This is a genomic window from Micromonospora sp. LOL_025 (genome assembly GCF_048060285.1).
Taxonomy (GTDB): domain Bacteria; phylum Actinomycetota; class Actinomycetes; order Mycobacteriales; family Micromonosporaceae; genus Micromonospora.
Map to the genome: position 1 here is coordinate 1 of NZ_JBHMIR010000005.1, position 112,215 is coordinate 112,215.

Genomic DNA, 112,215 nt, shown 5'->3' on the forward strand with positions numbered 1-112,215 from the left:
GAGCTACCCGGGGTGCTGCCGTGATCCGCCGCGCGCCCGGGCACCCGCCGCCCGCCGGGACCGGCCGCGCGCCCGGCAGCCCTGCGCCCGCGTCCCGCCGGGGGGGCCGGTGGCGCAGCGCGGGCGCCGCGCTCGTCGTCCTCGGGCTGCTGGGCGGCTGCGGCGTCCCGACCGAGGGCGCCCCGCGCGCCGTGGCGCCCCCACCCGGGCCGTTCCCCTCGCCGGGGGCGGTCGTGGCGACGCCGACCCCGACCCTGACGGCCGGGCGGACGACGGAGGTGCTCTGCTTCGTACGCGACGACCGGCTGGTCCGCGTCGAGCGCCGGGTCGACGGCACGCCCACCGTCGACGCCCAGCTCCAGCACCTGCTGGCCGGCCCGACCGCCGCCGAGCGCGACGGCGGCCTCACCACGGCGCTGCCCGGGGCCGTGCCGGTCGCCGCCGCCCGGCCCCGGGGCAACGAGGTCGACGTGGAGCTCGGCGGGGCCGGCGACGAGACGGGCCGCAGCGACGAGGTCCTCGCCTTCGGGCAGATCGTCTGCACCCTGACCGGCCGCTCCGACGTCGACACCGTGGCCTTCTTCCGGGGCGGGGCCCCGCTGGGGGTCCCGCGTGCCGACGGGTCGCTGTCCCGGCGGCCCCTGACCGCCGACGACTACGCCGGCCTCGTGGCACCCCGCTGACGGGACCGGCCCGTGCCGCCGGCGCCCCGGTTCGTCGGCGACCGAAGCTCCCCCTGGCACCCCGGCCGCCGGGCGCGGGTGGCGGAGACCCGCCGGATCGGCGATGTCGTGCTGGTCCGCTACGCGCTGTCGGAGCGCTGCGACGCGGGCCGGGCAGGCACCACCCCGAGCGCCTCGTCCACCCGCGCCAGCACGGCCACGTCGTCGTGGCCGACGCCGCGCAGCAGGTCGATGGCGGTCGCCCGGATCTGGCCGACGATCATCGTGACGGGCAGCGCCGGGTCGGACGCGAGCAGCCGGCCGGCGACCCGTACCGCCGTCATGGCCGCCTCGTCGGCCCGCGCCGCGTGGCGGTCGGCGTCCTCGCCGGTGAGGTCGGTCGCCACCGCCTCGCCCGCGGCGCGTACGGCGGCTGCCAGGGCGGGCAGCGCGTCGCCCAGCTCCGGCGGCGTCCCCGTGCACAGCCGGGTCAGCGTCACCCCGGCGCGGGCCAGCACCCGGACGTTGCGCACGGCGTAGTCCAGCTGCCGGGTGGTCCCCTCCACGTCCCGCACCTGCCCGACGTGCCGCCGCCGACGGACGTGGAACCGCAGCGTCTCCCCGGCGGCCCGGACCGCCGTGCGCAGCCGGTCCACGCAGTCGTCCAGCTCCCGGGCCCGGTCCAGCGCCGCCCGGGCGGCGGTCTCGTCGCAGCGGGCGAGCGCGTCGTCGAGCGCGTCGAGCACCTCGGCCAGGTCGGCGAAGCTCTGCCGGGCCTCGCGGATCAGCGGGGCGAGCGGGTCGCGGGCCGCCAGGAGCTGGCTCGCGGCCAGCGCGACCGCGCCGCCGATCAGCGCGTCGACGAACCGGAAGGGCATCAGCGTGCCGCTGGGCGCGGCGACCGCCACCAGGTACATCGCGGAGACCGCCGCCTGCACCACGAGGGTGGTGCGCGCCCCGATCGCCACCATCAGGCCGGTGGTGAGCAGCAGCACCAGGAAGACGGTGCCGGTGCCGGGGCCGAGCGCGTACACCAGCAGCTCGGCGACGAGCACGCCCGCCGCGACCCCGAGCAGGATCTCCATCGTCTGCCGGACCCGCCGCCCCCGCGCCTCGCCCAGGACGACCAGCGCCGCCGTGGGGGCGAAGAACGGGTCCGGGTGACCGATCACCCGGGCGGCGAGGACCCAGGCCGCGGTCGCGGCGAGGGTCAACTCGACCACCGTCGCGCCGTCGCGCCGGATCCGCCCGCCCACGCCCCGCCACCACTGTCGCACCGTCCGTACCCCTTTTCCGGTGGGGCGCTCCACACCGGACCCGTGTGCCGGGCCGGCGTCGAGGACCGCCCCGGCGAGTCCCCGTTCCGGTCGGACCGGTTCGAGCGTCGCCTCTACCCCCGCCGTGCCCCCGGTAACCGTGCTGGTCACCGTGCCGCGGCGGAGCCGCCGGACGGCGGGCTTCGCAAGGCGCCGGTCGGCGCGCGTGCGACGAGCGGGCTGTGCATACTTGCGCGGTCGATGTTGTGCCGGCGGGCGGGCCCCCGGCCGTTCCGCGAGGTGGTTGTGGTGGTCGAGAAGACGGCGTCGCGGCGTAACCCGGCGACCGGTGGGGCCGCCGCGATGGCCGACCCGGGGCTCCGCCAGCTGCTGGCCGGCCTGACGGCGGTGCGGGACGGCGACTTCGGCACCCGGCTGCCCGAGGACGCCGACGGCCTGCTCGGGGAGATCGCCACCGTCTTCAACGGCATGGTCGACCAGCTGTCGCTGTTCACCTCCGAGGTGACCCGGGTGGCCCGGGAGGTGGGCACGGAGGGGCAGCTGGGCGGTCAGGCCGAGGTGCCCGGGGTGTCGGGCACCTGGAAGGACCTCACCGACTCGGTCAACGCCATGGCGGGCAACCTGACCGACCAGGTCCGCGACATCGCCGAGGTGGCCACGGCGGTGGCCCGGGGCGACCTGTCGCAGAAGATCACTGTGGACGTGCGCGGCGAGATCCTGGAGTTGAAGATCACCATCAACACGATGGTGGACCAGCTGTCGTCGTTCGCCGACGAGGTGACGCGGGTGGCCCGGGAGGTCGGCAGCGAGGGCCGCCTCGGCGGCCAGGCCGAGGTGCCCGGCGTGGCCGGCACCTGGCGCGACCTCACCGACTCGGTGAACTTCATGGCCGGCAACCTGACCAGCCAGGTCCGCAACATCGCCCAGGTCACCACCGCCGTGGCCCGGGGCGACCTGTCGCAGAAGATCACCGTCGACGCCCGGGGCGAGATCCTGGAGCTCAAGAGCACCATCAACACGATGGTGGACCAGCTGTCGTCGTTCGCCGACGAGGTGACCCGGGTGGCCCGCGAGGTCGGCACCGACGGGCGGCTCGGCGGCCAGGCCCAGGTGAGCGGCGTCGCGGGCACCTGGCGCGACCTCACCGACTCGGTGAACTCCATGGCGGTCAACCTCACCGACCAGGTACGCAGCATCGCGCAGGTGGCCACGGCGGTGGCCCGGGGCGACCTGTCGCAGAAGATCACCGTCACCGCGCACGGCGAGATCCTGGAGCTGAAGAACACCATCAACACGATGGTGGACCAGCTGTCGTCGTTCGCCGACGAGGTGACCCGGGTGGCCCGCGAGGTCGGCACCGAGGGGCGCCTCGGCGGCCAGGCGGACGTCAAGGGCGTCTCCGGCACCTGGAAGGACCTGACCGAGTCGGTCAACGTCATGGCGGACAACCTCACCGCCCAGGTGCGCAGCATCGCCGAGGTGACCACCGCCGTGGCGAAGGGCGACCTGACCCAGAAGATCCGGGTCGACGCGCGCGGCGAGATCCTGGCGCTGAAGGAGACCATCAACACGATGGTCGACCAGCTCTCCGCGTTCGCCGACGAGGTGACGCGGGTGGCCCGGGAGGTGGGCACCGAGGGCCGCCTCGGCGGCCAGGCCCGGGTCTCCAACGTCGGCGGGACCTGGAAGGACCTCACCGACAACGTCAACGAGATGGCCAACAACCTCACCAACCAGGTGCGCTCGATCGCGCTGGTCGCCACCGCCGTCGCCCAGGGCGACCTGAGCCGGCAGATCACCGTGGAGGCCAAGGGCGAGGTGGCCGTACTCGCCCAGACCATCAACACGATGGTCGGCACGCTCGGCGCGTTCGCCGACGAGGTGACGCGGGTGGCCCGTGAGGTGGGCACCGAGGGCCGCCTCGGCGGGCAGGCGCGGGTGCCGAACGTGGCCGGCACCTGGAAGGACCTGACCGACAACGTCAACTCGATGGCGAACAACCTCACCGGCCAGGTCCGCAACATCGCCCAGGTCACCACCGCCGTGGCCCAGGGCGACCTGACCAAGAAGATCGACGTCGACGCGCGCGGCGAGATCCTGGAGCTGAAGACCACCATCAACACGATGGTGGACCAGCTGTCGTCGTTCGCGGCCGAGGTGACGCGGGTGGCCCGGGAGGTCGGCAGCGAGGGCCGCCTCGGCGGTCAGGCCGAGGTCGAGGGCGTCTCCGGCACCTGGAAGCGGCTCACCGAGAACGTCAACGAGCTGGCCGGGAACCTCACCCGTCAGGTGCGCGCCATCGCCGAGGTGACCAGCGCCGTGGCCACCGGCGACCTGACCCGCTCCATCACCGTGGACGCCCCCGGCGAGGTCGGCGAGCTGAAGGACAACATCAACTCGATGGTGGAGTCGCTGCGCGAGACCACCCGCACCAACCAGGAACAGGACTGGCTCAAGACCAACCTGGCCCGCATCGCCGGCCTGATGCAGGGCCACCGCGACCTGGACGTGGTCGCCGGTCTGGTGATGAACGAGCTGGCCCCGCTGGTCTCCGCGCAGCTCGGCACGTTCCTGCTGGTGGACGACGGCCCCGGCGGGACCGGCCTGCGGGTGGTCGGCGGGTACGGGCACGACACCTCCGGCCGCCGGTACGTCCTCGGCGACTCGCTCGTCGGGCAGGCCGCGGTGAGCAAGCGGGCCATCGTGGTGGACACCGTGCCGGCCGACTACGTCACCGTCTCCTCCAGCCTCGGCGCCGCCGCCCCGCTGCACCTGGTGGTGCTGCCGATCCTCTTCGAGGACCAGGTGCTCGGCGTCATCGAGCTGGCCAGCATGAGCCGGTTCACCGAGGTGCAACGCGACTTCCTCGACCAGCTGACCGAGACCATCGGCGTCAACGTCAACACCATCGTCGCCAACGCCCGCACCGACGTGCTGCTCACCGAGTCGCAGCGCCTCGCCGCGGAGTTGCAGGCCCGCTCGGAGGAGTTGCAGGCCCGCTCCGAGGAACTCCAGCGCTCCAACGCGGAGCTGGAGGACAAGGCGGCCCTGCTGGCCCGGCAGAACCACGACATCGAGACGAAGAACTCCGAGATCGAGCAGGCCCGGCAGGAGCTGGAGGCCCGCGCCCAGCAGCTCGCCCTCGCCTCCAAGTACAAGTCGGAGTTCCTGGCCAACATGAGCCACGAGCTGCGTACGCCGCTGAACTCGCTGCTCATCCTCGCCCAGCTGCTCGCGCAGAACCCGAACCGCAACCTGACCGCCAAGCAGGTGGAGTACGCCACGGTCATCCACTCGGCCGGCACCGACCTGCTCCAGCTCATCAACGACATCCTCGACCTGTCCAAGGTGGAGGCCGGGAAGATGGACATCAACCCGGAGACCTTCGAGCTGGCCGCGCTGCGCGACTACGTCGACGCCACCTTCCGGCCGCTGACCACCCCCCGGGGCCTGGAGCTGGAGATCAGCACCGGGCCGGGCGTGCCGGCCGAGCTGCACACCGACGAGCAGCGGCTGCGGCAGGTGCTGCGCAACCTGGTCTCCAACGCGGTCAAGTTCACCGAGAAGGGGCAGGTGCGGCTGCGGATCGAGCGGGCCGCGCCGGGCGAGCTGCCCGAGGGGCTCGCCCCGACGGACACCGTCATCGCGTTCCGGGTCATCGACACCGGCATCGGCATCGCCGAACAGCACCTGACCGCCATCTTCGACGCGTTCCAGCAGGCCGACGGCACGACCAGCCGGCGGTACGGGGGCACGGGCCTCGGGCTGTCCATCAGCCGGGAGATCGCCCACCTGCTCGGCGGCCGGATCCAGGCGCACAGTGTGCTCGGCAGGGGCAGCACGTTCACCCTCTACCTGCCCGTCGGGCCGGTGCCCGCCGGGACCGGCGACGCGGCTGCGGACGACCGCCCGACGGGCCCGTCGCCGGCAGTGGGCCGAGCCGGCGCGCTGCCCTGGACGCCGCCGGCCACCCTGCCCTGGGTGGCCCCGGCCACGCTGCCGCCGGCCGTGACCCTCCAACCCGGCGAGGCCCGCCGGATGCTCGTGCTGGAGCGCCACGACAAGGGGCTGCTCACGCTGCTCGCCCAGGGCGTCGCGGCGGACCTGGGCGACGCGCACCCGCCGGTGGAGATCTCCACCGCGGTGGACGTGGCCTCGGCGCTCGAGGCACTCGCTGGCGGGCGGCACCACGTCCTGGTGCTCCAGCTCGACCTGCCCGACGACGGCGGTACGAACCTGCTGAAGGCGCTGCACGACGATCCGGCGCTGCGCGGGGTGCCCGTGCTGGCGTACCACGGCCACCCGCTGCCGTCCGGCTCGCAGGCCCTGTTGCAGGCGCTGTCCCACGAGCGGCCGCTGGAGGTCCTGCGCAGCCTGGACGACCTGCGCGAGCGGATCGCCCTGCACCTCACGGCGGTGACCCCGGAGCGGGTGCTGCCGTTCGCCCCGGTGGTGACCGACGTCCGTCCCGCCGTCGAGGCCCTGCCCGCCGACCTGGCCGGCCGCAAGGTGCTGGTGGTGGACGACGACGCGCGCAACGTCTTCGCGCTGACCAACATCCTGGAGCTGCACGGGCTCGACGTGGTCTACGCGGAGAACGGCCGGCAGGGCATCGAGACGCTGATGCGCCACGACGACATCGATCTCGTGCTGATGGACGTCATGATGCCGGAGATGGACGGCTACGCCGCGACGGCGGCGATCCGTGCCATGCCCCGCTACGCCGACCTGCCGATCATCGCGGTGACCGCGAAGGCGATGCACGGCGACCGGGAGAAGAGCATCTCCTCGGGCGCCAGTGACTACGTCACGAAGCCGGTCGACGCCGCCGACCTGTTGCAGTGCATCCACCGCTGGCTGCACGGCTGACCCGTCGCGCCGCTCCCGCCGCCGGCCCCGGCGGCGGGAGCGAGTCGGATTCCGGCCCGTCGCCAATGTGACTCACCGCGCCCGGACGGTGCCTCCCGGTGCTCCGATGTCTCCCACTGGCCCGCATCGTGCGGGCCGACGGAAACGGAGAGTGCGAGTGGGATCCAACCTCCTGCGCCGGGTCGCCACGGCGACCGTGGCGCTCGGCTGCGCCGTCCTCGGGACGGTGGTGGCGGCGACGGGGCCGGCGGCGGCAAGCCCGATCCGCAACAACACCCCCTGGTCGGTGCTGCTCTGCAAGTTCAGCGACAAGCCGGCCGAGCCCAGGGCGCCGTCGTTCTTCGCCAACTTCCTCACCGACGCCGGCCTCGGCACCTCGGGAGTGGCGGACTACCTGGCCGACCAGTCCGGCGGCCGGGTGTCGCTGGCCGGCTCGGCGGTCCGGGGCTGGTACACCATGCCGTACACCCTGGCGCAGTACCAGTCGATCGACCGCGGCACCCGCATCCAGCGCTGCGTCGACACGGCCGCCGCCAACGGCTACACCGTGCCCGCCGGACACCGTACCGCCGTCATGCTCAACGACTGGGTCGACTCGGGTGCCGCCGGCGGACGGGTGCTGCTCGATCCGGGTGCCTGGAACGTCGGCTTCGCGGCCCACGAGATGCTGCACGGCTACAACCTGGGGCACTCGTTCTCCAACGACACCACGTACCAGAACGCGCCGTGGTCCCAGCCGGGGGAGTACGACGACCCGTGGGACGAGATGAGCGCCATGCACATCTACGCCTTCACCACGGCGAACTACGGCACGAGCGCGGTGGGACTCAACGCGTTCCACCGCGACGAGCTGGGCTGGCTGCCGAAGAACCGGGTGTTCACCATGGCCGCCGACGGGGTGGGCTCGCGCAGCATCACGATGGCGCCGCTGGAGGTGCCGGCGGCGAGCGGCCCGCAACTGGTCCGGATCCCGTTCGACCCGGCCGACGCGTTCCACTACTACACGGTGGAGTTCCGCCGCAAGACCGGCTGGAGCGCCGGCATCCCGGCCGACACGGTCCTGCTGCACGAGGTCCGCAACGGCACGCCCACGCTGCTGCGCACCGGGCCCGGCGGCGGCCCGGTCCAGTCGCTCAACGCCAACGGGGTGCAGATCGGCGTGAACTGGATCTCCGGCAACTCCGCGTCGGTCACCGTCACCACGGACGTGGTGAACCGCTGCCTGCAGGGTTACGTCTGGCGGGAGGCCCGGCCGGGCGACATGGTCTGTGTCACCGGCGCCACCCGCAGCCAGGTGTGGGCGGACAACGCGGCGGCCCCGAGCCGCTGGATCAACGGCGCCTACGGCCCGCACACCTGCGTCGCCGGCTACGTGTGGCGGGAGGCGTACGCCGGTGACGACGTCTGCGTGACCGCCGCCCAGCGCACCCAGGCCGCCTCGGACAATGCCGCCGCGGCGAGCCGCCGCAACCCGGCACGCCTGGTCTCCGGGCCGAACACCTGCGTCAGCGGGTACGTCTGGCGCGACGCCGACCAGTCCGACTACGTCTGCGTCACCGGCACGACCCGCTCCCAGGTGCTCGCGGACAACGCGGTCGCCGCGAGCCGCTGGGTCAACGGCGCGTACGGCCCGCACACCTGCGTCGCCGGCTACGTGTGGCGCGACGCCTTCCTCGGTGACGACGTCTGCGTCACCGGCGCCCAGCGCAGCCAGGCCGCGGCGGACAACGCCGCCGGCCCGGGCCGGGTGCTGCGACCGGGCGGCTGAGCCGCCGCCGCTCCCCGGGCGGGCGACCGCCCGGGGAGCACCGGTCACGACGCCGGCCGTCCCGCGCGGGATCCGCCGGCCGTCCCCGTGCTCAGGGCCGGCCGGTCTCGAACGTCTCGCGGTCGAGGAAGAGCAACCTGGCCCGCTTGCCGTTCACGTCGATCAGCGGGCCGGCGACGAAGCCGGTGCGCAGGAGCCGCTCCACCGCCTTGTCGTTGCGCGCGTCCGGCTCCATCACGACGCGCCGGTGTCGCGGGTCGGCGAAGACGAAGTCGAGGAACACGCGCAACAGGGTGCCGGTGAAGCCCCGCTCGACCGTGTCGGCCGGGCCGATCAGCAGGTGGGCCCCGTGGTCGCCGGGCTGGACCGGGTAGCACTCGCCGACCGGGTCGGCGGCCGGCTCGTAGGTCTGGAACAGCGCCACCGGCATGCCGTCGCGGTGTGTCAGCCAGGCGTGGTGGGTGGGCAGCGAGTCCAGGTAGCGGTAGATTTCCCCGACCCGGTCCCGGCCGGCGTCGCGCATGCCCCAGAAGCGGGCGCGTTCCTGGCTGACCCAGGCGTGGATCAGGTCGACGTCGGTGTCGGGGTCGACGGGGCGGATGGTCACCCGGCCGAAGCCGTCGACGTCCTGGCGGTAGGTACTGGCGAGATCACGCATCGTGTGCCACCGTACGATGATTCCGGTCGATGCGCGAGTAGGTCGACCCCCGGCGCGGCGCGGGCGGTCCGGCGGCCCCGGCCGGCGGCGCGAGCGCCCCTCACCCGCCCTCACCCGCCCGCGCCCGTCACCGCCCGGAGCTCTCACCCGCCGGCGGCGGCGACCGTCGGGGCGCTCGCGGGGGCCCGGCGGCGGGCGGCGGGGACCACCAGCGGGGTGCCGCTCTCCGGGTCGTCGATCACACGGCAGGGCAGGCCGAAGACCTCCTCGACCAGTTCGGCGGTGACCACCTCGCGGGGTGCGCCGGCGGCGACCACCCGCCCCTCGCGCATCGCGATCAGGTGCGTCGCGTAGCGGGCGGCGTGGTTGAGGTCGTGCAGCACCGCCACCAGCGTGCGGCCCTGCTCCTCGTGCAGCCGGGCGCAGAGGTCGAGGATCTCGATCTGGTGGGCGATGTCCAGGTAGGTGGTCGGCTCGTCGAGCAGCAGCAGGGGGGTCTGCTGGGCCAGCGCCATCGCGATCCACACCCGCTGCCGCTGCCCGCCGGAGAGCTCGTCCACGGCCCGGTCGGCCAGGTCGGCGACCCCGGTGGCGGCCATGGACTCGGTGACCACCCGCTCGTCCTCGCGCGACCACTGCCGCAGCAGCCCCTGGTGCGGGTACCGGCCGCGGGCGACGAGTTCGGCGACGCCGATGCCGTCCGGCGCGACGGACGTCTGCGGCAGCAGGCCGAGTGTGCGCGCCACGCTGCGGGCGGGCTGGCGGTGGATGTCCTCGCCGTCGAGCAGCACCGCCCCGGCGGCCGGCTTCAGCAGCCGGGACAGGGCCCGCAGCAGGGTGGACTTGCCGCAGGCGTTGGGGCCGATGATGACCGTGAAGGACCGGTCGGGCACGGCGACGCTCAGGTCCTGCGCGATGGTCCGCCGCTCGTAGGCGAGGGTCATCGCGGTGCCGCTCAGCCGGGACTGCATGCTCGGTGCTCCGTTCTCGTCGTGGGTGGCCCGCCGGCCGGCCCGGTCACAGCCGGCCGGCCCGGCGCTCGGTGGCCAGCAGCCAGACCAGGTAGGCGCCGCCGAGCACGCCGGTCACCACGCCGACCGGCAGCTGGTGCCCGGGGAAGGCCCGCAGCGCGAGCTGGTCGGCGGCGACCAGGAGGACCGCGCCGACGGCCGCCGAGGGCAGCAGGTTCGGCCCCGGGGCCCGGGTCAGCCGCCGTGCGAGGTGCGGCGCGGTGAGGGCCACGAAGTTCACCGGCCCGGCGGCGGCCGCCGCGAGGGAGACCAGCAGCACCGCCGCCGCCAGCACGACCAGGCGCAGCCGCTCCACGCGTACGCCGAGGGCGGCGGCGGTGTCGTCGCCCATCTCGACCAGCCGCATCGCCGGCCCGTAGCCGGCCAGCATGAGGGGAACCAGCACTCCCAGCGCGATCAGCAGCGGCAGCGCGTTCGACCAGCCGCGGCCGTCGAGGCTGCCGGTGAGCCAGAGCACGGCGCGGGCGGCGTCCATCAGCGGGGCCCGGGTGAGCAGCCAGCCGTTGACCCCGGTGAGGATCGCCATGGTGCCGATGCCGACCAGGATCAGCCGGTACCCGTGCACACCACGCCGCCAGGACAGCGCGTAGACCAGCGCGCCGGTGACCAGCCCGCCGACCACCGCCGACGAGGCCAGCGCCAGGCTGCTGCCGCCGAGCACCACCACGACGAGCGCCCCGGTGGCCGCGCCCTGGGTGAAGCCGAGCATGTCGGGGCTGCCCAGCGGGTTGCGTACGAGCGACTGGAAGACCGCGCCGGCCAACGCCAGCGCGGCGCCGACGCAGAGCGCGGTGACCACCCGGGGCAGCCGCAGCTCGGTGACGATGAACTCCTCGGCCGGGGTGCCCCGGCCGGTGAGGGCGCGCAGCACGTCGGCGGGGCTCATCGGGTAGTCGCCGCTGCCGATGGCGAGCACGCTCAGCGCCAGGGCCAGCAGCACGCAGGCGACGCCGACGGCGACGGCGCGGGGACGCAGCCGCAGGGACAGGCCGCGGGTACGGAGGGTGATCACGGGTGGGCCACCCGTCCGCGCTGCACCAGCCAGAGGAAGAGCGGCCCGCCGGCCACGGCGGTCACGAGCCCGACCTGGAGCTCGCCGGGGCGGCTCAGCACCCGCCCGAGCACGTCGGCGCCGAGCAGCAGCACCGGCGCCAGCACCAGGCAGTACGGCAGCAGCCAGCGCAGGTCCGGCCCGGTGAGCGCGCGCACCAGGTGCGGCACCAGCAGCCCGACGAAGACGATCGGCCCGCAGGCGGCGGTGGCGGCGCCGCAGAGCAGCGTGATCGCCAGGATGACCGCGCCCCGGACCAGGGCCGGGCGGGCGCCGAGCGCGCGCGCCGCGTCGTCGCCGAGGGCCAGCGCGTTGAGCGGGCGGGCGACGGCCAGGGCGACCAGCAGGCCCGCCGCCATGAACGGCGCGACCGTGCGGACGGTCGACGGTTCGGCGCTGGACAGCGAGCCGACCGTCCAGAACCGCAGGCGTTCCAGCGAGGCCGTGTCCACCAGCATCACCGCGCTGACGTACGAGTAGAGGGTGGCGTTGAGCGCCGCGCCGGCCAGCGCCAGCCGGGCGGGGGTGGCCCCGCGCCCGCCGCCGACGGCGTACACGGCGGCGGTCACGGCCGCCGCGCCGAGCAGCGCGAACCACACCTGCCCGCCGACGCCGCCGATGCCGAACAGCAGCGCCCCGGTGGCCACCGCCGCGGAGGCGCCGGCGTTGATGCCGAGCAGGCCGGGGTCGGCGAGCGGGTTGCGGGTCAGCGCCTGCATCACCGCGCCGGCGACGCCGAGCGCCGCCCCGGCGAGCAGGCCGAGCAGCGTACGTGGCAGCCGCATGCGGTGCACGACGGCGTACTCGGCGGCGTCGCGGTCCAGCAGGCCCTGCCACACGTCGGTGAGGGGGAGCTGTTTGGCGCCCACGGCGATGCTGAGCACCGCGACGGCCGCGAGCAGCAGCACCGACGCCGCGAGGCCGGCGGCCCGCAGCGTGGCCCGGCCGGGCCGGCGTACGACCGGCGGTGCCGGCGGCGCGCCGACGCGGGGGGAGAGGGTGGCGGACAGTGTGGGCTCCGATGTGGTGCGGAATTCCGAACGGGACTTGACAGCCGTTTAGGTTAGGTTAACCTAACCCCGCTGTCCATGGTCATTCGCCCGACCCTGATCGAAAGACACCACCATGCCGCATCCCGTGTCCGCCCGCCGCCTCTCCCGCCGGGGCCTGCTCGCCGCCGGTGGCGCCGCCACCCTGGCAGCCCTGCTCGCCGGCTGCGGCGGGGACGAGGACTCCGCCACCCCCGCCGCCAAGGACTCCGGCGGGCCGTGGTCGTTCACGGACGACCGCAACGAGAAGGTGAGCGCCGACGCGCGCCCGACCCGGGTGGTCGCCTTCACGGGGGTCGCCGCCGCGCTGGTCGACTTCGGGCTCGACAAGCAGATCGTCGGGGTGTTCGGCGAGACGAAGCGCGCCGACGGCACGGCCGAGCCGCAGGCCGGCGACCTGAACGTGGAGTCCGTGCAGATCCTCGGCAACGTGTGGGGCGAGTTCAACCTGGAGAAGTACGCCGCCCTTCAGCCCCAGCTGCTCGTCACCCACATGTACGACCCGGGCGCCCTCTGGTACGTGCCGGACGAGAGCAAGGGCAAGATCCTCCCGCTCGCCCCCAGCGTCGCGATCACCACCGCACGGGTGCCGATGACCAAGCCGATCGAGCGGTACGCGCAGCTCGCCGAGTCCCTCGGCGCCGACCTGTCCGCGAAGAAGGTCACCGACGCCAAGGCCCGCTTCGAGGCCGCTGCCGAGTCGGTCCGCCAGGCGGTCAAGACGAACCCGGGGATCAAGGTGATGGCCTGCTCCGGCAGCCCCGACCTGTTCTACGTCTCGAACCCCAAGGTCAGCACCGACCTGATGTACTTCGCCGAGCTGGGCGTCGACCTCGTCGTACCCACCAAGCTGGAGGCCGGCGACTACTTCGAGGCGCTGAGCTGGGAGAACGCGGGCAAGTTCCCGGCGGACCTGATGCTGCTCGACAACCGCGCCTCGGCCCTGCAGCCCAAGGACATGGCCGCCAAGCCCACCTGGCAGCAGCTCCCCGCGGTCAAGGCCAACCAGATCGCCCCGTGGGACGCGGTGCCCCGCTTCTCCTACGCGGGCGCCGCGCCGCTGCTGGAGAACCTGGCCACCGCCATCAAGGGCGCGAAGAAGGTCACCCCGTGACCACCGCCGTCGCCGTCCAGTACCGCCTCTTCGCCGCGCAGGTCGTCGGCGCCCGCCGCGTCGGCGCCTCCCTGGTCCGGGTCACCTTCGGCGGGCCGGAGCTGGCCGACTTCGCCGGGGGCGGCCGGGACCAGAGCGTCTCGCTGTTCCTGCCGCACCCCGGCCAGCCCGAGCCGGTGCTCCCCGTCGAGGCGGGGGAGGACTGGTTCGGCGCCTACCGGGCCATGGACCCCGACGTGCGCGCGGTCATGCGCTCGTACACCATCCGGGAGCAGCGCCCCGAGGCGGCCGAGGTCGACATCGACTTCGTCAGCCACGGCGACACCGGCCCCGCCTCCCGCTGGGCCCGGCACGCCCTGCCGGGCGACCGGGTGGTGCTGCTCGGCCCGGCCGTGCGCGACAACCGCAGCGTCTGCTTCCGCCCCCCGGTCGGCACGGACTCCGTCCTGCTGGTGGCCGACGAGACCGGGTTGCCGGCCGCCGCCGGGATCCTGGCCTGGCTGCCGCCCGGCACCCCGGTGCGGGCCTGGATCGAGGTCCCCGACGCGGGGGACATCCAGGAGCTGCCCACCGAGGCGCGGGCCGAGGTGCGCTGGATCGTGCGCGGCGGCACCGCCCCCGGCAGCACCCTGCTGGCGGACGCGGTGCGCGCCGCCCGGCTGCCGGCCGGCACCCCGTACGCCTGGATCGCCGGCGAGTCCTCGATGGTGCGCTCGGTGCGCCGGCACCTCGTGGGCGAGCGCGGCCTGGACCGCCGCCACGTGACCTTCTCCGGTTACTGGCGCCGGGGCGCCTCCGAGGAGGACCTGCGCGCCGAGGCCGTCGCCAAGGCCGCCGTCTGACCGACGCCGCCGTCGCGCCGGATCCCACCCGCCGGAGGTGGGCGTTCCGGCGCGCGGCGGCGTCCGTCGTGCCGGTCAGAACTCCCGGTACATGACGTGCAGGCCGACCCGGCCGAGGGCGGGGTGGCGGAACGCGCCGGGCACCGTGCCCACCACGGCGAACCCCTCCCGCCGGTACAGCTCCACGGCGGTGGCGTTGCTCGCCACCACGGCGTTGAACTGCATCCCGGCGTACCCCCGCTCGCGGGCCCAGTCGACGGCGTGCCGGCACAGCGCGGTGCCCACGCCCCGCCCGCGCGCCGCGCGGGCCACCATGAAGCTCGCGGTGGCGACGTGCGAGCCCGGCCCGGGGCGGTTGGTGCCCATCTTCGCGGTGCCGAGCACCGCGTCGCCGTCGACCGCGACCACCGTCCGGCCGGGCGCGGCCTCCACCCACATGTCGTACGCCTGGTCGGCGGTCAGCTCCGGGTCGTAGGGGAAGGTCTCCCGCGCCCGGACCACCTCCTGGACGACGGGCCACACCCGGGCCCAGTCGGACTCGTGGAACTCGCGGATCCGCATCCGGCGGATGCTAGGGGCGGCCCGGCGCGGCGGCAAAGCGTTTACGGGCCCGGCGGGTGCGGCCACGTGTGCACGGCGCTGTGACACATCGCCCACACCCGGGCCGGCGGATCCGCCAGCCGAAACCTACAGTCGGGCCATGAGCACCCCGACAGCACGCACCCCCGGTCGCGTACGCGTGCGAGCCGTCTACCCCGGCAGCTTCGATCCCTTCACTCCCGGGCACCTGAACGTGGTGACCCGGGCACGCGACCTCTTCGACGAGGTGGTCGTGCTCGTCGCGGTCAACGGCACCAAGAATCCGAGCGCCGACGAGGAGGAGCGGGCGGCCGCTGTCCGGGCCGTCCTGCCGGCCGGGTGGACCTCCGTCACCGTCGCGGCCTGGAGCGGGTTGACCTCCGCCTACTGCCGTCGCCACGACGTGGGGGTGATCGTCCGCGGCGTGCGTAACACCAGCGACCTCCAGGCCGAGTACCAGCTCGCCGCGATGAACCAGTCGCTGGGCGTCCCCACGGTGTTTCTGCCCGCGCGGCCCGAACTGGCCGCGGTCTCCTCGACCGCGGTGCGCACGCTGGGGAAGCTGCCTCCGTCCACCCGGCCGTAGGCTGCCGGACATCGGCGCACCCCTCGGCGGACCTTCTTGAGCCGCGTCGAGATCAGGCGACGGTGGAGCGCCGGGGCGCCACGCCGACGACGCGTGCTCAGCGGCATGCGGGGACGTCCGCGCGCTACCCGTCGAGGATCTGCTCCCGGAGAATGTCCGCGTGCCCACAGTGCTGGGCGAGCTCGCGCAGCACGTGGAGATACACCCACCGCAGCGGAAGCGGGCCCCGCCGGTTGCCGGGCAGGATGTCGTCCAGTCCCAGGGACGACGTCGCACGGCGTGACGCTTCGCAGGCTTCGCGGTGTGCGTGCCGGACGGTGGCGATCGTGTCGTCGTCGTCGAGGACGAACGACTCGTCCGGCGTCGCGGGGATACCGATCTCCGCGCGCGACCGGCACGTGACGGCTTCGTCGAACCAGACCTTCTCGACGAAGGTCACGTGCTTCACAAGGCCCAGCAGCGTGGTCCGGGAGGCCACCAGCGACCGGCGCGCCTGTTCCTCTGTCAGCCCGTCCAGGCAGCCGTTGAGCGCACGGCGGTGCTCGTCGAGGAACGCCTCGAACTGGGCACGGGCCGGCTGGGTGACGACCTGGTCGGCGAAGGTGGGCGGGTAGGAGGGCATGGGAGAAGCATCCCAGACCGTCGCCCGGGAGTGGTGTCGGACATCGGCGGTTGGCCCGGGCCGCGGCCGGGGCTGTCGTCGGCCGGCGGCGGACAGGCTAGTTTGCTCGGATGAGTTCCCTCGATGACGTCGCGAGGCGTGACGGTTGGCGCTGCTGGGTGTGCGACGAGCCGGTCGACGCGGGCAGGTCGGTGAACGACCCGCGTGGTCCCAGCGTCGACAGCCGCACCGCCGACAAGAAGGCCAAGGTCGCCGAGCGACTCGCGCACCGTGCCTGCAACACCCGCAAGGGCGCGGTCAAGGTGGTCATCGCCTGGCCGGAGCACCTGCACGTGGTGGAGCCCGCGCCACTGATCACCGTCGCCGAGCGACTCGAACGCAAGGGTGGTCGCGAACTGGTCGCCCGCTGTCCGAGTGAGAAGGACGCCCAGGCGGCGGCGGACTGGCTGGTCGACCGGTTCTCCCGCCTGGTGCCCGGACTGCCGGTGACCGCGAGCGTCGACGTGGGCGGCGGACAGTACCTCGTCGCCCTGGCCGCCGGCCGCCGCTGACGGGTGGCCCTGGTCGGCGCGCCGCCGACCAGGTCCGATCCGTGAGCGTCCGGGCAGGCCGGGACCCGAGCCGCCACCGGCGCTGCGGCGCACCGCGCGTACCGGCCGTCTCCCAGCCGGTGGCGGCGGCGATCAGTTTCCGATCAGAAGGGGGGCGCGTCCTCGCCCATCAACGCCAGCACGACGCCGCCCTTTCCGCTCTTGAGGCCCTGGACCACGACCTTGCCGGTGCTGCCGTCGGGCAACTCCAACGTGAAGGTCTTCCCGACCGCGTTCTTGGGGCCGTTGCCGGCGCTGTTGGCGGGCCGGAAGTCGCCCGCCCAGGGCGGGGTCCCACCCCTGCGGGCGGGCTCGGCGAAGAGTGCGGCGGTGCCGGGGGTCCGGGTGCCGTCGGAGGAGAGGAGCACTGAGGCGCTGCGATAGGTAGCCATATGCGGCAAGGCTATCCCGGACTGTGCCCGTTCGCGCCACCACAACCGCCGGGTAACGCGAACGGCTTCGAAACGACCGTGACCCGTCCCACCCCTCGTGCCGCATCCTGGACCTCGATTTCTCCGAAGATGGTGTCGTATCGAGGCGCAACCGTTCGTGGAACCAGTGTGCGGCGGTCGGCTGGGCCGTCGGACACGAGGCGTCGGGCAATGCCCCCGTCCGGGGACTGAGAGGAGACGGCATGACGGAGTACCTGATCACCTTCAACGACGAGTGGGTGCCCCCACACACGGCGGAGGAGATTCGCGAGAAGGGCAGGGCCGGCCGGGCCGTGGTCGCGGACATGCGGGCCGAGGGTGTCCTGATCTTCAGCAACGGCGGACTCGACCGGTCCACCGCGGTGTGCAGCGTCGAAGCGGTCGACGGCGAGCCCGTCTTCACCGACGGCCCGTACGTCGAGACCAAGGAGCACCTCGGCGGTTTCGCCGTCGTGGACGTGCCCGACGACGAGGCGGCGCGATACTGGGCCGGCAGGCTCGCGACCGCGCTCGACTGGCCGCAGGAGGTGCACCGGTTCCGAGGCCCGGGGGAAGCCGGGCGTAACGGCTCCGGGGAGCAGTGAGCGCGGTGCCCCGATACCTGCTGTCGGTCTACGGACCGGCCGAGCACACCGAGTTCGGCGCCTATCCCTCCCGCGAGGCCATGCTGCGGGCGTTCGCCGACACCGGCGCCTTCAACGAGAGGCTCCAGCGGGACGGTCACCTCGTCTTCGCCGACGGCCTGGAGCCCGCGACGACCGCCACCACCGTCGACGGGCAGGGCGGGAGGCCGTCCTTCACCGACGGGCCCTACCTGGAGACGAAGGAGCACCTCGGGGGCTTCTGGGTCATCGAGGCGGCCGACCTCGACGTGGCCCTGGCGCTTGCGGCCGAGGGATCGAGAGCGTGCCGCGGCACGGTCGAGGTGCGTCCCTTCCGGACCGGGGAATCGGTCCGAGCGCTGCTGGCGCCGTGACCGGTCCCACCGTCGAGCAGGCGATCACCCGTGTCCACCACGAGGAGTGGGCGCGGGTGGTCGCCGGCCTCGCGCGCCGTTTCGGCGATCTCGACGTCGCCGAGGACGCGACGGCCGAGGCGTTCGTGGCGGCTGCGGAGCGGTGGCCGCGCGAGGGCGTTCCGTCCAATCCCGGCGGTTGGCTCGCCACCACCGCGACCCGCAAGGCGATCGACCGGCTCCGTCGCGAGTCACAGCGCGACGCCAGACACCAGGCGGCCCGGATGGTGTACGACGACACCCCTGCCGGACCGACCGGCCCGGTCGAGGACGACCGGCTCAGACTGATCTTCACCTGTTGCCATCCCGCGCTCGCGCTGGAGGCCAGGGTGGCGCTCACCCTGCGCCTGCTCGGCGGCCTCACCGTCCCCGAGATCGCCCGCGCCTTCCTGGTGCGGGAGACCACCATGGCGCAACGGATCACCCGTGCCAAGGCAAAGATCAAGGCGGCACACATCCCCTACCGGGTGCCCTCGGCCGACGACATCCGCGAGCGGCTCGCCGGCGTGCTCGCGGTCGTCTACCTCGTCTTCAACGAGGGCTACCTCGCCAGCGAGGGGGACGACCCGGTGCGCGTCGACCTCACCGAGGAGGCGATCCGCCTCGGCCGCCTGCTCCGAAGCCTCCTCCCGGACGACGGCGAGGTGGCCGGCCTGCTCGCCCTGATGCTCCTCACCGACGCCCGGCGGCCGGCGCGCGTGTCCCGCACGGGGGAGCTGGTGACCCTCGACAAGCAGGACCGCGGTGCGTGGGACCGCACTCTCATCGCCGAGGGCAACGCCCTGGTCCGCGAGCGGATTGACGCGGTGGCGACCGGCGGCGACCCGCCCGGGCGCTACCAGTTGCAGGCCGCGATCAACGTGGTCCACACGGATGCCCCGTCCGCCCGGGACACCGACTGGTCCACCATCGTCGCCCTCTACGGCCGCCTGGTGCTGCTCAACCCCTCGCCGATCGTGCGGCTCAACCGGGCGGTCGCGGTCGCCGAGGTCGACGGCCCCGGGGTCGGGCTCGCCGAGGTCGACCGGCTCGCCGAGGTCCTTGACGGCTACCACGCCTTCCACGCCGCGCGTGCCGACCTGCTGCGGCGCCTCGGGCGCGGCGGCGAGTCGCGGGCGGCGTACGACCGGGCCATCGGTCTCGCCGGCAACCCCGCGGAGCGGGCCTACCTCACCCGCCGCCGCGACCAGCTCGCCCCACCTGCCGGTGCTGACCGCGCCGACTGACCGCCGTCGCGTCGGCGGGTGCGGCGACAACCGCACCCGCCGACGCCGACCTCCCGGAACCGTCGCGGTAGGCGGCGATCCGCGTGGCTCGGGTTGTGACGTCGCGGGCCCGGGCGGGAGGCGTCGGGTGCTGGACGGCCTCGGACCTCATGCTGGCGTGCGGCTGCGGTTCAGATGCCGCACGAGACCGTGGCACCCCCGCCGGAGAGCAGGTTGCTCCGGGACCAGCCCGACACGCCGGTCGCGCGGTTGTGCAGGTAGGTCCAGCGGGCGCCGTCGTGCCCGGTCCTCCAGCAGCGGAACGTCGCGGTCTGACCGGGTTGACCCTGGCCGAGTGAGGTGCAGTCGGAGCCGGGCCCGGTGCGGATGTTGATGCCGGTCCCGGCGAACGTGCCGTTGACCTGCGGCTCGAAGCTGGCGATCCCCTGCGGGCAGGACGCGTGGGCCGGAGCGGCGACCGCCAGCACGGCGGCGCCGCCCAACATGACGGCGGCGATCGACATTCGTGCGAGTCTCATGCGGATCTCCCTTGACGATGTTGACGGAACTGTGAGCTCAGCCGTGCGGGTCAGAAGTGGGGATCGAGACCGCTGCCCCAGGTGTACGAACCAGTGGCGGACAGCTGGAAGTCACATTGCAGGTGGTACGACCAGCCGCCGTCCACCTCCGTGAGGTAGCTGTGGTGCCGGTAGGTTCCGACGCCGGGGACCCCGGGCCAGAGCTGGTCCGTCCAGGTGTACGTGCCGGGCAGGATGCGGCCGGTGTAGGTCTGGCACGGTGCCGAGGTGGGGAACGTCCACCAGCCGTAGGTGCCCTCCTCGAGCGTGATCTCGCGGCTGACCGATGCGATCGGCATCCCGCTGTTCGGCCTGGCGTCCAGGCGTTGGTTCTTCTGGTTGTAGGCCACGTCGGCGGCCTGCGCCGTGCCGGACATGACCGGCAACATGGCGAGGACCAGGGCCACGGCGGTGGCCCGGTAGAGTCTCCTTGCCCACGAACGCATGATTTCCCTTCCCGTTGCTGTCGCTTCGGATGGGCCGACCTCCTGAGACGAGACTGCCTCTCGCATCCACACCTGTCGTTGTGACTGGGTGCACAGGTGTTCAGTCTGCGTGCACGATCGGGAGCTGCTGGCGAAACTCGGTGGGCGATTGGCCGTACCGGGCGCGGAACGCCTGGCTGAAGTGCGCGGCGCTGGTGAATCCCCACCGGGCGGCTATCGCGTTGATCGTGCGGGCGGCGAGCCGGGGTTCGGCGAGGTCGCGTCGGCACCGGTCGAGGCGCTGTTCGCGGATCCAGGCGGCGACGGTGTGCTCCTCCTGCTGGAACAGCTTGTGGAGGTGGCGCACGGAGATGTGGTGCGCCGCGGCGATCATGTTCGGGGTCAGGCCCGGGTCGCCGAGATGGTCGCGGATGAAGGCATGGATGCGGGCGGTCAGCGCCCGCCGGCGCGTGTCCGCGGGGACGACTCTCTGGGTGTCCAGCGCGTCGGCCAACGCCGTGATCAGCACGTCGAGCGTCAGGGTGGCCAGACGCGCGGTCTCGGCCGGGGTCAGTTCGTCCATCTGGGCGGCGAGCTGCAGCAGGAAACGCGACGCCAACGCGCCGACGCCGCGGGCACCGGGAATGCGGACGGCGCTCAGTTCACGCAGTTCCCGGGAGGGAAACGGCAGCAGGGCCCGGGGGAAACGCAGGAGCAGCATCCGGCTCGTCAGATCGTCCGGCCGGAGTTCGGCCACGTACGGACGCGAGGTGTCGTAGAGCACGAGATCCCCGGGGCCGAACTCCGCGCGTCTGCCGTCCTGCGTCAGCCTGCCGCTGCCACTGACCAGGCAGCTCACCTTGAACACTTCCGGATCGGCCTGCCGGATCAGCCGGGGCGTACGGCGCACCGAGTGCGCCATCGTCGTCATCAGGGTCGCCTGCACCGGGCCGAACTCGCTGATGCCGACCCGTGCCTCGAATCCGGTCCCCGCCTGCCGTTCCCAGGTCAGGTCGTACGGTACCCAGAGCTTCGCGCTGACCTCGCGCCAGAAGACGAACCGGTCGCCCGGCGAGACGTCGGCAGTGCTGACAACGTCCATCGACCAACCATAGTGACCGCCGCGGACGAGTCCATCCGATTAATCCCGTGCGCGGCAGGGCAGGTGAAGATCGGTCACCAGCCGGTCTACGGCGTGGCCGTCAGCGGGTCTTCTTCGTCGCCCGCTTGCGAGGTGGCGTCAACAGGTCGGCGACCGCGGCGATCGCGGACGGCACCAGGCGGTAGTACGCCCACACGCCGCGCTTCTCCCGCTCGAGCAGGCCGGCCTCGGTGAGGATCCGGAGGTGATGACTCACGGTGGGCTGGGAGAGCCCCAGCGGCGCGGTGAGGTCGGTTACGGATGCCTCGCCCTCCGGAGACGACTGGATCAGGCTGAGCAGTCGCAGCCGGGCCGGGTCGGCGAAGGCCTTCAGTACTCCCGCGAGCCGTTCGGCATCGGCGCGCTTGATCGGCTCGCCCGCGAGGGGCGAGATAGCAGGCGACGTAGTTCTGGCAGTTCCCACGTCTTGCATCGTTGCAGCAATACCACCGGTAGGCCGGTGAAAGGAGGGCTGGATCACGGTGATTTTGCCGCCGGTGGCCGGTGGCCGGTGGCCGGTGGCTCAGCCGAGGCGTACCTGGGCCGGTCGTTCGGGCCGGGCGGCGCCGTCGAGCGTCGTACCGACCGGGACGGCGGGCCGGGCCGGTACGACGGGCGCGTCCCGGCCGGTGCCCCGGTGACCGTCCCCGTCGTGGCTCGACTCCTCGTGGTAGTCCTGCTCCACGTTGACCGACCACACGTCGTGCCGGGTGCCGCAGGCGATGTTCTCGGCGGTGAGCATCGCCGTCAGCATCGAGTGGTCCTGGTTGTTGTAGCGATGCATGCCGTTGCGGCCCACCGGGTGCACGTTGGGCACCTCGCGTGCCAGCCAGTCCCGGATCACGTCGACGTTGTGCTGGTAGCGCTCGTCGTAGACCGGGTACGCCTTCGGCATCCGCACCACGTACCCGGCCTCCACCACCCCCGGCCGGACCAGGCCGAGCCGCTCCAGTTCGGCCGTCGCGGCGGCGATCAGCTCGGCGTCCGGCGTACGCCAGGTCTCGTCGTCCTCGAACACGAAGTACTCCAGGCCGAGGCAGGTGCGACCGTCCTTGACCAGGTGCGGCGACCAGGAGCCGAAGTTCTGGATCCGGCCGACCTTCACCGCCGGGTCGTGCACGTAGATCCAGTTGTCCGGGAACGAGAACTCCTCCGGCACCACCAGCGCGACGGTCAGGAAGTCCCGGTACCGCAGGTCGGCCGCGGCGGCGAGCACCTCCGGCGGGGCCGCCGGGCGCAGCGCGGCGACCAGTTCGGAGATCGGCATCGAGGAGACGACGTGCTCCGCCGGCTCGGTACGCTGCCCGCCGGCCCCGTCGACGGTCACGGCGACGGCCCGGCGGCGCTCCGGGTCCCGGTGCACGGCGGTCACCCAGGTGCCGGTGTCCACCCGGCCCCCGCGCCGGCGCACCTCCTCGGCACAGCGTTCCCACATCATGCCCGGGCCGAGCTTCGGGTACTGGAACTCCTCGATCAGGCTGGTGACGTCCTTGCGGTTGCGCTTGGGCAGCACCGCGTTGCGGACCGCCTTGGCCAACGACAGGTTCTTGATCCGCTGCGCGGCCCAGTCGGCCTGCAACCGGTCGGCCGGCATGCCCCAGACCTTCTCGGTGTACGTCTTGAAGAACATCGAGTAGAGCCGCCAGCCGAACCGGGCCGAGACCCAGCCCTCGAAGTGCGACTGGTCCTTCGGCGGGCGCAGCCGGGCCCGCGCGTACGAGCCCATGCACAGCACGGCCTCCCGCACACCGAGGTTGCGCAGGGCGTTCGTCGCGCTCAACGGGTAGTCGAACAGGGCGCCCCGGTAGTAGATGCGGCTCATCCGGGGCCGCAGCAGGAAGTCCTCGTCGGGCAGGATCTCGTGCCAGAACTCCTCGACCCGGGCCACCTTCGTGAAGAACCGGTGCCCGCCGATGTCGAAGCGCCACCCGTCCCGCTCGACGGTGCGGCTGATGCCGCCCACCACCTCGTCGGCCTCGAACACCCGGACCGGGCTGTCCCGCCGGAGCAACTCGTACGCCGTGGTCAGGCCCGCCGGCCCCGCGCCGATGACCACCGTGCCGCGCTCTTCGCCCATGCCCGTCGCCCCCTGTTTCCGCCTCCCGGAGGCGGCCCGCTTACCCGGCACCGGCCCGAACTCACCCCGGATTCCCGTCCGCTCCCGGGACACCCCGACGGGGCGCACCACCCGGGGCGCCCCTCGACGCCCGGCGGCGGGTTGCGGGCCCGGTTCCGCGCCGACGTGTCAACGGCCCGGGAACGGGGATGTGGCACCGTTCGGGCGGCCGGATCGGGAGACGCGTGATGGACAGTGGGCGGGCCGTCTCGGACCGGCGGTGGCGCGCGTTGCCCGCCCGGCTGGCCGGGCGTGGGCACGACCTGCGGCGGGCGGCGTCGCGGGCCGCCGGCCGGGTACCGACGCCGTGGCTGTTCGTCCTCGCGGTCTTCTTCGGTACGAAGATCGTGCTCAGCGCCCTCGGGGTGCTCGCGCTGAGCGCGTTCGACGACGTGCCCTGGGCCCCGCCGCCGGACGAGACGATGATGCGCGAGCAGCAGCGGGCGGTCTCCGGGCACCGCGCGGTCGCGCTCTGGTTCGCCTGGGACTCCTTCCTCTACGACCGCCTGGCGCAGCTCCCGCTCGACGAGCCGTGGCGCGACTTCGGCTTTCCCCTGCTCTACCCGTTCCTGGCCCGTCCGTTGGCCCCGCTGCTGGGCGGGGACACCGCGCTGGCGTTGCTGCTCGTCGCCAACGTCGCGTTCCTGCTGATGCTCTTCTACGCCCACCGGCTGGGCGAGCGGCTGCTCGGCGACGACGCCTCCGCCCGCCGGTTCGTCCGCTACCTCGTGCTGCTGCCGGCCGGGTTCCTGTTCCAGGCGGCGCTGACCGAGTCGCTGTTCCTCTGCCTCGCGCTCGCCGCCTTCCACCACGCGGAGCGGCGGCGTTGGCTGATCGTGGGCGTCGTCGGCTTCTTCCTGGCGATGAGCCGCTCGGTCGGGTTCCTCGTCGTGCTCCCGCTGGCCCTGGTGCTGCTGCGGCAGCACGGCTACCGGCTGGGCCCGCGCGCGTGGTGGGCGTACGTCCGCGTCGGCTGGCCGCTGGCGCTGGTGCCCGCCGGCTGGCTGGCCTTCATGGCGTTCTGCCGGTGGCAGAGCGGCGACTGGTTCGCCTACAAGCACGCCCAGGAGAAGGGCTGGGGCATCCGGGTGCAGAACCCGCTGGCGGTGCTGTGGCACGGTCTGACCGACACCCCGTCCCGCGACGCCCTGCGGGTGTGGGTCGCCGTGCTGGTGCTGGCGGTCCTGCTCGCGGGTGCCCGCCGGCTCGGGCTGCCCTATCTCGTGTACGGGCTGCTCATGGTCCTGGTGCCGCTGTCGATGGGCCCGCCGGTGTACAAGAGCCTGCTGCGCTATCTGCTGGCCGTCTTTCCGGTCGCCCTCGTGCTGGCCCGCTGGGCCCGGCACGCGGGCGCCGACGCCTGGCTGACCGCCGCCCTGGCCCTGCTCCAGGGCGCGCTCTTCGTGACCTGGCTCGCCTACTGGACCCACTTCATCATCTGATCCCCCGGGGGCGGGCCGGGGTGACCTCGGGGGCCGGCCCGGTGCTGTCCCGGCGCACCACCTCGGCGGGCAGCACCTCGACGCGGGGTGCCGCGGCCCCCGGGTCGAGCGCCAGCGACATCGCGCGGGCCCCCATCTCGACCAGGGGCAGCCGGACGGTGGTCAGCGCCGGGGTGACGTCCCGGGCGATCGGCATGTCGTCGAAGCCGATGACCGACATCTGCCGGGGCACCGCCACCGACCGGGAACGCAGCAGCGCCAGCGCGCCGATGGCCATCGAGTCGTTGAGCGCCACGACGGCGGTCAGCTCGGGGTCGGCGTCGAGCAGCGCGGCGGTGGCGGCGACGCCGCCGTCGCGGTCGAACTCGGCGTGCCGCACGCGGTGCTCGGGCAGGCTCAGCCCGTGCGCGGCGAGGGACTCCCGGAGACCGGTGAGCCGGTCGGTGGTGGTGGTGAGCACCGCCGGGCCGGCCACCACCCCGATCGCGCGGTGGCCGAGCTCGTACAGCTCCGCCCCGATCAACCGGCCGCCCGCGCGGTTGTCCGGCATCACCGCGTCGCCGGAGTGCTCGTGCCGGCCGATGACCGCGACCCGTCCGCCGGTCGCCTCGTACGCGGCGAGCTTCTCGTTGAGCAGGCGGGTGAAGGTGGCGTCGTGGTAGCCCGAGCCGGCCAGGATGATCGCGGCGACCTGCTGGCCGCGCAGCAGCTCGACGTACTCCAGCTCGCGGTCCGGGTCGCGGTAGCTGTTGCAGATCATCAGCAGCCGGCCCTGGTCGGTGGCGACCCGTTGCAGGCCCCGGGTGATCTCGGCGAAGTACGGGTCGGAGACGTCGTGCACGATGACGCCCACTGCCACGCGGTGCGAGCGGGCCAGCAGTTGGGCGTGCGCGTTCGGCACGTACTGCAGTTCGGCGACGGCGCGGAGCACGCGCTCGCGGAGCTCCTCGGTGACGGGCTTGCTGCTGCCGTTGATCACCCGGGAGGCGGTCGCGGGCGAGACCCCCGCCCGCCGGGCCACGTCGGACAGGGTCGCCACTGCCGCCCCCTCGGTCGTTTCTCGACGGCCGCGCCCCGGTGCCGGCCATCCGTCACCGTACCGCAGCGAGAGCGCTTCCCCGCCCCGGCGCCCGCCCGCGCGGCCCGGCGGGCGACGGCGGCCGCGTGACGGGGCGGACAGCCCCTTGCCTGAGGAGGGAGGCGTTCCCTACGCTGCCCAGGAAAGCGCTTGCCTGAGATCTGCCGACGGGGGCCTCCCGGCGGCGGCGCAGGCGTGGAACAGGTCGCCGCCCGCCGCCGTCCCGGTCGGAGGCGCCCGCGGAGGGAAGGAACACCATGACCCGCAGGTCGATAGGCATCATCGTCAACGGCGTCACCGGCCGGATGGGCTACCGGCAGCACCTGGTGCGCTCCCTGCTCGCCATCCGCGAGCAGGGCGGCGTGCCCCTGGCCGACGGCACGTCGATCTGGCCCGAGCCCGTCCTGGTCGGGCGCAGCGAGACCAAGCTCCGCGAGATCGCCGAGCGGCACGGGCTGACCGACTGGACCACCGACCTCAGCGCCGCGCTGGCCCGCGACGACGTCGAGATCTACTTCGACGCCCAGGTCACCCAGCAGCGGGAGAAGGCGATCCGCCGGGCGCTGGACGCCGGCAAGCACATCTACACCGAGAAGCCGCTGGCCGAGGACACCGAGGGCGCCCTCGACCTGGCCCGGGCGGCGCGCGCCGCCGGCGTGCGTACCGGGGTGGTGCAGGACAAGCTCTTCCTGCCCGGGCTGCGCAAGCTCAAGCGGCTCATCGACGGCGGCTTCTTCGGCCGGATCCTGTCGGTGCGCGGGGAGTTCGGCTACTGGGTGTTCGAGGGCGACTGGCAGCCGGCCCAGCGCCCGTCCTGGAACTACCGCAGCGAGGACGGCGGCGGCATCGTCGTGGACATGTTCCCGCACTGGCAGTACGTGCTGGAGGAGCTCTTCGGCCGGGTGCGTACGGTCTCCTGCCTCACCGCCACGCACGTGCCGCAGCGGGTCGACGAGGCGGGCCGCACGTACCCGGCGACGGCCGACGACGCCGCGTACGGCATCTTCGAGCTCGACGGCGGCGTGGTCGCGCAGCTCAACTCCTCGTGGTGCGTCCGGGTGCACCGCGACGAACTGGTCGAGTTCCAGGTCGACGGCACCGAGGGCAGCGCCGTGGCCGGGCTGCGCAGCTGCCGGGTGCAGCACCGGGCGGTCACCCCGAAGCCGGTGTGGAACCCCGACCTGCCGGTCACCGAGCCCTTCCGGTCACAGTGGACGGAGGTGCCGGACAACGAGGAGTTCGACAACGGCTTCAAGGTGCAGTGGGAGGCGTTCCTGCGGCACGTCGTCGCCAACGAGCCGTTCCCGTGGGACTTCCTGGCCGGCGCGCGCGGCGTGCAGCTCGCCGAGCTGGGCCTGCGGTCGGCGCGGGAGGGCGCCCGACTGGACATCCCGGAGCTGGAGCTGTGAGCGCGAGGAGTGAGCCGGGGTTGCGAGCCCCGCAGTCGCGAACGGAGGTGGAGCGGTGAGCGCGACCAATGAGGTGGTGCTGCCCGGTGGGCGGCGGTACCGGCTGACCGGAGGCGCCGGCTTCCCGCACCCCGCCGGGCCGCCGACCAGCCGGATCGCGTACGCCGCCGCGCACGTGGTGGCCGATCCGACGGCCGAGAACGTCCCCGGCGCCCCGGCCGTGCTGGACTGGGACCGCACCCTGGCGTTCCGGCACCACCTGTGGTCGTACGGCTTCGGGGTGGCCGAGGCGATGGACACCGCGCAGCGCGGCATGGGCCTGGACTACCCGGCCACCCGCGAGCTGATCCGGCGCAGCGCCGCCGAGGCCCGCGCCGTCGGTGGGCGGATCGTCGCCGGCGTCGGCACGGACCAGCTTCCCCCCGGCCCGGCCACCCTGGCCGAGGTCACCCGCGCCTACCGCGAGCAGCTCGACGACGTGCGGGCCGCCGGGGCCCGCCCGGTGCTGATGTGCAGCCGCCACCTGGCCGCCGCCGCCCGCGGCGCGGAGGACTACCTGCGGGTGTACGACGAACTGCTGAGCGCCGCCGACGAGCCGGTGGTGCTGCACTGGCTCGGCCCGATGTTCGACCCGGCGCTCGCGGGCTACTGGGGGTCGACCGACCTCGACGAGGCCGCCGACGCCGTCATCGGCCTGATCAAGGCCCACGACACCCGGGTGGACGGGATCAAGGTCTCCCTGCTGGACGCCGACCGCGAGGTGGCGCTGCGCCGCCGGCTGCCCGCCGGGGTGCGCCTCTACACGGGCGACGACTTCCACTACCCGGAGCTGATCCGGGGCGACGCGGGCGGCCACTCCGACGCGCTGCTCGGGGTGTTCGCCGCCATCGCGCCGGCCGCCGCCGCGGCGCTCGCCGCGCTGGACCGGGGGGAGCTTGAGGCGTACGACGCGATCTTCGCGCCGACCGTGCCCCTGGCCCGGCACATCTTCGCGGCCCCCACCTGGCACTACAAGACGGGGATCGTCTTCCTGGCCTGGCTGGCCGGGCACCAGGACCACTTCACGATGGTCGGCGGTGCGCAGACCGGACGCTCGCCGGCGCACCTGGCCACCCTGCTCACCCTCGCCGACGCCGCCGGGCTGCTGCCCGACGCGGACCTGGCCGCCGCCCGCGCCCGGGCGCTGTTCACGGTCGCGGGGGTGCCCCGGTGAACGCCGGTCCTGTGAGTCCCGCGTTGGGGGGTCGCCCGGTGGGCGGAGACGGCGCGGCCGCCCTGCGGCGGTTCTCGTTCAACCAGGCCACGTCGCAGCACTGGCCGCTGCCCGAGGTGGTCGCCGGTTGCGTGGCCGCCGGTGTGCCGGGGATCGGGTTGTGGCGGGAGCCGGTCGCCGAACACGGGCTGGCCCGCGCCGCGAAGCTGGTCCGCGACGCCGGCCTGGAGGTGACGTCCCTCTGCCGGGGCGGCTTCTTCACCGCCGACGGCTGGCGGGAGGAGAACCTGCGGGCCATCGAGGAGGCCGCCACCCTCGGCACCTCGGTCCTCGTGCTGGTCTCCGGCGGTCTGCCGGCGGGCAGCCGGGACGTCGACGGCGCCCGCCAGCGGGTGGCCGACGCGATCGCCGAGCTGGCCCCGCACGCCGCCGCGGCGGGCGTGACGCTGGCGATCGAGCCGCTGCACCCGATGTTCTGCGCCGACCGCTGCGTGGTGTCCACCCTCGGCCAGGCGCTCGACATCGCCGAGCGGTTCGACCCGGGCGTGGTCGGGGTCGTCGTCGACGCCTACCACGTGTGGTGGGACGACACGGTGTACGCGCAGATCGCCCGGGCGGGGGCGCGGATCGCCGCGTTCCAGGTGTGCGACTGGGTCACCCCGCTGCCCGAGGGGGTGCTGCTCGGCCGGGCCCTGCCCGGGGACGGCTGCATCGAGCTGCGTCGGCTGCGGGAGGCCGTGGACGAGGCCGGCTACACCGGGCCGGTCGAGGTGGAGGTCTTCTCGGCCGAGGTGTGGGCCCGGCCCGGCCGGGAGGTCCTGGACGCGTCGGTCTCGGGTTACCTGCGCCACGTCGCCTGACGACGGTCCCGGCCGGTCGGGCGGCCGGCCGGGATCCGGGCGAGGATGAGGCGGTGACCGACCGACGGGTGCACCTCGACGACCTCGGCGCGTGGCTGATCAAGGGCAACGCGGACCGGGTCGACCTGGCCGGCCGCTTCGCCCGCGATCCGCGGGTGACGGGCTGGTGCGTACGCCCCGGCTACCGGGCCCGGCTGATGCGCGCCGGTCAGCCGGTGGTCCTCTGGGCCAGTGGCAGCCGCGGCCGGCTCGCGTACGGCGTCTGGGGTGTGGGGCTGGTGGCCGCCGCCGCGGTGCCCGGTGAGCCGGGCGCGGCCTGGACGGTGCCGTTGGACCTGACGGTCCTCGACGAGGCGCACCGGGTGCCCCGTGAGTGCTTCCGGGGCGACGCGTGGCTGGCCGGCGCGGAGGTGCTGCGGCAGCCGCAGGGGGCCAACCCGTCCTTCCTCACGGTGGCCGAGTTCGCCGCGCTGCGCGAGCACCTGCCGCCGCGCTGACGGCCGCACGGGCCGCCGTCTTCACCCGAGGTGTCCGGCTCTCTATGATCGGTGAAAACTGTCGCCAGACAGCCGGTCATGGGCCGGCAGAAACCTACAGGCGCGACCGGCGCCGGGAAGGGTGGACATGGCGCTGTCCGCGACCGTCCTCGCCGAGCTGCGCGGCATCGTCGGCCCGTCGCACGTGCACGACGCGGCCGGCGATCTCGTGGCGTACGCCCGGGACGCGACGCCGCTGTTCTCGCACCGGCCGGACGCGGTGGTCTTCCCGGCCGACACCGCCGAGGTCGCCGCGGTGCTGGCACTCGCCACCCGGCACCGGGTGCCCGTGGTGCCTCGCGGCGCGGGCTCCAATCTGTGCGCCGCGACCGTGCCGCTGCGCGGCGGGATCGTGCTGGTGCTGACCCGGCTCGACGCCATCCTGGAGGTCAGCGCGGACGAGCTGCTCGCCCGGACGCAACCGGGCGTGACCAGCGCCGCCCTGGCCGACGCGGCCGCCGCCCGGGGTCTGCTCTGGGCGCCCGACCCCGGCAGCCGGACCGTCGCCACGGTCGGCGGCACCATCGCCACCTGCGCGGGCGGGCTGCGCGGCCTGAAGTACGGCGTGACCCGCAACTACGTGCTGGGCCTGGAGGCGGTGCTGCCCACCGGCGAGGTGATCCGCACCGGCGGGCGGCTGTGGAAGGACGTCGCCGGCTACGACCTGACCCGACTGCTCACCGGCTCCGAGGGCACCCTCGCCGTGATCACCGAGGCGACCGTGGCGCTGCTGCCCGCCCCGGCGTCGGCGAACACCGGGGTGGCGTACTTCCCGACGCTGGCCGACGCGGGGGAGGCCGTCGCCCGGGTGATCCGCGCCGGCGTGGTGCCGGCGACGCTGGAGTTCCTCGACCGGGCCTGCATCGGGGCCGTGGAGGACTTCGCCCACCTGGGGCTGCGCGCCGACGCCGGCGCCCTGCTGCTCTTCGGCGACGACGGCCCGCCGGACCTGGTCGCCGCCCACCTGGACCGGATCGGCGCGGCCTGCGTCGAGGCCGGCGCGGTGGAGGTCACCACGGCCCGCGAGGTCGCCCAGGCCGAGGCACTGCTGGCCGCCCGGCGCTGTGCGCTGCCGGCGCTGTCGCGCCGGGGCGGGGTGACCATCCTGGAGGACGCGACCGTGCCCCGGCCGCGCATCGCCGAGATGGTCGACCGGATCGACGCCGTCGCCGCCCGGCACGACGTCGCCATCGCCACCTTCGGCCACGCCGGCGACGGCAACCTGCACCCCACCTGCGTGCTCGACTCGGCCGAGGACCACGAGGCGGTACGCCGGGCCGAGGCGGCCTTCGCCGACATCTTCGCCGCCGCCATCGACCTCGGCGGCACGATCACCGGCGAGCACGGGGTGGGGGCGGCGAAGCTGCCGTTCCTCGCCGCCCGCCTCGGCGAGGACCAGCTCGCCCTGCTGCGCCGGATCAAGAGCGCCTTCGACCCGGCGGGCGTCCTCAACCCCGGAAAGCTGGGATCATGACCGGCGACGTGTTCGACCCGGAGCAGCTGTCCCGCTGCATCTCCTGCGGGTTCTGCCTGCCGGCCTGCCCCACGTACGCGATGACCGGCGACGAGGCGTCCTCGCCGCGCGGGCGGATCACGTTGATGCGGGCGTTGCAGGACGGCACCCTGCCCCCCGACGACGGCACCCTCGCCGAGCAGTCCTCGTTCTGCCTGGGCTGCCGGGCCTGCGAGCCGGTCTGCCCGGCCGGGGTGGAGTACGGCAGCCTGCTGGAGCAGTGGCGGGTGCACCAGTGGCGGGGCTGGCGGCGACCGCTGGTGGCCCGGGCACTGATGCTGCTGGTGGAGCAGCGGTGGCTGCTGCGGCTGTCCGGCCTCGTCCGCCGTGCCGCCCGCGGCCGGGCCGTCACCCCCCGCCAGGCCGGGCCGTCCCCGGGTGCGGCACCCGCTGCGGCTGTCGGGCCGTCCCCGGCCGTGGCACCCGCTCCGGCGGCCGTCCCCGGGTCCGCCACCCCCGGCGGGCCGGGCGCGCAGCTCATGCTGGGCTGCGTCGAGCGGGGGCTCTTCCCGGCGGTCAGCCGGGGGGCGCACGCGCTCGCCCCCGAACTGGCCGTGCCCAACGCCCAGGGCTGCTGCGGCGCGCTGCACGCGCACAACGGCGACCTGGCGGGCGGCGAGCGGCTGGCCGAGCGGCTCGGCGAGGACCTGCCGGGCACCATCGTCACCACCTCCGGCGGCTGCGCCGCGCACCTCGCCTCCGTGCTCGGCCGGGACCGGGTGCGCGAGCTGTCCACCTGGCTCGCCGACCGGCCCGCCGGGGCCGAGCTGCGGGTGGGCGGGCGGCGCGCCCGGGTCGCCCTCCAGGACTCCTGCCACCTGCGCAACGGCCTCGGCGTCTTCGCGCAGCCCCGGGCGCTGCTGAGCCAGGTCGCCGACTACGTGGAGCTGCCCTCGGCGGCCACCTGCTGCGGGGCGGCCGGCACGTACTCGCTGCTGCGGCCGAAGGAGTCGCGGCGGATCCTGGACGCGAAGCTCGACGAGATCGAGGCCTCGGGGGTGGACCTGGTGGTGGCGGTCAACCCGGGTTGCCTGCGGCAGTTGCGCACGGGCCTGCGCCGGCGCCGGTCGGCCGTGCGGGCCGTGCACCTCGCCGAGCTGCTCACCCGCGTCGCACCGCCGTCGCGACCGGCCTGAGCGGATCCGCCGGTCGCCGGTCACGGGACCGCCGTGGCGGCGGTGACGCGGATCGCCACGGCGGCGGCGAGCCGCCGGCCCCGCGAGCGCGCGGGCGGTCCCGGCCGATCAGTCCGACACGAGGTACGCCGACGGCGACCGCCGGGGCGTGGGCCGCGCGGCGGTGCGCGGTCCGCCGTCGGGAGGGAGTTCGCGAGCGGCCCCGCTCAGGTCCAGCAGGCGGCGTACGCAGGGGGCGGGGTCGGGCAGCGTGAGGCGGCCACCGGCGAGGCCGACGGCCTGCCGGACCCGCAGCAGCGCCGTGATGCCGTGGGCGCTGAAGAAGGTGACGCCGGACAGGTCGAGCCGGACCTCGCCCGCGTGCCCACCGCAGAACAGCTCCACGAACTCGACCAGCAGGGGGGCGCTGCTCATGTCGAGCTCACCACGGACCTCGACGACCCGGGTCGTGCGCTGCACGGTCACGGAGAGGGAGACGACGGGCGGGGCCGCGCGGCGGACACGACGCGTCCCGCTCGCGGGCACCGTCGCGTCGGGTGACGGTCGTGCAGTCGACATGACGCCCTCCCGGCAATGGACGACGGGGTAGCGGGCCGGCGGCCCACCGCGCTGGCGGCGGGGCACCGTGCCCTGGGGCGCATGTCTTGACCCGCGTCAGACGTTACCCGCGCCCCGGGCCCCGCACACGCCGGGCACGCGGGGATCGACGGGTGACGGCGCTGTCTGCGCGCGGGACCGGACCGGCCGGTAGGTTGAGGCCGTGCACAGCCGATCCCGGCACGGGCGGTCGGCGCTCCGACCGTGAAGGGGGCCCACCCGATGGAGCAGAGCCCGCTGGACCCCCGGGAGGCGCTCGCCGAGCTCGGCCGGATCCGGCTCGGGGAAGGCAGCCTGGAAACGGTCCTGTCGCAGATCGCGGCGCTGGCCCGGCGGGGCGTCCCCGGTGCCGAGGACGTCTCCGTGACGCTGCTGCGGGACGAGGCCCCGCAGAGTCTCGCGTACACCAGCGCGACGGCGCGGGAACTCGACGAGTGGCAGTACGCGCACGGCGGGGGCCCCTGCCTCGACGCGTCGGTCAGCGGTGGCGTGCTGAGCCTGCCGGACATGGCCACCGAGAACCGGTGGCCGGCATGGGCCGCCGAGGCACGCGACCGGGGGGTGCACAGTTCGCTCTCCCTGGGACTGCCGATCCAGGAGGCCGTGGTCGGCACGCTCAACGTCTACGGCACCCGGCCGCACGCCTTCGACCCGGAGGGGATCGAGCTGGCGAAGACCTTCGCGGCGTACGCGGCCGTCGCCCTGGCCAACGCCCACCTCTACGAGAGCACCACCACCCTGGCCCGGCAGATGCGCACCGCGATGGAGAGCCGCGCCGTCATCGAGCAGGCCAAGGGGATCATCATGGGCGAGCGGCGGTGCACGCCCGAGGAGGCCTTCGCGCTGCTGTCCAAGGTCTCCCAGGACAGCAACCGCAAGCTCCGGGACGTCGCCGCGGCACTCGTCGAGCGGGCCATCGGCCGGCAGCCGTGACGCCGCCTACCGGTGCCGTCCCGCGGCGACGCCGCCGACCAGGGCCTCCGCGACGTCGCGCAGCTTCCGGTTGGAGTCCTGCGAGACCTTCGCCAGGATGCTGAACGCCTCCTCCGCCGTGCACCGTCGCTGACCCATGATGATCCCCTTGGCCTGCTCTATGACGGCGCGGCTCTCCATCGCCACCCGCATCTGCTGCGCCAGCGTCGCCGTGCTCTCGTAGAGGTGGGCGTTGGCCAGGGCGATCGCGGCGTACCCGGCGAACGTCTGGGCCGCCGTCGTGACGTCGTCGAACGCGCCGGGCTCGGCGCCGTAGACGTTCAGCGCCCCCACCACGGCCTCCTGGATCGGCAGGCCGATGGACATCGAGCTGCCGGCCCCCGCCGCGTGCGCGGCCCGGGCCCACTCCGGCCAGCGGCTCTCGGTGGCCATGTCGTGCACGACCATGGTGGTGCCGGTGGTGGCGGCGTCCAGGCAGGGTCCCCGGCCCTGCTCGTACTGCCACTCGTCGAGACGCAGCGCCAGCTCGCCGGTGAACGCGGCGGTGTGCGCCTCGGTGCCGTGCACCAGTGTCACCGACACCTCCCGGGTGCCCGGGATGCTCTCCTTGGCGACCTCGGCGATCCGGGCCAGGACGGTGTCCAGGTCGGACTCGTCGTGACGGATCGCCCCGAGCCGGATGACGGCGTCGGTGAGATCCAGCGGTGGCTGCGGCATGGCGTCACTCGTCCTCGGCGAACGGCGCGGTGGTACTCCGGCGGAGCCGGACAGCGCGTGGCGGCGGTCCGAGGGCACGGACCGCTGTACCGGATCCACGTTCGGATCCGGGACCGGCGCCGCTGCTTGACGCGCGTTCGCGACGCCCCTGTCGGCGTGCGCTACAGGCCCACCAGTTTACGGCGCGGCGCCCGCCCGCGACCGGCGGCCCGCGCCTGACGCTGCCCCGGCCGGGAGCCACCCCGCCCGGGGCGGGCGCCGCCTCACTCGGTGCGGATGCCGTCGGGTCGGGTCAGCCGCCACAGCACCGGCAGGCTGAGCCCGGTGACCAGCAGCACGACCGCCGCCCCGAGGCCGGTGGAGATGCCCAGCGCCGGCCAGGCGACCGTGACCGGCGTCTGCACCATGCGCAGCAGCACCGCGCCGAGGCCGAGCCCGAACACGACCGCCAGGGCGAGCCCGATCACCACCGGCACGGCGCTCTGCCACAGCACCGACCAGCTCAGCGTGGAGCGTCGGGTGCCCACCGCGACCAGCATCGCCAGCAGCCGGCGGCGCTCCCGCAGCTGCTCCAGCACGCCGACCAGCATGCTGGCCCCGATCAGCAGCAGGGTGACCACCGCGCCGATGTAGAGGCCGCGCTGGACGTTGACGAACTGGGTGGCCCGGCGCTCCCCGGTCAGCGTGAGCACGGAGGCGTACGGGTCGACGCCGGCGGCGGCGTTGCGCACGTGCTCCACCGCGTCCGGCCGGTCGGGCGCGAGCCGCAGGTACGCGTCCGCGGCCAGCGGGCCGAGCCGGGCGGCGCCGACCGCGCCGGGGGTGACCAGCACCCCGCCCTGCCGGTAGCCGGACGGGTCGACGCGCACCGGCGCCTCCCGGGCGGTGCGGGGGATCCGCCAGGTCAGCTCCTCGGCGTCCGCGACCGCGACCGTGCCGCCCGGCCGGATGCCGGCGGACCGGCCCTCCGGCTCGCGGACCAGGAAAACGTCGCCGTCGGCGCACCGGTCGAGCCGGGCGAACTCGGCCAGCGCCGCGCAGTCGCCGATCCGCAGCACGGCGTGCGAGTCGGCGGCCGTGACCGAGGTGGTCAGGGTGGCGTTGCTGGCGGTGACCCCGGGGGCGGCGGCCAGCCGGTCCAGCGCCGCCGGCGCGTCCGGCCGGGTCGGGAACTGCACCTGCACCTGGGCCCGGGAGGTGTCCTGCCCGGTGTCGAAGGTGAACCGGTCGGCGACGCCGGCGAAGAGCATCTGCAACCCGATGGTGCCCGCCACGGCGACCGCGATGCCGTTGACCAGCCGCGCCGAGGCGGCGCTGTCGAGCTGGAGGCGGCGCACCGCGAGCTGCCACGCGACGGGGCCGCCGCGCAGCCGGCGTACGAGCAGGTCGGTCAGCCAGGGCAGCAGGGTGACCACCCCGACCAGCAGCAGCACGGCGCCGGCCGCGGTCTGCCGCTCGTTGCCCAGCGGCGCGACTCCGGCGGCGCCGGCCAGCAGCAGCCCGAGCCCGGCCGCCGGCAGCAGCAGCCGCCACACCAGCCGGCGGCGCACCGGCGTGGCGCGCCGGGTCACCCCGAGCGGCTCGACCAGCACGGTGCGCATCGACACCAGCGTCACCGCGACGGCGAGCGCCGGCACCGACAGCACGACGGCGGCCACCAGCGGCAGCGGCGGGCGCACGTCGGCGGCGTACACGCTGAGGTCCATGAGGGTGACCAGCGGGACCACCTGCCGGCCGAGCGCGAAGAGCAGGCCGCCGGCCGCGACGCCGAGCAGCGCGCCGGCGGCGGCCTCCCCGGCGGCGATCCGGCGGACCATCGCGGCGTCGGCGCCGACCAGCCGCAGCGCGGCCAGCCGCCGGTCGCGCCGCTCCCCGCCGAAGCGGACCGCCGCGCCGAGGAACACCGCGATGGGCAGCAGCAGGACCACGAAGATGACGCTCACCAGGACCATCAGCACCGGGTCGAAGGCCTCGCCGGGCATTCCGCCGCCGAACGCGTCCAGCCGGGTCGCGTTGTCGGGGGCGAGGGTGTCGCTGCCCAGGTAGTAGGCCAGCTCGCGGGGGCCGGCCAGTCCCTCGTCGGCGATGACGCCGGTGACCGTGGCGCCGCCCAGCCGGGGGGCGAACAGCGCGCCGTCGGCGGAGCCGAGCAGGTCGCGCAGGGCGGGGGAGACCAGCACCTCCCCGGCGCGGGGCAGCGCGGCCACCCCCGGCGGCGCCGGCGCCGCCGGTCCCTCGGGCCGCAGCACCCGGCCGCGCACCGGCTGCCCCCGGAACTCGGTGTCGGTCTGGCGGATCAGCAGGGTGTTCGCGGCGGCCGGGATCCGCTCGCCCATCCGCAGGTCGTCGCGGGCGTCGCCGCGCGCCTGCCGGGCGTCCAGCGCGCCGGGCACCGCGGCGGCGAGCAGCAGCATCGCCACCCCCACCCCGACGCCGACCGCGGTGAGCACGGCCCGCAGCCAGCCGTCCCGGCCGCCCGTGAACGCCATCCGGGCGCCCATGACCAGATCGGCCGCGCGGTCGCGCAGCCGCGTCACGCCGCGACCTCCAGGTCCCGGGTGCGGCCGTCGCGGACCACGACCTCCCGATCGGAGTACGCGGCCACCCGCGCCTCGTGGGTCACCAGCACCACGGCCGCCCCGGTGTCCCGGGCGGCGGCGGTGAGCAGCCGCATGACCCGCTCGCCGTTGAGCGAGTCGAGCGCGCCGGTCGGCTCGTCGGCGAAGACCACCCGTGGCCGGGTGACCAGCGCCCGGGCGACCGCCACCCGCTGCCCCTGCCCGCCGGAGACCTCGCCGGGCCGCTTGGCCGCCACCTCGGCGACCTCCAGGCGGTCCAGCCACTCGGCGGCCCGCCGCTCCGCCTCGCGGCGGCCGACCCGGCCCAGCCGCAGCGGCAGCGCGACGTTCTCCAGGCAGGTCAGCTCCGGTACGAGCTGGCCGAACTGGAAGACGAAGCCGAACTCCTCCCGGCGCAGCGCGCTGCGTTCGGCGTCGCTGAGGGTGGCGAGGTCGCGTCCGGCGTAGCGGACCCGGCCGGAGTCGGGCCGGGTGATGCCGGCGAGGCAGTGCAGCAGCGTGGACTTGCCGGAGCCCGACGAGCCCATGACGGCCAGCACCTCGCCCGGGTGCACGCGCATGCTCGCCCCGGCGAGCGCCCGGGTCGGCCCGAACGAGCGGTGCAGGTCCTCGGCGACAAGCAGCGGCGCGTTCACGACCGGACCGCCGCGGCGAGTTCGTCGAGGCGGGCGGCGGTCAACTCCAGCCAGCGCAGGTCGGCCTCCAGGTGGAACAGCGCGTGGTCGCAGACCAACTGCTCGGCGAGGTCGCCGTCGCGCTTGCGCCGGGTCAGCTCGCGCATCATCCGCAGGTGCTCGGAACGCTGCACGTCGAGCACGTCGGCGGCGGGGCGGCCGGTCAGCAGGGCCAGCACCACCTTGGTGTAGAGGGTGCTCTGCAGGTACGGCTCGGGCTTCTCGGCGCGGGCCAGCCACTGTGTGACGTCGGTGACGCCGGCCTCGGTGATCGCGTACCGCTTGCGCTCCGGGCCCTCGCCGGGCTCCACCGACTCCACCTCGACGAGGCCGCCGCGCAGCAGCCGGGACAGGGTGGCGTAGACCTGCCCGTACGCGAGCGGGCGGGCGTGACCGAAGCGCTCGTCGTAGAGGCGTTTGATGTCGTAGCCGTGGCGGGGGGTGGCCTCCAGGAGGCCGAGGAAGGTCTGTCCGATCGACATGCCGGGGACTATACACACCGCGTATACCTCGCGTGTATACCGGTACATTGCCCGCTCAGCCGTCTGCATCGGGAGGTCACGTGTTCGCCCTGTCCCTGACCGAGGACGCCGAGCTGCGTCCCCTGGAGCCGTGGCGGGCCGAGGAGTTCCTCGCCCACCTCGACCGGGCCCGTACGCACATCGCGCCCTGGGTGTCGCCCTCGTTCATGGTCGACGACCTCGCCGGCGCCCGGGCCGTGCTCCAGCGCCACGCGGACCTCTGGGCGCGCGACGCCGGCGGCATCTGGGGCGTCTGGCGGCGGGGCGACCTGGTCGGCGGGGTCATGTTCGTCTCGTTCGACGTCGCCCGGGGCGTCTGCGAGGCGGGCTGCTGGCTGGAGCCGGCCGGGGAGGGCCACGGGCTGGTCACCCGGGCGGTCGGCCGGATCGTCGACTGGGCGGTGCGGGAGCGCGGCATCCACCGCGTCGAGTGGCGCACCAACGCGCGCAACGCCCGCAGCATCGCGACCGCCCGGCGGCTGGGCATGCGCCTCGACGGGACGCTGCGCGAGATCTACCCGGGGCCGGCCGGGCGGATCGACCTCGAGGTGTGGTCGGTGCTGGCGCCCGAGTGGCGCGGCGTGCGCTCAGACGCCGGCGAGCACCGCGTCGAGTGAGCGGGGCACCCGGTCCGGCTCCAGCGCCGCCACGAGCAGCCGCGCGTACGCGCTCTTGCGGCCGGACCGGGTGCCGAGGAAGCGGCGCAGCTGCGCCTCGACGGCGCGCCCCCGCTGGGCCGGCTGCCGTTGGAAGAGGTCGAACGAACGCAGCTCGCCCTCGGCGGCGAGCACCGCCCGCACCCCGGCGACGCCGACCGCCCGGATCAGCTCGTCCTCCAGATCGGCCACGCAGACGTGGAACCCGAGGGCCGCCAGACCGGCGCGGGACAGGTCGGCGCCGAGGCCGCAGCGTTCCAGCCCGCGCCGGACGAAGCCCTCCTCGGCCTCGTCGTAGAGGCCCGCCAGCCGCAGCCCGCGTCCCGCCGGGCCGAGCTGGTCGAGGAAGTGGCCGATGTTCGTCGCGCCGCCCATGGCCACGACCCGTACGCCGTCGGCGTCGAGGTCCCGGCCGCGGCGCGTGGCGAGGGTCTCCAGGGCGACCCGGTCGCTCGCCCCCTCGACGAGCACCACCGCACGCGCGTCGATCCCGGCCGCCAGTTCGCGGATGCCGCGCACGCTCGCCTCCCCGCCCCGGACGCCGCCGCGCCCGGCCACGCGGCCGGGCGTCGCTGCGGGCGGTCCGGTCCCGTGTCCGCCACGGGATCGTGGGCCGGACCGGCCCGGCGGCGCAACCGGGTTCCGGTGCGCGGACGGGCGTGCCGCGTCCCGTCCGTCGTCGCGTCCCGTCCATCACCGTGGCCGGGCCGCCGTCCGGGCCGGGCGGCCCGGACGGCGGCACCTGCTCAGGGCAGCGCCCGCAGGAACGGGCCGTGGCTCAGGCGGAACTCCCAGGCGTAGAACCGGTCCCAGTTGATCGACCAGGTCATCAGGCCCCGGAAGGCGGGGTTGGTGCCGCTGCGCGGGGTGTACGGGCCGCAGCCCTGCCCCTTCACCAGGCAGGTCACCGCCGCCTGCACCCCGGCCGGGGCGAGGTATCCGTTGCCGGCGCTGGGGGAGGAGGGCGCGCCGAAGGCCACCTGGTCCTCGCGCAGCGGCGGGAAGACGCGGTCCGGGTTGCCGGCGACGGGGAAGCCCGCGAGCAGCATGTCGGTCATCGCGATGTGGAAGTCCGCGCTGCCCATCGTGTGGTACTGGTTGTCGAGCCCCATGATCGGCCCGGAGTTGTAGTCCTGCACGTGCAGCACGGTGAGGTCGTTGCGCAGCGCGTGGATCACCGGCAGGTACGACCCGGCGCGCGGGTCCTGCCCGCCCCACGGGCCCGACCCGTAGAACTGGTAGCCGAGCTGGACGAAGAACGTCTCCGGCGCCATGGTGAGCACGAAGCCCGCCCCGTACCGCTGCTTGAGGGTGCGGATCGCGGAGATCAGGTTGACGATCACCGGCGTGGTCGGGTTGCGGAAGTCGGTGTCGCCCGCGTCCAGGTAGAGCGAGTGCCCCTCGAAGTCGATGTCGAGCCCGTTCAGGCCGTACCGGTCGATGATGGCGGACACCGACCGGACGAAGGTGTCCCGGGCGGCGGTCGTGGTGAGCTGCACCTGGCCGTTCTGCCCGCCGATGGAGAGCAGCACCTTCTTGCCCTGCGCCTGCTTGGCGCGGATCGCCGTGATGAACTCGGCCTCGGTCTCGACGCCGGGGCACTCGCTGGCCGGGCAGAGCTGGAACCGGATGTCGCCGGAGGTGACCGTGGTGGGCTCGCCGAAGGCGAGGTTGACGATGTCCCAGTCGGCGGGCACGTCGGCCATCCGCAGGTAGCCCGAGCCGTTGGCGAAGCTGGCGTGCAGGTAGCCGATCAGCGCGTGCCGGGGCAGCCCGCCGGGCGGGGGAGTGGTGGGCGGCGGGGTGCTGGGTGGCGGGGTGGTCGGCGGTGCCGTGGTGGGCGGGGCGGTCGTGGGCGGTGCCGTGCTGGGCGGGGTGGTGGGCGTACCGCCCGAGCAGGGCGCGCCGTTGAGCGTGCACTCGGTGGGGGAACCGGAGCCGGTGGCCAGGAAGCCGAACGACACCGAGGCGCCGGGGGCCACGGTGCCGTTCCAGGACCGGTTGGTGAAGGTGTGCCGCTGGCCGACGCTGCTCACCGTGGCGTCCCAGTAGGAGCCGAGCGTGGTGCCCGCGGGCAGGGTGAAGGCCACCTGCCAGCCGGTGATGGTGCTCGGGCCGCCGTTGGTGACGGTGTAGCGCCCCTCCCATCCGGTGCCCCAGTCGGCGGTCTTGACGAAGGTGGCGGTCGGGCCGGCGGCGCGGGCCGGCGCGGCGAGGGTCAGCGTGGTGGCGGTGACGGTGGCGAGGGCCGCCACGGCGGCCAGCAGCAGGTTTCGGGCAGGGCGACGCATCCGGACCTCCCGGGTACGAGGGCCGTCGGATCGACGGATGCACAATTATTAGGATTGTTAACTGTCATTGTCCAGGCGTTCGGGCCGGACTTCCCGTCGCGTCCCGACGCCCGCGCCCGGTCGTCGACGGCCCCGCCTCCCGGCCGGCCCGGCGGCGCGCCCGACCGGCGCGCCGCCGAACCCTGGTCAGCGCCGGCCCTCGCGGCGCCTCAGGGTGCGCTCGTAGTCCTGGAACCGCGCCTTGGCGATGGCCGAGCGGTCCGCCGCGCGCAGCACCAGCCCCTCGGACCGGCCGGCCGGTCCGTCCAGGGCCACCAGGGTCCGGGGCAGGCGGTCGGCCAGGAACGTGTGCATGCCCTCGATGGCGCGGGGCAGCTCCCCGGCGGGGACGGTGGCCAGCCGGGGCACGGTCGGCAGGCCCAACGCGTCGGCCCGCCCCACGAGGTCGGCCTCGCCGAGGAAGCGCTGGCCGCCGCCGTCGCGCCAGGCCGAGATCCGCGCGGCCGGCCAGTCGAGCATCGGCGCGGGGTCGTCCAGCACGACCACGTCGAAGAGCCGGTGCCCGACCCGGCGCTCGGCGGTGTAGTGCCGGGAGGCGGCGGTGACCTTGCCGCCGTACACCTCCAGGTAGAAGACCGTGATCCGGTCGTCCGCCGCCGCGACGGTCAGCCGCTCGGCCACGTCGCGCAGGGCGTCGACGATGCCGAGCGCGGGGTTGCCGATCAGGTCGCCGCGCGCGTACAGCAGCTCCTCGCGGCTGCCGATCAGGTACCCGCCGCCGGGCAGCACGACGATCCGGGCGTTCGTCCCGTCGATCTTCTCGGTGAGGGTGACCGGCCCGGTGAACGCCACGCACTCCGCCAGCAGGCCGCCGTCGCGGGGGTCCAGGGCGTGGTAGGTGGGGATGGACGGGTACTTGGTCAGCGAGTTGATCGTCCGCAGGTCGACCGTCCGGACGTCGAGGCGGGACACGGCAGCTCCTTCACGTGGCGGGGTCCGCCGCGCCGGTTCGCGGTGCGGCGTCGGGCGGGCAGCGTATCCGCCGCGCGGGCCCCGGATCGCGCCAGTTTTTCGGCGCGCGCGTCCAACCTGGACCGTCGGCGTGCGGAAATGTCGTACCCGGCGGCGACCATCCATCCATGGCTGTCCCCGCTCTCACCCCGCACACCGATCAGCCGCGTTCGGTGCCGCTGCGCGAGGCGCGCACCCGGCTCACCCAGCTCGTCGCGCTGGCCGAGTTGACCGACACCGTCACCGTCGTCACCCGCGACGGCGATCCCCGCCCGGTGGCCGCGATCGTCCCGGCGGCCGCCGCCCGCAGCGCCGCCCAGGCGCGTGCCGACACCGATCGCCTCGCCGCCGTCACCGCCGGCTGGGCCCGGCGCCTCGACGAGGCGCACCGGCGCAGCAGCCACCGGCACGCCGCCGAGCTGCGCGCGGTGACCGCCGCCCTCGCCGAGGTCTGGGCCGAGCTCGACCGCCGGGTCACCCCGGGCAGCGACCCCGGTCTCGCCCGGCTCCGGGCCGCCCACGCCGACCTGCTGGCCGCCGACCCCGCCGCCTGACCCGGCGCCGGGTCAGGGGGCGTCAGCCGGCGGGGTACGCGTGGGTCTGCGCCGCCTTCACCGCGGCCCAGACCGGCTGGCCGGGGGCCAGTCGCAGATGCGCGGCGGCGGCCGGCGTGACGTCCGCGGACACCCCGATCGGCCCGTCGAGCTGCACCCGCAGGTCGTCGCCGTGCCGCTGCACGCCGGCCACCGTCGCCGTCCAGGTGTTGCGCGGGCTGCCCTCGGGGCGCGAGGGGTGTAGGGCCACCGCCGAGGGCCGGAAGGCGACGAAGACCTCCCCGTCGAGCCGGTCGGCGACCGTGAGGGTCAGCCCGTCGGCGACCCGGACCAGGTGCCCGTCGGCGTGGCCCCGGTGCAGGTTCAGCCCGACGAGCCGGGCCACGTAGTCGGTGCGTGGCCGCGCCGTGACGGTCGCGGCGTCACCCTCCTGCACCACCCGGCCCTCCTCGACGACCACGAGCCGGTCGGCCAGCACCAGCGCGTCCAGCGGATCGTGGGTGACCAGCAGGGTGGCCCCCGGATGCGCGGCGAGGTGCCGGTGCAGCTCGGCCCGGGTGTCCAGCCGGGTGCGCGCGTCGAGCGCGGCGAGCGGCTCGTCCAGCAGCAGCAGCGCCGGCTCGACGGCGAGCGCGCGGGCCAGCGCGACCCGCTGCGCCTGCCCGCCGGAGAGGTGCCGGGGCCGGCGGTGGGCGTGTTCGGCCAGGCCGACCCGGTCCAGCCAGTCGTGGGCGGTCCGCCGGGCCGTACGCCGGTCGGCGCCGTGCCGCCGGGGCCCGAAGGCCACGTTCTCCACTGCGCTCAGGTGCGGGAAGAGCAGGTAGTCCTGGAAGACCACGCCGATCGGCCGGCGCTCGGTCGGCGTCCAGGCGCGTCGCTGCGGCCGGTCCAGGTCGACGCCGTCGAGGGTGAGGTGCCCGGCGGTCAGCGGAAGCAGGCCGGCGAGCGCGCGCAGCGCGGTGGTCTTGCCCGCCCCGTTGGGGCCGAGCAGCGCGACCACCTCGCCGGCGGCGACCCGCAGCGCGACGTCGAGGCGGAACCCGTCCCGCTCCACCACGAGGTGCGCGTCGAGCAGGGGCGCGCTCACGGGCTGGTGATCCAGCGGTCGCGCAGCCCGGCGAGGATGGCGACCGAGACGGTGAGCAGCACGAGGCTGAGCACCACGGCGGCCTGCACGTCCGTCTCCAGCGCCAGGTAGACGGCCAGCGGCATGGTCTGCGTCCGGCCCGGATAGTTGCCGGCGAAGGTGATGGTGGCGCCGAACTCGCCGAGCGCCCGGGCCCAGCACAGCACCGCCCCGGCCGCCAGGCCGGGAGCCACCAGGGGCAGGGTGACGTGGGTGAACGTCGTCCACCGGCCGGCGCCGAGGGTCGCCGCCGCCTCCTCGTACCGGCCGTCGGCGCCGCGCAGCGCCCCCTCCACGGCGATCACCAGGAACGGCATCGCCACGAACGCCTCCGCCAGCACCACACCGGCGGTGGTGAACGGCAGGGTGATCCCGAAGGTCGCGTCGAGCCAGCCGCCGAGCAGGCCCCGCCGGCCGAAGACCAGCAGCAGCGCCACGCCGCCGACCACGGGCGGCAGCACCAGCGGCACGGTGACGAGGGCGCGTACCAGGCGTCGGCCGGGGAACTCTACCCGGGCCAGCAGCCAGGCCAACGGCACCCCGAGCAGCAGGCAGAGCAGCGTGGCCAGGGTGGCGGTCAGCAGGGACAGCCGCAGCGCGGTGAGCACGCCCGGCGCGGCGAGCCGCTGCGGCAGGGTGGCCCACGGCGTACGGGCCAGCAGCCCCACCAGCGGCAGGACGAGGAAGACCAGGCCCAGCACGGCCGGCAGCAGCAGCGCGACGGGCACCCCGGCGCCCCGCCGCCGGGCCGGCCGGACGTGGGTACGCCTCACGGGGCCTGGAACCCGGCCTCGGTGAGCACCGCGCGCCCCCGCTCCGAGCGGACGTACGCGACGAACGCCCGCGCGCCGTCGGGGTTCGGCGCGTCCCGCAGCGCGACGATCGGGTAGTCGTTGACGGCGCGGGCGGACTCGGGGAACTCGACGGCCGTCACCTCGGCCGCGACGGCCAGGGCGTCCGTGCGGTAGACGAGGGCGGCGTCGACCTCGCCGAGCCGCACCTTGGACAGCGCGCCCCGCACGTCCTGCTCCAGGGTCACCGGGGTGAGGGCGACCGAGGCGGCGTCGAGCGCCGTCCGCGCCGCCGCCCCGCAGGGCACCTGCTCGGCGCAGAGCGCGACCTTCACCCCCGGCCGGGCCAGGTCGGCCAGGCCGGCGACGCCTCGGGGGTTGCCCCTCGGCACGGCGACGACGAGCTGGTTGCGGACGAAGACCACCGGGTCGCCGTCGGCGTTGCCCGCCCCGGTGACCGTGGCCATGTTCCGCGTGGCCGCCGAGGCGAACACGTCGGCGGGCGCGCCCTGGTTGATCTGGGCGGCCAGCGCCGCGCTGCCGGCGAAGTTGAGGACGACGTTGGTGCCCGGGCGGGCCGCCTCGAAGTCCCGGCCGAGCCGGGTGAACGACTCGGTCAGCGAGGCCGCGGCGAACACGGTCACCGTGCCGCCGCCGGCACCCGGGCCGCCCGCCGACCCGCCGCCGCAGCCGGCCACGGCGGCGAGGGCCAGCACCGCCGCCATCACGCCCGCCGTCCCGCGACGCCGCCGCCGCGCCCTCACGACCCCTGCCTCCCCCGGGAGGCCCCCGGCGGGGAGGCGCGTTCCACCACCACCGTGGTCGACTTGATGACCGCGACGGCCAGCGAGCCGACCCGCAGGCCCAGCTCGTCGACCGCCTCGCGGCTCATCAGCGAGACGATCCGGAACGGCCCGGCCTGGATGTCGACCTGCGCCATCACGGTGTCCTTGACGACGTTGACCACGATGCCGCGCAGCCGGTTGCGGGCCGAGGAGGCGTCCGACCGGTCGTCCGGGTCGGCGGCCTGACCGCGCGCGAACGCCGCCAGGTCGACCCCGTCGATCGCCCGGTGCCCGTGCGCGTCGCGGCCGGCGGCGAGCCGCCCGGCGTCGACCCACCGGCGTACGGTGTCGGCGCTGACCCCGAGCAGCTCGGCGGCCTCCCCGATGCGGAACGTCGTCACCGGCCCACCCTAGCGTCCGGCAGATGCGAGGCCGGGATGCGGGTGACTCTCGTGGCTGCTGCCGCGAGCGGCCGCCGGGCCTGGCGTACGCGGCGGCGCGTCCCGGCGACACGGACGCCCCGTCGCATGCTGTCGCGGCGTGGCGGGATAGACCACAATGAAGGGCTCGCACGGGGGACGGCGACGGGGAGGGCCGAATTGGGTCGGGACGACGAGACCAGCAGCACCCCACCGGCGCCGGCGTCGGCGGCCCCCGCCCGCGCCTCCCGGGCCCGGCAGGTGCGCCTGGCGGCCCTGCTGCTCCTGCTGGTGGTGGTCGTGGCGGCCACGGTACGGGTGGTCGTGGCCACCGGCCCGCCCACCTGGGACGAGCTGCGCGAGCGGGCCGGGCTGACCAACCGGGACCGGCTGATCATCGGGGTCAAGGACGACCAGCCGGGCGTGGCGCAGAAGCTGGAGAACGGCGCGTTCGAGGGCTTCGACATCGACATCGCGTACATGATCGCCGAGGACCTGGGCTTCGACGCCCCGGAGGTGACGCTGCTGTCGATCGAGAGCGAGGACCGGGCCCGCCGGCAGGCGCGCGACGCCGACGGCAGCTTCGTCACCGTCGACCTGGTGATCGCCTCCTACAGCATCACGGAGCAGCGCCAGGACCAGGGCGTCGTCTTCTCCTTCCCGTACCTGGAGACCGAGCAGTCCGTGCTGACGCTCGCGTCCGATCCCCGACAGGTCGCCAGCCTGCGCGACCTCGACCGGGCGAAGGTCTGCACGCTGGGCACGTCCACCTCGGAGCAGCGCCTGCGCGAGGCGGGTGCGAACCCGATCGGCCGCAACCGGATCAGCCAGTGCATCCAGGCGCTCTACGACGGCGAGGTCGACGCGGTCACCACCGACGCGGCCATCCTGGCCGGCTTCGTGGGCCCGCGCCCGCCGGGCGAGCTGCCGCCGGCGACGAAGCTGCTGCGGCCCAAGGAGCTGCGGCACTCGGACATCGGCGCGGAGTCGGCGGAGAAGTGGGGCGTGAACACCGGCCCCAACCCGGCGATGCGGGACCTGGTCAACCTCTCCCTCTACCAGTCGGCGAAGGGCCCCGACGGCGACCGGTGGAAGGCGGCGTTCGACCGGTATCTGGCCTCGGAACAGCAGTACAGCAACCCGCAGCAGGTGGCGGTCGGCCGGCAGCCGGAGCCCGAGGAGAAGGTGGAGGTGCGGCAGTGGCCGTGGGAGAGATGGGCCCTGCCGTCTCCGAGCCGGCCGCGACCGGTCGCGCCGACCGCCGCCCGGGCACCAAGCAGGCGCAACAGGCGCAACAGTGGCTGCTGACGCTGCTGCCCGCGTTCCCGGTGCTGCTGCTGGTGCTGCGGCTCTGGCGGCTCAGCCGGCAGGACATGCCGACGATGCTGCTGCTGGTGCAGTACGTCAGCCCGCTCGGGCTGCTCAGCGCCCTGCTGATCGCGCTGGTGTGGGCGTTCCCGCTGGTGGTGCTGGTGCTGGCCGTCCTCGGTCGGCTGCTCCAGGTGAGCGCGCCTGACCGGTTCGACCCGGAACGCTCGCTGCTCGCCTACGGCACCGTGCGTACCCCCGGTTGGGTGCTGGTGGCGGCGACCGCGCTGGCGGCGCTCACCTGGCAGCTGCGGTTCCTGCCGTTGCTGGTGATGCTCGCCCTCTGGCTGCTGGCGCTGCGGACCCGGCTGCGTCATCCGGACCGGCCCCGCCTGCTCCTGGTCGCCACCCTGGTGCTGCCGGTCGTGGCGGCGACCGCGAGCTACGCCTGGCTGGCGCCCGCCGTGCCGACCGCGATCCGCGACGGCGAGCTGGCCACGGCCCTGCTGCTGGTCGTGCCCCCGCTGGGAGCCGTGGTGCTCACCGGCCCGGTGCCGCGCCCGGTCGCCCCGGCGCTCACCCGGGTCCTCGCCTACGTGGTGGCCGCGGTGGTGCCGCTGGTGATGGGAGTGGTCTTCCTGCGGGTGCCGCTGCTGCCCGCGGTCGCCGTCGAGGTCGGCCCGGAGGCGGGCCCGGTCCGGGAGGTGGTACGCGGCCAGGCGGTCACGGTGACCGACCGGATGACGATCGTGCTCGACGGGCGGGGCGCGGTGCGTTTCCTGCCCAACGACCAGGTGCGCGGGCAGCTCCTCTGCCCCGACCCGGGGCGGATCCCGGTCACCCGCGTGGACGTGTACGGCTGGCACGTGGAGGAGACGGCGCTGGACTGGATGATCCCCCGGCAGCCGGTGGGGCGGGCGGACCCGCGCTGCCTGGGCCGGGTGCCGGCGGGGGACCCCGCCGGCCCGTCCGCGCCGCCGTCCGCGCCGCCGTCCGCGCCGCCGTCCGCCGGCCCGCGCTGACGGCCCGCGCTGACGGCCGGCGGGCGCGGCGGCGACGGGAGCGGTCAGCCCCGCCGCGTGGAGCGGCCCTTGAGGTGGCGGCCCAGCTCCCGGGCGATCTCCCGCTCGGCGTCGCGCTCGGCGAGCGCCTGCCGCTTGTCGTACGACTTCCTGCCCTTCGCCAGGGCCAGCTCGACCTTCGCCCAGCCGCCGGAGAAGTACATCGACAGGGGCACCAGGGTCAGGCCGCCCTCGCGGGTCCGCTCCAGGATCCGGGCGATCTCCACCCGGCGCAGCAGCAGCTTGCGGGTGCGCCGGGGCGCGTGGTTGGTCCAGCTGCCGAAGCCGTACTCGGCGATGTGCAGCCCGTAGAGCATCAGCTCGCCGTCACGCTCCTGGGCGAACGCGTCGACCAGCGACGCCCGGCCCTCGCGCAGCGACTTGACCTCGGTGCCGGCCAGCACGATGCCCGCCTCGTAGGTCTTCAGGACGGTGTAGTCGTGCCGCGCCTTCTTGTTGGAGGCGATCAGCCTGCGCTCGGTCTGCCGGGCCGCGTTCACCCGGTCGAGGATATCGGCCGCCTGCCGGCGGGCCAGGCCGGGCGGATCAGGCGGGTGGCGGCGCCTGCCGGCGCAACCGGTCCGCCAGCTCCTCCACCGCCGCCGCGAAGCGCACGTCGGACTCGCCCGGCCAGTGCCCCAGGATCGGCGGCGGGACGCTGTCGCTCGGCGGGGCCACCACGTCCCACGGGTCGCGTAGCCGCCGGTCGACCGCCCCCGCCGGGCCGGCCACCGCCGGGGGCTCGCCGGGACGGTGCGGGGAGAAGATCCAGCTGCCGATCGAGTCGGTGTCGCGCCACAGGTTCAACCACCGCCAGCCCACCCGCTCGCCCACCTCGCGCAGCACGTCCGCGTCGACGTAGGCGGGGAAGAGCCGGGTGTAGAGCCGGCGCAGCGGCGACCCGTACGTCAGCAGGGCCACCCGTTCGCCGACGCCCGGCGGCAGTTGCAGCACGGTCGCCGCGAGCAGCACCGAGCCGTGGCTGTGCCCGGCCAGCAGCACCGTGTCGCCGCGCCCGGTCAGGTAGCAGATCCGGCGGGTCAGCTCCGGCACGGCCCGCTCGGCGTAGCAGGGCGGGGCGAACGGGTGCGCCGCCCGGGGCCAGAACGTGCCGAGGTCCCACAGCACGCCGACGTACCGGCGGAACTCGGCCGTCCGGTAGGCGAAGATCCCGCCGACGACCAGAGCGAGGACGACCGCCGCGATCAGGTAACTGCCGACGCCGATGCCGAAGTCGACCAGGGCCGCCGGCACGCCCGCGTACCGCTCGGCCGCGTCACCGGGATTGAGCCGCAGCATCCCGAGGGAGCTGGCCGCCAGGCCGAGCGCGGCGAGGCACGCATACACGACGGTCAGCGGTTCCAGCCACTCGGTGAAGCGGGCCCGGGCGATGGCCTTCTCGACCTGCCGCAGCCGGCCGTCGGCCTCCGCCGGGGCGTCGGGGAAGTCCCGGGCCACGGTCGACGCGGCGGCGCGCAACCGGCCGGGCCGGGTGAGCACCGTCGCCACGGCGGCGACGGCCAGCGTGGCCAGCACCGCCAGCATGAACCCGAAGATCGCCCACTTGTAGGCCAACGGCGGGCTGGTGGCCAGCCGCTGCGCCGTGGGGGCGTCGCGGTCCAGCAGGTCCGCCACCCGGTAGACCAGCTCGGCGGAGAACGCCACCGCCAGCCCGGTCGCGACGGCGGCGATGACCGGCCCGCCGAGCCCGCGCAGCGGGGTGCCGCCGCGCGGTCCGTCCGGCCCCCGCAGCGCCACCAGGCCGAGCGCCGCGAGCAGGACCGTCTGGACGGCGAACAGGCCGGCGACCATCAGGCCGTACCCCGGCAGCCCGCCGCCCGAAGGCCAGGGGCCGGGATCGGCGGCGACCACCACCAGGACCAGCGCCGTCAGCGCGCAGGCCGCCGTCCGGAGGGCTCCGGTGGCCCGGTCCACGCCCGCCGGGAAGGTCCGGTCGATCACCGGGTGCGCGCACACCAGGGCCAGGCAGGCCAGCAGCACCACGCCGGTCGCGGCGGTGAGTGCCAGCACGACGACGGAGGCGTCCCGGGCGGACCGGGCCACGAGCAGGCTGAGATCCAGGGCGGCGAAGGCCGCCGCCACGTGGATCGACCGCAGCCGCCCGACCAGCGGTGCGGCGTCCCACTGGCCCACCGCGCTGAGCTGGTGCGCCCCGGAGACGACGGTCGGCCCCCGGAAGGCGTCGAAGTTGCGGCCGGGGCGCGCGCCGAGGCGCCAGACCAGCCCGATCGCGGCGGCCGGGACCAGCGCGAGCACCGCCAGGCGCAGCCCCGTCGGCCGCCCGCCCAGCCAGGACAGCCAGTCCCGGCCGGCGAGGCAGCGCGGCGAGGACATGCACCGCCAGGCCACCAGGTCCAGCGCCACCCCGACGATGGAGAGCACGTAGAGCGCGGTCAGCGTGAGCGCCAGCATCCGGCACAGGGCCTTCACGCCCGCCCCCGAGCCGCGGCTGCGCGGGCGCATCCAGATCGCGACGTTGCAGAGCATGAAGGGCAGCAGGAACACCAGCGACAACGTCCGCACCGCGGTGCCCGACGGCAGGTCGCTCCAGCGGTACGCCTCCAGCGTCACCCCGCCCGCCCCGCGGCTGTCCGGGTAACCGGGCCGGGGACGGTGGAAGCCGCCGTTGCGGTCCCCGGCCACCTGCTGCACGAAGGGGCGGCCCAGCACCGCGCTCGCGTCCGCGCCCGAGACCCCGTGCACCCGCAGCTCCACGACGTCGTACGGCGTCTCCGGTGGATCGGACATCGGCCCCCCGAGGCGTGTCGGCGTCCCCGCGGCGGCCCGGCCGGGTGCCCGTCACCCACGCGGCGCCGGGCGTCTACCCGCCCGGCGGGCGGTCAACCGTCACCGGTCGTCACGGTGCTGACTTCCAGCGCGCCCGAGTTCCGACCGTGACCCCCGCCGCCTGACCGCCGGCGCCGTCGGTGTCCCGCCCGGCGCGGAGGCCGCGCGGATCCGGCCGAATCCGATGGCGCCGGCGGTGCCCGGCGGGGGAGACTCCGCGAATGGATCACCGGGCGATGGTGCGGCTGAGCAAGCGGATGTCCCTGGTGTTGCGGCACGAGCCCGCCCGGTTCGGCCTCGTGCCCGACCGGGCCGGCTGGGTGTCGGTCGACGACCTGCTCGCCGCGCTGGGGATCGACCGCGCCGACCTGGACGCCGTGGTGGCCGGCAACGACAAGCAGCGCTTCGCCGTGGAACGCGGTGCCGACGGCGTCGAACGGATCCGGGCCAACCAGGGGCACTCGATCCCGGTCGACCTGGAACTGGCGCCCAGCCCGCCGCCGGCGCGGCTCTACCACGGCACCAGCCGCGTCGCGCTCGACTCGATCCGGGCCACCGGCCTGCACCGGGCCGGCCGGCACCACGTCCACCTGTCGCCGGACGAGGCGACCGCCCGGCGGGTGGGTGCCCGCCGGCCGGGCGAGCTGGTGGTGCTGACCGTGGACGCGGCGGCGATGGCCCGCGACGGGCACGCCTTCTACCGCAGCGCCAACGGCGTCTGGCTGACCGACGCGGTGCCCGCCCGGTACCTGGCCGACTGAGCGGTCCGGCTCAGCCCGCGCGCCGGGCGAGGAAGTCGGCGAGCACCCGGGTGTGGGTGGAGAAGGCCAGCTCCGTCCGCTCGGTGAGCACCAGCCACTCGGTGGCCTCCTCGGTCGGCGCCGACGGCGGCAGCGTGTCGGCCCGCCGCTCGGGCAGCTCGCCGAAGACCATCATCGTGCCGCCGGCCGGGGCGCCGTGCACCGCGAGGAGCCGGGCGTCGGCGGCGTCGGCGCGCAGGCCGGTCTCCTCCCACAGCTCCCGGACCAACGCCTCCTGCCACTCCTCGCCGTACTCGATGAAGCCACCCGGCAGCGCGAGCTGGCCGCGGGCCGGCTCGATGTCGCGGCGCACGACGACCACCCCGAGGCCCCGGGCCGTGCGGACCGGCAGCACCGCCACCGCGACGGGCAGCGGGTTGCGCCACACCGTCGCGCCGCAGGCCGCGCAGACCCGCGGCCACCCGGCCGCCGCCGGATAGGCGGCGCCGCAGAAGGAGCAGTGGGAGTACGCCACGGCGGTCATGCCGCAGCACGTTACCCGGCGCACCCGGGGCCGCCGCGCCCTCCCGCGCCACCAGGCCACACGTCACGTCGTCGCGATCAACGAGTGGCTCTGACGCGAACCGTGAACACGGCCTAAAGGTGTGCAGCTGATGTCGAGCCAGACGGGCGGGCTGTGGAGGTTGTAGGGGGCGGTGTCTGCTGGCGGGTGCCGTTCGTGGAGGTCCTGACGGCGGCAACGGTGACAGCAACCGATGCCGGATCCGGTAATGCCGGGCGTTCGTCCGGGTATCTGCCGACCGTGACCTTCTCGATCGCCGCACGGTGTCCGCGCACCGGCCAGCTTGGGGTGGGAGCCCTGACGGCCAGGCCCGCGGTCGGCAAGTTTGTCGCACACGTCCACCCCGGTGGCGTGGTGGCGACCCAGGCCACCCCCAATCCGTTCCTGGCCCACGACGGCCTGCCGCTGCTGGGCGAGGGCCGCTCGCCGCAGGATGTCCTGACCGAGCTGCTGGCCCGGGACCCGGGTCGGGAGGTGCGGCAGGTCGGCATGGTCGACCGGCAGGGTCGCTCGCACGCCTTCACCGGCTCCCGCACGAGGGACTGGGCGGGACACCACACCGGGCCGGGTTTCGCGGTGCAGGGCAACCGCCTGGTGGGCCCCGAGACCCTCGCGGAGATCGTCCGGGTGTTCGAGGACAGCCGTGAGATCGACCTGGCGGAGCGGCTGGTGCTGGCCATCGAGACCGGCGAGGAGGCCGGCGGTGACCGGCACGGCGCTCGATCGGCGACCGTGACGGTGATCGGCGATCAGCCGTACCCGCTCTGGGACGTGCGGGTCGACGACGCGGAGCATCCGGCGCGGGAACTGCGCCGGCTGCACGGCGTCTTCCAGGAGGAAGTGCTGCCAACTGTCCAGGGGATGCCCACCCGCGACGACCCCATGGGCGAGGCCGCCCGGCAGGCGCTCGGATAGCCCGCGCCCTACCCTTGTCTGAGCCGTGTGCGCCGACGCCACCTCGGGGACGACTGGGGCGCGGTAGACCGCTCGGGACACAGGTGGGGCACAAGGCGCCGTCAAACGTCGTCGACCAGCCAGCGACGAGGACAACCCGCGGTGCCTTTTGTGAGCAGGTGTCGCCGGCCGTTGACGCTGGCGACGGTCTCGGCGATGCGGTGGCAGCAGCGGCGCAGGCACCGCCCACTGAGCCGGTCAGGTCATGCCGCCTCGTCACCGGCATGGTGGCCACGAGGTCTCCGGTTTCAGGTTCTGCTTGGTCGCTGAACCATCTACCGGAGACCTCACTGCGTATCGATCACCGACACGTCCACGACCCTGATCAGACCGCGGTCCTCACCGGGCACCCGCGCGCAGGGCGTCGCGGGCCGCCATGAGGGCGAAACCGAGCAGGTTCGCGCCCTGCCAGCGCGCCGGATCGTCCGCGGGCGGGTCGTCGGCGGCCAGGCCGATGCCCCAGACGCGGTCGAGCGGGCTGGCCTCCACGAGCACCCGTTCACCGGTGCCGAGCAGGAACGCCCGCAGGTCGTCGTGCTGACCGAACTTGGCGACGCTGCCCGCCACCACGATGTCGTGCCGCCGGGCCTCCCAGGTCGCCTCGTCGAAGCCCCGCACCTGGCGGCCGATCGACTTGGCGCGCTGGGGGTGCCCGGCGGCCAGGATCCTGTCGGCGGCCGCCGCGTCGCCGAACAGTATCGCCTTGTGCCACATCATCCAGTGCTCGGCGGTGGCGTACGTCCGCTGACCGTCGGTGAACGAGGCCGGCCACCACTGGCTCAGGCAGCCGGGCCCGACGCTTCCGTCACGCTGCGGTCGGTGACCCCAGAAGTGCAGGTAGCGGATCTTCTCGCCGGCCTGGAGGGCGGCGACGAGCTCGGCGACGGATCGTGGCGACATGGCGGCGAGTCTGCCCGAGGGGTCCGACGGAACGCGCGCGCTTTTCCGCCCGCCCGGCGTGCGGGGAGGGACCGCCGCCGCGCCGACCGCCCCGGTGCGCGCGGGGCCGCCGCCGCGTCGACCCGCCGGGCGGCGCCGCCGCCGCGCCTGTCGGCAGGGTGCGCGGGGCCGCCGCCGGGTCTGTCGGCCGGCTGCGCGGGGCCGCCGCCGCGCAGCCGGCCGGGTGCGCGGGCGGTCAGGCCGTCGGCGCGCCGGTGTAGAAGGCGGTGGTGCGCTCCACGGCCCCCCGCGCGGCCTCGGCGTCGGTGCCGTCGGCGACGCTCGCCTCGCCCCACCGCTCGCTGCTCGCCGTCACGAACTGCCGGCCCTGCTCGGAGACAGACCAGGCCTCGCTCTCCTCCGGCGTGACCCCGCTGCCGTCGGCGGCCAGGTGCGACGCCAGGCCGAGCAGCGCCAGGTCCCAGCCGACCCCGAGGGCGCCCGGACCGAACTCATCCCAGCGCTCCTGGTCGACGTGCGCGACGTGCTCCAGCTCGAACCGGGTCCGGCCGTCCTCGACCGGCGTCAGCCGCACCTCGATCCAGCTCACCTCGCCGCCGAACTCCCAGGTGGCGGCGAAGCCCTTCGGCGGGTCGCAGCGCTCGATCGTGCCGCCGGCGTTGCCCTCCAGCTGGTAGCGGCCGTCCAGCCGCAGATCGCCGGAGACCGGCATGAACCAGCGGGGAATCCGTTCGGCGTTGGTGCAGGCGTCCCAGACTTCCTCCAACGGCGCGTCGTACGTCTGGCTGATGGTCATCACCCGGGCCTCGCCGGCCTCCAGCACCCGCCGGCCGAGCTGGCGGCGTACGGCGTTGATCTGCTCGGTCGCGTCGATCATCGGTCTCTCCCGTGGTCGGTCGTGTCGTCTGTCGTGGGCGGCTGCTCGCGCAGCCGCCGTTCGCGCTTGCCTCGGGCCAGCTCGGTGGCGAGGGCGTGCAGGGGCGGCGTCCAGAACCGCCGGAAGTGGTCGAGCCAGCGGTCGACCTCCCGCAGCGGCCGGGGATCGACGGCGTAGAGACGCCGGGTCCCCTCCGCCCGCACGGTGGCGAAGCCGTTGTCCCGCAGCACCTTGAGGTGCTGGGAGACGGCCGGCTGGGAGATCCCGAACTCCCGCCGGATCACGTCGCACAGCCCGCCGGCGGTGATCTCGCCGTCGGTGAGCAGTTCGAGGATGCGGCGCCGCACCGGGTCACCGAGTACGTCGAAGGCGTGCACGGACAGTTTGTATCACGCCAGACTTATTTAAGCGAGCCGTGATTCGGCGTGTCCGTGGCGCGCGCGGGACGGGCGGGTCCCCGGGCGACCGCAGTCGGCAAACCCGACCGGGGTCGTGTCGTACCCGTGGTCCATGATCCTTGTCGTCACACCGACGCCGGCATCCCTTCCGGCGTCCGGATGGTCATGGGCGGCGCCGGGAGCGGCGGACGGGAGGTCGGACAGTGGCTGACGCGGAACGCACCGCGTGGCGACGGCGCAGCACGGTGCGGGTGGTGCCCCCGGCGTGGCCCCGCAAGCTGGCCAAGGTGCCCTTCGTGGAGCTGGCCGACGGGCGGTTGCAGGGCGTGGTCTCCAGCGGGTCGGACGTCGACCGGGTCTACGTCTCGTCGATCGCCTCCGGCACCCACGCCTACCACTGCAGCACCAACAACAACCGTCCCTGCGGCGGGCTTCGCGGCACGCCGTGCAAGCACCTGCACGCCCTGGCCGACGAGGCACTGCTCCAGTACGGCGCCGACCGGGTCGCCCGCTACCTGCGGGTCGACGTCGGCGCGGGGGCGGACACCGCCCGGGAGCTGCTCGCCGCGCTGGACGGGCGGCACGAGCCGACCCCCGCCGCCGTCGTGTTCAGCCGCTTCCTGCGCCACCTGTCCTACCTGGAACTGCCCGGCAGCACGGTCCCCCTGCCCGAGCTGCACTGGTTCCCGGCCACCGGGGCGGCCCGCTGATGCTCGGCACGCAGCTCGCCGTCCTGCGCGACGGCATCCCGGCCGGCCTGACCGACGCCCTCGACCTGGTCGCCGGCCTCGACGACGCCCTGCTCCGCGGCCTCGCCCGGGTGGGTGAGGCCGACGCCGCCGCGCTGGCCGCCCTGGCCGGCGCGCTGACCACCACCCCGCTCGGCGACCGGCTCGCCGAGGCGGTGGCCAAGGTGACCGCCGGTTCGGTGGCCGAGGAACACCTCCTCGCCCTCGCCGGCGCCCGGTGCGCGCTGCTCGGCGCCGCCCACGACGCGCTGCTCGGGCAGCTCGACACCGCGCTGGGCCGGGCCCGCGCCGCCTGGGCGCCCGGCGCGGTCGAGCCCCCGGGCGCCGGTTCCCCGGCCCGCGCCGCCGCCCGCGCCTGGCTGCACGAGGTGGCCGTGACCGGGTGGGGCGGCCTGGACCACGAGCTGGTGGCCGCGGCGGGGGCGCCGGTCGAGGCCGCCCTGGCCGAGCCCGGCCTGCGCCGGCTGGCGGTGCTGCTCGACGGGCTCGCCGCCGAGCTGCGGGCCTGCCTGCCGGTCGCCACGATGGCGCAGCCGCCGCTGCGGCGCTGGGCCGACCTCTGGGCCCGGGGCGCGCTGCTCGCCCAGGACGGGGCGACGGCGTCCGTCCCGGCCGCCGTCGAGGAGGTCTCCGGGCGGCTGCTCGTGCTCGGCGTCGACGTGCACGAGCACGACACCGCCGTGCAGGCGCAGCTGCACGCGATCCTCGAACCGGCCGACGGCGGGCCGCCCCGGCTGGTCCGCTGCGCGGTCGGCGCGGTCAAGGTGGAGACGATCGTCGGGCCGGCGCTGTGGCGCCTGCTGGACGCCCACCCCGTGCTGCTGGCCGCGCTGGCCGAACGGCGCAGCGTGACCGTCACGGGTCTGCCGCTGCACGGCGCGGACCTGCTCTGGCAGGACGACCGGGTGCGCCCCGGCGAGCCGGCCGACCCGTTCGCCACCGCCCGGGTCCTGCTGCCGACCGCGGTCGCGGCGGCGTCGGCGCCCCTGGAGCGGCACCCCGTCGGGATCGCCGAGCCCGTGCTGGTGGAGGGCTACGCCGTGCGCGACGACGACGGCACGACGACCTTCGAACTGGACGGCGAGTCGATCGCCGTCGCGGTCGACCGGCTGCCCTCATGCGGCCCGCTCACCCCCGAGCTGGTGGCCGCCTCCTCCGCGTGCCTCGGCCTGGTGCGGTGGGACGACGGTCGCTGGCTGCTGCAACCCCTGGCGGTGTTGGCCACCGTCAAACGTCGGCCGGTCGAGGCGCACACCGGCGACTGGGCGGGCGGGGTCACCGACCCGAAGATCGCCAAGGCCGAGGCCAAGGCGGGCGACGCCGTGGCGGTGCTGCGCGAGCGCGCGGGACGGTTGCTGCGCCGATGACCGACTCCCCGAACCCCGCGGACCTCGCCGACGCCAACCGGCGCCAGGTGCTCTACTGGCGGCTGCTGGCCCGGCTCTTCGACCCCGAGGAGCAGCCCGCCCTGGAGTCGGCCAGCATGGCCGTCGTCGACGACCTCGGCCTGCCGGCCGCCCTGCTGGACCCGGCGGTGTCGGTGGACACCGTCGTCCAGCGCTTCCCGGCCGTCGCCGACGAGCTGCGCGGCCTGCTCCGACCGACGCCCGACGCCCCCGACGCCCCCGACGCTCCCGACGCTCCCGACGCCGCGGCGCCCGACGCGCCCGACGCTCCCGCCGCCGCGGCGCCCGACGCCCCCGCCGAGCCCGGTGGCGAGCCCGCCGAGCCCGCGACCGAGCCCGGTGGAGACGGGGCGGCGTCCGCGCCGGGTGCCGCCGAGGTACGCCGCGCCGCGCTGGTGTCGAAGCTGCTGCTCAACGTCTTCGCCACCGGCCACGGGGCGGTCGACGCCGGCCAACTGGCCCGGTGGCAGTCCGACGCCGGCTGGTTCGAGCAGGCGCTCGGGATGGAACCCGGCGGGCTGCGCCGGCAGGGCAACGGCGACGGCCTGGGCAAGGTGCTGGCCGGCATCGAGGGCGACCTGGTCCGCCGCATGCACCTGCGGGAGGTGCTGGCCGACCCGGTGCTGGCCAGCCGGCTGACGCCCAGCATGTCGCTGATCGAGCAGCTGCTGCGCGACAAGTCCAACCTCTCCGGGGTGGCCCTGGCCAACGCCAAGGCGCTCATCCGGCGGTTCGTCGACGAGGTCGCCGAGGTGCTGCGTACCCAGGTCGCGCAGACCAGCGTCGGCGTCGTCGACCGGTCCGTGCCGCCGAAGCGGGTGTACCGCAACCTCGACCTCGACCGCACCATCTGGCAGAACCTGACGAACTGGAGCCCGGAGGACGAGCGCCTCTACGTCGACCGGCTCTACTACCGGCAGACCGCCCGCCGGGTCACGCCGGCCCGGCTGATCGTGGTGGTGGACCAGTCGGGCTCGATGGTCGACTCGATGGTCAACTGCACCATCCTCGCATCGATCTTCGCCGGCCTGCCCAAGGTGGACGTGCACCTGATCGCGTACGACACGCGGGCGCTGGACCTCACGCCGTGGGTGCACGACCCGTTCGAGGTGCTGCTGCGCACCAAGCTGGGCGGCGGCAACGACGGCCCGGTCGCGATGGCGCTGGCCCGCCCCAAGATCGTCGAGCCGAGGAACACGGTCATGGTGTGGATCTCGGACTTCTACGAGTTCGACCGCTCCCAGCCGTTGTTCGACGGCATCGAGGCGGTTCACCGCTCCGGGGTGCGGTTCATCCCGGTCGGCTCGGTCAACAGCTCGGGCCAGCAGAGCGTCAACCCCTGGTTCCGGCAACGCTTCAAGGACCTGGGCACCCCGGTCATCTCCGGCCACATCCGCAAACTCGTCTTCGAGCTCAAGAGCTTCCTCACCTAGGAGAACACCCTCATGTCCGAGATGCTCCGCGCCCCCGCCGAGGTCAAGTACGCCGAGGAACTCGACTTCCTGGAGTCGGTCGACACCGACCCGAAGCCGTTCTCGTGGCGGCTGAGCCCGCGGATGGTCCGACTGTTCATCCTCGGCTCGGAACGGGCCGACGGGCTCGACCGGGAGATCCCGCAGAAGTGGTTCGGCGACCGTACGTTCGTCGAACGCAGCATCGTGACCCTGGCGTCGGACCGGGGCCTGCTGCTGATCGGCGACCCGGGCACCGGCAAGAGCTGGCTGGCCGAGCTGCTGGCCGCCGCCGTCTGCCGCAACTCGACCCTGGTGGTCCAGGGCACCGCCGGCACCACCGAGGACCACATCAAGTACTCGTGGAACGTCTCCATGGTCATCGCCCGGGGTCAGTCCCGCGAGTCCATGATTCCCTCGCCGATCATGACGGCGATGGAGCAGGGCACCGTCGGCCGGTTCGAGGAGCTGACCCGCTCCACCAGCGACGTGCAGGACGCGCTGATCTCGATCCTGTCGGAGAAGTACGTCTCGATCCCGGAGCTGGACCACGACAACATCGTCTTCGCCAAGCCCGGCTTCTCGATCATCGCCACCGCGAACAGCCGGGACCGGGGCGTGAACGATCTCTCCTCCGCGCTCAAGCGGCGGTTCAACTTCGTCCGGATCCCCGTGGTGACGAACAAGCGCAGCGAGGCCGAGATCGTCCGCTTCCGCACCGAGGAGCTGCTGCGCCGCCACCAGATCGAGCTGGACGTGCCGCCCACCCTGCTGGACATCCTGTTGCAGAGCTTCGCCGACCTGCGCGCCGCCGCCACCTCGGCGACCAGCGACGACGAGAAGCTGGAGTCGGCGCTGTCCACCGCCGAGCAGATCGGTGTCCTGGAGGACGCGATCCTGCACAGCCAGTTCTTCGGCGACCGCACCCTGCGCGCCGCGACGCTGGCCGGGTCGCTGGTGGGCTCGCTGGCCCGGCGCAGCCCGGAGGACCTGGCGATCCTCAACAAGTACCTGCACGGGGTGGTCGAGCCCCGGGCCAAGCAGGACGGCGGCGGTTGGGAGGGCTTCCTCGACGGTGGCCGCCAGGCGATCGCCGCCCTGTCGTGACCGCCCCCACCACGGCCGGGCCGTTCGGCGCGCTGCGCGAGCAGCTCACGGCCGCCGCCGGCACCTTCGCCGGCAGCTCGGACGCCGTCGCCGAGATCCTCGCCGGCATGGTCGACGACGTCGACCGCGCCCTCGGCGAGGAACTGGAGATCTTCCCGGTCTGCCACCACTCCCCGGCGTCCGCGCTGGCCATGGTGCGCAGGCTGCGCGCGAAGCAGCCGAAGGTGATCTACCTGGAGCTCTGCGAGGACCTCCAGCCGCTGCTGGGCGAGCTGCGCAACTGCCGCCTGCCGGTGGCCGTGCAGGCCTTCGCCTCGGAGCTGGACGGCTTCCCGGCCGACTGGGGGCCGCTGAGCGTGGTCGCGCCGATCACCGAGGCCAGCGCCGAATACCAGGCCGTCGCGTACGCGCTGGAGACGCCGGGCGTCGAGCTGGTGCTGGTGGACCGCTCCACCGACCACGTCTTCCAGTGGTCGCCGTGCCGTGCCGCCGACGACACCGACGAGGCCCCGGCCGGCGGGGACGTCGAGGCCGCCGCGCCGACGGGGGAGGAGGCCGCCCTGCACGGCGACGCGGTCGGCGTCGAGATCGGCGACCTGCGGCCCCGCTTCGCGGAGCTGGAGGCGTACCTGCTGCACCACGGCAAGGTCCGGCACTGGTCGGAGTGGTGGGACCAGTACGTCGAGCAGCCCCTGGCCGACGCCGACCACGACACCTACCGGCAGGTGATGGTGCTGATCGGCAGCCTGTTCCGGCGGCTGCGCCCGGCCGGTTCGGACCGGCAGGACCGCGACGAGGACCGGGAGCGCTACATGTGGACCCGGATGCGGCAGCACCTCGCCGCCTCCGGGGCCGATCCCGCCGACTGCCTCTACGTCTGCGGCGCGTTCCACGCCGCCAGCCGGGTGGAGCAGTTCGGGCTGCGGGCCGACGTCCCGTTCGAGATCACCCCGCGCACCGGCACCCGGTGGCACTACGGGCTGATCCCGTCCAGCCACTCCGCCATCGAGGCGCAGTTCGGCCTCGCACCCGGCTCGGTGTCGATCGCCGCCGCCACCTGGACCAAGGCGGTCGCCCGCACCGGGCTCAGCCCGTTCCGGCTGGAGGGCCAGCGCGGCGGCCGGACCCGCGCCGGTGGCCGCCGCCGCGCCGCCCCGGCCCCCGCGCCGGCCGCCCCGGTCGCCGACCGGCTCTCCGGATACCTGGCGCAGCCGCCGACGACGCAGGGCCTGGACGAGGCGGAGCTGCGCGGCTGGTGCGTCGACATCGTCCGGCTGGCCCGGCGCAACGGCTACCTGGCCAGCACCGCCGACGCGATCGCCGTCTTCGAGACCTCGATCCTCCTCGCCGGCCTGCGCAACCGCGCCCGCCCCACGCCGTACGACTTCGCCGACGCGGCGGTCACCTGCATCGAGAAGGACGTCGTCCCCGGCCGTCGGGACGTCCGCCGGCTCTGCGAGATCCTGTTCGGCGGCGACCGGGTCGGCCAGGTGGGCTACGAGGCCCTTCCGCCGCTCGCCCGCGACGTCCACGACCGGCTCGCCCCGCTCGGCCTGGACCTGGAGAAACGCACGATCCAGCGGGCCCTGGTGGACCTGCGGGCCAACCCCGAGCTGGTGCCCTGCTCGGACCTGCTGTGGCGGCTGCGGCACCTGCTGCCCCGCGACGCGGTCCGGCCCATCATGGGCGAGCGCCGGTTGGGGCACCGCTCGATTCAGGAGAGCTGGGACCTGGCCCTCGGCCGCAGCCAGCGGGCGCTGATCGAGCTGGGCTACGAGGGGGTGACCGTCGAGCAGGTGCTGGAGCAGCGCCTGCGCCGCGCCGTGCGGGGCCCGGAGGCGACGGCCTCGGTCGCGCTGGAGGCCGTCGAGGACGCCATCCGGCTGCTCGACAGCCCGCGCCTGGTCGACGAGCTCGGCGCCCGGGCGGTGGAGCTGCTCGCCGCCGAACGCACCGTCGACGACGCCCCCGAGGTGCTGCGCCGGATCCGGCGGCTGCTGGCCCACCATCGCGCCACCGGGCCGCTGCCGGCCTGGTGCGAGGCGTTCGTGACCACCGGGTACGCGCACTACTGCACCCTGCTGCCCACCGCGTTCCTCGACGAGGAGAGCGGGGTGCGGCAGGTCGGCGCCATGCTGGGCTTCCTGTTCGGCATGGAGAGCCTGGCGCTCTCCCTGGGCTGCGACCGGTCCCAGCTCGAACTCGCCGTCGCGCAGTCCCACCCGGAGGCGCCGGCCAAGGTGGCGCTGCTCTGGGCCGCCCGACACCAGTTGGGCCTGCTGCCCCTGGCCGAGTTGCGCGAGCGGTGCGCCGCGCTGCTCGCCAACCCGCTGGTGGTGCCCGCCTTCCCGCAGTACCTCAGCGGCTTCGTGCAGGCCCTGGAGCCGGTGCCGGGGCTCGCCCCGTTCGTCGTGGAGGTGATGTCGTCCGCGTTCGCCCGGCTGCCCGACCCGGTCCTGCTGCCCTGGCTGCCCGCGCTGATCACCACCCTGCGCGAGCACGGTGCGGAGCTGGTGCCGCTGCTGGTGCGGGAGGCGGGGCGTACGTTCCCCGGCTCGCTGGCCGCGCTGGACGCCTGGGTGCCGCCGTGGTCGGCCTCGGCGTCGCCGCCGACCCCCGTGGCCCCCGCCGTCGGGTCCGGTCCGGTGGCCGCCCTGCTGGCGGCCAACCCGCAGAGCGTGGACGCCGTCGCGGCGCTGCTCGGCTGCGACGGCGGCTGGCGCGAGGTGGACGCAAGCACCACCGTTCCCGCCGGGCTGTCCGCGCTGCTGGCCGCGCATCCGGAGAGCGTCGACGCCGTGGCCGGCCTGCTGGCGGTGGCCCCGCGCTGACCGACGGATCTCCGGCGGGTTGTCGATCCGGGCCCGCTCCGTTCGTGTGGAGGATGAGAGGCCGGCGGCGCCGCCGGCTGCCGACGCGAGGAGGGGCCATGAAGCAGTACCTGCTCAGCATCCACCAGCCCGACGGTGACGGGCTGCCGGACCCGGAGTTCCTGGCCGGGGTGATGCGCGAGCTGGGCGCCATCCGGGAGGAGCTGGAGGCGTCCGGCTGCTGGGTGTTCGGCCAGGGGCTGCACGCGCCCCACACGGCGACCGTGCTGCGGCCGTCCGGCGGCGAGGTGCTGGTCACCGACGGGCCGTTCGTCGAGGGCAAGGAACACCTCGGCGGCATCACCATCCTCCGGGCGCCCGACCTCGACGCCGCGCTGGCGTGGGGCCGCCGGTACGCGCTGGCCACCACCCTGCCGATCGAGGTGCGCCCCTTCCAGGGCGAGGACTGACCGTGCCCGACGTGGAGGCGGTGTTCCGCGCGGAGTACGGCCGCGCGGTCGCCGTCCTGGTCCGCCTCCTCGGCGACATCGACCTCGCCGAGGAGGCGGTGCAGGAGGCGTTCACGGTGGCGGTGGCGCGGTGGCCCGAGACCGGTCCGCCGCCCAGCCCGGCCGGCTGGATCATCACCACCGCCCGGAACCGGGCCGTCGACCGGCTGCGGCGGGAGGCCTCCCGCGCCGACCGGCACGCCCAGGCCGCCCTGCTGCACGTCCGCGACGTACCGGCCGAGGAGGGACCCGTGCGCGACGACCGGCTCCGCCTGATCTTCACCTGCTGTCATCCGGCGCTCGGCCCCGCGGCCCGGGTCGCGCTGACCCTGCGGCTGCTGGGCGGGCTGGGCACCGCCGAGATCGCCCGGGCGTTCCTGGTGCCGGAGGCGACCATGGCCCAGCGCGTCGTCCGGGCCAAGGCCAAGATCCGCGACGCCGGGATCCCGTACCGGGTGCCCGGCGACGCCGACCTGCCGGAACGACTCCCCGCCGTGCTGGCCGTGCTCTACCTGATCTTCACCGAGGGGCACACCGCCAGCTCCGGCGACCGGCTGGTCCGCGACGACCTGTGCGCCGAGGCGATCCGGCTGGGCCGGCTGCTGGTGCGGCTGATGCCGGACGAGCCGGAGGCGCTGGGGCTGCTGGCGCTGATGCTGCTCACCGAGGCGCGCCGCCCCGCCCGCACCACGGCCGACGGCGCGCTGGTGCCGCTGCCCGAGCAGGACCGCCGCCGGTGGGACGCCGGGCTCGTCGGCGAGGGGCAGGCCCTGGTCCGCCGCTGCCTGCGCCGCGACCTGCCGGGGCCGTACCAGATCCAGGCCGCGATCGCCGCCGTGCACAGCGACGCGCCCGACGCCGCCGGCACCGACTGGGCGCAGATCCTCCAGCTGTACGACCAGCTCACCGCGTACGCCCCGGGGCCGGTGGTGGCGCTGAACCGGGCCGTCGCGCTCGCCGAGGTGGCCGGGCCGGCAGCGGGGCTGGCCGCCGTCGAGGGGCTCGACCTGGCCGGGTACCACGTGTTCCACGCCGTCCGGGCGGACCTGCTGCGGCGGCTCGGCCGGGCGGGGGAGGCGGCGCAGGCGTACCGGACCGCCGCCGAGCGGACGGACAACGCGGCCGAACGCGCCTTCCTGGACCGCCGGGCGGCCTCGGTGCTGACGGGCGGGTGACGCCCTCGTCCCGCGCGTTTGCCCGCGCGGCGGGCCGGGAACCCGGGTCGTCCGGCAGCGCGGCGCCCGGCGCGCCGCCCGACGAACGGACGCGAGCGCCCATGACGTACCGTCCGGCACCTGCCACCGCTTCCGACCGGAGCACGCTGACGCTCGGGGTCGAGGAGGAGTACCTCCTGCTCGACCCGCGGACCGGGGAGAGCCTGCCGGTCGCCGACCGGGTGCTCACCGCCCTGTCCGGCAGCGCGCGGGACCAGAGCCGGCAGGAGTTCCGGCACAGCATGGTGGAGATGGTCACGCCGGTCACCGCCGACCTGGCCGAGCTGCGCGCGCACCTGGTGGCGCTGCGCCGCTCCGCCGGCGACGCGGCCGAGGCCGCCGGGGCCCGGCTCGTCGCGGTCGGCGCCACGCCCGTGCACGAGCCGCACCGGACGGTGCCGGACAAACCGCGCTACCACGCCATGTCCCGGCGGTTCGGGCCGGTGGCGCACGACCCGGCCGTCTGCGGCTGTCACGTGCACGTCGGGATGCCCGACCGCGAGCTGGCCATCCAGGTCTGCAACCACCTGCGCCCGTGGCTGCCGGTGGTGCAGGCGGTCACCGCCAACTCGCCGCTGCACGACGGACGCGACACCGGCCACGCCAGCTGGCGCTCCATGCAGCTGGAACGCTGGCCCAGCATCGGGCCGACCCCGCACTTCGAGTCGGTCGCCGACTACGACGCGACGGTGACGGAGCTGATCAACGCCGGGATCATGCTCGACGCCGCGATGGTCTACTGGTACGCGCGCCCGTCGGCCGCGTACCCCACCGTGGAGGTGCGGGTGGGCGACGTCTGCCCGGCCGTGGACGACGCCGTGCTGGTCGCCGGGCTGGTCCGCGCGCTCGTCGCGACGCTGGCCGACGACGTCCGCGCCGGGCTTCCCGCCCGACGGATCCGGGACTGCCTGGTCTCGGCCGCGCACTGGCGGGCCGCGCACGACGGGCTGGAGGGCGATCTCATCGACCTGCGCGCCGGCGTCGCCCGTCCCGCCTGGGACCTGGTCGGCGAGCTCGTCGACTCGGTCGCGCCGGCCCTGGCCCGGCACGGCGACCTGGACTACGTACGCGACCAGCTGGTCCGGCTGCGCCGCGACGGCAACGGCGCCACCCGGCAGCGCCGCGTCATGGCCCGCACCGGCGACGACGTGCGCGCCGTCCTGGAGCACCTGGCCGCCGAGACCCGCGCCGCCTGACCCGCGCCGTCTCACTCGTGCCGCCTGACCCGCGCCGGGCAGGACGCCCGGCTGCGCCCCGCCGCGCCCGGTCAGCGGATGTCGTGGGACTGGAGCCAGAGTTCCAGCAGGCCGAGCTGCCACAGCTTGTTGCTGCCGGCGGCGGCCTGCGCCCGGTCCGGCTCGGCGAGCAGCTCGTCGACGTACTCGCGGCGGAACAGGCCGCGCTCGCGGGCGGCGGGCGCGGCGAGGGCCTCGGTGACGAGCTGCCGTACCGGCCCGTCGACGTTGCGCAGCGCCGGCACCGGGAAGTAGCCCTTCGGCCGGTCGATCACCTCGGCGGGCAGCACCTGGCGGGCCACCTCCTTGAGTACGCCCTTGCCGCCGTCGGCCACCTTGTGCTCGGGCGGGCAGGCCGCCGCCAGGGCGACCAGGTCCTGGTCCAGGAACGGGGTGCGCACCTCCAGCCCCCACGCCATGCTCATGCTGTCCACCCGCTTGACCGGGTCGTCGGGGAGCATCAGGTGGGTGTCCAGGCGCAGCACCGCGTCCAGCGCCGTCTCCGCGCCCGGGGCGGCCAGGTCCGCCGCGAGCAGTTCGCGGCTGGCGTCGCGGTCGCAGGCGTACGCCGGGTCGAGCACCCGGCTCAGTTCGGTGTGGTCCCGGTCGAAGAACGCGTCGGCGAAGGCCGCGGCCGCGGCGTCGCGGGGCGCCCGCGCGAGGGGCTGGTGGTAGCCGTAGCCGGCGAAGACCTCGTCGGCGCCCTGGCCGGACTGGGCCACCTTGACGTGCCGGGCGACCTGCTCCGAGAGCAGGTGGAAGGCGACCACGTCGTGGCTGCCCATCGGCTCGGTCATCGCGTGGACGGTGCGGCGTACCGCCGGGACCAGGTCGTCGTCGGCGAGCCGGATGCGGTGGTGGTCGGTGCCGAAGGCGCGGGCGACCAGGTCGGAGTAGTGGAACTCGTCGCCGGTCTCGCCGCCCCGGCTCTCGAAGCCGATGCTGAACGTCTGGAGGTGCTGCTGTCCCGCCTCGGCCAGCAGCGCCACGATCATGCTGGAGTCCAGGCCGCCGGAGAGCAGCACGCCGACGGGCACGTCGGCGACGAGCCGCCGGCGTACGGCTTCGCGCAGCGCCTCCCCGACGGCGGCCCGCCAGTCCCCGGCGTCCATGCCGGCGTGGACGGGGTCCCGGGCGTAGTCGGGCCGCCAGTACACGTGCTGGCGGCTGCGTCCGTCGGCCTCGACGACGCGCACGGTGGCCGGGGGGAGCTTGCGGATGCCGCGCAGGACGGTGCGGGGCGCCGGCACGATGGAGTGCCAGGACAGGTAGTGGTGCAGCGCCACCGGGTCGATCGTGGTGTCCACGTCGCCGGCGCGCAGCAGCGCCGGCAGCGTGGAGGCGAACCGCAGCCGGCCGGGTGACTCGGCGAGGTAGAGCGGCTTGATGCCGAGCCGGTCGCGGGCCAGCACGAGCCGGCGTCGCCGGCGGTCCACCAGCACGACGGCGAACATGCCGACCAGGTGGTCGACGAAGTGCTCGCCCCACTGCGCGTACGCGACCAGGACGACCTCGGTGTCGCTGGTGGAGTGGAACGTGTGCCCGGCGTCCCGCAGCTCCTGGCGCAGCTGCGGGTAGTTGTAGACGCAGCCGTTGAAGACCAGCGCCAGCCCCAGGTCGTCGCGGACCATCGGCTGGGAGCCGGCCTCGGTGAGATCGATGACGGTGAGCCGGCGGTGCCCGAGGGTCACCCAGCCGTCGTTGAAGAGGCCCTCGCCGTCGGGGCCCCGGGACCGCATCGCCTCGGTCATCCGGATCACCGCGTCGGCGTCCGGCGTCGATCCGTCGAACCTCGCCTCGCCGCTGATGCCGCACATCGTCAGCGGTCACCGGGCTTGCCGGGCATCCGACCCACCGTGGTCTCTCCTGTCGGGCGTCGCAGGTGTGCCGGGCCGCCCGCTCGCGGAGGCCCGGTCCCGTCGGCAGGACGGGTGGCTGGGCTACCCGCCGCGGGGAGCGGCAAACCCCGGCGGTGCCCGGTCACGGGCGTCGGTGGGCGCCGGGCGGTGGGCGGCCGGTCAGTCGCGCAGCGTACGCAGGATGCGGGCGAGCTGGTCCCGGTCGGCGGGCGCCAGGCGGCCGAACAGCTCCTCGGCGGCGGCCCGGCGGGCGGCGTGGATGGCGGCGCCGGCGCGCGTGCCCTCCTCGGTCGGCGTGACCAGGGTGGCGCGCCGGTCCGCCGGATCGGGCCGGCGCCGCACGAGCCCGCGCGCCTCGAGGTCGTCCACGACCTCGGTGGCGGAGCGCGGGGCGATGCGCAGGTGCTCGGCGAGGGCGCTGAGCCGCATCGCGCCGTGCCGGAGCAGCACGCCGAGTGCCCGGGACTGGCCGGGCGTCACGTCCCAGGGCGCGAGCGCCTCGCCGGTGCGGTGGCGCAGCCGCCGGGTCACCGCCCGGAACGCCTCGGCCAGGCCGTCCTCGCTGCTGTCGGTGTCTGCCGTCACGCGGAATACGGTAGCAGCGAAAGCTGTTGCTCCCTCATGTTGAGGTAACCTCAGCATATCCGACGTGAGGAAGTATCCCTTGGAACCCGTCCCCTCCGGCCGCGACCGCGGCCCCCGCAAGGTCAGCGCCGCCGAGAAGGCGCAGGCCCGCCAGGTGTCCCTGCGACGCATCGGCGCCCTGTTCGCCCGGCACCGGGCGGCGCTCGGCACCGTCACCGCGATCATCGTGGTCTCCTCGGTGCTCGCCATGGCCTCGCCCTTCCTGCTGCGCGCCGTGATCGACCGGGCCCTGCCGGAGCGCGACCTGGCCCTGCTCGTCGCGCTGGTCGCCGGCATGGTCGCCGTCGCCGCCGTGACCTCGGTGCTCGGCGTGGCGCAGACCTGGATCTCCACCCGGGTCGGCCAGCAGGTCATGCACCGGCTGCGCACCGACGTCTTCACCCACCTGCAACGGCAGTCGCTGTCGTTCTTCACCCGCACCCGCACCGGCGAGGTGCAGTCCCGCATCACCAACGACATCGGCGGCATGCAGAGCGTGGTCACCTCGACCGCCACCTCGATCGCGGCCAACCTGACCACCGTGGTCGCCACGGCGGCCGCGATGGTCGCGCTCTCCTGGCGGCTCTCCCTGGTCTCCCTCGTCGTGCTGCCGCCGGCCGTCTGGCTGACCCGCCGGGTCGCCCAGCTGCGCCGCGAGATCACCGCCGAGCGCCAGCGCGAACTCGCCGACCTGAACGTCACCGTCGAGGAGGGGCTGTCGGTCAGCGGCGTGCACCTGGCCAAGACCCTCGGCACCGGCCCCGCCCTGGCCGCGCGCTTCGCCGCCTCGTCGGACCGCCTGGTCGACCTGGAACTGCGCTCCGAACTCGCCGGCCGCTGGCGGATGGCCACCATGAGCGTCGTCTTCGCCGCCATCCCGGCGGTCATCTACCTCAGCGCCGGCCTGCCCGGCGCCGCCGGCACGCTCAGCATCGGCACCCTGGTCGCCTTCACCGCGTTGCAGGGCGGGCTGTTCCGCCCGTTGATGGGCCTGCTCAACGTGGGCGTCTCGGTGACCGCCTCGCTGGCGCTGTTCGCCCGGATCTTCGAGTACCTGGACCTGCCGATCGAGGTGGACGACCCCGCCGAGCCGGTCGACGTCGACCCGCGCCGGATCCGGGGCGAGCTGCGCCTGACCGACGTCACCTTCCGCTACCCCGGCAGCGACACCTCCGCCGTCGCCGGGATCACCCTCGACGTGCCGGCCGGCACCGTCCTGGCCCTGGTCGGCGAGACCGGCTCCGGCAAGAGCACCCTGGCCGCGCTGGTCAGCCGGCTGCACGACCCGACGAGCGGCCGGATCACCGTCGACGGCGTCGACCTGCGCGACCTGCGCCTGGCCGACCTCGCCGCGATCGTCGGCGTGGTCAGCCAGGAGACGTACCTGCTGCACACCACCGTGCGGGAGAACCTGCGCTACGCCCGCCCGGACGCCACCGACGCCGAGATCTTGGCCGCCGCCCGGGCCGCCCAGATCCACGACCTGATCGCCGGGCTGCCCGACGGGTACGACACCGTCGTCGGCTCGCGGGGCCACCGCTTCTCCGGCGGCGAGAAGCAGCGCCTCGCGATCGCCCGTACGCTGCTGCGCAACCCGCGCATCCTCATCCTCGACGAGGCCACGAGCGCGCTGGACACCGAGACCGAGCGCGCCGTGCAGCGGGCGTTCGACGAGGTGGCCCGGGGGCGCACCACCATCACCATCGCGCACCGGCTCTCCACGGTGCGTGACGCGGACCGGATCGCCGTGCTCGACCACGGCCGGATCGTCGAGTCCGGCAGCCACGACAGCCTGGTGGAGCGCGCCGGCCGCTACGCCACCCTCGCCGCCTGACGGGCCGGCATCCGTTCTCAAAACCGTCGCAATACCCGTCTCACTATTCCGCGGCGGCCGGGTCGAGGTGGCGGTAGACGGTGGCCCGCGAGACCCCGAGCGCGGCGGCGATCTCGTCCGCCGAGTGCCCACCCCCGGCGTGCATCCGCCGGGCCGCCTCGACCTGCTCCGGGCTCATCGCCCGTGGCCGCCCCGGCCGGCGCCGGCCCCTCGCCACGCCACCGCCGCCGACTGCCGAGGTGCCAGCGCCACCGTCGGCCGCCGTGCCCGTGCCGACTCCGGCCGCCGGCGTGCCCGTGTCGCCCGGCGTGCCCGTGTCGTCGGCGGGGCCGGCGGCGACATGGTCGCCGAGCAGCCGGCGCACGCCGTCGAGCATGTCCGCCCGCAGCACCGCGTCGGGTACGTCGGTGAAGAAGACGACCGGGTCGCTGCAAGCGGCGACCGCCTGCACCGCCCGGACCCGCTCCCGGCGCCCGGCGTCAGGCCCGGCGATCAGGTCGTTGGCCCGCATCGCGATCCGCATCAGGCGGTGGTAGGTGTCGCCCCGGCCGACGAGCGCGATGTCGTGGAAGAGCATGCCGAGCGGGCGGCGGTGGCCCAGGATGGTGTCCACCCAGCCCTCCAGCACCGTCCAGCGGGCCCGCTCGGCCGGCCCTGCCTCGGCCGCGTCGAGCAGCGCCTCCAGGTCGGCGACCAGCGGCTCGACCAGGGCCGCGAGCAGGTGCTCCTTGGCGGGGAAGTGGTAGAGGATGGCGGCCTTGGTCAGCCGCAGCCGTTCGGCGATCTGGCGCAGCGAGGTGCGCTGGTAGCCGTGCTCGGCGAACAGGTCGAGCGCGGCGCGCAGGATCCGGGTACGCGTGTCGTCGGGCGCCTCGACGGTCATGGCGGCAAGCCTAGCCACGCCTGACCGGTGGGAGGCGACACTGTTGATTCGACTGACCATCGGTCAGTACAGTGGGGTCGTCGGCACCGCCAGCGGCAGGAGGGGTCATGCCCGTCATCTCCATCGACGACCTGGTCAAGACGTTCGGCAGCGTCCGCGCCCTCGACGGGCTCGATCTGAAGGTCGGGGCGGGGGAGGTGCACGGCTTCCTCGGCCCCAACGGCTCCGGCAAGTCCACCACCATCCGCGTCCTGCTCGGCCTGCTGCGCCGCGACGCGGGCGAGGTGCGGGTCTTCGACGCCGACCCGTGGCGCGACGCGGTGGCCCTGCACCGCCGCCTAGCGTACGTGCCCGGCGACGTGAACCTGTGGCCGAACCTCTCCGGCGGCGAGGCGATCGACCTGTTCGGCCAGCTGCGCGGCGGCCTCGACCGGCGCCGCCGCGACGACCTGCTGGAGCGCTTCGACCTCGACCCGACGCGCAGGTGCCGCACCTATTCGAAGGGCAACCGGCAGAAGGTCGCCATCGTCGCGGCCTTCGCCTCGGACGTCGAGCTCTACGTGCTCGACGAGCCGACCTCCGGGCTCGACCCGCTCATGGAGGCCGTGTTCCAGGACGAGGTCCGCCAGCTCACGCGCGACGGCGCCACCGTCCTGCTCTCCAGCCACGTGCTGGCCGAGGTCGAGGCGCTCTGCGACCGGGTCAGCATCATCCGCGAGGGCCGCACCGTCGAGTCCGGCACCCTCACCGAGCTGCGCCACCTCACCCGTACGGCCGTGACGGTCGAGACGGCGCGGCCGGCGACCGGCCTGGCCGCCCTGCCCGGCGTCCACGACGTACGCGAGGTCGACGGGCGCACCCATCTGGAGGTCGAGCCCGCCCACCTCGACGAGCTGCTCGGGCACCTCGTGCGCTTCGGCGTCCGCGCGCTGACCAGCGCCCCGCCCACCCTGGAGGAGCTGTTCCTGCGCCACTACGGCGACGAGCGCGCCGCCGTTGCCGGGCCGTCCGCGCCGGTGGCGGGTCCCACCGACGGCCGCAGCCCGGGCGCCGAGCGGCCGGCGGGTGCCCGGTGAGCGCGTTCACCGGCACCGGGCGGCTCGCCCGCCTCGTGCTGCGCCGCGACCGGGTCCGGCTGGCGATCTGGGTGCTCGGCACGCCCCTGCTGGGCTACGCCCTCGCCGGCAGCGTCAAGGAGTTCTACCCGGACGAGGCGTCCCGGGCCGGCTACGCCAGCACGTCGGCGTCCAGCCTGGTCGCCCGCGCGTTCAACGGGCCGATCGCCGGCACCGACCTCGGCGCGGTGGTGGTCGCCGAGACGTACGTGACGCTGGCCCTGCTCGCCGCGCTGCTGAGTACCTTCGCGGTGGTCCGGCACACCCGCCAGAACGAGGAGACCGGCCGGGCGGAGCTGCTCGGCGCCTCCGTCGTCGGCCGGTACGCGCTGCTCACCGCCGCCCTGCTGGTGGTCGTCGCGGCGAACGTGGCCGCCACCGCCCTGCTCGCCGCAGCCCTGGCCGGCGCCGGACTGCCGCTCGCCGGGTCGGTCGCCGCAGCCGCCGCGGTCGGTGGCGTCGGGGTGGCGTTCACCGGCGTCACCGCCGTCGCCGCCCAGCTGTCGGTCACCTCCCGGGGCGCCAACGCGCTCGCCGCCGCCGCCGTCGGCATCGCCTTCCTGCTCCGCGCGGCCGGAGACGTGCTGGGCGAGCAGACCGAGGGCGGGCTGCGGGTGGTCAGCGCCTGGCCGTCCTGGCTCTCGCCGCTCGGCTGGGGCAACCAGGTGCGCGCCTTCGGCGGCGGCGAACGCTGGTGGGTGCTGGCGCTGCCCGTCGCGCTGCTGGTCGCCGGGGTGGCGGCGGCCTACGCGCTGGCCGAGCGGCGGGACATCGGCGCCGGGCTCGTCGCGCCCCGACGCGGACCGGCCACGGCCGCGCCCGGGCTGCTCAGCCCCGCCGGACTGGCCTGGCGGTTGCAGCGCGGCACGCTGCTCGGCTGGGCGGTCGGGGTGGCGGTGCTCGGGTTCTCGATGGGCATCGCCAATGACGAGTTCAACGCCATGATCGAGGAGAACCCGGCCGCCGCCGAGGCGATCAGCGCCATGGGCGGCGGCGCGCGGCTGATCGACGCGTACCTGGCGGCGATGCTGGGGCTGTTCGCGCTGACCATCGGGGCGTACGTCGTGCAGGCGCTGCTGCGCACGCGCGGCGACGAGACCGACGGGCCGCTGGAGGCGGTGCTGGCCACGGCGGTCGGCCGCACCCGCTGGCTGACCACGCAGGTGGTCGCGGCGACGCTCGGCGCGCTCGCCCTGGTGCTGCTGGGCGGGCTCACCACCGGCCTCGGCTACGGCCTCGTCGCCGGCGACCCCCTCGGCCGGGCCGTCGAGCTGGGCGGGGCGGCGCTGGTGCGGCTGCCGGCCCTGCTGGTGGTCGCCGGGGTGGTGACGGCGCTGTTCGGTCTGCTGCCCCGCTGGTCGGTGGCGCTGTCCTGGGCGGCGCTGATCGCGTTCCTGCTGCTCGGGCAGCTGGGCGCGGTGCTCGACCTGCCGCAGGCGGCGCTGAACCTGTCGCCGTACACCCACGTGCCGTCGGCCCCGGCGGTCGACCCGGCGGCGCTGCCGCTGGTCGTGCTGACCGGGGTGGGCGCCGCGCTGCTGGTGGCCGGGACGGCCGGCTTCCGCCGCCGCGACGTTCCGAGCTGACGGACCCCTGCCGACGCGGTGTCACGGTGCGGCGAGGGGTTCCCGGGACCCGGCGTCGAGGAGGGCGCCCACCCGCGTGATCGCGTCGCGGATCATCGTGCCGTACCCGTCGTCCGGCAACTCGGCGGCGAGGGGCGCCGCGACCGCCAGGTGCTCCCGGGCACGGGCGAGGTCGCCGGCGCGGCGGTACCCGTCGGCGAGGTTGAGGTGCAGGGACGGCAGGAGGGCGCGTACCCGCAACGACCCGTGGTGCCGCTGGACGCGCTCGTCGCTGAGGTCGGCGACGGCGGCCAGCGCGCGGCGGTCCCACGCCACCTCGTCCGCGACCGACTCCTGAAGGTCGGCCAGGTGGTGCGCGACGGTGCAGCGGTGCAGGGCGTCCCCGGTGCCGCCGACCCGGTCCCAGAGCCGGGTGAGGGCCTCGCGTGCGGCGGCCCGGTCGCCGGCGCCACCCAGCTCCAGCGCGCGGCCGATGTGCGCCATGACGTCGTCGGCGTCGTTCGTGTCCACTGTGCTCCCCACGGTCGGGACCCGGCGGCCGGCCGCCGGGTCTTCGCGGCACATGCTCGGGGCTCGACCGACTCGAGGGTCAAGCCCTGCACCTGGAGTTCCCGTGGCCGACGGCGGGCCGGTGGAGGAGGCTCAGCCGTCGCGGTTCACGCACGAGCGGGAGGCGCTGGCGTGGGTGCGGGCGCCGTGGCGCAGCGAGCGATGGCGGCGCTTCGCTGTCGCCGTCAGCCGGGGTAGCGGGTCCTCCAGTGGGGATCGGTCGGGGGGAAGTACTCGCCTCCCGACGGGCTGTCGTGCAACTCGGTGACGAGGTCGCGGGCCAGCGTGTCCGCCGTCCACGCCAACTCCAGCCGGGACACCCAGTCGACCGGGAGCGCGTCCGGCCCGTGTGCCGTGCCCAGCAGGGCGCCGGCCACCGTCACGGCGTGGCCGCCGTCGCCGGCCGAGGCGGCGAAGAGGAGCGCCTCGCGTACCGTCTCCCGCCCCGGGAAGCAGGCGACGGCGTAGACGCCGCCGGCCAGCGCGGAAACCGCCCTGGCGTCGGGAGCGAGGCGGGTCAGCTCGCCCGTCGAGGGCGCGGCCGGTCGGGCCGCGGCCAGGGCCGGAACCAGGGACCGCTGCGACACCTCGGCGAAGCCTCCCGGGTCCGCCGCCACGCTCTCCAGGGCCTCGACGGGTGGGCGTCCCGCGGCGAGGAGACGGACCACGGCACCACCCAGCCCGGCGGCGCCGACAGCGTCACCGGCGTGCGTGAGGGCGGCCATCTCCGCCGGATCGCACGGGTAGAGGCTGACCGGCAGGGTGCGGGTGAGCGCGTGCGCCCCGGTGCTCGTACCGTTGGGCTCGTCGATCGTTCCGATCTTGCGCCGCTGGAGTGCCGCCACGGTCGCCGGCGCCGATCCGCGCCGCTCCGTCAGCGCCGGCACCTTCGCCAGCCAGCCTCCCGGCCGGTTGCCCTCGCCGCCGACCGTGAAGCCGGGAACGCCCTGGATCAAGGCCCAGTTCCGGTACGACTCCCAGACCATGCTCGGCGGGTGACAGATGCCCCGGTGCCGCTGCCGGACGTGGGCGCGGATCAGGCCGTCCAGGGTGAAGCAGGCGAGCTGCCCGGCGCTGGTCGCCGCCAGCGGCCCGCCCGCCGGCACCGTGCCGCCCGTCGCGCCGACCGCGTCACCGAGCATCAGCCCGAGCACGCAGCCCCGAGCGGTCGCGAGCTGCTCCGCCGTCACCTTGGTCACGCCGTGCAGCATAGGGGCCGGTGCCACAGGCCCATCTCGGGGCGGGGGCACCCGCCGCCGGACGGAGGCCGGCGAGCCGGACGTAGATCTCGCGCTTGGCGGTCGCTTCGCCGCAACGGTCGAGGACGTAGCCGGTCAGCCAGACCCAACCGGCGTACGTCAGCTGGTCCGAGACCGAGGCGACGCGGAAGGTCAGGGCGCGGTTCCCGGCGAACTGCACCGATGCCCGGCCGTCGACGACGAGCAAACCGCCGGGGCGCGCGGTCACCAGTGACCGGAGTTGCGGTGGTGCTCCTCCGGCGGCCGGCACTCCCGCGCGTGCATGGCCTGCCAGTCGCGCAGCGCCCGCCTGATCCGGTCGTTCTCCTGAGCGAGCAGCCGCACCGCTCGTTGAGCATCGCCAGCTCGTCGGAGACCCGGGCCTGGAACTCGCGTACCTCCACAGGGTCGGTGCCACGCCGGCGCGCGGCGAACTCGCGGGTCCGCACCTCGTGCGGCGTCAACCGGCCCGGGTAACCGGCCGGGTAGGGCTGACCACCCCGGTACACCTGAGCCACGACGAACCTCTCTTGAGGGAGGCGGGAGCACGGAGCTCCTCGCTATGGGATCTGGAAGGGCGGGTCGTCCGCGAGGGGGCAGCGGACGACCCGCCCGCTCGTCCGCCGCACCCGATTCAGCGGTACGACAGCAGAGCAGCCGGACGGGGCCGGGCAGGCGCACGGCCCAGATCGGGGGGAGAGCCCCTGCTCCTTGTTGCCACGCAAGGGGAGAGGCAGTTCTCAACTTAGCTGTCTCAGTCATCCGAGCGAACGATGAGTTGTTGCAGGGTGTCGTTGCGTGATCGAATGGCGTGCCACGCAGGGGGAGCCATGCCGATCACCGCCGACTACATCCGCATCGCCGACGAGATCGTCGCCGACATCAGGGCGAAGAAGCTCAAGCCGGGCGACAAACTGCCCTCAATCACGCAGCTCGCTGCGACACACAAAGTCAGCCCGTCCACCGTCAAGCAGGTCTACGTGCGGCTCGAAGCGCTGCGAGTGATCTGGCGCCACCAGGGCAAGGGAGTCTTCGTGAACGATCCGGCGCTCTGGATGCGGGAGCCCTGATCGGGGCACCGCCCTCCGTCGGGTGCCGCGTGGTCCAGCGGTGAACGGCGCTCGATCATCTGTTGGAAGCCCGGCCAAAGTGGTGGGTGGCTTCCGGGCGATCGACAAACGATCATCGGCGCCATAGCACTGTCGCGGACGCGGGTGGGAGTTGTCCACAGCGGCACCGCTGTCCACAACGATCGCGGGGTCCACGTGGCAGGTGGTGGCCGTGTCCGGCACGGTCGGCGGCGTGAACTCTGTGCTGCGGGCCCTGGTCGACCGCAACGGCGGGCTCGTCACCCGACACGCTGCCGTGCAGGTACTCCCGCGCTGGGTGATCGAGGACGCATCGCATTCCGGACGCCTGTTCCGGCTTCTGCCCGGGGTCTACGCGGACGCCGCCCTGGTCCACGACGTGGAGAGCGCGCCGCCACTGGCCCGGGTCACTCCGATCCTGGCCCGCCGGGCGGCCGTGGCCTACACGGGCGGTCGCGGCGCGTTGAGCCACCTCACCGCGCTGGACGTGTGGAAGCTGCGCCGCCAGCTGCGTGGCGAGCCGGTACACGTGGACGTGCCGATCGGAGTGGGACTGCGCAGCGGACCGCACCTGGTCGTACACCATCGCCGGTCCTTCGCTCCGGAGCCACCTCATGCGCTGGTACGCGACGGCGAGCCGGTCACCCGGTTGGACCGGACGCTCGTCGACGCCTGGCCGCTGCTGCCTCCGGCGGACCGGCCGGCGACCCTGATCAGGGCGGTCAACGACCGCCTGACCACCCCGCAGCGGATCGCCGCCGCGTTGGCGACCGCGCCGAAGCTGGCGGGTCGTGCCGCACTACGTGGGCTGCTCGACCGGCTCGCCGCCGGCTGCCGAAGTCCGTTGGAGATCTGGGGACACGATCACGTCTTCGTCGGGCCGGGAATGCCGGCGTTTCAAGGGCAGGCGCGGATGCGGCTGGGTGGACGGGTCGTCTACCTCGACCTGTTCGCCGAGGCCGAGCTCGTCGACATCGAGCTGGACGGCGCGACGACCCACGCCGACGGGCGGGAGCGCGAGATGGACCTGCGACGCGACGCACTGTTGGCGGCCAGGGGCGTTCTCGTTGTCCGCTTTCACCCACCGCCGCCTGTTCCACGAACCCGACGAGGTACGCCGCGAGACGCTCGCCATCCTCGCGACCCGCCGCGGGACTCCACGCCCGACCCCGGACTGGAGCGACGAACCTCAGGTCGAATGGGGGCGCCGGGCGGCCGAATTCGGCACAGCACCGCCGGCCATGATCGTTCGACGGGAAGCCGGTGGGAATCCACCCCCACGCCCCGGTCGGCCATCAATCAATCATGAAAGTGATCGAGCAGATGGCCTACCCCAAAGTGGAGGCGTCGGCTGTTCGGAGGGTGGCGCGGAGATCAACGTGGAGGCACGCTTGTCGGCGTGAAGGCCTTCGTGGGGGTCACGGATGAGAAGTGGTACCGCTTCCTGGCGGCCCGTCCCGAGCTGAACGAGGTCAACTTCTGGCGACCTTCGGGCGGCGGGTTTCGGGCCCTGACGGCCGGCGAGCCCTTTTTCTTCAAGGCCCACCACCCCCTCAACCGCGTCATCGGTGGCGGCTTCTTCAGCGGCTTCACTCAGCTGCGGATCTCCGAGGCATGGGAGTTGTTCGGGGAGGCCAACGGCGCGGCTAGCATCGACGAGATGCGCCTCAGCGTCGGCCGCTATCGGAGGCAGCCGATCGCGCCCGACGAGGATCCCGTCATCGGCTGCATCTTCGTGCGTGACACCAGCTTCTTCCCGGACGAGTCCACCGTTGGCCCGCCGCCCGAGTTCAAGTCGAACGTGGTGCAGGGCAAGACGTACGACCTCGCGGATCCCGCCTGGGGCGACTACTTCGAACTGCTGATCCACCGCCTGATCGGCATGACTGTCGAACTCGACCTGAGTGAGCCCTGGCATCGGCCCGGCCCGGTCTACGGAGATCCACGGTTGGTGCGCCAGCGGCTGGGCCAGCAGTCGTTCAAGGCCGTGGTGCTCGGGGCGTACGGCCGACGCTGCGCAATCACCGGCAACAGGGTGCAACCGGTGTTGCAGGCCGCGCACATCCGGCCGCTGCCGAAGGGCGGCGAGCACCGCCTGGACAACGGCCTGCTCCTGAAGTCGGACGTGCACATTCTCTTCGACAAGGGCTATTTGGGAGTGGATCCCAAGTACCGGCTCATGGTCAGCCCTCGACTTCGCAGCGAGTTCGGCAACGGCGACCAGTTCTATGCCAAGGCAGGCGAGCAGATAGCTGTTCCAGATCGCCGTGTCGACCGGCCGAACACGGAGTTCCTGGAATGGCACCTCGACAGCGTCTACAAGGCGGCCTGACCCCCAGCCGAGGTTCAGCGTCAACCTTGGTCGGAAAGGCGCGGGTCAGTTCGGGTGGGGTGGTTCGTCGAGGATGGCGCTGAAACGCTCCTCGGCCAGGTCGAGCTGGCCGAGGATGTGCTCCTTGACCGGCGCCGACAGGGGAGTGTCCGGCCGGGTGACGAGGTCGCGGTAGACCGGCACGAGCGGGCGGTACTTGCGGGCGGACGAGGTCACCTTCGGGCCGACGGTGTGGATGACGCCCACCCCGTTGTCCGTGAAGTCGGAGATCTTGATGACCCGCGCCCACGGCTCCCGGTCCAGGCTGGCCGCCACGTGCTCCCGGTACTGGACGTGCTTGTCCCGCCCCGGGTCGTACGCCGGGTTGGTGACCGCGCCGACCAGGCGGGCCACCCTCGGGCCGAACCGCTGCGCGAGCACGGCCAGGGCGGCGGCGGTGGCGTCCCCACCGTCGTGCGGCCCGGCAGGCCCGCCGGAGGACGCGGCAGCCAGCTCGTCGGGGTGGTCCTCCACCGCGTCGTGCAGCAGGCCGGCGACGATCACGTCGACGTCGCGGACCTGGTAGTGGTGCATCATCCGGATCGCCACCCGCAGCAGGTGGTTCAGGTAGGGCTCGCGTACCCGCCGGTCGTCGCGGTGCAGCTCGGCGGCCAGGTCGAGGGCCTCGGTGAGCCGTTCCCGGGCGGCCTCGTCGAACGCGCGCAGTTCCAGCCGGAACCGGGCCAGCAGGCCGGGCTCGCCGTGGATCTCGGTGATCGCGTGCATCGGCATGGTGGCCAGGTAGGCGGGAAACTCCATCCGCCACTTATAGCCGATCTTCACCGTGCCGGGGGCCCCTGGCGTCGGCCACCCGACGCCGGCCCCCCGGGTGGCGGTCACCGCGACGGCCGTCGGGACGGCAGCCGGTCAGGTGCCGGAGACGCGCTTGACCAGGCGTACGGTCGTGCCCTCGGCGCTGCCGGCCACGGCGGCCTCGTCCATCAACCGGGCCATGATCAGCCGGCCCCGGCCGCGCTCGCTGTCGTCGGGGGTCGCCTCCCGCCATCCGCCGGTGTCGCTGACCACCATCTCCAGCCGGTCGGCGCGCAGCCGCCCCCGGACGGTGACCGACGCGTCCGGGGCGAAGCGGTAACCGTGCTCGATCGCGTTGGCGCACGCCTCGCCGGCCGCGATCAGCACCGCGTCGACGTCCATCTCGCCGATGCCGAGGCCGGTCAGCCACTCCCGCAGCGCCTCCCGCGTCGGCGCGAGCTGACCCGGGTCGGCGGTCAGCGCCGCGGCGAAGACCGCCGGCTCCCGGTGCCGGTAGACCAGCACCGCCACGTCGTCGTTGCGGGTGTCGGGCAGCAGGTCCCGGACCATCCGGTCGGCCAGCGCGCCCTCGGGCAGCTCGCGGCCCTGGGTGAGCGCGGCGACCGCCCGGGAGATGCCGGCGTCGATCAGTTCCCGCCGCCGCTCGATCAGCCCGTCCGTGTAGAGCAGCAGCGTCGAACCGGGTCGCAGCTGCGCTCCGGCCTCGGGCCGGCCGGGCACCGCGACGCTGGCCAGCGGCACCGAGCCGGCGCGGGTCAGCAGGTCGGCGGAGCCGTCCGGGTGCACCAGGATGCCCGGCGGGTGGCCCGCCGAGGAGTAGCGGAGCACGCCCAGCGAGCGGTCGATGATGGCGCAGAAGACGGTGGTGCAGGCGCCCCCCGGCACCATCCGGGCGAAGTCGTCCAGCGCGGAGAGCACCTCGGCGGGGCTCTTGGCCTGTAGGAGCAGGGCGCGCGAGGCGCTGCGCAGCTGGCCCATCACGGTGGCGGCGGGCAGGCCCCGCCCCACCACGTCGCCCACCACCACGCCGACGAGGTCTCCGGAGAGCTGGACCACGTCGTACCAGTCGCCGCCCACCTCCAGCGGCGCCACCGCCGGCTGGTAGCGGGTCGCGAACCCGGCCGGCAGGTCGACCGGACCGAGCATCGCCCGCTGCATGGCCAGGGCCACCGTCCGCTGGGTCTCGAAGGCCCGCGCGCGGACCAGCGCCTGGGCCAGCGCCGCGCAGAGCTGCCGCACGAGCGGCCGGTCCACCGACTGCACCGACCGGGGCGGGTCCAGCTCCAGCCACGCCCCGCCGGGCGCCCCGCCCGGCTCGATGCGCGCCCCGAGCGCGGTCACCCGGCCCGCGTCGTCGACGACGAGCTGCGGCTCGCCCTCCGCGGCCAGCCCGTCGAGCGCCCGCTGCACCTGCCGGGTCAGCGTCAGGCCCTGGGTCACCACGAGCGGCGTACCGGCGGCGTCGGCGCAGACCGCCAGGCCGCGGGTGCCGTCCAGCAGGGTGCACAGCTCGGACAGGCCGGCGTCGAGCACCTCGGCCACGTCCGTGGCGCGGGCGAGCCGGCCGGAGAGCGCGGCCAGGGCGGACTGCCGGGCGGCGGCGCGGACCTCGGCGGTCACGTCGCGCAGCGTGGCGACGTAGAGGCGGCGGCCGGTACGCGGCTCCCGCAGCGAGTTGTAGACCGCCTCGGCCCAGATCCAGTGCCCGTCGGCGTGCCGCAGCGGCAGGGTGACCCGCCCCCGGCCGGAGCCCCGCGCGGTGCGCAGCACGTCGATCAGCAGCCGCCGGTCGGCGGGCGCGGCGTCGGCCTCCGGCCACCACGGGTGCGGCGGCGCGACCGGCGCCGCCAGCCGGGCGGCGCCGACCAGGCGGCAGAACGCCTCGTTCGCCTCGACCAGCGCGCCGTCGGCGTCGACCACGGCGAACGCGTCCTGCAACGACTCGATCAGCGCTGCCCGCCAGGTCGCCTCCTCGTTGCGCAACCGGGCCAGCTCCAGGTGCGCGCCCACCCGGGCGAGCAGTTCCTCCGAGGAGAACGGCTTGGCCAGGTAGTCGTCGGCCCCGGTCCGCAGCCCCTCCACCGCCGCCTCCTCACCGGCGCGCGCGGAGAGCACGATGATCGGCAGCCCGGCGGTACGCCGGTCGGCGCGCAGCGCCCGGACCAGCCCGAAGCCGTCCAGGCGGGGCATCATCACGTCGGTCAGCACCAGGTCCGGCACCCGCTCGGCGATCCGGTCGAGCGCCTCCCGGCCGTCGGCCGCGACGACCACCCGGTGGTGGGGCGCGAGCAGGCTCGCGAGGAACGCACGCAGGTCGGCGTTGTCGTCCACCACCAGCACCGTCGCGGCGTCCCGGGCGTCGTCGTCGGTCGCCTCCGGGTGGGCGGGCGCGGCCTCCGGCAGCCAGTGCAGGGCCTCGGCGACGTACGCCTCGTGGGTCGGCCCGTCGGTCCGCTCGCGGCGCCTCGTCGGGGCGGTGGGCCGGCCGTACGGCAGGCGGACGGTGAACGTCGAGCCCTCGCCCTCGACCGAGCGCACGCTGACCTCGCCGCCGTGCAGGTGGACCATCTCCTGCACCAGCGCCAACCCGATGCCGGTGCCCTCGTGCGACCGGCCGCCGGCGCCGCGTACGCGGTGGAAGCGGTGGAACAGCAGCGGCTGCTGGTCGGCGGGAACGCCGACGCCGGTGTCGTCGACGGTCAGCGTGACGTGCTCGCCGTCGCCCCGCAGCCGCAGCCGCACCGTGCCGGCCAGGGTGTACTTGAGGGCGTTGGAGAGCAGGTTGACGACCACCTTCTCCCACATGTCGCGGTCCACGTACGCGGTGCGCGGCAGCGCCCCGACGTCGACCCGGTAGGCCAGCCCGGCCTGGCGCATCGCGTACGCGAACGACTCGGCGACGCCGGCGGTGAGCGCCGGAAGGTCGGTCTCCACCCGTTCCGCGTCCAGCCGGCCGCCCTCCAGGCGGGCGAAGTCGAGCATGTCGTTGACCAGCTTGCGCAGCCGGCCGGTGTTGCGGTGCACCAGCTCCAGGCGTTCGCGCTGGCCCGGCGGGAGCGGCTCGCGCCGGTCGGCGAGGCTCTCCCGCACCGGGCCGGCGATCAGCGTCAGCGGGGTGCGAAGCTCGTGGCTGACGTCGGTGAAGAACTCCGTCTTCGCCGCGTCCAGCTCGGCCAGCGCCGCGGCCCGACGTCGCTGCGCCTCGTACGCCAGCACGTCGCTCAGCGCCGTCGAGACCCGGTTGGCCACCAGGTCGAGGAACCCGCGGTACGCCTCGTCCAGTTCCCGGAAGGGGCTGATGCCGGCGACCAGCACGCCGGCCGGGCGGTCCTGCCCGGTCGCCAGCAGGGGCAGCACCACCACCTCGTCCACCGGCACCCCGACGACCGTCCCGGCCCCGGCGCGGGGGTCGCCGGGCAGGGCCACTCCCCGGACCCGCGCGGGACGGCCGGTGCGCGCCACCTCGGCGATCTGTGCCAGCCACCCGGTCCCCGCGGCGGTGTCGTCGGCCACGTCGACCGAGGCGGCCAGCACCAGCTCGTCCGCGTCGGAGCCTCGGCTGCCGTCCGGTCCGGGGCCGGTCGGGGCGCTGTCGTCGTCCGGCGTCGCGCCCGCCGGGCGCAGGTAGATCATCACGGCGGGCAGGTCGGCCGGGCTGCCGGTGAGGACCCGGGCCGCCGCCCGGGCGGCGTCGCGGGTGGTGTCCGCCGCCGCGATGGAGATCGAGCCCAGCTCGCGCAGCGTCTCCAGCCGCCGGTCACCCAGCACCCGGGCGGTGACGTCGGTGGTGGCCACGAAGACACCGGGGATCCGGCCGTGCCCGGCGCGCACCGGGCTGTAGGAGAAGGTCCAGTACGTCTCCTCCAGGTAGCCGTGCCGGTTGAGCAGGAGCAGCTGGTTCTCCGCGTAGGTGGCGCCCCGGCCGGCGAGCACATGGTCGGTGAGCGGGCCCAACTCGGCCCAGACCTCCGGCCAGCACTGTGCGCCCGGCTGGCCGACCGCGGCCGGGTACTTGTCGCCGAGCACCGGGGTGTACGCGTGGTTGAAGATCTGCACCAGCTCGGTGCCCCACCACAGCAGCATCGGGATCTTCGACGGCAGCACGGTGCGTACCGCCGCGCACAGCTCCGGCGGCCAGTTCTCCACCGGACCCAGGGCGGTGGCCGCCCAGTCGGTGGCCCGGTGCGCGGCGCTGGTCGCGTCGTCGCCGGCGAAGAGATCGTCGACGGCCACCCCGGCACCCACCGGTCCGACGCGTTGCTTCGAATCCACGTCCCGGCCCCCTGTCCCCGCGCTGGTCTCCGGGTCGCAAGCAGCCGCCGTCCCCTGCCCCTCATCGTCCCGCCGGGGTCACTTTCCCCAACCGGCCACGCCCGAACCGTCCATCGACGTGACCCGACCCGCACCTCGACCGGGCGCGCGGTCAGCGGGCGAGCCGGTGGTCGCGGGGGCTGACGCCGTGGACCCGACGGAACGCGCTGCTCAGCGCGAAGGGGCTGCCGTAGCCCACCTCGCGGGCGACCGCGCCGAGGGTGGCGTCGGGCTCCCGGAGCAGGTCGGCGGCGAGCGCCAGCCGGCACCCGGTCAGGAACGTCATCGGCGGCTCGCCGACCAGCTGCGTGAAACGGCGGGCCAGCGCCGCCCGGGAGACGCCCACCTCGGCGGCGAGGGCGGCGACGGTCCAGGGCCGGGCCGGATCGTCGCGCAGCAGCCGCAGCGCCGGGCCGACGACCGGGTCGGCGGCGGCGACGTACCAGGCGGGCGCGGCGCCGGGGCGGGCGAACCACGTCCGCAGCGCGGCGATCAGCACCAGGTCGAGCAGCCGGTCGAGGACGACCTCCTGGCCGGGCGCGTCCCGGGTGACCTCGTCGGCGAGCAGGGACACCAGCGGGCCGCTCCGGTCCTCGCCGCCGACCACCAGCAGGGGCGGCAGGGCGGTCAGCAGCCGCCGGCCCAGCTCGCCGGGCAGCTGGTAGGTGCCCGTCAGCAGCACCGTGCAGCCGTCCGCGCCCGTGCCCCAGGTGCGTACGCCCAGCGCCGTCGCCTCGGCCAGGGGCTCGCCCCGCAGCGTGGTGCACCGCTGCCCGGGGTGGACGACCACCTGCGGCGGAGTGGCCGGGTCGTCGGCCACGAGATAGCCGTCCGGTCCCCGCAGCACCGCCACGTCGCCCGGCCCGAGCGCGGCCGGCCCGCCGTCGTCGGGCACCACCCACGCCGCGCCGCGCACCAGGCCCACCACGGTCAGCGGGGCGCGGTCCTCGATCCGCAGCGCGAACGGCGGATCGAGCATCGACCGGAGCAGGAAGGCGCCCCGGGCCCGAGGCCCCTCCAGCAGCCCGCTCAGCGGATCCACCCCCGGATCCTAGCCACCTCCCGCCCCGCCGTCGTCCCCCGTCGATCATGCAGTCGTGGTGCCCCACGAAAGCCGCGAACCACTCCACACCGGCCACCAGAACTGCATGATCGACGGCAGCGGGGCGGCGCGGGCGGGGCGGGGTCAGGTGGTCAGCCAGGTGGTGGCGCGGGTGCGGATGGGTGGGGGGATCTCGTGGGAGCCCGGGAACTCGTCGTAGGTGACGTCGTAGCCGAGGGAGCGCAGGCGGGGGACCAGGCGGCGGCTGCACACGTCCACCGGCAGGACGGGGTCCCGCTCGCCGTGCGAGACGTAGACCCGGGGCCGGCCGTGGGTGACCAGCGGCGCGGCGAAGCCGGGGGAGAAGGCCACCACCGCGTCGACCAGGTCGCCGTTGGTCAGGCCCAGGGAGAGGGCGTACGAGGCGCCGTCGGAGAACCCGCCGAACGCCACCCGCGCCACGGGGTAGCCGGCGAAGACCGTGGCCAGCAGGCCGTCGATGCGCCGTACGTCCGTACCGAAGCCCTCGCCGCCGATCAGGTCCCAGCTGCTCGCCACCGACTGCGGGGCGACCAGCAGCAGGCGGTGCGCGTCGGCGACCGGCAGCAGCAGGTCCAGCCCCTGCCGGGCCGAGCCGCCGGCCCCGTGCAGGAGCAGCACCAGCCGGTACGGCGGACCGTCGACCGGCTCCGGGGCGTACACCATCGCCAGCGCGGCGCCCCGCGGGTCGGTCAGCGACGCCAGCCCGGCGGCGGCCAGGGCGGTCGGCGGCGCCGGACGCGCGGCGAGCCGGCCGTGCCGGATGTTCTCCTCCGGCTGCCGGTGCGGCGGCGCGGGCTCGGCCACGTGATCACCGCTCCTCGTCCTGGGCGGGCATGCGCCGGCGGTTACCCGCCAGCCCGCCGCTCAATCCCACCGGCGGTACGCCCGTCCGGGAGGCGGAAGCCCGCCGGCGCGGCTCCGGCCGGGGGCCGGCTCATCCGCTCACCCGGCGGACCAGCCGGGACGTGAACATCGTCGCCGGCGGCACCGGTCGCCCGTCCAGCACGGCCGTCGCCGCCGCCGTGGCGATCCGCGTCACCGGATGCGTCGCCGTGGTCAGCGCGGGGGTGGTCATCGCGGCGAGCGGGATGTCGTCGAAGCCGGTGACCGCGACGTCCCCGGGCACCTGGACGCCGTCGCCGCGCAGCCGGTCGATCACCCCGAGCGCGGTCGCGTCGCTGCTGCCGACGATCGCGTCCGTGTCCGGCCAGCGTTCCAGCACCTCCCGGGCCGCCGCCCGGCCGCGGTCCGCGCTGAAGTCCCCCGGGACCAGCCGCTCCGGCAGGGCGGCGTCGCGCACGATCCGCCGGTACGCGCGGACCGACCGGCCGGCGCAGGACAGCCAGCGGGGCCCGGTGACCATGGCGATGCGGCGGCGCCCGGTGGCGTACAGGTGCCGGACGACGGCCTCGGTGCCGCCGCCGTTGTCCACGTCGAAGGCCGGTACGAGGGCGGAGCCGATGCCGATCGAGGCCACCCGGCCGCGCAGCCTCGCCGGGACCGCGTCCAGCACCGCCTCGGTGGTGTTGATCAGGACGACCCCGCCGACGCCGCGGTCCTCGGCCAGCCGGCGCACCTCGCCCGGCGCCCGGGTGGGCAGCCAGTGCAGCGCCACCCCGAGCCCGTGCGGCGCGCAGACCCGGGCGCACGCGCCGAGCACCCGGTGGACGTACGGGTCGTCGAGGACCGTCGCGGCGGTGCCGGTCACCGCCATCACCAGCCGGACCCCGGTGCCGCGGACCAGCGCGCGGGCGGCCGGGTTCGGTGCGTAGCCGAGCCGGTCGGCGGCGACGTTCACCCGCTCGCGCGCGGCGGGGGAGGCGTAGCCGGTGCCGGCGATCACCCGCGAGGCGGTGGCCCGGGAGACCCCCGCCGCCCGGGCGACGTCCTGGAGGGTCGGTGGTCGGTGTGTCGTCGTCATCCCGGTCCTCCCCGTGCTCGGCCGTCGCGGCGTGGACGGTCGCCCGAATCATCCCCCTCCGGCGGGCAGACGGTAAGGGGCGGGGCCGAGTTGCTCTGAGAGCGCTCTCAGGTGTGGGATCGGGCGGCAGACGACCCGAGGCGAGAGGACCGCCACCGTGAGCCACACCGCCGCCCCGCCCGCCGCGCCGCGCCCGGCCGTACCCCGGGCGGTGCTGGCCGCCCGCACCGGCGTGGCCGTGGTGTTCGCGCTCAACGGCCTGGCCGTGGCCACCTGGTTCTCCCGGGTGCCCGCCGTCCGGGACGCGCTCGGGCTGAGCGCGGGCCGGCTCGGGCTGCTCCTGCTCGCCATGTCCGTCGGCGCGCTGCTCGCGATGCCCACCGCCGGCCTGGTGGCCCAGCGGCTCGGGGCGGCCCGCACGGTCGCGCTCTCCACCCTGGTCGTCGCGGCCGGGCTGGCCGTGACCGGGGTCGCCGCCCTGGCCGGGTCCCTGGCCGGGGTCGCGGTGGGGCTGTGCGCCCTCGGCTACGGCTCCGGCATCTGCGACGTGGCGATGAACGTCGAGGGCGCGGCGGTCGAGCGGCGGCTGGGGCGTACCGTCATGCCCCGCTTCCACGCGGCGTGGAGCCTCGGGTCGGTGGCCGGGGCCGGGCTGGGCGCCGGGGCGGCACGCCTCGGCGTGCCGGTCGCCGCGCACCTCGCCGTTCTGGCCGCGGTGGTGCTGCTCGGCACGCTGCTGGCCGTCCGGTCGTTCCTGCCGGCGGCCGAGAGCGGCACCGCCTCCGCGTCGGCCGCCCCGGTCGAGCGCCGCCGCGAACTGCTCGCCGCCTGGCGGGAGCCGCGCACCCTGCTCGTCGGCCTGCTGGTGCTGGTGTCGGCGTTCGCCGAGGGCAGCGCCAACGACTGGCTGGCGGTCGCCTTCATCGACGGCCACGACCTCAGCGAGGCGGCCGGGGCAGCGGTCTTCGGCGTCTTCGTCGTCGGCATGACCCTGGGCCGCACGGCGGGCACCGTCGCGCTGGACCGGTGGGGTCGGGTGCCCGTGCTGTCCGCCACGATCCTGCTCGCCACGTTCGGCGCGGGCGTGGCGGTGCTCGCCGGCTCCGGGCCGGTGGCGATCGCCGGCGTCGCGCTCTGGGGGATCGGCGCGTCGCTGGGCTTCCCGGTCGGGATGAGCGCGGCGGCCGACGACGAGCGGCGGGCGCCGGCCCGGGTCAGCGTGGTCGCCGTGATCGGGTACACGGCGTTCCTGGCCGGCCCCCCGCTGCTGGGCCTGCTCGGCGACCGGGTCGGCACCCTGCGGGCGCTGCTCGTCGTGCCGCTGTTGCTGCTGCCCACCCTCGCCCTGGTGCCGGCCACCCGCCCGCCGGCCCGCTGAGCCACCACCCGCCCGCCGGCCCGTGCTCGTCCGCCACCCCGCGAAGGACAGGCCCGGGGGCGACGACCGGGCGCGCAGGTGGCTCCCAGGTGGTGCGCAGGCGGTTGCCAGGTGACGGTGCTGCACTGGGAGGACGCCGAGGAGAGGAGCCGGGCATGGGCTGGTTCAACCGGCGGCCGCGCGCCGCCGACGCGACCCCGACGAAGCTCGACCGCGAGGCGACCCGGGAGGACCTGGCCGCGCTGGAGGCGTTCGTGGCCAGCCGCCGGGGCGTGGAGTTCTACCTGGAGCCGGAGACCACGGCGACCGACACCACCGTGGTCGCCATCGCCCACGACGGCGAGTGGATCCGCCGGCGCACCGGCTCGCCGCGCGCCGCCGGGTCCATCGCCCGCAAGCACGCGGTGCCGCTGTACGAGGCCGCCCGCACCGGCTACCCGGAGCGGATGCGGGTGTGGAACCGCGCCCACCCGGAGCGCCACGCCCGCTGACCGGCCGCCCGCCGTCAGGCGCGCTCGCGTGGCCGGAGTCGGACGAGCCGCGCCACGAGCACGGCGGCGGACCCCAGCGTCGCGGTGGCGAGCAGCACCATGAACGTCGGATAGAGGTACGCCACCTGGATCCAGGCGACGTCGCGGCCCCGGTAGAGCGCGCCGACCACCCGGTGGATCGAGGCGAGCAACAGCAGCGGCGCGAGCAGTGGGAGCAGGCTCACCAGCGTCCACGGGCGTACCACCCGGCCGGCCGCCCAGCGGCGCGAGTGGAGCACGGCCCGGCCCGCGAGCGCCGCCGTGGCGACGGCGAGCAGCAGCAGCACCGCGTCGACGACCACGAGCGGCGTACCCGCCGGGGGCGGCGGCGTTCCCTCGATCAGCGCGATGAGCCGCTCGGCGAGGGCCGAGGCGTGGCCGTGGGACAGGCCGGTGTTCGCCATGACCGCCACACCGTGGCCGGACGCGGGCAGCAGCGCCTGGTACGCCGTCGAGGTGAACAGGTCGCCGCCGTGTCCGATCGTCGGCGCCCCCGAGGCGGTCCTTCGACGGACCAGCCGAGGGCGTAGGAGCCCGAGACGGCCGACGGGCGGTGCAGCGTGGCGAGGCCCGAGGGGGAGACGACCGACGTGCCGTCCGGGCCACGGCCCCGGTTGCCCTGCGCGACCAGCCACGCCGCCATGTCGCGTGCGGAGCTGAGCACCCCGCCGGAACCGTTGCCGAAGGCCGGCGGCTCCGGCAGGGCGACGGCCGCGCCGAGGATCATCAGGTGCCCGCGCGCGCTCGCCGGCAGCTCGGCGGCTACGTCGATGGTGCGGCTGTCGGCCATGCCGAGCGGACCGAAGACGTACGTGCGCAGGTAGTCGTCGAACGTGCGGCCGCTGACGACCTCCACCAGGCGCGCGGCCACCTGGAAGTTAGGGTTGTGGTACTCCCACCGCGTGCCGGGGGCGGCGGCCAGCCGGGCGGTGCGCATCCCCGCCACGGCCTCCCGCAACGAGTCCGGCTGCCGCCGGCTGAACGCGGGAAACGTCCTGTCCGACATGCCGGAGGTCTGGTCCAGCAGCTGCCGTACGGTGATCGTGGCCGCGCGGTGATCGGCCATCGTGAACTCGGGCAGGTGCCGCCGGACCGGGCCGTCGAGTTCCACCCGGCCGGCCTCCACCAGCTGCATCACCGCCAGGGCGGTGAACGACTTGCTCACCGACGCCACGGCCATGGGGCTGTACGCGGTGACCGGGGCGCCGGCCGGGGTGTGGCCGTAGCCGGCGGCGTGCAGCACGTCGGTTCCCCGGGTCACGGCCACCGCGACGCCGGGCAGCCCGGTGGCGTCGCGGTACTCCCGGACGAGGGCGTCGACGGCAGGGGCGTCGACAGGGGCCGGAGATCCGGCGGTGGACGCCGCAGCCGGCGACGCGGCGAGCGCCACGGCGGCGACCGCGGCGAGGAGTCGGACGGTCATGCGGGCAGTCTGGGCCGGCCGACCGGCCGCGCACGTCGGAGCGCGGTCCGGACCGGGATCGGACCCTGGTCCGACGCCCGGCGCTCGTCCGGCGGATACGGTGGCCCGGTGGTCACCACGGGGCGGCTCGGGCCGCGGCGGCTGATGGCGTCCGACGCGCTGGTGGCGGTGGCCCTCGTAGCCCTCGCGGTGTTCCGGACGCCCGCCGCCCCGGTGCTCGCCGGAGGGCTGGCCGTGCTGTTCGGGCTTCCCCTCGCCCTCCGCCGGCGCTGGCCGCTGCCGGTGCTCGCCGTCGTGGTGCTGGCCGGGGCCGTGGCGGTCGCGGTCGGGGTCGCCGGCGACGCCGTGGTGTTCGCGGTGGCGCTCGCGCTCTACCCGCCCGCCCTGTGCGCTCCCACCCGGCGGGCCGGCGCGGCGCTCGTCGGGGCGCTCGCGGGCGTCACGGCAGGGGGCGTGGCGGCCACGGCGGTCCCCGGGCTGCCGGTGGTCCCGATCCGGCCGGGGGAGGAGTCGTTCGCGGCCACGCCGGTGCCGGTCCTGCTCTACGCCGCGACCGTGCTCGCCGGCGCGTGGGCGCTCGGCCGGGCGGTACGCGCCCGCCGGCAGCACGCCGCCCAGCTCGCCGAGCTGCGTGCCGACCGGGCGGTGGCCGAGGAACGGCTGCGCATCGCCCGGGACATCCACGACGTGGTCGGGCACAACCTGAGTGTGATCGCGATGCGGGCGGCGGTCGCCAACCACCTCGCCGACAGCCATCCCGGCCAGGGCCGGGCCGCCCTGGCCGCGATCGAGCGGGTCAGCCGGGCGGCCCTCGACGACGTCCGGGGCGTGCTCGGCGCGCTGCGCGATCCGGTCGACACCGCGCCGAGCTTCGCCGAACTCGACCGGCTGGTGGCGGACGTCCGCGTCGCCGGCGTCGCCGTCGACCTGGAGGTGGCGCCCGACCTGCCACGGGTGCCGGCGGCCGTGCAGGCCTCGGCGTACCGGATCGTGCAGGAGGCGCTCACCAACGTGCTGCGCCACGCCCGCCCGACCCGCTGCCGGATCACCGTCGCGATCGGGCCCGGGGCGCTGACCGTCGCCGTCGTCGACGACCGGACGGCGGGGCGTGCCGTGGGGCCGCCCGGCCACGGACTGCGGGGGATGCGCGAACGGGCGGCGATGCACGGCGGCAGCCTGGAGGCCGGCCCCGCGCCCGGCGGCGGGTTCGCCGTCCGTGCCCGGCTGCCGTTCACCGTGGAGGTGTCCGACGATGGGTGAGCCGGTACGCGTGCTCCTGGCCGACGACGAGGCGCTGCTGCGCGGGGCCCTCCGCCTGCTGCTCGACGCCACCCCCGGGATGACCGTGGTGGCGGAGGCCGGCACCGGGCGCGCCGCCGTGGAACTCGCCCGGGCGCACGCGCCCGACGTGGTCCTGATGGACATCCGGATGCCCGAACTGGACGGCATCGCCGCCACCGGGCAGGTCACCGCGCTCCGGGACGCGCCGCGGGTGCTCATCCTCACCACGTTCGACCTCGACGAGTACGTGTACCGGGCGTTGCGCGCCGGGGCGAGCGGCTTCCTGCTCAAGGACACGCCACCCGTACGGCTGCTCGACGCGATCCGGGTGGTCGCCGCCGGCGAGGCGCTGTTGGCCCCGAGCGTCACCCGGCGGCTCATCGCCGAGTTCACCCGCCTGCCGGCCGCCCGGCGGGTGTCCGGACGGCTCGACGGGGTGACCCGGCGGGAACGGGAGGTGTTGACGTTGATCACCCGTGGGATGTCCAACGCCGAGATCGAGCGGCACCTGCACCTCAGCCGGGGCACCGTGAAGACGCACATCGGCCGGTTGCTGACGAAGCTGGCCGCCCGCGACCGGGCGCAACTGGTGATCGCGGGCTACGAATCGGGGCTCGCCGACCGGTGAGCCGACGTCGACCGTGGTCGAGGTCCCCGTCACCACGCCGGGCGGGCGAGGACGGCTCCCGCCCGCCGCAGCCTGCCTGCTGGGCAAGCGGAACCGCACCCGGGCGCCGGGATGCGCGCGGGTCCCGGGACGTTCGGCCCGAACGCGTTCCGGGGCCATCGTTCCCGCATCCGTCGGCCCGGACGTCACATCGGCAGACGACAATGCGAAAGGCGCTCCCGAATGAGCAGACCGATCGCTGATTGTCGATCAATTCGAGGTGCCGTGGGCCGGGATGGGGTGGCGTTGACCGGCGGCCCCGGGGTGTGGCAGCATTCGCGGCCTGACGGCAGTGAAGGAAGCCGGTGCGATTCCGGCGCGGTCCCGCCACTGTCACCGGGGAGTGATCCCCCCTCGTGAGTCACGGCCGTGCGTGCGCGGTTGGAAGGCCGGGGGAGAGCGTCGATCCGGGAGCCAGGATACTTCGGCCGTCGGAGTGACCCCAGGGCGTGGACACCCGAGGAGGACCCGATGACGCACCGCGTCTCCCCCATCGACGATCATCGTCGCATCGTGCCCGGCCGTGCCGGCGGCAGTTCTCCCGCGGGCGACTGCGCTTCCGTGCCGCTGCCCAGCCGCCGGGCCGCCGCGCACCCGCCGGCCCGCACCGCGCCCGCCACCGGTCGCCCGGCGCCCGGTGGCGCCCGCGCCGTGACCGGCCGGGTCGCCGCGCCCGGGCGTGCCCTCGCCGCGTACCGCTGACGTCCGCACCGCGCCGCCCGACCCCGCCGGCCCGCCGGTGAGCCGGCCGCCGGCTCGTCGTACCCGCTGAACCGCGCCCATCCCCGCATCGCCCGGTCGTCCCGCGTCGACCCGGGTGTCACTCTCCGGAGCTGTCCGTGCGCATCCTGCTGCTCTCCACCGCCGACACCGACCTGCTCGCCGCCCGCGCCAGCGACGCCGACTACCGGCTCGCCAACCCCGCCCGGGTCGCCGCCGACGCCGTGCCCGCGCTGCTCGACGGCGTCGACCTCGCCGTCGTACGCCTGCTCGGCGGCCGGCAGGCGTGGCCGGACGGGCTGGCCGCGGTGCTGGCCTCCGGCGTGCCGACGGTCGTGCTCGGCGGCGAGAACGTGCCGGACGCGGAGCTGATGGCGGCCTCCACCGTGGCCTCCGGGGTGGCCACCCAGGCGCTGGCCTACCTGGTCGAGGGCGGGCCGGAGAACCTCGCCCAGCTCGCCCGGTTCCTCTCCGACACGGTGCTGCTCACCGGCGAGGGCTTCGCCCCGCCCGCGCCCACCCCGACGTACGGCATCCACGGCGAGCGGCCCGCGCGGCCGGACCGGCCGACGGTCGGGATCGTCTTCTACCGGGCGCACGCCCTCGCCGGGAACACCGGGTTCGTCGACGTCCTCGCCGACGCGGTCGACGCGGCCGGCGGCGACCCGCTGCCCATCTACTGCGGCTCGCTGCGCGGACTCACCGCCGGCGCGGGGCCGCTCGGGCTCTTCGCCCGCTGCGACGCCCTGCTGGTCACCGTGCTCGCCGCCGGCGGCACGGTCGCCGCCGACGCCTCCGGCGGAGGCAACGAGGACGCCTGGGACGTGGGCGCGCTCGCCGCCCTGGACGTGCCGGTGATCCAGGCGCTCTGCCTGACCAGCACGCGCGAGCAGTGGGCCGCCAGCGACGCCGGGCTGTCCCCGCTGGACGCCGCGATGCAGGTGGCGATCCCCGAGTTCGACGGCCGGATCGTCACCGTGCCGTTCTCGTTCAAGAAGATCGACGCCGACGGGCTCTCCACCTACGCCGCCGACCCGGAGCGGGCCGCCCGGGTGGCCGGCATCGCCGTGCGGCACGCCCGCCTGCGGCACGTACTCCAGGCCGACAAGCGGCTCGCGGTCGTGCTCAGCTCGTACCCGACGAAGCACTCCCGGGTCGGCAACGCCGTCGGCCTGGACACCCCCGCCTCGGCGGTGCGGCTGCTCGCCGCCCTGGCCGACGCCGGCTACCACCTCGGCGACGCCCCGGTGCCCGACGACGGCGACGCGCTCATCCACGCCCTCATCGCCGCCGGCGGTCACGACGTCGAGTGGCTCACCCCGGAACAGCTCGGCGCCGCCGAGGCGCGGGTGCCGGGGGAGACGTACCGGCGGTGGTTCGCGCAGGTGCCGGCGGAGCTGCGGGAACGGATGCTCGCCCACTGGGGCGAGCCGCCCGGCGGGCTCTACACCGACGGCGGCGACATCGTGCTCGCCGGGCTGCGCTTCGGCAACGTGGTGCTGCTGATCCAGCCGCCGCGCGGCTTCGGGGAGAACCCGATCGCCATCTACCACGACCCGGACCTGCCGCCCAGCCACCACTACCTGGCCGCGTACCGCTGGCTGGCCGCGCCCGTCGCCGACGGCGGGTTCGGCGCCGACGCCGTGGTGCACCTGGGCAAGCACGGCACCCTGGAGTGGCTGCCCGGCAAGGGCCTCGGGCTGGCCGCCGACTGTGCCCCGGACGCCGTCCTCGGCGACCTGCCGCTGGTCTACCCGTTCATCGTCAACGACCCCGGCGAGGGCACGCAGGCCAAGCGGCGCGCGCACGCCGTCGTCGTGGACCACCTCGTGCCGCCCATGGCCCGCGCCGAGACGTACGGGGACCTGGCGAAGCTGGAGCAGCTGCTCGACGAGTACGCCACCGTGCAGGCCCTCGATCCGGCCAAGGTGCCGACCCTGCGGGCCCAGATCTGGGAGCTGGTACGCGCCGCCGAGCTGCACCACGACCTGCACGCCGAGCGGATGCCCGACGCCGACGACTTCGACGACTTCGTGCTGCACCTCGACGGCTACCTGTGCGAGGTCAAGGACGTGCAGATCCGCGACGGCCTGCACATCCTCGCCGCCGCGCCCACCGGCGAGGCCCGGGTCAACCTCGTGCTCGCCGTGCTGCGCGCCCCGCAGGTCTGGGGCGGCGCCCGCGCGCTGCCCGGCCTGCGGCAGGCGCTGGCCGGCGCGTACGGGCTGGACGAACAGGCGCTGCTCGCCGCCCCCGGGGAGCGGCTCACCGTGCCCGAGGCGCTGACCGAGACCGTGGAGGGGCCGGGCGTGACCGCCGCCGACGCGGTCGACCTGATCGAGGCCCTGGCCCGCCGGCTGGTCGTCGGCATGGAGACCCTCGGCTGGGACGCCGACACCGTCGACGCGGTGGTCGGGGAGGTGGCCGGGCGGGCCGTACCGGACGCCGCCGCGGTGCTCCGCTTCGCCGCCACCGAGCTGGTGCCGCGCCTGGACCGTACGACCGACGAGATCGACCGGGTGGTGGGCGCGCTCGACGGGCGGTTCGTGCCGCCCGGCCCGTCCGGCTCGCCCACCCGGGGCCTGGTCAACGTGCTCCCCACCGGCCGGAACTTCTACTCCGTCGACCCGAAGGCCATCCCGAGCCGCAACGCCTGGGACGTCGGCGTGGCCCTGGCCGACTCGCTGCTCGCCCGGCACCTCGCCGACACCGGGGAGTACCCCCGCTCGGTCGGGCTCACGGTCTGGGGCACCAGCGCCATGCGTACCCAGGGCGACGACATCGCCGAGATCCTCGCCCTGCTCGGCTGCCGCCCGACGTGGGACGACCGGTCCCGCCGGGTCACCGGCGTCGAGGTGCTGCCGACGGCGGAGCTGGGCCGCCCCCGGGTCGACGTCACCGTGCGCATCTCCGGCTTCTTCCGCGACGCCTTCCCGCACGTGGTCGCGCTCATCGACGACGCGGTGCGCCTGGTGGCCGCCCTCGACGAGCCCGCCGAGCAGAACTTCCTGCGCGCGCACGTCACCGCCGACCTCGCCGAACACGGCGACGAGCGGCGGGCGACCGCCCGCGTATTCGGCTCCAAGCCCGGGGCGTACGGGGCCGGGCTGCTGCCGCTGATCGACGCCCGCAACTGGCGCAGCGACGCCGACCTCGCCGAGGTGTACGCCGTCTGGGGCGGCTACGCCTACGGCCGGGGGCTGGACGGGCGGGAGGCGCGCGCCGACATGGAACGCTCCTTCGCCCGGATCGCCGTGGCGGTGAAGAACCAGGACACCCGCGAGCACGACATCGTCGACTCCGACGACTACTTCCAGTACCACGGCGGGATGGTGGCGATGGTCCGCCACCTCACCGGCGCCGCCCCGGCCGCGTACGTGGGGGACTCGGCGATGCCGCACGACGTGCGCACCCGCACCCTCGGCGAGGAGACCCGGCGGGTGTTCCGGGCCCGGGTGGTCAACCCGAAGTGGATCGCCGCGATGCGCCGGCACGGCTACAAGGGCGCCTTCGAGCTGGCCGCCACCGTGGACTACCTGTTCGGCTACGACGCCACCGCCGGCGTCGTCGACGACTGGATGTACGAGCACCTGAGCGCCGCGTACGTCTTCGACGACACGACCCGGGAGTTCCTGGAGCAGTCGAACCCGTGGGCGCTGCGCGGCATCACCGAGCGGCTGCTGGAGGCGGCCGACCGGGGCCTGTGGGCCGAGCCCGAGCCGGCCACCCTGGACCGGCTCCGCGAGACGTACCTGGCCAGCGAGGGCGACCTGGAGGAACGGCAGTGAGCGCGAGGAGTGAGCCGGTTCTGCGAGCCCCGCAGTCGCGAACGGAAGGCGACCCAGCGACCACCTTCCCGTTCAGCGCGGTGCTCGGCATGGACGACATGCGGCTGGCCCTGCTGCTCAACGCCGTCTCCCCGGCGATCGGCGGGGTGCTGGTACGCGGCGAGAAGGGCACCGCCAAGTCGACCGCCGTGCGGGCCCTGGCGGCGCTGCTGCCGCCGGTCGACCGGGTGGCCGGTTGCCGCTTCGCCTGCGACCCCGCCGCCCCCGACCCGTCCTGCCCGGACGGGCCGCACCCGGGGGCGCCGGCCGCCGAGCGGCGTCCCGCCCGGCTGGTGGAGCTGCCGGTCGGCGCGGCCGAGGACCGGGTGGTCGGCTCGCTCGACCTGGAGAAGGCCCTCGGCGAGGGCGTGCGCGCCTTCGAGCCGGGCCTGCTCGCCGCCGCCCACCGCGGGGTGCTCTACGTCGACGAGGTCAACCTGCTCCACGACCACCTGGTCGACCTGCTCCTCGACGCCGCCGCCATGGGCCGCTGCCACGTCGAGCGCGAGGGCGTCTCGGTCAGCCACGCGTCCCGGTTCCTGCTGGTCGGCACGATGAACCCGGAGGAGGGGGAGCTGCGCCCCCAGCTGCTGGACCGGTTCGGGCTGACCGTGGAGGTCGGCGCCAGCCGCGATCCCGCCGTACGCGTCGAGGTGGTCCGCCGCCGGCTCGCCGCCGACGCCGACCCGGCCGGGTTCGCCGCCCGCTGGGCCGACGCCGACGCGCAGGTCGCCCGGCGGGTCGCCGCCGCCCGGCAGCGGCTGGAGCACGTGCTGCTGCCCGACGCCGCGCTGCGCCGGATCGCCGAGGTGTGCGCGGCGTTCGACGTGGACGGCATGCGCGCCGACATCGTCACCGCCCGTACGGCGCTGGCGCACGCCGCCTGGCACGGCCGGGACGCGGTCACGGTGGAGGACGTGCGGGTCGCCGCCCGGCTGGCCCTGCCGCACCGGCGTCGCCGGGACCCGTTCGACGCCCCCGGGCTCGACGAGAAGCGCCTCGACGAGGCCCTCGACCGGGCCGGCGACGACGACCCCGACGACGACCCGGGCGGCCCCGGCGACGGCCCGGGCTCCGGCCCGGACGGCGGCGGCGGGCCCGGCGGCCGAGGCCCCGGTGACCGGGACGGTGGCCCGGCCGGGGCCGGCGGCGCCCCGGATCCCGGCGACGCCGACGGGAGCACGCCGGCCGGCGCGGACGCGCCGGGTCCCGGGCGCGACGGCGACACCGGCCGCGACGGCGGCGAGGGCACGTGGCCGGACCGGGCCGGCGGTGGCGACGACGCCTCCGGGCGCGCGGCCGACGCCTCGACCGGCCCGCCCGACGCCGGGGACCCGGGCGCCCCCGGCCGGAGCCGGCCGGCGGACGGCCGCTCCGGCGGCGGGCAGACCGTGGCCGTACCCCGGCAGGGCCTGAAGGCCCGGCTGCTCACCGCGCCCGGGGTCGGCGACGGGGTGCCCGGCCGACGCTCCCGGGCCCGCACCGGGCGCGGACGGACCACCGGGGCGCGGGTGCCGACCGGCCGGGCCGGCGCGCTGCACCTGCCGGCGACGGTCCGGGCCGCCGCCCCGCACCAGGCCGCCCGCGGCCGGGTCGGCGGGCCGCTGCGGCTGCGCCCGGACGACGTCCGGGAGGCCGTCCGCGAGGGGCGCGAGGGCAACCTGGTGCTCTTCGTCGTCGACGCCAGCGGCTCGATGGGCGCCCGGGCGCGGATGGCCGCCGTCAAGGGGGCCGTGCTCGCCCTGCTCACCGACGCCTACCAGCGCCGGGACAAGGTCGCGGTGGTCGCCTTCCGGGGCGCCGCCGCGCAGCTGCTGCTGCCGGCCACCTCGTCGGTGCTCGCCGCCTCCGTCCGGCTGGCGGAGCTGCCCACCGGCGGGCGCACCCCGCTGGCCGAGGGGCTGCTCGCCGCCGCCGACCTGCTGCGGCTGGAGCGGTTGCGCGATCCCCGCCGCCGCCCCCTGGTGCTGGTCGTCACCGACGGCCGGGCCACCGCCGGCGAGCGACCCCTCGACCGGGCGGCCCGCGCGGCGGGCGTGCTCGCGGCCACCGGCGCGCCCTGCGTCGTCGTCGACTGCGAGGGCGGCCCGGTCCGCCTGGGCCTGGCCCGCCGCCTCGCCGCCCAACTGGACGCCGCCCACCACCGCCTCGACGAGGTGGCCACCGCCCCCCTGACCACCCTCGCGGCCGGCCGCCCGGCCCCCGCGTCGGAGCCCCGTCCCGGCCCGCACGACCGGTCCGCCGCAGATCTCGGCAAGGAACGGCCCTCACGGGGGCCCGCCCCTTCCAAGATCGCCACCGCAGCCACCGCAGCCACCGCAGTCACCGCCACCGCAGTCACCGCCGTCGGGCGGAAGAGGAGCGTCGCCTGATGCCGCAGGGGAAGCCGTCCCACGTGCCCGCCGACGGGCTGACCACCCGGCAGCGGCGCCACCGGCCGCTGCTGATCGTCCACACCGGACGGATGAAGGGGAAGTCGACCGCCGCGTTCGGGCTGGCCCTGCGCGCCTGGACGGCCGGGCTGCCGGTCGGGGTGTTCCAGTTCGTCAAGAGCGCCAAGTGGCGGGTGGGGGAGGAGAACGCCTTCCGCGCCCTCGGCGAGGTGCACGAGCGCACCGGGCAGGGCGCCCCGGTCGCGTGGCACAAGATGGGCGAGGGCTGGTCCTGGATCCAGCGCGGCGGCGAGGCCGACCACGCCGCCGACGCCCTGGAGGGCTGGCGGCAGATCCAGCGCGACCTGGCCGCGCAGCGGTACGGCCTCTACGTGCTCGACGAGTTCACCTACCCGATGAAGTGGGGCTGGGTGGACGTGGACGAGGTGGTCGACACCCTGGCGAACCGCCCCGGCTTCCAGCACGTCGTGATCACCGGCCGGGACGCCGACCCGCGTCTCGTGGAGGCCGCCGACCTGGTCGCCGAGCTGACCAAGGTCAAGCACCCGATGGACGCCGGCCAGAAGGGCCAGAAGGGCATCGAATGGTGACCGGCCCCGGCCGCCGTACCGACCCGCGCGGTCCCGACGGCCCCACCGCGCCGGCCGGGCACCCGACCGGCGGCGCACCGACCGCCGACCCCGCCCCGGCCGGCGGCGCCGGGGGCGCCGCCGCGACCGGCGACCACGGCGGCGCGTGGGCGCTGCCCCGCGTGGTGGTCGCCGCGCCCGCCAGCGGGCACGGCAAGACCACCGTCGCCACCGGGTTGCTCGCCGCGCTGCGCCGCCGCGGCCTGGCGGTCAGCCCGCACAAGGTCGGCCCCGACTACATCGACCCCGGCTACCACGCGCTGGCCGCCGGCCGCCCCGGCCGCAACCTCGACCCGTGGCTGGTCGGCGAGGAGCGGATCGCGCCGCTGCTGCGGCACGGCGCCGGCACCCCGACGCCCGCCGACATCGCCGTCATCGAGGGCGTGATGGGGCTGCACGACGGCGCGGTCGGCCGCCGCGGGTACGCCTCCACCGCGCACGTCGCCCGGCTGGTCGACGCCCCGGTCCTGCTGGTGCTGGACACCACCGCCCAGGGCCGCTCCGCCGCCGCGCTCGCCCTGGGCATGGCCGCGTTCGACCCCGGCGTGCGGATCGGCGGGGTGATCCTCAACCGGGTCGGTTCGCCCCGGCACGAGTCGCTGCTGCGCGACGCGCTCGCCGAGGTGGGCGTGCCGGTGCTCGGGGCGGTCGCCCGCGCCGTCGAGGTCGCCGCCCCGGCGCGCCACCTCGGGCTGGTGCCGGTCGCCGAGCGGGCACCGGAGTCCCTGGCGATCGTGGCCGCCCTCGCCGACCTCGTCGCGGCCACCGTGGACCTGGACGCCGTGCTCGACCTGGCCCGCACCGCGGGCCCGCTGCACGCCCCGGCCTGGGATCCGGCCGCCGCCGTCGGCGGGCCCGCCGGCGCCGGGCGTCCCGTGGTCGCGGTCGCGGGCGGGCCGGCCTTCACCTTCTCGTACGCCGAGACCGCCGAGCTGCTCGCCGCCGCCGGTGCGACGGTGGCCTCCTTCGACCCGCTGCGCGACCCCGCCCTGCCCGCCGGCACCCGCGCGGTGGTCGTCGGCGGCGGCTTCCCCGAGGCGTACGCGCCGCAGCTCGCCGACAACGCCACGCTCCGCGCCGAGCTGGCCGACTTCGACGGCCCGGTGGTCGCCGAGTGCGCCGGCCTGCTCTACCTCGGCCGGCACCTCGACGGGGTGCCCATGTGCGGCCGGCTGGACCTAACCGCCCGGATGACCGGCCGGCTCACTCTCGGCTACCGCGACGCCGTGGCCGTCACCGGCTCCCCGCTGCACCGCCCCGGCGACCCGGTACGCGGCCACGAGTTCCACCGCACCGTCACCGATCCCGGGCACGGCGACCGGCCGGCGTGGCGCTGGGACGGCGCCGACCACGGCTTCGTCGCGGGCCGGGTGCACGCCTCCTACCTGCACACGCACTGGGCCGGCCACCCGCACGCCGCCCGCCGCCTGGTCGAGGCGGCGACCCGGTGACCGGGCGCCACGGCCGCGCGCCGGCGAGCGGGCACGACGGCGGCACGCCGGTGGCCGAGGGCCGCGACCCGGTGGCCGGTCCCGCCAGCCGCGAGCCGGTGGCCGGGCGCGGCGGTGCCGCGACGCTGACCGGGATCGGCGTCGGTCCCGGCGACCCCGAACTGCTCACCCTGCGGGCGGCCCGGTTGCTGGCCGAGGCCGACGTGGTGTTCGTACCCGTGCTGGACCGGCTCGCCGCGGCCGGCGACGCGCCCCCGGGCCGGGCCGAGGCCACCGTGGCCGCGCATGTCGCGCCGGAGCGGCTGCGCCGGCTGCCGTTCGCCCTCGACGACCGGGGCGGGGTGACCGCCCGCCGGGAACGCGCCTGGGACGACGCCGCGCGGGCGGTGCTCGACGCGGTCGACGGCGGCGCCCGCGCGATCGTCTTCGCCACCATCGGCGACCCGAACGTCTACTCCACCTTCGGCTACCTCGCGCAGGGCGTCCGCGCCCTGCGCCCGGCGGTCGAGGTGCGCACGGTCCCCGGGATCACCGCCATGCAGGACCTCGCCGCGCGCAGCGGCGTGCCGCTCTGCGAGGGCCGGGAGCCGCTCACCCTGCTGCCGGCCACCGCCGGGCTGGCCCTCTTCGCCGACGCGCTCGCCGGCCCGGGCACCGTCGTGGCCTACAAGGGCTGGCGGCGCCACGCCGAGCTGGTCGCCGAGCTGCGCCGGCAGGGCCGCCTCGGCGACGCCGTGCTGGGCCGGGGCCTCGGGCTGCCCGGCGAGCGGATCGGGCCGGTCGCCGACGCGGCCGACGACCCGCCGTACCTGTCGACGCTGCTGGTCCCGGCCCGCCGGGACCGTAGGGGAGGAAAACTTTGACATCCCCCCGCCTAAAGGCCGGGGATTCCCACCCTCGCGGGTTGGGGTTCCTGGTTCATCGCAGACCGCACGGAAGGGGGTCCTTCGTGTCTGACATCCGCTCCGCAGGCGTTTCGCGTCTCGACCAGCCCGGCCGCGACGGCGATGTTCTTGGCGGCGTTGACGTCCCGGTCATGCCGGGTGCCGCAACCCGGACACACCCAATGTCGTGTGCCGAGGGAAAGCGTGGCGGGCAGGTGCCCGCACGCCGAGCAGGTTTTCGACGACGGGCACCAGCGGTCCACGACGGTGAGGGTGCGGCCGTCGCGGTGCGCCTTGTAGGCGAGCAGGGTACGGAACTCGGCCCAGCCGGTACGACAGATCGCCTTGGACAGGGACCGGTTGCGGACCATGTTCGCCACCGTCAGGTCCTCCACGGCGATGGCGGCGAACCGGCGGACCAGGGCGGTGGACTGCTGGTGGAGGAAGTCCCGGCGGGCGTCGCGAACCCGCGAGTGTGCCCGCGCGACCTTCCGTTTGGCTTTGGCGCGGTTAGCGGAGCCCTTCTGCCGGCGGGCCATCATCCGCTGATACCGCTTGAGTCGGCGTTCGCGCCGTTCCATGTGCCTGGGGTGGGGGATGCGCTCGCCGGTGGACAACACCGCGAAGTCACTCAGACCGAGGTCCACACCCACCGGTTCGGGTGCGGCGGGTGTCGCGATGTCGACGGCGAAGGTCAGGAACCAGCGGCCGTCCGGGTCACGCGACACCGTCATCATCGTCGGGTCCAGCCCCGCCGGGTCGATGTCCGGCCAGGACCACACGAACCGCAGCACACCCGGAATCTTCCCCAGCGACAGGTTCCCGCCGCGCAGCCGGAACGCCGACCTGCTGAAACTGGCGGACTGGCGGCCGTGCCGCGACTTGTAGCGCGGGTACCGGGCCCGCTTGGCGAAGAACGGCGGTCATGGCGGTGTGCTGGTGCCGCAGGGTCTGCTGCAGCGGTACCGACGACACCTCACCCAGAAACGCCAGGTCGGGCTGCTTCTTCGTCTCCGTCAACGCTCGATCCGTCTCCGCGTAGGAAGTGGATCTCCGTTCGGTGTGCCAGCGGGCGTGACGGGCGGCGAGAGTGCGGTTCCACACCACCCGGATGCAGCCGAATGTGCGGTTAAGCACCGCCGCCTGCTTCGGGGTCGGGTACGCCCGACACCTGTACGCCGTCCGCACAGGACCAGTCTTACCAGAAAGGACAGTCATGGTTGACGACGCGTCCGCCATTCCTCCCCGCTCTGAAGGACGGGGCATCCTGGCGGTGATCCGGTGACCACCGCACCGATCGCGGACCGCGCTGGAGACGGCGGGCCCACCAGCACGGGCAAGGTGTGGTTCGTCGGGGCCGGCCCCGGCGCGGCGGACCTGCTGACCCTGCGCGCCGCCCGGGTGATCGGCGCGGCCGACGTGGTGGTCTGGGCGGCCAGCCTGGTGCACGCCGACGTGCTCGCCCACGCCCGCGCCGACGCGGAGATCGTCGACTCGTCGCGGCTGCCGATCGAGGGCGTGCTCCCGCTCTACCAGCGCGCCGCCGCCGACGGGCTGACCGTGGCGCGGATCCACTCCGGCGACCCGGCGCTGTGGGGCGCGGTGCAGGAGCAGCTCGACCTGTGCCGGGCGCTCGGGCTGGCCGTGGAGATCGTCCCCGGCGTCTCGTCGTTCACCGCCGTCGCGGCGATCGTCGGCCGGGAACTCACCATCCCCGAGGTCGCCCAGTCGGTGATCCTCACCCGGCTCGAGGGCGGGAAGACCCCGATGCCGCCGGGCGAGCGGGTCCGCGAGTTCGCCCGGCACGGCACCACCATGGCCCTGTTCCTCTCCGCCGCCCGCTCCGGCCAGGCGCAGGCCGAGCTGCTGGCCGGCGGGTACCCGGCCGACACCCCGGTCGTGGTGGCGTACCAGGCGACCTGGCCCGACGAGCTGGTGGTGCGGTGCGCGCTCGGCGACCTGGAGGCCACCGTCAAGGAGCACAAGCTCTGGAAGCACACCCTCTTCCTGGTCGGCCCGGCGCTCGCCGCCGCCGGCACCCGCTCGCACCTCTACCACCCCGGGCACTTCCACACCTTCCGCCGGGCCGAGCCGGCCGCCCGCGCCGACCTGCGCCGCGCCCGCGCGGGCGGCGGGACACCGGGGGACGGGCGCGCCTGATGACGTACGCCGAGCCGCCGCTGCGCGAGCCGGACCTGCCGCGTACCGCGAAGGTCCGGCCGACCGCGCTGCGCACCGGGTGGACCACCGGCGCCTGCGCGACGGCGGCGACCAAGGCGGCGCTGACCGCCCTGGTCACCGGCGTGCCGCAGCGGCAGGTGGAGATCACTCTGCCGGCCGGGCGGCGGGTCAGCTTCCCGGTGGCCCGCTGCGACGTCGACGCCCGCGCGCGGGCGGAGGCGGTGGTGGTCAAGGACGCCGGCGACGACCCGGACGTCACGCACGGCGCCGAGCTGACCGCCACCGTGAGCTGGCGGGACACGCCCGGGCTGCGCCTCGACGGCGGGCCGGGCGTCGGCACCGTCACCAGGCCGGGCCTCGGCCTGCCCGTCGGCGGGCCGGCCATCAACGAGACCCCGCGCCGCATGATCGGCCAGGCCGTCGCCGAGGTCGTCGACCTGACCGAGGTGGGCGTCCGGGTGGTGGTCAGCGTGCCGCGCGGCGAGATCATGGCCCGCAAGACCACCAACCGCCGGCTCGGCATCCTCGGCGGCATCTCCATCCTCGGCACCACCGGCGTCGTCCGCCCGTTCTCCACGGCCTCGTGGCGGGCCAGCGTGGTGCAGGCGGTGCACGTGATGGCCGCCCAGGGGGAGCGGACCGTGGTGCTGTGCACCGGCGGGCGCACCGAGCGGGCCGCCCGCGCGCTGCTGCCGGAGCTGCCCGAGGTGTGCTTCGTGGAGGTCGGCGACTTCACCGGCGCGGCCGTCACCGCCGCCGTGGGCGACGGGATGACCGGCGTGGTCTTCGTCGGGATGGCCGGCAAGCTGGCCAAGCTCGCGGCCGGCATCCTGATGACCCACTACACCCGGTCCAAGGTGGACCTGTCGCTGCTCGGGGCGGTCACCGCCGAGGCGGGCGGCGACCCCGCGCTGGTGGCGGCGGTCACCGCGGCGAACACCGGGCGGCACGCGTACGAGCTGTGGGAGGCCGCCGGGCTGCTCGGCGCCGCCGGCGACCTGCTCTGCCAGCGGGTGCGGCAGGTGCTGCTCCGGTTCGCCGGCGACGCCGTCACCGTCGACGTCGCCATGGTCGACTTCGCCGGCGACCGGGTGGTCGCGTCCTCGGGCCGGTGGGCGGGGTGACCGCCGGACAGCCGGTCGCGGGCGTCGGGCCGGTGGTGACCGTGGTCGGGATCGACGCCGGAGGCGGGCCCGCGCACCCCGCGGCCGCGCCCGCGCTCGCCGGGGCCCGGTTGGTGGTCGGCGCGGCCCGGCACCTGGCCGCCGTCCGGCTGCCGGCCGACGCCGACACCGTCGCCCTCGGGCCGCTGGCGCCCGCGCTGGGGCGGCTGGCCGACGCCGTCGCCGCCGGGAGTCCCGCCGTCGTCCTGGCCAGCGGCGATCCCGGGCTGTTCGGGGTGGTCCGGGCGGTGCGGGCGGCCGGGCTGCCGCTGCGGGTGCTGCCGGCCGTGTCCAGCGTGGCCGCCGCGTTCGCCCGCGCGGGCGTGCCCTGGGACGGCGCGGCCGTGGTCACCGCGCACGGCCGCGACCCGCGGCCCGCGCTGAACGCCTGCCGGGCGCTGCCCGCCGTCGCGGTGCTCACCGCCCCGGGCGCCGGGGCCGCCGAGTTGGGCGCCGGGCTGGCCGGCTGGACGCGCCGCCTGGTCGTCGCCGAACACCTCGGCACCGACGCCGAACGGATCACCGAGACCACCCCCGAGCAGGCCGCCGGCCGCGACTGGGCCGACCCGCACGTGCTGCTCAGCCTCGCCGGTGAGCCCGGCGCCGCCGGGATGCGGGTGGACAACCAGCCGGCCGCCGCGCCGGCCGGCGGGTGGGCGCTGCCGGAGTCCGCCTACGCCCACCGCGATTCCATGATCACCAAGTCGGAGGTACGCGCCCTCGCCGTCGCCCGGCTGCGTCCCCGCCTCGGCCGGCTGGTCTGGGACGTCGGCGCGGGCAGCGGCTCGGTCGGCATCGAGTGCGCCCTGCTCGGCGCGGCCGTGATCGCCGTCGACCGCGACCCGAGGGCCACCGTCGGCGCCAACGCCGCCCGGCACGGCGTCGACGTCCGGGTGGTGGCCGGCGCCGCCCCCGGGGCGCTGCACGGGCTGCCCGATCCCGACGCGGTCTTCGTCGGCGGCGGCGGCACCGACGTTTTCGCCGCCGTGGCGCACCGCCGGCCCGACCGGGTGGTGGCCGCCCTCGCCGCCGTCGACCGGGTCGCCCCCGCCGTCGGCCTGCTGCGCGCCGCCGGATACGCCGTGCAGGGCGTCCAGCTCTCCGCTGCCCGCCTCGCCGACCTGCCCGGCGGGTCCGTCCGACTCGCGGCCACCAACCCGGTGGTCGTCCTCACCGGGGAGCGCCCGTGAACCACCCGCCCGCCGCCACGGACCAGCCGGCCCGCATCGGGCTCGTCGCCGCCACCGCCGCCGGCCGCCGGCACGCCCGCACCCTCGCCGACGCCTGGCCGCACGCCCGCCTCGTCACGGCGGACACCGTCGCGGACGCGCTGCGCGCCGCGTGGACCGGGTACGACGCCGTGGTGGCGTTCCTGGCCACCGGGGCGGTGGTGCGCATCCTCGCGCCGCTGCTCGGCGACAAGCGCAGCGACCCGGCCGTGGTGGTGGTCGACGAGGCGGCCCGGCACGCGGTCGCGCTGCTCGGCGGCCACGCCGGGGGCGGCAACGAGCTCGCCGGGCGGGTCGGCGCGCTGCTCGACGCGCGCCCGGTGGTCACCACCGCCACCGACGCCGTCGGCCTGCCCGGCCTGGACACCCTCGGCTGGCCCGTCGAGGGCGCCGTCGCCGCCGTCGGCCGCGCCATCCTCGACGGCGAGCCGGTGACCCTCGTCGCCGACGCCACCTGGCCGCTGCCCGCCCTGCCCGACAACGTGCGCCCCGCGCCCGCCGGTCCGCCGGCACCCGCGCCGGCCCCCGCCGGATCGTCGGCCCCCGCGCCCGGCGGGCCGGTGGCCCCCGGCCGGGACGACGTCCGGTCCGGGCCGACGGTCGACGGTGGGTACCGGCTGCTGGTCACCGACCGGGTGGTGCCGCTCGACGACCGGACCGCCGTGCTGCGGCCCCCGTCGCTGGTCGCCGGCGTCGGGTCCAGCCGGGGCGTGCCCGCCGCCGAGGTGCGCGGCCTGCTGGACCGGGTGCTCGCCGACGCCGGCCTCAGCCCGGCCAGCCTGCGGCACCTGGCCAGCGCCGACATCAAGGCCGACGAGGCGGGCATCCGGGCGACCGCCGACGCGCTCGGCGTACCGCTGGTGACGCATCCGGCGGCGGAGCTGGCGGCGGTCGACGTGCCGCACCCCAGCGAGGTGGTGCGCGCCGCCGTCGGCACCCCCAGCGTCGCCGAGGCGGCGGCGCTGCTCGGCGGCGACGCCGACCTGCTGGTGCCGAAGACCGCGACGGCGATGGCCACCGTCGCCGTCGCCCGGCACGCCCCGCGCGGCCGGCTGGCGATCGTCGGCCTCGGCCCCGGCGCGGCGGACCTGCGCACCGCCCGCGCGGTGACCGAGCTGCGCCGGGCCGCCGTGGTCGTCGGCCTGGACCAGTACGTCGACCAGGTGCGCGACCTGCTGCGCCCCGGCACCCGGGTGCTCGCCAGCGGGCTCGGCGCCGAGGAGGAACGGGCCCGTGCCGCCGTCGCGGAGGCCACCGCCGGTCACGCCGTGGCGCTGGTCGGCTCGGGCGACGCCGGCGTGTACGCGATGGCCAGCCCCGCCCTCGAGTACGCCGACGAGCGGATCGACGTGCTCGGCGTGCCCGGGGTGACCGCCGCGCTGGCCGCCGGGGCGCTGCTCGGCGCGCCGCTCGGCCACGACCACGCCTACCTGAGCCTGTCCGACCTGCACACGCCGTGGGAGGTCATCGCCCGTCGGGTGGCCGCCGCGGCCGAGGGCGACTTCGTGGCGCTGCTCTACAACCCGCGCAGCCGGGCCCGGGACTGGCAGCTCGGGGCGGCGCTGGAGGTCTTCGCCGCGCACCGGCCGCCGGACACCCCGGTCGGGGTGGTGCGCAACGCCAGCCGGGCCGGCGAGCGGGTGCACCTGGCCACCCTGGCGACCCTCGACCCGGCCGTGGTCGACATGTACAGCGTCGTGGTGGTGGGCAGCAGCCAGACCCGGATCGTGGCCGGCCGGATGGTCACCCCGAGGGGGTACCGGTGGCGGCCGTGACCATCGGCTCCTGCCAGGGCTGCGGCGCCTGCCTGCTCACCTGCCCGACGCACGCGATCCGGCCGGTGCCCGGCGGCCTCGCCGTACGCGCCGACCGCTGCACGGGCTGCCTGGAATGCGTGGAGATCTGCCCGGTGGACGCGATCCGCGCCACGGACACCGAGGAACGTGGAGGGACCCGATGAGTTCGCTACGACAAGCGCTACGGCGCCGCGGCGACGGAGACGCGGCGTGAGCCGGGTCGTGCACCCCATCGAGCGGGAGTCCTACCGCATCCTGCGTTCCCGGGTCGACCTGACCCACCTGCCGCCGCTGACCCGGGCCGTCACCGAGCGGGTGGTGCACGCCAGCGCCGACCTCGACTACGTCACCGACCTGGTCTGCGACGAGGCCGCGCTGGCCGGCGGGCTGGCCGCCCTGCGCGCCGGCGCGCCGGTGGTCACCGACGTGGCGATGGTCGCCGCGGGCGTCACCGGCCGCGACACGGTCTGCCCGGTCGCCGAGCCCGCCGCCGCGGAGCTGGCCCGCGCGGCCGGCATCACCCGGTCGGCGGCGGCGGTACGGATCGCCCTGGAGCGGGTGGGCCCCGGTGCGGTCTGGGTGGTCGGCTGCGCGCCGACCGCGCTGGAGCAACTGATCACCCTGGACGCCCGGCCGGCGCTGGTCGTCGGGCTGCCGGTCGGCTTCGTCGGGGCCGCCGAGTCGAAGGCGGCGCTGCGGGCCAGCGGCCTGCCCGGGGTGTCCAACCGGGGCGAGAAGGGCGGCTCGGCGGTCGCCGCCGCCGCCCTCAACGCCCTGCTGTACGTGGAGGAGGAGCAGTGAGCGCTCTGGTCATCGTCGGGCACGGCACGCGCAGCGCGGCCGGGGTCGAGCAGTTCGTCGCGTTCGTCGACCGGGTGCGCCGCCGCGCCGCCGGCACCCTCGGCGACGTCGAGGGCGGCTTCATCGAGCTGTCCCGGCCGCCGCTGACCGACGCGGTCGGCGCGCTCGTCGACCGGGGGCACCGCTCGCTGGTCGCCCTGCCGCTGGTGCTGACCGCCGCCGGGCACGGCAAGGGCGACATCCCCGCCGCGCTGGCCCGCGAGCGGGAGCGCCATCCCGGCCTCAGCTACGTCTACGGCCGGCCGCTGGGCCCGCACCCGCTGCTGCACACCGCGCTGGAGCAGCGCGTCGACGCCGCCCTCGCCGGCGACGACCGGGCCAGCACCTGGGTGGCGCTGATCGGGCGCGGCTCCACCGACCCGGACGCCAACGCCGAGGTCGCCAAGGTGGCCCGGCTGCTCTGGGAGGGCCGCGGCTACGCCGGCGTCGAGCCCGGCTTCGTCTCGCTGGCCGAGCCCTCGGTGCCGGCGGTGCTGGACCGGCTGCGCCGGCTCGGCGCCCGGCGGATCGTCGTCGCGCCGTACTTCCTCTTCGCCGGGGTGCTGCCGGACCGGATCGTCGCGCAGTCGGCCGCGTTCGCCGCCGCCCACCCCGAGCTGGACGTGCGGGTGGCGGACCTGATCGGCGACTGCGACGCCCTCGCCGACCTCGTCCTCGAACGGCACGCCGAGGCGCGTCGCGGCGACATCCGGATGAACTGCGACACCTGCGCGTACCGGGTGCTGATGCCGGGCTTCGCCGACAAGGTCGGCCGGCCGCAGACCCCGCACGACCACCCCGACGACCCGGTCGGCGGCCACGGCCATCACGGGCACGACCACGGCCACCACCGCCACGACCACCACGGGCACGGCCACGACCACCACCACGGTCCCGGCCCGCGCCGGGGTCAGGTCGCCGTGGTCGGTGGCGGGCCCGGGCCGGACGACCTGATCACCGTACGGGGCAGGGCGCTGCTGGACGCGGCGGACGTGGTGGTGGTCGACCGGCTCGCCCCGCGCGGACTGCTCGCCGGGCTGCCCCCGGGCGTGGAGGTCATCGACGCGGCGAAGGTGCCCCGGGGACCCGCGATGGGACAGGACGCGATCAACGCCGCCCTCGTCGCGCACGCCCGCGCCGGGCGGCGGGTGGTGCGGCTCAAGGGCGGCGACCCGTACGTCTTCGGACGCGGCCACGAGGAGCTGCAGGCCTGCGCGGCGGCCGGGGTGGACGTGACCGTGGTCCCCGGGGTGACCAGCGCGGTCGCCGCGGCGGCCCTGGCCGGGGTGCCGGTCACCCACCGGGGCGTCGCGCACGACGTCACCGTCGTCTCCGGGCACCTGCCGCCCGGGCACCCCGACTCGCTGGTCGACTGGGCGGCGCTGGGCCGGGCCCGGGGCACCCTGGTGCTGCTGATGGCCGTGGACACGGTGGACAAGATCGCCGCGGTCCTGGTCGAGCACGGCCGGGCCCCCGACACCCCGGTCCTCGCCGTGCAGGACGCCGGGCATCCCGACCAGCGCACCGTGACCGCCCGGCTGGACGAGACCGGCGCGGTGGCCGCCCGGGAGCGGATCGCCCCACCGGCCGTCTTCGTCGTCGGCCCGGTGGTCGACCTGCGCCTGCCCGACGGGCCGGCGGACCCGGGACGCTGAACCGCCCGCTCAGCCGGCGACGACCCGGGCCAGGGCGAAGCCTGCGGTGGCGGCGCCGAGGCCGGCGGCCACGCTGGACAGCACGTTGACCAGCGCGAGGAACCGCCGGCCCCGGCACGCCAGCCGCAGCGTCTCGTACCCGAAGGTGGAGTACGTGGTCAGCGCGCCGCAGAAGCCGGTGCCGAGCAGGGCGCCGGCGGTCGGGCCGACGGGCAGCCCGGCCAGCAGACCGAGCAGCAGCGACCCGACCACGTTGACGGTCAGCGTGCCCCACGGGTAGGCGCCGCCGAGCCGGGCCTGCACCGCCCGGTCGGTGAGGTAGCGCAGGGGCGCGCCGACGGCCGCGCCGAGCGCGATCAGCAGGACGGTCA

General features: G+C 75.3%; 100 protein-coding genes, 4 pseudogenes and 1 riboswitch (2 of these 105 cut by a window edge). Of the genes and pseudogenes, 56 read left to right on the top strand and 48 right to left on the bottom strand.

Translation table 11 applies throughout. The annotated features are described in order from the left end of the window. Positions 1-146 precede the first annotated feature (146 nt). Entirely contained in the window at positions 147-683 is a 537-nt protein-coding gene (locus ACFHW0_RS08680; RefSeq protein WP_416607017.1) for a GerMN domain-containing protein, read from the top strand. Positions 684-704: 21 nt separating this feature from the next. Continuing rightward, positions 705-824: pseudogene (locus ACFHW0_RS08685) on the top strand (deaminase); the annotation flags it as partial. Here the strand turns inward: ACFHW0_RS08685 and ACFHW0_RS08690 are convergent. Then, entirely contained in the window at positions 803-1,939 is a 1,137-nt protein-coding gene (locus ACFHW0_RS08690) for an FUSC family protein (RefSeq protein WP_416606742.1), read from the bottom strand. The pseudogene ACFHW0_RS08685 and the gene ACFHW0_RS08690 overlap by 22 nt on opposite strands. A gap of 342 nt (positions 1,940-2,281) precedes the next feature. On the opposite strand from ACFHW0_RS08690, the gene ACFHW0_RS08695 reads away from it, so the two are divergent. Both ACFHW0_RS08695 and ACFHW0_RS08700 read left to right on the top strand, forming a co-directional pair. Then, the gene (locus tag ACFHW0_RS08695; protein WP_416607018.1) at positions 2,282-6,808 is read left to right on the top strand and encodes a HAMP domain-containing protein; all 4,527 of its coding nucleotides are present in this window, start codon (positions 2,282-2,284) and stop codon (positions 6,806-6,808) included. A gap of 157 nt (positions 6,809-6,965) precedes the next feature. Next, positions 6,966-8,576: a hypothetical protein gene (locus ACFHW0_RS08700; RefSeq protein WP_416606744.1), complete on the top strand. Its 1,611-nt coding sequence runs from the start codon at positions 6,966-6,968 to the stop codon at positions 8,574-8,576. Positions 8,577-8,667: 91 nt separating this feature from the next. Here ACFHW0_RS08700 and ACFHW0_RS08705 read toward each other — a convergent pair whose 3' ends face one another. From ACFHW0_RS08705 to ACFHW0_RS08720, 4 genes are all read right to left on the bottom strand, one after another. Further along, on the bottom strand, positions 8,668-9,234 hold the full coding sequence (locus ACFHW0_RS08705) for a GNAT family N-acetyltransferase (RefSeq protein WP_416606746.1): 567 nt from the start codon (positions 9,232-9,234) through the stop codon (positions 8,668-8,670). 143 nt (positions 9,235-9,377) lie between these two features. Then, positions 9,378-10,205 carry an ABC transporter ATP-binding protein gene (locus tag ACFHW0_RS08710; RefSeq protein WP_121399371.1) on the bottom strand — a complete coding sequence of 276 codons (828 nt, stop codon included), beginning with the start codon at positions 10,203-10,205 and terminating at the stop codon, positions 9,378-9,380. Between the two features lie 46 nt (positions 10,206-10,251). Then, on the bottom strand, positions 10,252-11,277 hold the full coding sequence (locus tag ACFHW0_RS08715) for a FecCD family ABC transporter permease (protein ID WP_416606749.1): 1,026 nt from the start codon (positions 11,275-11,277) through the stop codon (positions 10,252-10,254). Further along, positions 11,274-12,224: a FecCD family ABC transporter permease gene (locus tag ACFHW0_RS08720; RefSeq protein WP_416606751.1), complete on the bottom strand. Its 951-nt coding sequence runs from the start codon at positions 12,222-12,224 to the stop codon at positions 11,274-11,276. The genes ACFHW0_RS08715 and ACFHW0_RS08720 overlap by 4 nt, the downstream gene beginning before the upstream one ends. 217 nt (positions 12,225-12,441) lie before the next feature. Here ACFHW0_RS08720 and ACFHW0_RS08725 point away from each other — a divergent pair, with 217 nt between their 5' ends. Beyond that, positions 12,442-13,479 (top strand): ABC transporter substrate-binding protein, encoded by a 1,038-nt coding sequence (locus ACFHW0_RS08725; RefSeq protein ID WP_416606753.1) that lies wholly within the window; start codon positions 12,442-12,444, stop codon positions 13,477-13,479. Next, positions 13,476-14,321, top strand: coding sequence for a siderophore-interacting protein (locus ACFHW0_RS08730; RefSeq protein WP_416606755.1), 846 nt, complete (start codon positions 13,476-13,478; stop codon positions 14,319-14,321). Before ACFHW0_RS08725 ends, ACFHW0_RS08730 begins: the two co-directional genes overlap by 4 nt. A 75-nt stretch (positions 14,322-14,396) precedes the next feature. On the opposite strand, the gene ACFHW0_RS08735 is transcribed toward ACFHW0_RS08730, so the two are convergent. After that, positions 14,397-14,882 (bottom strand): GNAT family N-acetyltransferase, encoded by a 486-nt coding sequence (locus tag ACFHW0_RS08735; protein ID WP_416606757.1) that lies wholly within the window; start codon positions 14,880-14,882, stop codon positions 14,397-14,399. Between the two features lie 139 nt (positions 14,883-15,021). Between ACFHW0_RS08735 and coaD the strand changes: the two genes are divergently transcribed. Further along, positions 15,022-15,486, top strand: a complete 465-nt coding sequence (gene coaD, locus ACFHW0_RS08740; RefSeq protein WP_416606759.1) for a pantetheine-phosphate adenylyltransferase — start codon at positions 15,022-15,024, stop codon at positions 15,484-15,486. A gap of 124 nt (positions 15,487-15,610) precedes the next feature. Here the strand turns inward: coaD and ACFHW0_RS08745 are convergent, their stop codons facing one another. After that, positions 15,611-16,108: a DinB family protein gene (locus ACFHW0_RS08745; protein WP_416606761.1), complete on the bottom strand. Its 498-nt coding sequence runs from the start codon at positions 16,106-16,108 to the stop codon at positions 15,611-15,613. Positions 16,109-16,218: 110 nt separating this feature from the next. Here ACFHW0_RS08745 and ACFHW0_RS08750 point away from each other — a divergent pair, with 110 nt between their 5' ends. After that, the gene (locus ACFHW0_RS08750; RefSeq protein WP_416606763.1) at positions 16,219-16,659 is read left to right on the top strand and encodes a hypothetical protein; all 441 of its coding nucleotides are present in this window, start codon (positions 16,219-16,221) and stop codon (positions 16,657-16,659) included. Between the two features lie 143 nt (positions 16,660-16,802). On the opposite strand, the gene ACFHW0_RS08755 is transcribed toward ACFHW0_RS08750, so the two are convergent. Next, a complete protein-coding gene (locus ACFHW0_RS08755) occupies positions 16,803-17,090 on the bottom strand; it encodes a hypothetical protein (RefSeq protein WP_231926050.1) in 288 nt (95 codons plus the stop codon). Positions 17,091-17,332: 242 nt separating this feature from the next. Here ACFHW0_RS08755 and ACFHW0_RS08760 point away from each other — a divergent pair, with 242 nt between their 5' ends. The 3 genes from ACFHW0_RS08760 to ACFHW0_RS08770 are packed head-to-tail and all read left to right on the top strand — an operon-like array spanning position 17,333 to position 19,370. Continuing rightward, positions 17,333-17,713 carry a YciI family protein gene (locus ACFHW0_RS08760; RefSeq protein ID WP_416606766.1) on the top strand — a complete coding sequence of 127 codons (381 nt, stop codon included), beginning with the start codon at positions 17,333-17,335 and terminating at the stop codon, positions 17,711-17,713. After that, a complete protein-coding gene (locus ACFHW0_RS08765) occupies positions 17,710-18,105 on the top strand; it encodes a YciI family protein (RefSeq protein ID WP_416606767.1) in 396 nt (131 codons plus the stop codon). Before ACFHW0_RS08760 ends, ACFHW0_RS08765 begins: the two co-directional genes overlap by 4 nt. Continuing rightward, entirely contained in the window at positions 18,102-19,370 is a 1,269-nt protein-coding gene (locus tag ACFHW0_RS08770) for an RNA polymerase sigma factor (RefSeq protein ID WP_416606769.1), read from the top strand. Before ACFHW0_RS08765 ends, ACFHW0_RS08770 begins: the two co-directional genes overlap by 4 nt. A 170-nt stretch (positions 19,371-19,540) precedes the next feature. On the opposite strand, the gene ACFHW0_RS08775 is transcribed toward ACFHW0_RS08770, so the two are convergent. The 5 genes from ACFHW0_RS08775 to ACFHW0_RS08795 all read right to left on the bottom strand — a co-directional run bounded on the left by ACFHW0_RS08775 (position 19,541) and on the right by ACFHW0_RS08795 (position 23,570). Then, on the bottom strand, positions 19,541-19,888 hold the full coding sequence (locus tag ACFHW0_RS08775) for an SH3 domain-containing protein (RefSeq protein WP_416606771.1): 348 nt from the start codon (positions 19,886-19,888) through the stop codon (positions 19,541-19,543). Between the two features lie 50 nt (positions 19,889-19,938). Next, positions 19,939-20,373 (bottom strand): hypothetical protein, encoded by a 435-nt coding sequence (locus tag ACFHW0_RS08780; protein WP_416606773.1) that lies wholly within the window; start codon positions 20,371-20,373, stop codon positions 19,939-19,941. Between the two features lie 100 nt (positions 20,374-20,473). Next, a complete protein-coding gene (locus tag ACFHW0_RS08785) occupies positions 20,474-21,454 on the bottom strand; it encodes a helix-turn-helix domain-containing protein (RefSeq protein ID WP_416606775.1) in 981 nt (326 codons plus the stop codon). 100 nt (positions 21,455-21,554) lie between these two features. Next, entirely contained in the window at positions 21,555-21,926 is a 372-nt protein-coding gene (locus ACFHW0_RS08790; RefSeq protein WP_416606777.1) for an ArsR/SmtB family transcription factor, read from the bottom strand. Between the two features lie 90 nt (positions 21,927-22,016). Continuing rightward, complete coding sequence (locus ACFHW0_RS08795; RefSeq protein ID WP_416606779.1) at positions 22,017-23,570, bottom strand: NAD(P)/FAD-dependent oxidoreductase; 1,554 nt, start codon at positions 23,568-23,570, stop codon at positions 22,017-22,019. Between the two features lie 227 nt (positions 23,571-23,797). On the opposite strand from ACFHW0_RS08795, the gene ACFHW0_RS08800 reads away from it, so the two are divergent. Continuing rightward, complete coding sequence (locus ACFHW0_RS08800; RefSeq protein WP_416606781.1) at positions 23,798-25,051, top strand: hypothetical protein; 1,254 nt, start codon at positions 23,798-23,800, stop codon at positions 25,049-25,051. Here the strand turns inward: ACFHW0_RS08800 and ACFHW0_RS08805 are convergent. Next, entirely contained in the window at positions 25,044-26,090 is a 1,047-nt protein-coding gene (locus tag ACFHW0_RS08805; RefSeq protein WP_416606783.1) for a LacI family DNA-binding transcriptional regulator, read from the bottom strand. The two genes, ACFHW0_RS08800 and ACFHW0_RS08805, sit on opposite strands and share 8 nt — an antisense overlap. Before the next feature lie 296 nt (positions 26,091-26,386). On the opposite strand from ACFHW0_RS08805, the gene ACFHW0_RS08810 reads away from it, so the two are divergent. From ACFHW0_RS08810 to ACFHW0_RS08835, 6 genes are all read left to right on the top strand, one after another. Further along, entirely contained in the window at positions 26,387-27,538 is a 1,152-nt protein-coding gene (locus tag ACFHW0_RS08810) for a Gfo/Idh/MocA family protein (protein WP_121398816.1), read from the top strand. Positions 27,539-27,593: 55 nt separating this feature from the next. Continuing rightward, the gene (locus tag ACFHW0_RS08815) at positions 27,594-28,751 is read left to right on the top strand and encodes a dihydrodipicolinate synthase family protein (protein ID WP_416606785.1); all 1,158 of its coding nucleotides are present in this window, start codon (positions 27,594-27,596) and stop codon (positions 28,749-28,751) included. Positions 28,752-28,789: 38 nt separating this feature from the next. After that, on the top strand, positions 28,790-29,611 hold the full coding sequence (locus tag ACFHW0_RS08820; protein WP_416606787.1) for a sugar phosphate isomerase/epimerase family protein: 822 nt from the start codon (positions 28,790-28,792) through the stop codon (positions 29,609-29,611). Between the two features lie 53 nt (positions 29,612-29,664). Next, the gene (locus ACFHW0_RS08825; protein ID WP_416606789.1) at positions 29,665-30,108 is read left to right on the top strand and encodes a hypothetical protein; all 444 of its coding nucleotides are present in this window, start codon (positions 29,665-29,667) and stop codon (positions 30,106-30,108) included. Between the two features lie 127 nt (positions 30,109-30,235). Beyond that, a complete protein-coding gene (locus ACFHW0_RS08830; RefSeq protein ID WP_416606791.1) occupies positions 30,236-31,621 on the top strand; it encodes an FAD-binding oxidoreductase in 1,386 nt (461 codons plus the stop codon). After that, positions 31,618-32,796 carry a (Fe-S)-binding protein gene (locus ACFHW0_RS08835; protein ID WP_416606793.1) on the top strand — a complete coding sequence of 393 codons (1,179 nt, stop codon included), beginning with the start codon at positions 31,618-31,620 and terminating at the stop codon, positions 32,794-32,796. The genes ACFHW0_RS08830 and ACFHW0_RS08835 overlap by 4 nt, the downstream gene beginning before the upstream one ends. Before the next feature lie 108 nt (positions 32,797-32,904). On the opposite strand, the gene ACFHW0_RS08840 is transcribed toward ACFHW0_RS08835, so the two are convergent. Beyond that, the gene (locus tag ACFHW0_RS08840) at positions 32,905-33,354 is read right to left on the bottom strand and encodes an STAS domain-containing protein (protein ID WP_416606795.1); all 450 of its coding nucleotides are present in this window, start codon (positions 33,352-33,354) and stop codon (positions 32,905-32,907) included. 261 nt (positions 33,355-33,615) lie between these two features. Here ACFHW0_RS08840 and ACFHW0_RS08845 point away from each other — a divergent pair, with 261 nt between their 5' ends. Beyond that, positions 33,616-34,326, top strand: coding sequence for a GAF and ANTAR domain-containing protein (locus ACFHW0_RS08845; protein ID WP_416606797.1), 711 nt, complete (start codon positions 33,616-33,618; stop codon positions 34,324-34,326). A 6-nt stretch (positions 34,327-34,332) separates the two neighbouring features. Here ACFHW0_RS08845 and ACFHW0_RS08850 read toward each other — a convergent pair whose 3' ends face one another. The 4 genes from ACFHW0_RS08850 to ACFHW0_RS08865 all read right to left on the bottom strand — a co-directional run bounded on the left by ACFHW0_RS08850 (position 34,333) and on the right by ACFHW0_RS08865 (position 38,778). Continuing rightward, on the bottom strand, positions 34,333-35,043 hold the full coding sequence (locus ACFHW0_RS08850) for a GAF and ANTAR domain-containing protein (protein WP_416606798.1): 711 nt from the start codon (positions 35,041-35,043) through the stop codon (positions 34,333-34,335). A 263-nt stretch (positions 35,044-35,306) separates the two neighbouring features. Then, on the bottom strand, positions 35,307-37,580 hold the full coding sequence (locus ACFHW0_RS08855) for an ABC transporter permease (RefSeq protein ID WP_416606799.1): 2,274 nt from the start codon (positions 37,578-37,580) through the stop codon (positions 35,307-35,309). Beyond that, positions 37,577-38,257, bottom strand: a complete 681-nt coding sequence (locus ACFHW0_RS08860; RefSeq protein WP_416606800.1) for an ABC transporter ATP-binding protein — start codon at positions 38,255-38,257, stop codon at positions 37,577-37,579. Before ACFHW0_RS08860 ends, ACFHW0_RS08855 begins: the two co-directional genes overlap by 4 nt. Further along, positions 38,254-38,778 carry a PadR family transcriptional regulator gene (locus ACFHW0_RS08865; RefSeq protein WP_121398809.1) on the bottom strand — a complete coding sequence of 175 codons (525 nt, stop codon included), beginning with the start codon at positions 38,776-38,778 and terminating at the stop codon, positions 38,254-38,256. Before ACFHW0_RS08865 ends, ACFHW0_RS08860 begins: the two co-directional genes overlap by 4 nt. Before the next feature lie 80 nt (positions 38,779-38,858). Here ACFHW0_RS08865 and ACFHW0_RS08870 point away from each other — a divergent pair, with 80 nt between their 5' ends. Next, positions 38,859-39,434: a GNAT family N-acetyltransferase gene (locus ACFHW0_RS08870; RefSeq protein WP_416606801.1), complete on the top strand. Its 576-nt coding sequence runs from the start codon at positions 38,859-38,861 to the stop codon at positions 39,432-39,434. Here ACFHW0_RS08870 and ACFHW0_RS08875 read toward each other — a convergent pair. The 3 genes from ACFHW0_RS08875 to ACFHW0_RS08885 form a co-directional block, all read right to left on the bottom strand. Continuing rightward, a complete protein-coding gene (locus tag ACFHW0_RS08875) occupies positions 39,405-39,992 on the bottom strand; it encodes a TOPRIM nucleotidyl transferase/hydrolase domain-containing protein (protein WP_416606802.1) in 588 nt (195 codons plus the stop codon). The two genes, ACFHW0_RS08870 and ACFHW0_RS08875, sit on opposite strands and share 30 nt — an antisense overlap. Positions 39,993-40,219: 227 nt before the next feature. Beyond that, positions 40,220-41,743 carry a chitinase gene (locus tag ACFHW0_RS08880; protein ID WP_416607019.1) on the bottom strand — a complete coding sequence of 508 codons (1,524 nt, stop codon included), beginning with the start codon at positions 41,741-41,743 and terminating at the stop codon, positions 40,220-40,222. Between the two features lie 207 nt (positions 41,744-41,950). Next, positions 41,951-42,736 (bottom strand): RNA ligase family protein, encoded by a 786-nt coding sequence (locus ACFHW0_RS08885; RefSeq protein WP_416606803.1) that lies wholly within the window; start codon positions 42,734-42,736, stop codon positions 41,951-41,953. A gap of 167 nt (positions 42,737-42,903) precedes the next feature. On the opposite strand from ACFHW0_RS08885, the gene ACFHW0_RS08890 reads away from it, so the two are divergent. After that, positions 42,904-43,329: a hypothetical protein gene (locus tag ACFHW0_RS08890; protein WP_088999889.1), complete on the top strand. Its 426-nt coding sequence runs from the start codon at positions 42,904-42,906 to the stop codon at positions 43,327-43,329. A 22-nt stretch (positions 43,330-43,351) separates the two neighbouring features. Here ACFHW0_RS08890 and ACFHW0_RS08895 read toward each other — a convergent pair whose 3' ends face one another. From ACFHW0_RS08895 to ACFHW0_RS08910, 4 genes are read right to left on the bottom strand one after another with little or no spacing between them, the layout of a single operon-like run. Next, positions 43,352-44,416, bottom strand: coding sequence for an ABC transporter ATP-binding protein (locus tag ACFHW0_RS08895; RefSeq protein WP_416606804.1), 1,065 nt, complete (start codon positions 44,414-44,416; stop codon positions 43,352-43,354). Beyond that, positions 44,413-45,228, bottom strand: a complete 816-nt coding sequence (locus ACFHW0_RS08900) for an ABC transporter permease (RefSeq protein ID WP_416606805.1) — start codon at positions 45,226-45,228, stop codon at positions 44,413-44,415. Before ACFHW0_RS08900 ends, ACFHW0_RS08895 begins: the two co-directional genes overlap by 4 nt. Then, entirely contained in the window at positions 45,225-45,971 is a 747-nt protein-coding gene (gene modA / locus ACFHW0_RS08905) for a molybdate ABC transporter substrate-binding protein (protein WP_416607020.1), read from the bottom strand. The genes ACFHW0_RS08900 and modA overlap by 4 nt, the downstream gene beginning before the upstream one ends. A 35-nt stretch (positions 45,972-46,006) precedes the next feature. Further along, a complete protein-coding gene (locus tag ACFHW0_RS08910; RefSeq protein ID WP_416606806.1) occupies positions 46,007-46,432 on the bottom strand; it encodes a TOBE domain-containing protein in 426 nt (141 codons plus the stop codon). A gap of 198 nt (positions 46,433-46,630) precedes the next feature. Between ACFHW0_RS08910 and ACFHW0_RS08915 the strand changes: the two genes are divergently transcribed. Both ACFHW0_RS08915 and ACFHW0_RS08920 read left to right on the top strand, forming a co-directional pair. Beyond that, complete coding sequence (locus ACFHW0_RS08915; protein WP_416606807.1) at positions 46,631-47,758, top strand: transporter substrate-binding domain-containing protein; 1,128 nt, start codon at positions 46,631-46,633, stop codon at positions 47,756-47,758. Beyond that, positions 47,650-48,780: a hypothetical protein gene (locus ACFHW0_RS08920; protein ID WP_416606808.1), complete on the top strand. Its 1,131-nt coding sequence runs from the start codon at positions 47,650-47,652 to the stop codon at positions 48,778-48,780. The genes ACFHW0_RS08915 and ACFHW0_RS08920 overlap by 109 nt, the downstream gene beginning before the upstream one ends. Positions 48,781-48,824: 44 nt before the next feature. Here ACFHW0_RS08920 and smpB read toward each other — a convergent pair whose 3' ends face one another. Beyond that, a complete protein-coding gene (gene smpB / locus ACFHW0_RS08925; RefSeq protein ID WP_416606809.1) occupies positions 48,825-49,319 on the bottom strand; it encodes an SsrA-binding protein SmpB in 495 nt (164 codons plus the stop codon). A gap of 46 nt (positions 49,320-49,365) precedes the next feature. Further along, complete coding sequence (locus tag ACFHW0_RS08930; RefSeq protein ID WP_416606810.1) at positions 49,366-51,588, bottom strand: hypothetical protein; 2,223 nt, start codon at positions 51,586-51,588, stop codon at positions 49,366-49,368. Positions 51,589-51,848: 260 nt separating this feature from the next. Between ACFHW0_RS08930 and ACFHW0_RS08935 the strand changes: the two genes are divergently transcribed. Then, entirely contained in the window at positions 51,849-52,388 is a 540-nt protein-coding gene (locus ACFHW0_RS08935; protein ID WP_416606811.1) for an RNA 2'-phosphotransferase, read from the top strand. 10 nt (positions 52,389-52,398) lie between these two features. Here ACFHW0_RS08935 and ACFHW0_RS08940 read toward each other — a convergent pair whose 3' ends face one another. Continuing rightward, on the bottom strand, positions 52,399-52,911 hold the full coding sequence (locus ACFHW0_RS08940) for an NUDIX domain-containing protein (protein ID WP_416606812.1): 513 nt from the start codon (positions 52,909-52,911) through the stop codon (positions 52,399-52,401). Between the two features lie 279 nt (positions 52,912-53,190). On the opposite strand from ACFHW0_RS08940, the gene ACFHW0_RS08945 reads away from it, so the two are divergent. Continuing rightward, entirely contained in the window at positions 53,191-53,865 is a 675-nt protein-coding gene (locus ACFHW0_RS08945; protein WP_416606813.1) for a DUF1028 domain-containing protein, read from the top strand. 378 nt (positions 53,866-54,243) lie between these two features. Here the strand turns inward: ACFHW0_RS08945 and ACFHW0_RS08950 are convergent, their stop codons facing one another. From ACFHW0_RS08950 to ACFHW0_RS08960, 3 genes are all read right to left on the bottom strand, one after another. Further along, complete coding sequence (locus ACFHW0_RS08950) at positions 54,244-54,804, bottom strand: NADAR family protein (protein ID WP_416606814.1); 561 nt, start codon at positions 54,802-54,804, stop codon at positions 54,244-54,246. A 235-nt stretch (positions 54,805-55,039) separates the two neighbouring features. Further along, entirely contained in the window at positions 55,040-55,681 is a 642-nt protein-coding gene (locus tag ACFHW0_RS08955; RefSeq protein WP_416606815.1) for an SRPBCC family protein, read from the bottom strand. Further along, on the bottom strand, positions 55,678-56,058 hold the full coding sequence (locus ACFHW0_RS08960) for an ArsR/SmtB family transcription factor (protein ID WP_121398794.1): 381 nt from the start codon (positions 56,056-56,058) through the stop codon (positions 55,678-55,680). Before ACFHW0_RS08960 ends, ACFHW0_RS08955 begins: the two co-directional genes overlap by 4 nt. A gap of 224 nt (positions 56,059-56,282) precedes the next feature. Between ACFHW0_RS08960 and ACFHW0_RS08965 the strand changes: the two genes are divergently transcribed. The 8 genes from ACFHW0_RS08965 to ACFHW0_RS09000 all read left to right on the top strand — a co-directional run bounded on the left by ACFHW0_RS08965 (position 56,283) and on the right by ACFHW0_RS09000 (position 66,521). Then, the gene (locus ACFHW0_RS08965; protein ID WP_416606816.1) at positions 56,283-56,789 is read left to right on the top strand and encodes a hypothetical protein; all 507 of its coding nucleotides are present in this window, start codon (positions 56,283-56,285) and stop codon (positions 56,787-56,789) included. Further along, positions 56,789-58,195: a hypothetical protein gene (locus ACFHW0_RS08970; RefSeq protein WP_416606817.1), complete on the top strand. Its 1,407-nt coding sequence runs from the start codon at positions 56,789-56,791 to the stop codon at positions 58,193-58,195. The genes ACFHW0_RS08965 and ACFHW0_RS08970 overlap by 1 nt, the downstream gene beginning before the upstream one ends. Then, a complete protein-coding gene (locus ACFHW0_RS08975; protein ID WP_416606818.1) occupies positions 58,192-59,667 on the top strand; it encodes a VWA domain-containing protein in 1,476 nt (491 codons plus the stop codon). The genes ACFHW0_RS08970 and ACFHW0_RS08975 overlap by 4 nt, the downstream gene beginning before the upstream one ends. Positions 59,668-59,679: 12 nt before the next feature. Beyond that, on the top strand, positions 59,680-60,792 hold the full coding sequence (locus tag ACFHW0_RS08980) for an ATP-binding protein (RefSeq protein WP_416606819.1): 1,113 nt from the start codon (positions 59,680-59,682) through the stop codon (positions 60,790-60,792). Beyond that, complete coding sequence (locus tag ACFHW0_RS08985; protein WP_416606820.1) at positions 60,789-63,623, top strand: hypothetical protein; 2,835 nt, start codon at positions 60,789-60,791, stop codon at positions 63,621-63,623. Before ACFHW0_RS08980 ends, ACFHW0_RS08985 begins: the two co-directional genes overlap by 4 nt. Before the next feature lie 98 nt (positions 63,624-63,721). Then, positions 63,722-64,072: a YciI family protein gene (locus ACFHW0_RS08990; RefSeq protein WP_416606821.1), complete on the top strand. Its 351-nt coding sequence runs from the start codon at positions 63,722-63,724 to the stop codon at positions 64,070-64,072. Between the two features lie 2 nt (positions 64,073-64,074). Continuing rightward, complete coding sequence (locus ACFHW0_RS08995) at positions 64,075-65,286, top strand: RNA polymerase sigma factor (RefSeq protein ID WP_416606822.1); 1,212 nt, start codon at positions 64,075-64,077, stop codon at positions 65,284-65,286. Positions 65,287-65,387: 101 nt separating this feature from the next. Beyond that, the gene (locus tag ACFHW0_RS09000; RefSeq protein WP_416606823.1) at positions 65,388-66,521 is read left to right on the top strand and encodes a carboxylate-amine ligase; all 1,134 of its coding nucleotides are present in this window, start codon (positions 65,388-65,390) and stop codon (positions 66,519-66,521) included. Between the two features lie 71 nt (positions 66,522-66,592). Here the strand turns inward: ACFHW0_RS09000 and ACFHW0_RS09005 are convergent, their stop codons facing one another. Further along, a complete protein-coding gene (locus ACFHW0_RS09005) occupies positions 66,593-68,377 on the bottom strand; it encodes an N-acetylglutaminylglutamine amidotransferase (protein WP_416606824.1) in 1,785 nt (594 codons plus the stop codon). Positions 68,378-68,578: 201 nt separating this feature from the next. Continuing rightward, positions 68,579-69,004 (bottom strand): MarR family winged helix-turn-helix transcriptional regulator, encoded by a 426-nt coding sequence (locus ACFHW0_RS09010; protein WP_416606825.1) that lies wholly within the window; start codon positions 69,002-69,004, stop codon positions 68,579-68,581. 79 nt (positions 69,005-69,083) lie between these two features. Between ACFHW0_RS09010 and ACFHW0_RS09015 the strand changes: the two genes are divergently transcribed. Next, positions 69,084-70,877, top strand: a complete 1,794-nt coding sequence (locus ACFHW0_RS09015) for an ABC transporter ATP-binding protein (RefSeq protein ID WP_416607021.1) — start codon at positions 69,084-69,086, stop codon at positions 70,875-70,877. Between the two features lie 43 nt (positions 70,878-70,920). Here the strand turns inward: ACFHW0_RS09015 and ACFHW0_RS09020 are convergent, their stop codons facing one another. After that, positions 70,921-71,760: a TetR family transcriptional regulator gene (locus ACFHW0_RS09020; protein ID WP_416606826.1), complete on the bottom strand. Its 840-nt coding sequence runs from the start codon at positions 71,758-71,760 to the stop codon at positions 70,921-70,923. A 107-nt stretch (positions 71,761-71,867) separates the two neighbouring features. On the opposite strand from ACFHW0_RS09020, the gene ACFHW0_RS09025 reads away from it, so the two are divergent. Both ACFHW0_RS09025 and ACFHW0_RS09030 read left to right on the top strand, forming a co-directional pair. Next, positions 71,868-72,836 carry an ATP-binding cassette domain-containing protein gene (locus ACFHW0_RS09025; protein WP_416606827.1) on the top strand — a complete coding sequence of 323 codons (969 nt, stop codon included), beginning with the start codon at positions 71,868-71,870 and terminating at the stop codon, positions 72,834-72,836. Next, positions 72,833-74,461 (top strand): ABC transporter permease, encoded by a 1,629-nt coding sequence (locus ACFHW0_RS09030; RefSeq protein WP_416606828.1) that lies wholly within the window; start codon positions 72,833-72,835, stop codon positions 74,459-74,461. Before ACFHW0_RS09025 ends, ACFHW0_RS09030 begins: the two co-directional genes overlap by 4 nt. Positions 74,462-74,482: 21 nt before the next feature. Here ACFHW0_RS09030 and ACFHW0_RS09035 read toward each other — a convergent pair whose 3' ends face one another. Further along, entirely contained in the window at positions 74,483-74,944 is a 462-nt protein-coding gene (locus ACFHW0_RS09035; protein ID WP_416607022.1) for a hypothetical protein, read from the bottom strand. Positions 74,945-75,195: 251 nt separating this feature from the next. Then, positions 75,196-76,209: an ADP-ribosylglycohydrolase family protein gene (locus ACFHW0_RS09040; RefSeq protein WP_416606829.1), complete on the bottom strand. Its 1,014-nt coding sequence runs from the start codon at positions 76,207-76,209 to the stop codon at positions 75,196-75,198. A gap of 869 nt (positions 76,210-77,078) precedes the next feature. On the opposite strand from ACFHW0_RS09040, the gene ACFHW0_RS09045 reads away from it, so the two are divergent. From ACFHW0_RS09045 to ACFHW0_RS09055, 3 genes are all read left to right on the top strand, one after another. Continuing rightward, positions 77,079-77,318: a winged helix-turn-helix domain-containing protein gene (locus ACFHW0_RS09045; RefSeq protein WP_416606830.1), complete on the top strand. Its 240-nt coding sequence runs from the start codon at positions 77,079-77,081 to the stop codon at positions 77,316-77,318. Positions 77,319-77,550: 232 nt separating this feature from the next. After that, positions 77,551-78,645: a hypothetical protein gene (locus tag ACFHW0_RS09050; RefSeq protein ID WP_416606831.1), complete on the top strand. Its 1,095-nt coding sequence runs from the start codon at positions 77,551-77,553 to the stop codon at positions 78,643-78,645. A gap of 90 nt (positions 78,646-78,735) precedes the next feature. Then, the gene (locus ACFHW0_RS09055) at positions 78,736-79,668 is read left to right on the top strand and encodes an HNH endonuclease (RefSeq protein WP_416606832.1); all 933 of its coding nucleotides are present in this window, start codon (positions 78,736-78,738) and stop codon (positions 79,666-79,668) included. Positions 79,669-79,713: 45 nt separating this feature from the next. Here ACFHW0_RS09055 and ACFHW0_RS09060 read toward each other — a convergent pair whose 3' ends face one another. From ACFHW0_RS09060 to ACFHW0_RS09080, 5 genes are all read right to left on the bottom strand, one after another. Further along, positions 79,714-80,466, bottom strand: coding sequence for an HD domain-containing protein (locus tag ACFHW0_RS09060; protein ID WP_416606833.1), 753 nt, complete (start codon positions 80,464-80,466; stop codon positions 79,714-79,716). A gap of 108 nt (positions 80,467-80,574) precedes the next feature. Further along, positions 80,575-84,714 (bottom strand): SpoIIE family protein phosphatase, encoded by a 4,140-nt coding sequence (locus ACFHW0_RS09065; protein ID WP_416606834.1) that lies wholly within the window; start codon positions 84,712-84,714, stop codon positions 80,575-80,577. A 190-nt stretch (positions 84,715-84,904) separates the two neighbouring features. Then, positions 84,905-85,834 carry an AraC family transcriptional regulator gene (locus tag ACFHW0_RS09070; RefSeq protein WP_416606835.1) on the bottom strand — a complete coding sequence of 310 codons (930 nt, stop codon included), beginning with the start codon at positions 85,832-85,834 and terminating at the stop codon, positions 84,905-84,907. 144 nt (positions 85,835-85,978) lie between these two features. Continuing rightward, on the bottom strand, positions 85,979-86,680 hold the full coding sequence (locus tag ACFHW0_RS09075; protein WP_416606836.1) for an alpha/beta hydrolase: 702 nt from the start codon (positions 86,678-86,680) through the stop codon (positions 85,979-85,981). 130 nt (positions 86,681-86,810) lie between these two features. Beyond that, positions 86,811-87,797: a LacI family DNA-binding transcriptional regulator gene (locus ACFHW0_RS09080; protein ID WP_416606837.1), complete on the bottom strand. Its 987-nt coding sequence runs from the start codon at positions 87,795-87,797 to the stop codon at positions 86,811-86,813. A gap of 157 nt (positions 87,798-87,954) precedes the next feature. Between ACFHW0_RS09080 and ACFHW0_RS09085 the strand changes: the two genes are divergently transcribed. Together ACFHW0_RS09085 and ACFHW0_RS09090 are read left to right on the top strand one after the other, a co-directional pair. Beyond that, the gene (locus ACFHW0_RS09085; protein WP_416606838.1) at positions 87,955-89,175 is read left to right on the top strand and encodes an MFS transporter; all 1,221 of its coding nucleotides are present in this window, start codon (positions 87,955-87,957) and stop codon (positions 89,173-89,175) included. A 155-nt stretch (positions 89,176-89,330) separates the two neighbouring features. Next, a complete protein-coding gene (locus ACFHW0_RS09090) occupies positions 89,331-89,666 on the top strand; it encodes a hypothetical protein (RefSeq protein WP_210835071.1) in 336 nt (111 codons plus the stop codon). A 14-nt stretch (positions 89,667-89,680) separates the two neighbouring features. Here the strand turns inward: ACFHW0_RS09090 and ACFHW0_RS09095 are convergent, their stop codons facing one another. Beyond that, a complete protein-coding gene (locus ACFHW0_RS09095; protein WP_416606839.1) occupies positions 89,681-90,109 on the bottom strand; it encodes a hypothetical protein in 429 nt (142 codons plus the stop codon). Beyond that, on the bottom strand, positions 90,046-91,128 hold the full coding sequence (locus ACFHW0_RS09100; protein ID WP_416606840.1) for a serine hydrolase domain-containing protein: 1,083 nt from the start codon (positions 91,126-91,128) through the stop codon (positions 90,046-90,048). Before ACFHW0_RS09100 ends, ACFHW0_RS09095 begins: the two co-directional genes overlap by 64 nt. A gap of 108 nt (positions 91,129-91,236) precedes the next feature. On the opposite strand from ACFHW0_RS09100, the gene ACFHW0_RS09105 reads away from it, so the two are divergent. From ACFHW0_RS09105 to cobI, 8 genes and pseudogenes are all read left to right on the top strand, one after another. Next, positions 91,237-92,388, top strand: a complete 1,152-nt coding sequence (locus ACFHW0_RS09105) for a sensor histidine kinase (RefSeq protein ID WP_416606841.1) — start codon at positions 91,237-91,239, stop codon at positions 92,386-92,388. Then, positions 92,381-93,037: a response regulator gene (locus tag ACFHW0_RS09110; protein ID WP_416606842.1), complete on the top strand. Its 657-nt coding sequence runs from the start codon at positions 92,381-92,383 to the stop codon at positions 93,035-93,037. The genes ACFHW0_RS09105 and ACFHW0_RS09110 overlap by 8 nt, the downstream gene beginning before the upstream one ends. A 334-nt stretch (positions 93,038-93,371) precedes the next feature. Further along, positions 93,372-93,501: riboswitch (cobalamin riboswitch) on the top strand. Between the two features lie 46 nt (positions 93,502-93,547). Next, positions 93,548-93,778, top strand: coding sequence for a hypothetical protein (locus ACFHW0_RS09115; RefSeq protein WP_416606843.1), 231 nt, complete (start codon positions 93,548-93,550; stop codon positions 93,776-93,778). 137 nt (positions 93,779-93,915) lie between these two features. Then, entirely contained in the window at positions 93,916-97,584 is a 3,669-nt protein-coding gene (gene cobN, locus ACFHW0_RS09120; protein ID WP_416606844.1) for a cobaltochelatase subunit CobN, read from the top strand. Next, a pseudogene (locus ACFHW0_RS09125) lies at positions 97,581-99,809 on the top strand (VWA domain-containing protein); the annotation flags it as partial. The gene cobN and the pseudogene ACFHW0_RS09125, both read left to right, overlap by 4 nt. A 185-nt stretch (positions 99,810-99,994) precedes the next feature. Next, the gene (gene cobO / locus ACFHW0_RS09130) at positions 99,995-100,606 is read left to right on the top strand and encodes a cob(I)yrinic acid a,c-diamide adenosyltransferase (protein ID WP_416606845.1); all 612 of its coding nucleotides are present in this window, start codon (positions 99,995-99,997) and stop codon (positions 100,604-100,606) included. Further along, on the top strand, positions 100,600-102,096 hold the full coding sequence (locus ACFHW0_RS09135) for a cobyrinate a,c-diamide synthase (protein ID WP_416606846.1): 1,497 nt from the start codon (positions 100,600-100,602) through the stop codon (positions 102,094-102,096). Before cobO ends, ACFHW0_RS09135 begins: the two co-directional genes overlap by 7 nt. Before the next feature lie 98 nt (positions 102,097-102,194). After that, positions 102,195-102,959, top strand: a complete 765-nt coding sequence (gene cobI / locus ACFHW0_RS09140) for a precorrin-2 C(20)-methyltransferase (RefSeq protein WP_416607023.1) — start codon at positions 102,195-102,197, stop codon at positions 102,957-102,959. An 11-nt stretch (positions 102,960-102,970) separates the two neighbouring features. Here cobI and ACFHW0_RS09145 read toward each other — a convergent pair. Both ACFHW0_RS09145 and ACFHW0_RS09150 read right to left on the bottom strand, forming a co-directional pair. Continuing rightward, a pseudogene (locus tag ACFHW0_RS09145) lies at positions 102,971-103,885 on the bottom strand (RNA-guided endonuclease InsQ/TnpB family protein); the annotation flags it as partial. Positions 103,886-104,048: 163 nt separating this feature from the next. Continuing rightward, positions 104,049-104,246: pseudogene (locus tag ACFHW0_RS09150) on the bottom strand (helix-turn-helix domain-containing protein); the annotation flags it as partial. Between the two features lie 15 nt (positions 104,247-104,261). On the opposite strand from ACFHW0_RS09150, the gene cobM reads away from it, so the two are divergent. From cobM to cobA, 7 genes are read left to right on the top strand one after another with little or no spacing between them, the layout of a single operon-like run. Then, a complete protein-coding gene (gene cobM, locus ACFHW0_RS09155) occupies positions 104,262-105,140 on the top strand; it encodes a precorrin-4 C(11)-methyltransferase (protein WP_416606847.1) in 879 nt (292 codons plus the stop codon). After that, complete coding sequence (locus ACFHW0_RS09160) at positions 105,140-106,285, top strand: cobalt-precorrin-5B (C(1))-methyltransferase (RefSeq protein ID WP_416606848.1); 1,146 nt, start codon at positions 105,140-105,142, stop codon at positions 106,283-106,285. The genes cobM and ACFHW0_RS09160 overlap by 1 nt, the downstream gene beginning before the upstream one ends. Continuing rightward, a complete protein-coding gene (gene cbiE / locus ACFHW0_RS09165) occupies positions 106,273-107,514 on the top strand; it encodes a precorrin-6y C5,15-methyltransferase (decarboxylating) subunit CbiE (RefSeq protein ID WP_416606849.1) in 1,242 nt (413 codons plus the stop codon). The genes ACFHW0_RS09160 and cbiE overlap by 13 nt, the downstream gene beginning before the upstream one ends. After that, positions 107,511-109,328, top strand: coding sequence for a precorrin-3B C(17)-methyltransferase (gene cobJ / locus ACFHW0_RS09170; RefSeq protein WP_416606850.1), 1,818 nt, complete (start codon positions 107,511-107,513; stop codon positions 109,326-109,328). Before cbiE ends, cobJ begins: the two co-directional genes overlap by 4 nt. Beyond that, positions 109,316-109,513, top strand: coding sequence for a 4Fe-4S binding protein (locus tag ACFHW0_RS09175; protein ID WP_416606851.1), 198 nt, complete (start codon positions 109,316-109,318; stop codon positions 109,511-109,513). The genes cobJ and ACFHW0_RS09175 overlap by 13 nt, the downstream gene beginning before the upstream one ends. A 46-nt stretch (positions 109,514-109,559) precedes the next feature. Continuing rightward, a complete protein-coding gene (locus ACFHW0_RS09180) occupies positions 109,560-110,150 on the top strand; it encodes a precorrin-8X methylmutase (RefSeq protein ID WP_416606852.1) in 591 nt (196 codons plus the stop codon). After that, a complete protein-coding gene (gene cobA, locus ACFHW0_RS09185) occupies positions 110,147-111,844 on the top strand; it encodes a uroporphyrinogen-III C-methyltransferase (RefSeq protein ID WP_416606853.1) in 1,698 nt (565 codons plus the stop codon). Before ACFHW0_RS09180 ends, cobA begins: the two co-directional genes overlap by 4 nt. Positions 111,845-111,853: 9 nt before the next feature. On the opposite strand, the gene crcB is transcribed toward cobA, so the two are convergent. Next, on the bottom strand, positions 111,854-112,215 hold the 3' portion of the coding sequence (gene crcB / locus ACFHW0_RS09190; protein ID WP_416606854.1) for a fluoride efflux transporter CrcB. It continues 1 nt past the right edge of the window; only the last 362 of its 363 coding nucleotides appear in the window; the start codon is cut by the window's right edge — 2 of its three bases fall inside, at positions 112,214-112,215; its stop codon occupies positions 111,854-111,856. Further along, on the bottom strand, positions 112,213-112,215 hold the end of the coding sequence (locus ACFHW0_RS09195) for a fluoride efflux transporter FluC (protein WP_416606855.1). It continues 495 nt past the right edge of the window; the window shows 3 of its 498 coding nt (coding positions 496-498); its start codon lies off the right edge, out of view; its stop codon occupies positions 112,213-112,215. Before ACFHW0_RS09195 ends, crcB begins: the two co-directional genes overlap by 4 nt.

What these genes read in the sequence shown, in the direction of transcription:
- ACFHW0_RS08795 (WP_416606779.1), bottom strand. Translation starts at nt 23,570, where the DNA reads ATGGGCGAAGAGCGCGGCACGGTGGTCATCGGCGCGGGGCCGGCGGGC.
- ACFHW0_RS08750 (WP_416606763.1), top strand. Translation starts at nt 16,219, where the DNA reads ATGAGTTCCCTCGATGACGTCGCGAGGCGTGACGGTTGGCGCTGCTGG.
- ACFHW0_RS08850 (WP_416606798.1), bottom strand. Translation starts at nt 35,043, where the DNA reads ATGCCGCAGCCACCGCTGGATCTCACCGACGCCGTCATCCGGCTCGGG.
- ACFHW0_RS08935 (WP_416606811.1), top strand. Translation starts at nt 51,849, where the DNA reads ATGGATCACCGGGCGATGGTGCGGCTGAGCAAGCGGATGTCCCTGGTG.
- ACFHW0_RS08695 (WP_416607018.1), top strand. Translation starts at nt 2,282, where the DNA reads ATGGCCGACCCGGGGCTCCGCCAGCTGCTGGCCGGCCTGACGGCGGTG.
- ACFHW0_RS08785 (WP_416606775.1), bottom strand. Translation starts at nt 21,454, where the DNA reads ATGGACGTTGTCAGCACTGCCGACGTCTCGCCGGGCGACCGGTTCGTC.
- ACFHW0_RS09000 (WP_416606823.1), top strand. Translation starts at nt 65,388, where the DNA reads ATGACGTACCGTCCGGCACCTGCCACCGCTTCCGACCGGAGCACGCTG.
- ACFHW0_RS08980 (WP_416606819.1), top strand. Translation starts at nt 59,680, where the DNA reads ATGTCCGAGATGCTCCGCGCCCCCGCCGAGGTCAAGTACGCCGAGGAA.
- ACFHW0_RS08760 (WP_416606766.1), top strand. Translation starts at nt 17,333, where the DNA reads ATGACGGAGTACCTGATCACCTTCAACGACGAGTGGGTGCCCCCACAC.
- ACFHW0_RS09160 (WP_416606848.1), top strand. Translation starts at nt 105,140, where the DNA reads ATGACGTACGCCGAGCCGCCGCTGCGCGAGCCGGACCTGCCGCGTACC.
- ACFHW0_RS08830 (WP_416606791.1), top strand. Translation starts at nt 30,236, where the DNA reads ATGGCGCTGTCCGCGACCGTCCTCGCCGAGCTGCGCGGCATCGTCGGC.
- ACFHW0_RS08940 (WP_416606812.1), bottom strand. Translation starts at nt 52,911, where the DNA reads ATGACCGCCGTGGCGTACTCCCACTGCTCCTTCTGCGGCGCCGCCTAT.
- ACFHW0_RS09025 (WP_416606827.1), top strand. Translation starts at nt 71,868, where the DNA reads ATGCCCGTCATCTCCATCGACGACCTGGTCAAGACGTTCGGCAGCGTC.
- ACFHW0_RS09020 (WP_416606826.1), bottom strand. Translation starts at nt 71,760, where the DNA reads ATGACCGTCGAGGCGCCCGACGACACGCGTACCCGGATCCTGCGCGCC.
- ACFHW0_RS08975 (WP_416606818.1), top strand. Translation starts at nt 58,192, where the DNA reads ATGACCGACTCCCCGAACCCCGCGGACCTCGCCGACGCCAACCGGCGC.
- modA (WP_416607020.1), bottom strand. Translation starts at nt 45,971, where the DNA reads ATGGCGGCGGTGCTGGCCCTCGCCGCCGTGGCCGGCTGCGGCGGCGGG.
- ACFHW0_RS09005 (WP_416606824.1), bottom strand. Translation starts at nt 68,377, where the DNA reads ATGTGCGGCATCAGCGGCGAGGCGAGGTTCGACGGATCGACGCCGGAC.
- ACFHW0_RS08745 (WP_416606761.1), bottom strand. Translation starts at nt 16,108, where the DNA reads ATGCCCTCCTACCCGCCCACCTTCGCCGACCAGGTCGTCACCCAGCCG.
- ACFHW0_RS08775 (WP_416606771.1), bottom strand. Translation starts at nt 19,888, where the DNA reads ATGAGACTCGCACGAATGTCGATCGCCGCCGTCATGTTGGGCGGCGCC.
- ACFHW0_RS08835 (WP_416606793.1), top strand. Translation starts at nt 31,618, where the DNA reads ATGACCGGCGACGTGTTCGACCCGGAGCAGCTGTCCCGCTGCATCTCC.
- ACFHW0_RS09035 (WP_416607022.1), bottom strand. Translation starts at nt 74,944, where the DNA reads ATGGCGCACATCGGCCGCGCGCTGGAGCTGGGTGGCGCCGGCGACCGG.
- ACFHW0_RS09110 (WP_416606842.1), top strand. Translation starts at nt 92,381, where the DNA reads ATGGGTGAGCCGGTACGCGTGCTCCTGGCCGACGACGAGGCGCTGCTG.
- ACFHW0_RS09080 (WP_416606837.1), bottom strand. Translation starts at nt 87,797, where the DNA reads ATGACGACGACACACCGACCACCGACCCTCCAGGACGTCGCCCGGGCG.
- ACFHW0_RS08840 (WP_416606795.1), bottom strand. Translation starts at nt 33,354, where the DNA reads ATGTCGACTGCACGACCGTCACCCGACGCGACGGTGCCCGCGAGCGGG.
- ACFHW0_RS08755 (WP_231926050.1), bottom strand. Translation starts at nt 17,090, where the DNA reads ATGGCTACCTATCGCAGCGCCTCAGTGCTCCTCTCCTCCGACGGCACC.
- ACFHW0_RS08710 (WP_121399371.1), bottom strand. Translation starts at nt 10,205, where the DNA reads ATGCAGTCCCGGCTGAGCGGCACCGCGATGACCCTCGCCTACGAGCGG.
- ACFHW0_RS08780 (WP_416606773.1), bottom strand. Translation starts at nt 20,373, where the DNA reads ATGCGTTCGTGGGCAAGGAGACTCTACCGGGCCACCGCCGTGGCCCTG.
- ACFHW0_RS09100 (WP_416606840.1), bottom strand. Translation starts at nt 91,128, where the DNA reads ATGACCGTCCGACTCCTCGCCGCGGTCGCCGCCGTGGCGCTCGCCGCG.
- ACFHW0_RS08800 (WP_416606781.1), top strand. Translation starts at nt 23,798, where the DNA reads ATGGACAGTGGGCGGGCCGTCTCGGACCGGCGGTGGCGCGCGTTGCCC.
- ACFHW0_RS09095 (WP_416606839.1), bottom strand. Translation starts at nt 90,109, where the DNA reads ATGGCGAACACCGGCCTGTCCCACGGCCACGCCTCGGCCCTCGCCGAG.
- ACFHW0_RS08990 (WP_416606821.1), top strand. Translation starts at nt 63,722, where the DNA reads ATGAAGCAGTACCTGCTCAGCATCCACCAGCCCGACGGTGACGGGCTG.
- ACFHW0_RS08890 (WP_088999889.1), top strand. Translation starts at nt 42,904, where the DNA reads ATGGCTGTCCCCGCTCTCACCCCGCACACCGATCAGCCGCGTTCGGTG.
- ACFHW0_RS09090 (WP_210835071.1), top strand. Translation starts at nt 89,331, where the DNA reads ATGGGCTGGTTCAACCGGCGGCCGCGCGCCGCCGACGCGACCCCGACG.
- ACFHW0_RS08930 (WP_416606810.1), bottom strand. Translation starts at nt 51,588, where the DNA reads ATGTCCGATCCACCGGAGACGCCGTACGACGTCGTGGAGCTGCGGGTG.
- ACFHW0_RS08865 (WP_121398809.1), bottom strand. Translation starts at nt 38,778, where the DNA reads ATGTCGATCGGACAGACCTTCCTCGGCCTCCTGGAGGCCACCCCCCGC.
- cobO (WP_416606845.1), top strand. Translation starts at nt 99,995, where the DNA reads ATGCCGCAGGGGAAGCCGTCCCACGTGCCCGCCGACGGGCTGACCACC.
- ACFHW0_RS09060 (WP_416606833.1), bottom strand. Translation starts at nt 80,466, where the DNA reads ATGGAGTTTCCCGCCTACCTGGCCACCATGCCGATGCACGCGATCACC.
- ACFHW0_RS08790 (WP_416606777.1), bottom strand. Translation starts at nt 21,926, where the DNA reads ATGCAAGACGTGGGAACTGCCAGAACTACGTCGCCTGCTATCTCGCCC.
- ACFHW0_RS08735 (WP_416606757.1), bottom strand. Translation starts at nt 14,882, where the DNA reads ATGCGGATCCGCGAGTTCCACGAGTCCGACTGGGCCCGGGTGTGGCCC.
- ACFHW0_RS09045 (WP_416606830.1), top strand. Translation starts at nt 77,079, where the DNA reads ATGCCGATCACCGCCGACTACATCCGCATCGCCGACGAGATCGTCGCC.
- ACFHW0_RS09135 (WP_416606846.1), top strand. Translation starts at nt 100,600, where the DNA reads ATGGTGACCGGCCCCGGCCGCCGTACCGACCCGCGCGGTCCCGACGGC.
- ACFHW0_RS08810 (WP_121398816.1), top strand. Translation starts at nt 26,387, where the DNA reads ATGACCCGCAGGTCGATAGGCATCATCGTCAACGGCGTCACCGGCCGG.
- ACFHW0_RS08955 (WP_416606815.1), bottom strand. Translation starts at nt 55,681, where the DNA reads ATGATCGACGCGACCGAGCAGATCAACGCCGTACGCCGCCAGCTCGGC.
- ACFHW0_RS08950 (WP_416606814.1), bottom strand. Translation starts at nt 54,804, where the DNA reads ATGTCGCCACGATCCGTCGCCGAGCTCGTCGCCGCCCTCCAGGCCGGC.
- ACFHW0_RS08845 (WP_416606797.1), top strand. Translation starts at nt 33,616, where the DNA reads ATGGAGCAGAGCCCGCTGGACCCCCGGGAGGCGCTCGCCGAGCTCGGC.
- ACFHW0_RS09115 (WP_416606843.1), top strand. Translation starts at nt 93,548, where the DNA reads ATGACGCACCGCGTCTCCCCCATCGACGATCATCGTCGCATCGTGCCC.
- ACFHW0_RS08725 (WP_416606753.1), top strand. Translation starts at nt 12,442, where the DNA reads ATGCCGCATCCCGTGTCCGCCCGCCGCCTCTCCCGCCGGGGCCTGCTC.
- ACFHW0_RS08705 (WP_416606746.1), bottom strand. Translation starts at nt 9,234, where the DNA reads ATGCGTGATCTCGCCAGTACCTACCGCCAGGACGTCGACGGCTTCGGC.
- ACFHW0_RS08970 (WP_416606817.1), top strand. Translation starts at nt 56,789, where the DNA reads ATGCTCGGCACGCAGCTCGCCGTCCTGCGCGACGGCATCCCGGCCGGC.
- coaD (WP_416606759.1), top strand. Translation starts at nt 15,022, where the DNA reads ATGAGCACCCCGACAGCACGCACCCCCGGTCGCGTACGCGTGCGAGCC.